The organism is Proteus appendicitidis (genome assembly GCF_030271835.1).
Classification (GTDB): Bacteria; Pseudomonadota; Gammaproteobacteria; order Enterobacterales; family Enterobacteriaceae; genus Proteus; species Proteus appendicitidis.
In genome coordinates this window covers 1090001-1205343 of record NZ_CP127389.1, presented here as the reverse complement: position 1 = coordinate 1205343, position 115343 = coordinate 1090001, and the positions used below count along the sequence as shown (strand labels likewise).

97 protein-coding genes, 7 tRNA genes and 2 rRNA genes (2 of these 106 running past the window's edge) are annotated in these 115343 nt (G+C 39.4%); 68 read left to right on the top strand and 38 right to left on the bottom strand.

The genetic code is table 11. The annotated features are described in order from the left end of the window. Positions 1–87 carry the 3' portion of a LysR family transcriptional regulator gene (locus QQS39_RS05540; RefSeq protein ID WP_151434585.1) on the top strand. The gene continues 801 nt to the left of window position 1, outside the view, so 87 of the gene's 888 nt are visible here — the last part of the coding sequence; the start codon falls outside the window, past its left edge; it ends in the stop codon at positions 85–87. Between the two features lie 99 nt (positions 88–186). Here QQS39_RS05540 and ybgE read toward each other — a convergent pair whose 3' ends face one another. From ybgE to sdhC, 12 genes are all read right to left on the bottom strand, one after another. After that, positions 187–471 carry a cyd operon protein YbgE gene (gene ybgE / locus QQS39_RS05535; RefSeq protein WP_151434584.1) on the bottom strand — a complete coding sequence of 95 codons (285 nt, stop codon included), beginning with the start codon at positions 469–471 and terminating at the stop codon, positions 187–189. Next, positions 471–584, bottom strand: coding sequence for a cytochrome bd-I oxidase subunit CydX (gene cydX, locus QQS39_RS05530; RefSeq protein ID WP_099075922.1), 114 nt, complete (start codon positions 582–584; stop codon positions 471–473). The genes ybgE and cydX overlap by 1 nt, the downstream gene beginning before the upstream one ends. A gap of 12 nt (positions 585–596) precedes the next feature. Continuing rightward, positions 597–1754, bottom strand: coding sequence for a cytochrome d ubiquinol oxidase subunit II (gene cydB / locus QQS39_RS05525; RefSeq protein ID WP_088493410.1), 1158 nt, complete (start codon positions 1752–1754; stop codon positions 597–599). Positions 1755–1768: 14 nt separating this feature from the next. Further along, positions 1769–3337, bottom strand: coding sequence for a cytochrome ubiquinol oxidase subunit I (gene cydA, locus QQS39_RS05520; RefSeq protein ID WP_151434582.1), 1569 nt, complete (start codon positions 3335–3337; stop codon positions 1769–1771). Positions 3338–4822: 1485 nt separating this feature from the next. Next, complete coding sequence (gene sucD / locus QQS39_RS05515) at positions 4823–5692, bottom strand: succinate--CoA ligase subunit alpha (RefSeq protein ID WP_006537657.1); 870 nt, start codon at positions 5690–5692, stop codon at positions 4823–4825. After that, on the bottom strand, positions 5692–6858 hold the full coding sequence (gene sucC / locus QQS39_RS05510) for an ADP-forming succinate--CoA ligase subunit beta (protein ID WP_151434581.1): 1167 nt from the start codon (positions 6856–6858) through the stop codon (positions 5692–5694). Before sucC ends, sucD begins: the two co-directional genes overlap by 1 nt. Positions 6859–7019: 161 nt before the next feature. Continuing rightward, positions 7020–8225 carry a 2-oxoglutarate dehydrogenase complex dihydrolipoyllysine-residue succinyltransferase gene (odhB, locus tag QQS39_RS05505; RefSeq protein WP_196570392.1) on the bottom strand — a complete coding sequence of 402 codons (1206 nt, stop codon included), beginning with the start codon at positions 8223–8225 and terminating at the stop codon, positions 7020–7022. Between the two features lie 13 nt (positions 8226–8238). After that, positions 8239–11043 (bottom strand): 2-oxoglutarate dehydrogenase E1 component, encoded by a 2805-nt coding sequence (gene sucA, locus QQS39_RS05500; RefSeq protein WP_285805521.1) that lies wholly within the window; start codon positions 11041–11043, stop codon positions 8239–8241. Between the two features lie 244 nt (positions 11044–11287). Beyond that, entirely contained in the window at positions 11288–12004 is a 717-nt protein-coding gene (locus QQS39_RS05495; RefSeq protein WP_006537662.1) for a succinate dehydrogenase iron-sulfur subunit, read from the bottom strand. A 34-nt stretch (positions 12005–12038) separates the two neighbouring features. Beyond that, positions 12039–13805 (bottom strand): succinate dehydrogenase flavoprotein subunit, encoded by a 1767-nt coding sequence (gene sdhA, locus QQS39_RS05490; RefSeq protein ID WP_023581183.1) that lies wholly within the window; start codon positions 13803–13805, stop codon positions 12039–12041. Next, complete coding sequence (sdhD, locus tag QQS39_RS05485; protein ID WP_285805520.1) at positions 13805–14149, bottom strand: succinate dehydrogenase membrane anchor subunit; 345 nt, start codon at positions 14147–14149, stop codon at positions 13805–13807. The genes sdhA and sdhD overlap by 1 nt, the downstream gene beginning before the upstream one ends. Next, positions 14143–14523: a succinate dehydrogenase cytochrome b556 subunit gene (gene sdhC, locus QQS39_RS05480; RefSeq protein WP_129586864.1), complete on the bottom strand. Its 381-nt coding sequence runs from the start codon at positions 14521–14523 to the stop codon at positions 14143–14145. The genes sdhD and sdhC overlap by 7 nt, the downstream gene beginning before the upstream one ends. Positions 14524–15145: 622 nt before the next feature. Between sdhC and QQS39_RS05475 the strand changes: the two genes are divergently transcribed. Next, entirely contained in the window at positions 15146–16429 is a 1284-nt protein-coding gene (locus QQS39_RS05475; protein WP_151434578.1) for a citrate synthase, read from the top strand. Between the two features lie 81 nt (positions 16430–16510). Here QQS39_RS05475 and QQS39_RS05470 read toward each other — a convergent pair whose 3' ends face one another. Next, complete coding sequence (locus tag QQS39_RS05470) at positions 16511–17272, bottom strand: AraC family transcriptional regulator (RefSeq protein WP_285805519.1); 762 nt, start codon at positions 17270–17272, stop codon at positions 16511–16513. A gap of 101 nt (positions 17273–17373) precedes the next feature. Between QQS39_RS05470 and QQS39_RS05465 the strand changes: the two genes are divergently transcribed. From QQS39_RS05465 to QQS39_RS05440, 6 genes are all read left to right on the top strand, one after another. Next, positions 17374–18504, top strand: a complete 1131-nt coding sequence (locus QQS39_RS05465; protein ID WP_285805518.1) for a multidrug effflux MFS transporter — start codon at positions 17374–17376, stop codon at positions 18502–18504. A gap of 379 nt (positions 18505–18883) precedes the next feature. Then, a complete protein-coding gene (locus QQS39_RS05460) occupies positions 18884–22612 on the top strand; it encodes a DUF4132 domain-containing protein (protein ID WP_285805517.1) in 3729 nt (1242 codons plus the stop codon). 25 nt (positions 22613–22637) lie between these two features. Next, positions 22638–23747, top strand: coding sequence for an ATP-binding protein (locus QQS39_RS05455; protein ID WP_151434574.1), 1110 nt, complete (start codon positions 22638–22640; stop codon positions 23745–23747). 99 nt (positions 23748–23846) lie between these two features. Next, a complete protein-coding gene (locus tag QQS39_RS05450; RefSeq protein WP_285805516.1) occupies positions 23847–26429 on the top strand; it encodes a DUF5682 family protein in 2583 nt (860 codons plus the stop codon). Then, positions 26416–27570, top strand: coding sequence for a VWA domain-containing protein (locus tag QQS39_RS05445; RefSeq protein ID WP_160230070.1), 1155 nt, complete (start codon positions 26416–26418; stop codon positions 27568–27570). The genes QQS39_RS05450 and QQS39_RS05445 overlap by 14 nt, the downstream gene beginning before the upstream one ends. Continuing rightward, the gene (locus QQS39_RS05440) at positions 27567–29639 is read left to right on the top strand and encodes an SWIM zinc finger family protein (protein ID WP_285805515.1); all 2073 of its coding nucleotides are present in this window, start codon (positions 27567–27569) and stop codon (positions 29637–29639) included. Before QQS39_RS05445 ends, QQS39_RS05440 begins: the two co-directional genes overlap by 4 nt. 80 nt (positions 29640–29719) lie before the next feature. Here the strand turns inward: QQS39_RS05440 and QQS39_RS05435 are convergent, their stop codons facing one another. The 7 genes from QQS39_RS05435 to seqA form a co-directional block, all read right to left on the bottom strand. Next, on the bottom strand, positions 29720–30463 hold the full coding sequence (locus tag QQS39_RS05435; RefSeq protein WP_151434570.1) for a type 2 GTP cyclohydrolase I: 744 nt from the start codon (positions 30461–30463) through the stop codon (positions 29720–29722). A 222-nt stretch (positions 30464–30685) separates the two neighbouring features. After that, a complete protein-coding gene (locus tag QQS39_RS05430; protein ID WP_036912074.1) occupies positions 30686–30892 on the bottom strand; it encodes a YbfA family protein in 207 nt (68 codons plus the stop codon). Between the two features lie 348 nt (positions 30893–31240). After that, entirely contained in the window at positions 31241–31534 is a 294-nt protein-coding gene (locus QQS39_RS05425) for a type II toxin-antitoxin system RelE/ParE family toxin (RefSeq protein ID WP_285805514.1), read from the bottom strand. Then, positions 31527–31769 carry a type II toxin-antitoxin system ParD family antitoxin gene (locus tag QQS39_RS05420; RefSeq protein ID WP_109373939.1) on the bottom strand — a complete coding sequence of 81 codons (243 nt, stop codon included), beginning with the start codon at positions 31767–31769 and terminating at the stop codon, positions 31527–31529. Before QQS39_RS05420 ends, QQS39_RS05425 begins: the two co-directional genes overlap by 8 nt. 157 nt (positions 31770–31926) lie before the next feature. Continuing rightward, positions 31927–32409, bottom strand: a complete 483-nt coding sequence (locus tag QQS39_RS05415; protein WP_151434567.1) for a YehS family protein — start codon at positions 32407–32409, stop codon at positions 31927–31929. 146 nt (positions 32410–32555) lie between these two features. Next, a complete protein-coding gene (gene pgm, locus QQS39_RS05410; protein WP_100159440.1) occupies positions 32556–34196 on the bottom strand; it encodes a phosphoglucomutase (alpha-D-glucose-1,6-bisphosphate-dependent) in 1641 nt (546 codons plus the stop codon). A 74-nt stretch (positions 34197–34270) separates the two neighbouring features. Then, positions 34271–34834, bottom strand: coding sequence for a replication initiation negative regulator SeqA (gene seqA, locus QQS39_RS05405; RefSeq protein ID WP_151434566.1), 564 nt, complete (start codon positions 34832–34834; stop codon positions 34271–34273). A 460-nt stretch (positions 34835–35294) separates the two neighbouring features. Here seqA and ybfF point away from each other — a divergent pair, with 460 nt between their 5' ends. From ybfF to fur, 4 genes are all read left to right on the top strand, one after another. Further along, the gene (gene ybfF / locus QQS39_RS05400) at positions 35295–36077 is read left to right on the top strand and encodes an esterase (RefSeq protein ID WP_151434565.1); all 783 of its coding nucleotides are present in this window, start codon (positions 35295–35297) and stop codon (positions 36075–36077) included. Positions 36078–36288: 211 nt separating this feature from the next. Further along, entirely contained in the window at positions 36289–36597 is a 309-nt protein-coding gene (gene ybfE, locus QQS39_RS05395; RefSeq protein WP_036912278.1) for a LexA regulated protein, read from the top strand. A gap of 275 nt (positions 36598–36872) precedes the next feature. Continuing rightward, the gene (gene fldA / locus QQS39_RS05390; RefSeq protein WP_004244384.1) at positions 36873–37400 is read left to right on the top strand and encodes a flavodoxin FldA; all 528 of its coding nucleotides are present in this window, start codon (positions 36873–36875) and stop codon (positions 37398–37400) included. Between the two features lie 189 nt (positions 37401–37589). After that, positions 37590–38036, top strand: a complete 447-nt coding sequence (fur, locus tag QQS39_RS05385; RefSeq protein WP_023581171.1) for a ferric iron uptake transcriptional regulator — start codon at positions 37590–37592, stop codon at positions 38034–38036. 81 nt (positions 38037–38117) lie between these two features. Here the strand turns inward: fur and QQS39_RS05380 are convergent, their stop codons facing one another. From QQS39_RS05380 to nagE, 6 genes are all read right to left on the bottom strand, one after another. After that, positions 38118–38471, bottom strand: coding sequence for a type II toxin-antitoxin system HicB family antitoxin (locus tag QQS39_RS05380; protein WP_196570406.1), 354 nt, complete (start codon positions 38469–38471; stop codon positions 38118–38120). Then, entirely contained in the window at positions 38464–38742 is a 279-nt protein-coding gene (locus QQS39_RS05375; RefSeq protein WP_196570407.1) for a toxin HicA, read from the bottom strand. The genes QQS39_RS05380 and QQS39_RS05375 overlap by 8 nt, the downstream gene beginning before the upstream one ends. A gap of 100 nt (positions 38743–38842) precedes the next feature. Continuing rightward, positions 38843–39682: a DUF817 domain-containing protein gene (locus QQS39_RS05370; RefSeq protein ID WP_109420393.1), complete on the bottom strand. Its 840-nt coding sequence runs from the start codon at positions 39680–39682 to the stop codon at positions 38843–38845. 527 nt (positions 39683–40209) lie between these two features. After that, positions 40210–41604, bottom strand: coding sequence for a chitoporin ChiP (gene chiP, locus QQS39_RS05365; RefSeq protein WP_151434563.1), 1395 nt, complete (start codon positions 41602–41604; stop codon positions 40210–40212). Positions 41605–42239: 635 nt separating this feature from the next. Next, positions 42240–43907 carry a glutamine--tRNA ligase gene (gene glnS / locus QQS39_RS05360; RefSeq protein WP_036912065.1) on the bottom strand — a complete coding sequence of 556 codons (1668 nt, stop codon included), beginning with the start codon at positions 43905–43907 and terminating at the stop codon, positions 42240–42242. Positions 43908–44104: 197 nt separating this feature from the next. Next, on the bottom strand, positions 44105–46147 hold the full coding sequence (gene nagE / locus QQS39_RS05355; protein WP_285805513.1) for an N-acetylglucosamine-specific PTS transporter subunit IIBC: 2043 nt from the start codon (positions 46145–46147) through the stop codon (positions 44105–44107). Between the two features lie 481 nt (positions 46148–46628). On the opposite strand from nagE, the gene nagB reads away from it, so the two are divergent. The 13 genes from nagB to fghA all read left to right on the top strand — a co-directional run bounded on the left by nagB (position 46629) and on the right by fghA (position 53643). Next, entirely contained in the window at positions 46629–47435 is an 807-nt protein-coding gene (gene nagB, locus QQS39_RS05350) for a glucosamine-6-phosphate deaminase (RefSeq protein ID WP_075671607.1), read from the top strand. A gap of 124 nt (positions 47436–47559) precedes the next feature. Then, positions 47560–48720, top strand: coding sequence for an N-acetylglucosamine-6-phosphate deacetylase (gene nagA, locus QQS39_RS05345; protein ID WP_151434560.1), 1161 nt, complete (start codon positions 47560–47562; stop codon positions 48718–48720). A 13-nt stretch (positions 48721–48733) separates the two neighbouring features. After that, the gene (gene nagC / locus QQS39_RS05340; RefSeq protein WP_088493435.1) at positions 48734–49966 is read left to right on the top strand and encodes a DNA-binding transcriptional regulator NagC; all 1233 of its coding nucleotides are present in this window, start codon (positions 48734–48736) and stop codon (positions 49964–49966) included. 410 nt (positions 49967–50376) lie between these two features. Beyond that, a tRNA-Met gene (locus QQS39_RS05335) sits at positions 50377–50453 on the top strand. Between the two features lie 8 nt (positions 50454–50461). Then, a tRNA-Leu gene (locus QQS39_RS05330) sits at positions 50462–50546 on the top strand. 27 nt (positions 50547–50573) lie between these two features. Next, positions 50574–50648: transfer RNA gene (locus tag QQS39_RS05325), tRNA-Gln, on the top strand. A 41-nt stretch (positions 50649–50689) separates the two neighbouring features. Then, positions 50690–50764: transfer RNA gene (locus QQS39_RS05320), tRNA-Gln, on the top strand. Between the two features lie 32 nt (positions 50765–50796). Beyond that, positions 50797–50873, top strand: a tRNA-Met gene (locus QQS39_RS05315). Positions 50874–50878: 5 nt separating this feature from the next. Next, positions 50879–50953: transfer RNA gene (locus QQS39_RS05310), tRNA-Gln, on the top strand. Between the two features lie 50 nt (positions 50954–51003). Then, a tRNA-Leu gene (locus QQS39_RS05305) sits at positions 51004–51088 on the top strand. Between the two features lie 264 nt (positions 51089–51352). Next, positions 51353–51628, top strand: coding sequence for a metal-sensing transcriptional repressor (locus tag QQS39_RS05300; RefSeq protein WP_036938507.1), 276 nt, complete (start codon positions 51353–51355; stop codon positions 51626–51628). A gap of 18 nt (positions 51629–51646) precedes the next feature. Further along, positions 51647–52759: an S-(hydroxymethyl)glutathione dehydrogenase/class III alcohol dehydrogenase gene (locus QQS39_RS05295; protein ID WP_151434559.1), complete on the top strand. Its 1113-nt coding sequence runs from the start codon at positions 51647–51649 to the stop codon at positions 52757–52759. Positions 52760–52812: 53 nt separating this feature from the next. Beyond that, entirely contained in the window at positions 52813–53643 is an 831-nt protein-coding gene (fghA, locus tag QQS39_RS05290) for an S-formylglutathione hydrolase (protein WP_151434558.1), read from the top strand. A gap of 54 nt (positions 53644–53697) precedes the next feature. Here fghA and ubiF read toward each other — a convergent pair whose 3' ends face one another. Further along, the gene (gene ubiF / locus QQS39_RS05285; RefSeq protein ID WP_285805512.1) at positions 53698–54885 is read right to left on the bottom strand and encodes a 3-demethoxyubiquinol 3-hydroxylase; all 1188 of its coding nucleotides are present in this window, start codon (positions 54883–54885) and stop codon (positions 53698–53700) included. 205 nt (positions 54886–55090) lie between these two features. Here ubiF and miaB point away from each other — a divergent pair, with 205 nt between their 5' ends. From miaB to lnt, 5 genes are all read left to right on the top strand, one after another. Then, positions 55091–56521 (top strand): tRNA (N6-isopentenyl adenosine(37)-C2)-methylthiotransferase MiaB, encoded by a 1431-nt coding sequence (gene miaB / locus QQS39_RS05280; RefSeq protein ID WP_151434556.1) that lies wholly within the window; start codon positions 55091–55093, stop codon positions 56519–56521. Between the two features lie 28 nt (positions 56522–56549). Then, positions 56550–57611, top strand: a complete 1062-nt coding sequence (locus tag QQS39_RS05275) for a PhoH family protein (protein ID WP_285805511.1) — start codon at positions 56550–56552, stop codon at positions 57609–57611. Continuing rightward, positions 57604–58071 (top strand): rRNA maturation RNase YbeY, encoded by a 468-nt coding sequence (gene ybeY, locus QQS39_RS05270; RefSeq protein ID WP_151434555.1) that lies wholly within the window; start codon positions 57604–57606, stop codon positions 58069–58071. The genes QQS39_RS05275 and ybeY overlap by 8 nt, the downstream gene beginning before the upstream one ends. 71 nt (positions 58072–58142) lie before the next feature. Further along, positions 58143–59024 carry a CNNM family magnesium/cobalt transport protein CorC gene (gene corC, locus QQS39_RS05265; protein WP_196570416.1) on the top strand — a complete coding sequence of 294 codons (882 nt, stop codon included), beginning with the start codon at positions 58143–58145 and terminating at the stop codon, positions 59022–59024. A 7-nt stretch (positions 59025–59031) separates the two neighbouring features. Beyond that, positions 59032–60558, top strand: a complete 1527-nt coding sequence (gene lnt / locus QQS39_RS05260; RefSeq protein ID WP_151434553.1) for an apolipoprotein N-acyltransferase — start codon at positions 59032–59034, stop codon at positions 60556–60558. An 87-nt stretch (positions 60559–60645) separates the two neighbouring features. Here the strand turns inward: lnt and QQS39_RS05255 are convergent, their stop codons facing one another. From QQS39_RS05255 to QQS39_RS05240, 4 genes are all read right to left on the bottom strand, one after another. Beyond that, on the bottom strand, positions 60646–61149 hold the full coding sequence (locus QQS39_RS05255; RefSeq protein ID WP_151434552.1) for a protein disulfide oxidoreductase: 504 nt from the start codon (positions 61147–61149) through the stop codon (positions 60646–60648). Further along, positions 61149–61880 carry a DsbA family protein gene (locus QQS39_RS05250; RefSeq protein ID WP_151434551.1) on the bottom strand — a complete coding sequence of 244 codons (732 nt, stop codon included), beginning with the start codon at positions 61878–61880 and terminating at the stop codon, positions 61149–61151. Before QQS39_RS05250 ends, QQS39_RS05255 begins: the two co-directional genes overlap by 1 nt. Then, on the bottom strand, positions 61880–63919 hold the full coding sequence (locus tag QQS39_RS05245; RefSeq protein WP_285805510.1) for a protein-disulfide reductase DsbD family protein: 2040 nt from the start codon (positions 63917–63919) through the stop codon (positions 61880–61882). The genes QQS39_RS05250 and QQS39_RS05245 overlap by 1 nt, the downstream gene beginning before the upstream one ends. A gap of 84 nt (positions 63920–64003) precedes the next feature. Continuing rightward, complete coding sequence (locus tag QQS39_RS05240; protein ID WP_196570421.1) at positions 64004–64393, bottom strand: metal resistance protein; 390 nt, start codon at positions 64391–64393, stop codon at positions 64004–64006. Between the two features lie 365 nt (positions 64394–64758). Between QQS39_RS05240 and QQS39_RS05235 the strand changes: the two genes are divergently transcribed. From QQS39_RS05235 to nadD, 8 genes are all read left to right on the top strand, one after another. Beyond that, positions 64759–65652, top strand: coding sequence for an amino acid ABC transporter substrate-binding protein (locus tag QQS39_RS05235; protein WP_285805509.1), 894 nt, complete (start codon positions 64759–64761; stop codon positions 65650–65652). Positions 65653–65768: 116 nt separating this feature from the next. Continuing rightward, positions 65769–66509, top strand: coding sequence for an amino acid ABC transporter permease (locus QQS39_RS05230; RefSeq protein ID WP_069370058.1), 741 nt, complete (start codon positions 65769–65771; stop codon positions 66507–66509). Then, a complete protein-coding gene (gene gltK / locus QQS39_RS05225) occupies positions 66509–67183 on the top strand; it encodes a glutamate/aspartate ABC transporter permease GltK (RefSeq protein ID WP_006537724.1) in 675 nt (224 codons plus the stop codon). Before QQS39_RS05230 ends, gltK begins: the two co-directional genes overlap by 1 nt. Continuing rightward, positions 67184–67909: an amino acid ABC transporter ATP-binding protein gene (locus QQS39_RS05220; protein ID WP_099075883.1), complete on the top strand. Its 726-nt coding sequence runs from the start codon at positions 67184–67186 to the stop codon at positions 67907–67909. A gap of 326 nt (positions 67910–68235) precedes the next feature. Next, complete coding sequence (gene leuS, locus QQS39_RS05215; protein ID WP_151434547.1) at positions 68236–70818, top strand: leucine--tRNA ligase; 2583 nt, start codon at positions 68236–68238, stop codon at positions 70816–70818. A gap of 12 nt (positions 70819–70830) precedes the next feature. Beyond that, a complete protein-coding gene (gene lptE, locus QQS39_RS05210) occupies positions 70831–71379 on the top strand; it encodes an LPS assembly lipoprotein LptE (protein WP_285805508.1) in 549 nt (182 codons plus the stop codon). Next, entirely contained in the window at positions 71376–72410 is a 1035-nt protein-coding gene (gene holA, locus QQS39_RS05205) for a DNA polymerase III subunit delta (protein WP_285805507.1), read from the top strand. Before lptE ends, holA begins: the two co-directional genes overlap by 4 nt. After that, positions 72403–73074 (top strand): nicotinate-nucleotide adenylyltransferase, encoded by a 672-nt coding sequence (gene nadD, locus QQS39_RS05200; RefSeq protein ID WP_285805506.1) that lies wholly within the window; start codon positions 72403–72405, stop codon positions 73072–73074. Before holA ends, nadD begins: the two co-directional genes overlap by 8 nt. Positions 73075–73084: 10 nt before the next feature. On the opposite strand, the gene QQS39_RS05195 is transcribed toward nadD, so the two are convergent. Beyond that, a complete protein-coding gene (locus tag QQS39_RS05195) occupies positions 73085–73831 on the bottom strand; it encodes a YbgA family protein (RefSeq protein ID WP_285805505.1) in 747 nt (248 codons plus the stop codon). A 515-nt stretch (positions 73832–74346) separates the two neighbouring features. On the opposite strand from QQS39_RS05195, the gene rsfS reads away from it, so the two are divergent. The 10 genes from rsfS to crcB all read left to right on the top strand — a co-directional run bounded on the left by rsfS (position 74347) and on the right by crcB (position 83268). Then, positions 74347–74673: a ribosome silencing factor gene (gene rsfS / locus QQS39_RS05190; RefSeq protein ID WP_006537732.1), complete on the top strand. Its 327-nt coding sequence runs from the start codon at positions 74347–74349 to the stop codon at positions 74671–74673. A gap of 2 nt (positions 74674–74675) precedes the next feature. Next, a complete protein-coding gene (rlmH, locus tag QQS39_RS05185) occupies positions 74676–75146 on the top strand; it encodes a 23S rRNA (pseudouridine(1915)-N(3))-methyltransferase RlmH (protein ID WP_004246050.1) in 471 nt (156 codons plus the stop codon). A 39-nt stretch (positions 75147–75185) separates the two neighbouring features. Continuing rightward, entirely contained in the window at positions 75186–77081 is a 1896-nt protein-coding gene (mrdA, locus tag QQS39_RS05180) for a peptidoglycan DD-transpeptidase MrdA (RefSeq protein ID WP_151436726.1), read from the top strand. A 5-nt stretch (positions 77082–77086) separates the two neighbouring features. Then, entirely contained in the window at positions 77087–78199 is a 1113-nt protein-coding gene (gene mrdB, locus QQS39_RS05175; RefSeq protein WP_151434542.1) for a peptidoglycan glycosyltransferase MrdB, read from the top strand. 10 nt (positions 78200–78209) lie between these two features. After that, positions 78210–79211 (top strand): endolytic peptidoglycan transglycosylase RlpA, encoded by a 1002-nt coding sequence (gene rlpA, locus QQS39_RS05170; protein WP_285805504.1) that lies wholly within the window; start codon positions 78210–78212, stop codon positions 79209–79211. A 122-nt stretch (positions 79212–79333) separates the two neighbouring features. Continuing rightward, positions 79334–80545, top strand: a complete 1212-nt coding sequence (gene dacA, locus QQS39_RS05165) for a D-alanyl-D-alanine carboxypeptidase DacA (RefSeq protein ID WP_151434540.1) — start codon at positions 79334–79336, stop codon at positions 80543–80545. A 200-nt stretch (positions 80546–80745) separates the two neighbouring features. After that, positions 80746–81009, top strand: coding sequence for a DUF493 family protein YbeD (gene ybeD / locus QQS39_RS05160; RefSeq protein ID WP_036912266.1), 264 nt, complete (start codon positions 80746–80748; stop codon positions 81007–81009). Between the two features lie 159 nt (positions 81010–81168). Then, positions 81169–81813 (top strand): lipoyl(octanoyl) transferase LipB, encoded by a 645-nt coding sequence (gene lipB / locus QQS39_RS05155; RefSeq protein WP_151434539.1) that lies wholly within the window; start codon positions 81169–81171, stop codon positions 81811–81813. A 101-nt stretch (positions 81814–81914) separates the two neighbouring features. Next, positions 81915–82880, top strand: coding sequence for a lipoyl synthase (gene lipA, locus QQS39_RS05150; RefSeq protein WP_151434538.1), 966 nt, complete (start codon positions 81915–81917; stop codon positions 82878–82880). Positions 82881–82893: 13 nt separating this feature from the next. Next, the gene (gene crcB / locus QQS39_RS05145) at positions 82894–83268 is read left to right on the top strand and encodes a fluoride efflux transporter CrcB (protein WP_151434537.1); all 375 of its coding nucleotides are present in this window, start codon (positions 82894–82896) and stop codon (positions 83266–83268) included. 115 nt (positions 83269–83383) lie between these two features. Here crcB and cspE read toward each other — a convergent pair whose 3' ends face one another. Both cspE and QQS39_RS05135 read right to left on the bottom strand, forming a co-directional pair. After that, a complete protein-coding gene (cspE, locus tag QQS39_RS05140) occupies positions 83384–83593 on the bottom strand; it encodes a transcription antiterminator/RNA stability regulator CspE (protein WP_023581133.1) in 210 nt (69 codons plus the stop codon). Positions 83594–83790: 197 nt separating this feature from the next. Further along, positions 83791–84264, bottom strand: coding sequence for a methylated-DNA--[protein]-cysteine S-methyltransferase (locus QQS39_RS05135; protein ID WP_151434536.1), 474 nt, complete (start codon positions 84262–84264; stop codon positions 83791–83793). A 283-nt stretch (positions 84265–84547) separates the two neighbouring features. On the opposite strand from QQS39_RS05135, the gene nrdH reads away from it, so the two are divergent. The 8 genes from nrdH (at position 84548) to QQS39_RS05095 (ending at position 93117) form a co-directional block, all read left to right on the top strand. Further along, positions 84548–84772: a glutaredoxin-like protein NrdH gene (nrdH, locus tag QQS39_RS05130; protein ID WP_023581131.1), complete on the top strand. Its 225-nt coding sequence runs from the start codon at positions 84548–84550 to the stop codon at positions 84770–84772. Positions 84773–84783: 11 nt separating this feature from the next. Then, a complete protein-coding gene (gene nrdI, locus QQS39_RS05125) occupies positions 84784–85203 on the top strand; it encodes a class Ib ribonucleoside-diphosphate reductase assembly flavoprotein NrdI (RefSeq protein ID WP_151434535.1) in 420 nt (139 codons plus the stop codon). 5 nt (positions 85204–85208) lie between these two features. After that, positions 85209–87335, top strand: coding sequence for a class 1b ribonucleoside-diphosphate reductase subunit alpha (gene nrdE, locus QQS39_RS05120; protein ID WP_196736570.1), 2127 nt, complete (start codon positions 85209–85211; stop codon positions 87333–87335). A 24-nt stretch (positions 87336–87359) separates the two neighbouring features. Further along, positions 87360–88328 (top strand): class 1b ribonucleoside-diphosphate reductase subunit beta, encoded by a 969-nt coding sequence (gene nrdF / locus QQS39_RS05115; protein WP_151434533.1) that lies wholly within the window; start codon positions 87360–87362, stop codon positions 88326–88328. 622 nt (positions 88329–88950) lie between these two features. Further along, positions 88951–90150, top strand: coding sequence for a glycine betaine/L-proline ABC transporter ATP-binding protein ProV (gene proV / locus QQS39_RS05110; protein WP_109374070.1), 1200 nt, complete (start codon positions 88951–88953; stop codon positions 90148–90150). Continuing rightward, positions 90143–91339: a glycine betaine/L-proline ABC transporter permease ProW gene (proW, locus tag QQS39_RS05105; protein ID WP_285805503.1), complete on the top strand. Its 1197-nt coding sequence runs from the start codon at positions 90143–90145 to the stop codon at positions 91337–91339. Before proV ends, proW begins: the two co-directional genes overlap by 8 nt. Positions 91340–91485: 146 nt before the next feature. Beyond that, the gene (gene proX, locus QQS39_RS05100) at positions 91486–92481 is read left to right on the top strand and encodes a glycine betaine/L-proline ABC transporter substrate-binding protein ProX (protein ID WP_151434531.1); all 996 of its coding nucleotides are present in this window, start codon (positions 91486–91488) and stop codon (positions 92479–92481) included. 285 nt (positions 92482–92766) lie between these two features. After that, the gene (locus QQS39_RS05095) at positions 92767–93117 is read left to right on the top strand and encodes a ribonuclease G (RefSeq protein ID WP_196553458.1); all 351 of its coding nucleotides are present in this window, start codon (positions 92767–92769) and stop codon (positions 93115–93117) included. Positions 93118–93222: 105 nt separating this feature from the next. Here QQS39_RS05095 and QQS39_RS05090 read toward each other — a convergent pair whose 3' ends face one another. Beyond that, positions 93223–95556 (bottom strand): TonB-dependent hemoglobin/transferrin/lactoferrin family receptor, encoded by a 2334-nt coding sequence (locus QQS39_RS05090; protein ID WP_285805502.1) that lies wholly within the window; start codon positions 95554–95556, stop codon positions 93223–93225. A gap of 541 nt (positions 95557–96097) precedes the next feature. Here QQS39_RS05090 and QQS39_RS05085 point away from each other — a divergent pair. From QQS39_RS05085 to emrB, 8 genes are all read left to right on the top strand, one after another. Further along, positions 96098–96733 carry a CDP-alcohol phosphatidyltransferase family protein gene (locus QQS39_RS05085; RefSeq protein ID WP_151434528.1) on the top strand — a complete coding sequence of 212 codons (636 nt, stop codon included), beginning with the start codon at positions 96098–96100 and terminating at the stop codon, positions 96731–96733. Next, positions 96730–98499 (top strand): bifunctional alpha/beta hydrolase/class I SAM-dependent methyltransferase, encoded by a 1770-nt coding sequence (locus QQS39_RS05080; protein WP_285805501.1) that lies wholly within the window; start codon positions 96730–96732, stop codon positions 98497–98499. Before QQS39_RS05085 ends, QQS39_RS05080 begins: the two co-directional genes overlap by 4 nt. 104 nt (positions 98500–98603) lie before the next feature. Beyond that, the gene (locus QQS39_RS05075) at positions 98604–99935 is read left to right on the top strand and encodes a phosphatase PAP2/dual specificity phosphatase family protein (RefSeq protein WP_285805500.1); all 1332 of its coding nucleotides are present in this window, start codon (positions 98604–98606) and stop codon (positions 99933–99935) included. 10 nt (positions 99936–99945) lie between these two features. After that, positions 99946–100347, top strand: coding sequence for a hypothetical protein (locus QQS39_RS05070; protein WP_265576170.1), 402 nt, complete (start codon positions 99946–99948; stop codon positions 100345–100347). A gap of 173 nt (positions 100348–100520) precedes the next feature. Continuing rightward, on the top strand, positions 100521–101729 hold the full coding sequence (locus tag QQS39_RS05065; RefSeq protein ID WP_151436724.1) for an MFS transporter: 1209 nt from the start codon (positions 100521–100523) through the stop codon (positions 101727–101729). Positions 101730–102220: 491 nt separating this feature from the next. Continuing rightward, positions 102221–102754, top strand: coding sequence for a transcriptional repressor MprA (gene mprA / locus QQS39_RS05060; RefSeq protein ID WP_151434525.1), 534 nt, complete (start codon positions 102221–102223; stop codon positions 102752–102754). Positions 102755–102942: 188 nt separating this feature from the next. After that, positions 102943–104121, top strand: coding sequence for a multidrug efflux MFS transporter periplasmic adaptor subunit EmrA (gene emrA / locus QQS39_RS05055; RefSeq protein ID WP_151434524.1), 1179 nt, complete (start codon positions 102943–102945; stop codon positions 104119–104121). 15 nt (positions 104122–104136) lie between these two features. Further along, positions 104137–105654, top strand: a complete 1518-nt coding sequence (emrB, locus tag QQS39_RS05050) for a multidrug efflux MFS transporter permease subunit EmrB (protein ID WP_151434523.1) — start codon at positions 104137–104139, stop codon at positions 105652–105654. Between the two features lie 88 nt (positions 105655–105742). Here emrB and QQS39_RS05045 read toward each other — a convergent pair whose 3' ends face one another. Continuing rightward, positions 105743–106906 (bottom strand): tRNA/rRNA methyltransferase, encoded by a 1164-nt coding sequence (locus tag QQS39_RS05045; protein ID WP_285805499.1) that lies wholly within the window; start codon positions 106904–106906, stop codon positions 105743–105745. Between the two features lie 231 nt (positions 106907–107137). Between QQS39_RS05045 and QQS39_RS05040 the strand changes: the two genes are divergently transcribed. The 4 genes from QQS39_RS05040 (at position 107138) to QQS39_RS05025 (ending at position 112550) form a co-directional block, all read left to right on the top strand. After that, complete coding sequence (locus tag QQS39_RS05040) at positions 107138–107839, top strand: tRNA-uridine aminocarboxypropyltransferase (RefSeq protein WP_151434521.1); 702 nt, start codon at positions 107138–107140, stop codon at positions 107837–107839. 28 nt (positions 107840–107867) lie between these two features. Next, entirely contained in the window at positions 107868–110537 is a 2670-nt protein-coding gene (locus QQS39_RS05035) for a bifunctional acetate--CoA ligase family protein/GNAT family N-acetyltransferase (protein WP_285805498.1), read from the top strand. Positions 110538–110715: 178 nt separating this feature from the next. Continuing rightward, positions 110716–112074, top strand: a complete 1359-nt coding sequence (gene pssA, locus QQS39_RS05030; RefSeq protein WP_285805876.1) for a CDP-diacylglycerol--serine O-phosphatidyltransferase — start codon at positions 110716–110718, stop codon at positions 112072–112074. 128 nt (positions 112075–112202) lie between these two features. Further along, complete coding sequence (locus QQS39_RS05025; RefSeq protein ID WP_285805497.1) at positions 112203–112550, top strand: YfiM family lipoprotein; 348 nt, start codon at positions 112203–112205, stop codon at positions 112548–112550. Between the two features lie 89 nt (positions 112551–112639). Here the strand turns inward: QQS39_RS05025 and rrf are convergent. Both rrf and QQS39_RS05015 read right to left on the bottom strand, forming a co-directional pair. Next, positions 112640–112755, bottom strand: a 5S ribosomal RNA gene (gene rrf / locus QQS39_RS05020). Positions 112756–112873: 118 nt separating this feature from the next. Next, a 23S ribosomal RNA gene (locus tag QQS39_RS05015) occupies positions 112874–115343 on the bottom strand (it continues 433 nt past the right edge of the window).

Below are 115343 nucleotides of genomic sequence, written 5' to 3'. Positions count from 1 at the left end.
GTTAATATTATTTTTCCTTATAGCGAGCATATCCCAAGAAAAACACGTTTATTTATTGATTATTTGAAAGAAAATATTCAATTATAGAAACACGAGGACAAAAGAATTTAGTGCGGATGTATGAATGTATAGAAAATAAAATACCTTATTTCTTTTTCATATTACGAGCAGAAATAAGGTATTTTTTTAGAAGAAAAAGTAACTTAATCCAACAACTAAAATAATAATTGCTGGGATTGGATGTAATAAACATTTTGCGACAATATGTTTAGGACGAAATGCTAGACCAAAAGTTGCACCAGCACATACAGACCAAATAAGAAGAATACCTTGCCAAATTGCCAATGAACTTGTGTTCGCTGCAAATCGGCTAGGGTCCCACATGACACAAAATGCCATAGCCAACGCCATGATTAAAACAAGAGCCCTAATAGGGCCCTTGTCTAGTAGTTGGTAGCTTTTATCCAACATTATTCTTCACTTTCTGAAGTTTTTTTGGCTTCAGCGTGTTCGAAAGCCAGTCCTGCGATCACCGCAATACTACAAGCGAAGAGTGTGCCGAGGATCCATGCAAAATACCACATTCTCTATGCTCCTTAGTAAAGAGTATGATTATTGCCTTCGATAAATTTCTTATCAAGGCGACCATGCATTTTCCAGTAACACCAGATAGTGTAAAGGAGAACGATAGGTACAAAGATAATCGCAACAACTGTCATGACTTGCAGAGTAAACAAGCTAGAAGTTGCATCCCACATTGTTAAGCTCACATCTGGGAATGTGCTCGAAGGCATCACAAATGGGAACATAGTCACACCACAAGTCAGGATAACACAAGCAATAGTCAGTGAAGTGAACAGGAATGCCCAACCACCTTTGTTTGCTTTAGTTGCAACAATCGCCAGTAATGGAGATAACAGACCTAAGGCCGGCAGTGCCCATAATACTGGATAGTTGTTGTAGTTAGTCATCCAAGCACCCGCTTCATGAGAAACGGTTTTCAGCAGTGGAGATGATGGTCCTGCTGTATCAATAGCGCTTGTAATAATAAAGCCATCGATACCATAGATTAACCATACACCTGCTAATGCGAATGCGATAAACGTAATTAGTGAGGTAATGTACGTTGTTTTACGAGTACGCTCATGTAACTCACCAGTAGTACGCATTTGAAGATAACTTGCACCGTGTGCAACAATCATCATTAAGCTAACCACACCCGCTAATAAACCGTATGGGTTTAACAGGCTTAATAGGTTAATCAGAGCGTTAGTCGTACCGTTATAAGATACACGTTGCATACTATCGACTTCTAATGGAACACCTTGTAACAGGTTACCAAAAGCAACACCGATAACTAATGGTGGAACGAAGCTACCAATAAAGATACCCCAATCCCACATGCCACGCCATTTTGGAGATTCCAGTTTAGAACGGTAATCAAAACCAACTGGACGGAAGAATAATGCCGCCAGTACGAAGATCATACCGAAATAGAAACCAGAGAATGCCGCAGCATAAACCATTGGCCATGCAGCGAATAATGCACCACCCGCTGTGATTAACCATACTTGGTTACCATCCCAGTGAGGTGCAACAGAGTTAATCAAAATACGGCGTTCAGTGTCATCTTTAGCGATAACGCGTAGTAACACACCAACACCCATATCAAAACCATCAGTGACTGCAAAGCCAATCAGTAAGATACCAATCAGTAGCCACCAAACAAATCGCAATACTTCATAATCAAACATAGTGGACTCCTGTGTTACTTACTTTGTGCAGAAGATGCGTTCTTCTGTTCAAAGTGATAGCGACCCGTCTTCAGGCTACTCGGCCCAAGGCGACCAAATTTGAACATCAGGAACATTTCAGCAACTAGGAATAATGTATATAGACCACAGATAAGACCCATAGATACAAGGAGATCAGCCTGTGTCAGTGAAGAAGTTGCTACAGCCGTAGGCAGGATTTCACCAATCGCCCATGGTTGACGCCCATATTCTGCAACAAACCAACCTGCTTCAACTGCAATCCATGGTAATGGAATACTAAACAGAGCAGCACGCAGTAACCATTTATAGTTACCAATACGGTTAGACAGAACTGTCCAGAAGGAAATCGCAACAACCAGTAACATCAGGAAGCCTGCGGCAACCATGATACGGAATGACCAGAACAGTGGTGCGACTTTAGGAATAGAGTCTTTTACAGCAGATTTAATTTGCGCTTCCGTTGCATCGGAGACATTATTTGTATAACGCTTAAGCAATAAGCCATAGCCTAAATCTTTTTTGGCGTCATTAAATGCAGCGCGTACCGTTGGATCGGTATTACCTGAACGTAGTTCGTTTAATAATTCGTAAGCTTTCATACCATTACGAATACGAACTTCGTGTTGACTCATCAAGTCATGCAGACCTAATACTGGTGTATCGAAAGAACGCGTTGCAATAATACCCATGACATAAGGAATTTGTAATGCAAACGAGTTTTCCATTTTTTCTTGATTAGGGAATGCAATCAGATTAAATGCAGCTGGAGCTGCTTCTGTATGCCATTCACCTTCAATTGCAGCCAGTTTAGTTTTCTGTACGTCACCCATTTCGTAACCAGATTCATCACCCAGTACGATAACAGATAATACAGCTGCGATACCAAAAGTAGCAGCAACTGCGAAAGAACGTTTTGCAAAACCGATATCACGACCTTTGAGCAGGTAGTAAGAGCTGATACCCAGAACAAAGAATGCACCAGTACAGTAACCAGCAGCAACGGTGTGAACAAATTTAACTTGAGCGACAGGGTTTAAAACCAGATCAGCAAAACTCAACATTTCCATTCGCATGGTTTCAAAGTTGAAGTCTGCAGCGACAGGGTTTTGCATCCAACCATTCGCAACAAGGATCCACAGTGCAGAGAAGTTAGAACCGAAAGCAACTAACCAAGTTACCATCAAGTGCTGCTTCTTACCTAAACGATCCCAGCCAAAGAAGAACAATCCGACGAAAGTTGATTCTAAGAAGAACGCCATTAAACCTTCGATTGCTAAAGGCGCACCGAAGATATCACCGACGTAATGAGAGAAATATGACCAGTTAGTACCAAATTGGAACTCCATGGTCAACCCAGTTGCGACACCCAGAGCAAAGTTAATACCAAATAACTTACCCCAGAACTTTGTCATATCTTTGTAAACTTGTTTACCCGACAGAACATATATCGTTTCCATGATTGCCAGCATAAACGCCATACCCAGCGTTAATGGGACAAACAGGAAGTGATACATTGCTGTTAAGGCAAACTGTAACCGTGACAGTTCGACAATATCAAACATCTTGACTCCTTGCTCCTAGCAGGAAGACACCGACTTGCGGCAACCCGACTTTATTAAATTATAAAGCCTCATAACTACCAGCAATAAATGCCTCTAAAAACAACAACGAATATTAAAGACCAAAAACACAATACCTTACAAATAGTACGCTTATATTTACATATAATAAATATATTTTGCGTGACCCAGATTTGAATTCTGAGCTTAGGTCAACAATACGACTTTTAGGTTTGTAACAGCATATTTGATCGTGTGCCAATTTAAGCATATTCAGAAATTTTTGCCACAATTAATAACTTGACCCACATCAAAAAAACACTTTAATGTTAACTAGTTGCGAATAAATTACCCAATAGTTACTATTGTGTTAATGCAATGTTGTTTTTATTTTTAAGTGTAATTTACCTCCTTATATTTTCCATAAAAAAATTAACTTTTTATTTTCATAAAAGACTTAAAAATAAACACTTTTAATTGTGTTTTATTAATTTTAATATCAATTTCATTTTTTTGCAGGTAAATAATAAATATTTTAAAAAAATAATCTATTAATTAATAAGTTGAAATTTACAAAAATGTAAATATAAAAAAATACTCTTAATTATTTTATCTAATAAAGATATATAAAAAATCTGATCTTGATTATCCATTCCTAATGTTATTTCTTTTTTAGTTTCTTTGTTATTCTAGATAAACGAAGTACAATAAATGTGTATTTAATTGATAAAGCGCAAAGTCGTTATTAATGGAAAAAATAAATACCAATAAAAATCAAACAGATAAATAATCACAATAAGTTATTTGTTGAATGGTATGAGAAAAAATACAAAAAAATTTTTATTATATTTTCTTATTTAAACAGAGCGTTTTTCAAGATCTTCACCAACTGCTGATTATCAATTCCTATAATGATAAGAAGGTCATAATTCACCTTTAACCGTCATTTGATGTTTTATTATAATAAAAAGATATTTTTTCTATCAAAGAACTAGCCTGTGCCCTCTTCCTCATGTATTCATTAACATGTTTAAAGGTCTATTTTCTTAGCAAAAATCAGCCTTACAGCGTGATCTTTGTATAAAATTAAAGCTAATTATTACGATACTTATAGAAGCATCTATATTGAAAACAACATAAAACAAGTGTTCATTGTTTCTAGCTAACACCCTTTTTCACTCAAAACACGTATTTAAAATATTATTTTTAACAATTCAGGAAGCTTATTCATGGTTTATATCATTATTTTTAGACTCTACAAGAAAATAAATAAATAGAGAAATGATATTTCCCATACAGATCAATTTAAAGAAAAAACCATATAAAACAATTTATTAGTGTAAATTCAGGTAGGATATTGAGGTGTTAATTACAATATTAACTCTTGATGCGACTATTAAATGAAACTAGAAATAAAAAATGCCAGCTTCTTTTTTCGAAACTGGCATTAAGATAGTATCAATCTGAAATTATTAACAGAATTGTTACTTACTTGATCAGTGATTTAATTGCTTCGCCGATATCCGCTAAACTACGGACTGTTTTAACACCAGCAGCTTCTAGGGCAGCAAATTTCTCGTCTGCGGTGCCTTTACCACCAGCAATAATTGCACCCGCATGTCCCATACGTTTGCCTTTAGGCGCTGTTACACCCGCAATGTAGCCAACAACAGGCTTAGTGACGTGATCTTTGATATAAGCAGCCGCTTCTTCTTCTGCCGTGCCTCCAATTTCACCAATCATCACAATCGCTTCTGTTTGTGGATCTTCTTGGAATAGCTTCAGAATATCAATAAAGTTAGAACCCGGAATTGGGTCGCCACCAATACCAACACAAGTTGATTGGCCTAAGCCGACGTCTGTTGTTTGCTTAACAGCTTCATAAGTTAATGTACCTGAACGAGATACAATACCTACTTTGCCTGGTAAGTGAATGTGACCAGGCATAATGCCAATCTTACATTCACCTGGAGTGATAACACCTGGGCAGTTAGGGCCAATCATGCGCACGCCAGCTTCATCTAATTTAACTTTAACCGTCAGCATATCCAGCGTAGGAATACCTTCAGTAATAGTAATAATTAGTTTGATGCCTGCATCTATTGCTTCTAAGATTGAGTCTTTACAAAATGGAGCGGGTACATAGATAACTGTCGCAGTTGCACCCGTTGCTTCAACGGCTTCACGTACTGTATTGAATACAGGTAAACCTAAGTGAGTAGTACCGCCTTTACCCGGTGTAACACCACCGACCATTTGCGTACCATAAGCAATAGCTTGCTCAGAGTGGAATGTTCCTTGGCTACCCGTAAAGCCTTGGCAAATTACTTTGGTATTCTTATCGATTAAAATAGACATTATTTTGCCTCCGCTGCTGCAACAACTTGTTTCGCGGCATCTGTTAAGCTCTTAGCAGCGATAATATTTAATCCACTATCAGCTAATTTCTTGGTGCCTAACTCTGCATTGTTTCCTTCAAGACGAACAACCACAGGAACATTAACGCCAACTTCTTCAACTGCGCCAATAATACCGTCTGCGATTAAGTCACAACGAACAATACCGCCGAAAATGTTGACTAATACAGCACTGACATTTTCATCTGACAAAATAATCTTAAATGCTTCAGTTACGCGCTCTTTTGTTGCACCGCCACCGACATCGAGGAAGTTTGCAGGCTCGCCACCATGAAGTTTAACGATATCCATTGTCCCCATCGCTAAACCTGCACCATTAACCATACAGCCAATGTTGCCATCTAATGCAACGTAGTTCAGTTCCCATTGTGCAGCTTGTGCTTCACGAGGATCTTCTTGTGATGGATCGTGCATTTCACGCATTTCTGGTTGACGATATAACGCGTTGCTATCTACGCCTAATTTACCATCAAGACAAATCAGATCGTCTTCTTTAGTAATAACCAGTGGGTTAATTTCGATTAAAGCAAGATCACGCTCTAAGAAAATAGTAGCTAATCCCATAAAGATTTTAGCAAATTGGCTAACTTGCTTGCCTTTTAAACCCAGTTTAAATGCTAATTCTCTTCCCTGATAAGGCATAGGACCTGTCAGTGGATCAATAATTGCGCGATGAATAAGTTCTGGCGTTTCTTCTGCCACTTTCTCAATTTCAACGCCGCCTTCTGTGGAGGCCATAAAGACAACGCGACGGGTACCACGGTCAACAACCGCACCAAGATAAAGCTCTTTAGCGATATCAGTTGCAGCTTCAACTAAAATCTGTGTAACAGGTTGACCATTAGCGTCTGTCTGATAAGTAACTAAACGTTTGCCTAACCATTGTTCAGCAAATGCGCGGATCTCTTCTTTCGATTTAACGACTTTTACGCCGCCAGCTTTACCACGTCCACCCGCGTGAACCTGACATTTCACAACCCAAGGGCCATGACCGATTTTTGATGCAGCTTCTTCTGCCTCGCGCGGTGTGGTGCAGGCGAAACCAGCAGGTGCTGGTAATCCATACCGTGTGAAAAGCTGTTTTGCCTGATACTCGTGTAAATTCATGATGTTCTATCCATAATCTTGTTGAAAGTCGGGCTTTCTTATTTTTTTGACTATAAGCCAGAGAAATCTGACTTCACGAACACACTGTACTTCTTTGATGCTAATGTTTGTTGCTAAGTAGGCAGGAGGAGCATCTCCTGCCTAAAAGCGATATTTATTACCTAAACATCCAGTAATAAACGAGCTGGATCTTCTAGCATCTCTTTAACGGTTACTAAGAAACCGACAGACTCACGACCATCAATTAAACGGTGGTCATAAGACAGAGCCAGATACATCATTGGTAAAATAACAACCTGACCATCTACTGCCATTGGGCGATCTTTAATTGCATGCATCCCTAAAATGGCACTTTGTGGTGGGTTGATAATCGGAGTTGACATTAATGAACCGAAAACACCGCCATTTGTGATAGTGAAGTTACCACCTGTTAAGTCTTCAACAGTTAACTTACCGTCACGACCTTTTACCGCTAACGCTTTGATGTTTTTCTCAATATCCGCCATGCTCATTGCATCCGCATCACGTAATACTGGTGTTACCAGACCACGCGGTGTTGATACTGCAATACTGATATCGAAGTAGTTGTGATAAACCACATCAGTACCATCGATAGAAGCATTAACTTCTGGATAGCGTTTCAGTGCTTCAACAACTGCTTTAATATAGAAAGACATAAAGCCTAAACGTACACCGTGGCGTTTTTCGAATGCTTCACCATATTGGGCGCGTAGATCTTTGATTGGTTGCATGTTGATTTCGTTAAACGTTGTCAACATTGCAGTGGTGTTTTTCGCTTCTAATAAGCGCTCTGCTACACGTTTACGTAAACGCGTCATTGGTACACGTTTTTCGCTACGGTGAGATAACAGTGCTTGAGGAGCTTCTGCTACTGGTTGTGAAGTTGATTTATTCGCAACATGACCTTCGATGTCTTGGCGAGTTAAACGCCCACCTACACCACTACCTTTCACATCAGCAGGGTTAATATCGTGTTCAGCCACTAAGCGACGCGCTGTTGGACTTAAAGCATCATTATTGCCTTTTTCAGCAATATCAGCACTTTGACGCTGTGCTGGCGTGCTATCTTGAGCAGGTTTCACATCAGCAGGAATGCCAGTGCTATCACCTAAACGAATACGGCCTAGTAATTGGCGTGAACCAACGGTAGCGCCTTCTTCTTCAAGAATGCTTTCTAAAACACCTGCTTCACTTGCAGGTACTTCTAAAACAACTTTATCTGTTTCGATTTCAACCAGCACTTCATCGCGTTGAATGCTATCACCAGGTTTTTTATGCCAAGTTGCGACCGATGCGTCAGCAACTGATTCAGGGAGATCCGGTACTAGAATATCTACACTACTCATTTTCTATCCTTATTTATTCAACTTTCAGTGCATCTTCAACCAGAGCTTTTTGTTGCTCCTGATGAACAGAGGTATAACCAACTGCTGGAGAGGCTGATGCAGGACGTCCTGCATAACGTAATGTTGCGCCTGTAGGAATAGCATCACGGAAGTTATGCTGACTACAGTACCAAGCACCTTGATTCAGTGGCTCTTCTTGACACCAAATAAACTCTTTTACATGAGCATAAGGTGCGAGAATTTGCGCAATATCTTCGTGTGGGAATGGATACAGTTGTTCAATACGAATAATGGCAACGTTGTTTTGCTCATTAGCACGACGTTGTTCTAATAAATCGTAGTAAACCTTACCGGAACACATCACAACACGTTTCACATCAGCAGGTTTTAAATCATCCATTTCACCAATGACAGGTAAGAATTTACCATTTGCTAATTCATCCAACTCAGAAACCGCTAATGGATGACGTAACAGTGATTTTGGTGACATTACGATAAGTGGGCGACGCATACCACGTAACGCTTGGCGACGTAGCATATGATAAACCTGAGCCGGAGTTGATGGCACACAAACCTGCATATTTTGTTCTGCACACAGTTGCAGATAACGTTCTAAACGTGCAGAGGAGTGCTCTGGGCCTTGGCCTTCATAACCGTGTGGTAATAACATGACTAAACCACACATACGACCCCATTTTTGCTCACCAGAGCTAATAAATTGGTCGATAACCACTTGAGCAACGTTTGCGAAGTCACCAAATTGTGCTTCCCAAATCGTTAATCCACGAGGTTCTGTTGTGGCATAACCATATTCAAATGCAAGTACTGCTTCTTCTGTTAATACAGAGTCCCAGACATTAAATTGTCCTTGAGCATTATGAACATTGGCTAATGGCACATAAACAGAGCCATTTGTTTGGTTATGAATAACGGCATGACGATGGAAGAATGTACCACGTCCCGCATCTTCACCAGAAAGACGAATGGTGATACCTTGGTCAACTAAAGTCGCATACGCTAATGTTTCTGCGGCACCCCAGTCGAGTAGTTTCTCACCTTCAGCCATAACGGCACGGTCAGCATAAATTTTCTCAACACGAGATTGCATCACGATTTCTGAAGGAACGGTACTCACACGACGCGCTAAATCTTGTAAACGCGTTTTCTCTACTTTATGTGGATACTCTTCATTCCATTCGTGATTTAAATACGGTTCCCATGTGTAAGAATGCAGACCCATTGGGCGGTATTCTTCGACAACACAATCACCACGATCCAGCGCATCACGATAGAGATTCACTAGTTCAGTCACATCATTGGCATCAAGCAGTGATTGGGCAACCAGTTTATCCGCATAAATTTTACGTGGAGTTGGATGTTTTTTGATTTTTTGATACATCAGAGGCTGAGTCGCATTTGGCTCATCCGCTTCGTTGTGACCATGACGACGGTAACAAACGAGATCAATCATCACATCGCGTTTAAAGGTATTGCGGAAATCCAATGCTAAGCGAGTTACAAAAGCGACCGCTTCAGGATCATCTGCATTAACGTGGAAAATTGGTGCCTGAACCATTTTCACAACATCAGTACAGTATTGCGTTGAACGGGCATCTTTTGGATTTGAAGTCGTAAAACCAACTTGGTTATTGATAACAATACGAACTGTACCGCCAACTTCATAGCCACGCGCTTGAGACATGTTCAGCGTTTCTTGCACAACACCTTGACCCGTCACAGCCGCATCACCATGAATAGTGATAGGAAGCACCATATTGCTACGCGCTTCATCTAAACGATCACGACGAGCGCGAACAGAACCGATAACAACTGGGCTAACAATCTCTAAGTGAGACGGGTTAAAGGCTAATGCAAGGTGAACTTGAGCGCCTTCAGTTGCAAAATCAGATGAGAAACCTTGGTGATATTTAACGTCACCCGTTCCCAAATGCTCTTTATGAATACCCGCAAATTCATCAAATAAATCAGCCGGTTTTTTACCTAGGATATTAACCAGAACGTTTAAACGTCCGCGGTGCGCCATACCAAGAACCACTTCACGAGTGTCTTGTTTACCCGCATGGCGAATTAAATCTTTTAACATCGGAACTAATGCATCACCACCTTCTAAAGAGAAGCGTTTTGCACCTGGGAATTTTGCACCTAAATAGCGCTCTAAACCTTCGGCTGCCGTTAGCTCTGTCAGGAAGCGTAACTTTTCTTCTTTAGTGAATTGGTCTGCAACATTCACTGATTCTAGACGTTGTTGGATCCAGCGTTTTTCTTCAGTGTTAGTGATATGCATATATTCAGCACCGATTGAACCACAGTAAATGCGTTTCAGTGCTTCATATAAATCACCTAGTTTCATCGTTTCTTTGCCGATAGCAAAAGAACCGACGTTAAAGGTTTCTTCAAAGTCTTCTTTAGTTAGATTATGGAAAGCAGGATCTAAATCTGGAACAGATTCTTGTTTCCATAAACCAAGTGGGTCGAGATTAGCATTTTGGTGACCACGAAAACGGAAGGCATTAATGAGCTGCAAAACTTTAACTTGTTTTGAGTCCATTGCCGGATCGCTTACCGAGGTATGATATCGAGTGGATTCTTTTGCGAGGCGTCTGAAGTAGTCGCGGGTTTGAGAATGCGACTGTTCTATGCCTTGACTTGCGGGCAGTTGTTGAAAAATCTCTCTCCAACTTTCGTCAACAGAGTTTGGGTCAGTTAGGTAATCTTCATAGATATCTTCTATGTAAGACTGATTCTCTCCTGCTAGAAAAGTTGATTCTAGCCAGTCCTTCATTGCGCCGTTCTGCATTATGATCCCTTAAGCTATACAGCTTTAGTTCGCCGTGGATAACTAATACCGTGATTAAACGGTGTCGATTGCAAGGTTCTCTTATGACCCGCTATCTCGCAGGTTCTTTAAATATGGAGCTTTAGCTCTCAAGGAACCTTTAAGCACTGTCTACAGTGTTTAAAGGCGCCTTACTATTTTTACCGCAAACGTCTAACTTAGTTTTTCCATTAACCGCCCTAACTATTTTAGGGCGGTTATTATTTTATGCACTACGTTTTAACAACATTGACTTAATATGACCAATCGCTTTTGTCGGATTAAGCCCTTTAGGACATACGCTGACACAGTTCATAATGCCATGACAGCGGAATACACTGAATGCATCGTTAAGATCATCAAGACGAGATTCAGTTTCTGTATCACGACTATCAATCAAGAAACGATAAGCCGCTAACAATCCAGCAGGCCCGATAAACTTATCTGGATTCCACCAGAATGACGGGCAAGAGGTTGAACAACAAGCACAAAGGATACAATCATAAAGTCCATCAAGCTTTTCACGTTGTTCTGGTGACTGTAGGTTCTCACGAGCAGGAGGATTTTTGCCATTATTAATTAAATACGGACGAATTTTCTCATACTGTGTATAGAACTGAGTCATATCCACTATTAAATCACGAATTACTGGTAAACCGGGTAACGGTCTGATCACAATTTTCTTACTTCCTTTCTGTAAAGATGAAATAGGTGTGATACAAGCCAAACCATTTTTACCATTCATGTTCACGCCATCAGAGCCGCAAACACCTTCACGACAAGAACGACGGAACGATAAGGTAGGATCTTTTTCCTTTAATTGAATTAATGCATCCAACAGCATCATGTCACGCCCTTCAGGAACTTCGAGGGTGTAATCTTGCATATGCGGCGCATTATCAACGTCGGGATTATAACGATAAATCGAAAATTCAAGTTTCATATTTAAGTCTCCGCAACTTCAATAACACCGCTAATTAATATGTACGCACTTTTGGTGGGAAAGCTTCACGCAGTTTTGGCTGCATATTGACTTCACGTCGTGTCATTGTTTCGGTTTGCGGTTGATATAATGTATGGCATAACCAGTTCGCATCATCACGTTCTGGGAAATCGAAACGGCTATGAGCGCCACGGCTTTCTGTACGGAAGTTTGCAGATACCGCAGTGGCATAAGCAGTTTCCATCAGGTTATCTAATTCTAAGCATTCAATACGCTGTGTATTAAACTCGCTTGAATTATCATCCAGTCGTGCATTTTGTAAGCGCTCACGAATCACTTTCAGTTCTTCTAAGCCTTTTGCCATAGCATCACCTTCACGGAATACCGAGAAGTTATGTTGCATACAAGATTGCAGTGCTTTACGGATTTCAACAGGATCTTCACCAGAACGGTTGTTTTCCCAGCGATTTAAGCGAGTTAATGCGGCTTCAACATCAGAATCGCTCGCATCACGCATTGTACCTTGTTCCATCAGTGACTCTTTTAAGTGAACCCCTGCTGAACGACCAAATACAACGAGGTCTAATAGTGAGTTACCACCTAAGCGGTTTGCACCATGAACAGATACACAAGCAATTTCGCCTACTGCGAACAGCCCAGGAATAACGACATCTTCGCCCTTCTCGTTCACACGAATAGCTTGGCCCGTTACTTTTGTTGGAATACCACCCATCATATAGTGACAAGTAGGAATAACAGGAATAGGTTCTTTAACTGGGTCAACGTGGGCGAAAGTACGAGAAAGATCAAGAATACCCGGTAAACGAGACTCAAGAACTTCTTTACCCAGATGATCGAGTTTTAATTTCGCATGAGGACCCCAAGGACCATCACAACCACGACCTTCACGGATTTCGATCATAATAGAACGCGCAACCACATCGCGACCAGCAAGGTCTTTGGCATTTGGTGCGTAACGTTCCATAAAGCGTTCACCGTCTTTATTTAACAGGTATCCGCCTTCACCACGACAACCTTCGGTCACTAATACGCCCGCACCCGCAATACCCGTTGGATGGAATTGCCACATTTCCATATCTTGCAGTGGAACACCTGCGCGAACCGCCATACCCACACCATCACCTGTGTTGATATGTGCATTTGTGGTTGATTGGTAAATACGACCTGCACCGCCAGTTGCTAAAATCGTAGCGTTTGCTTTGAAATAAACGACTTCACCCGTTTCGATGCAAATTGCAGTACAACCAACGATATCGCCATCTTGGTTTTTCACTAAGTCCAGTGAATACCACTCTGAAAAGATAGTTGTATGGTTTTTTAAATTTTGCTGATAAAGGGTATGCAATAATGCGTGCCCAGTACGGTCAGCGGCAGCAGCTGTACGTGCAGCTTGTTCGCCACCAAAGTTTTTTGACTGACCACCAAATGGACGCTGATAAATACGACCATCATCTAGGCGAGAAAATGGGAGTCCCATATGTTCCAGCTCTAAAATTGCTTCAGGACCAGTTTTACACATATATTCGATAGCGTCTTGGTCACCAATATAGTCGGAACCTTTTACGGTATCGTACATGTGCCATTCCCAGTTATCCTCGTGGGTATTACCCAGTGCAACAGTAATACCACCTTGAGCGGAAACAGTATGAGAACGAGTAGGAAAAACTTTAGAAATCAGCGCACAAGACAGACCCATTTGAGAAATCTGTAAAGCGGCACGCATGCCAGCACCACCTGCACCAATAACAACAGCATCAAACTCTCTTACTGGCAGATTCATTACACACCCCACACCACAATTGTTCCATAAATAAGATAAACCAACAGCGCAACAACGATAATCAGTTGTAAAGTCAGGCGTAATGCCTGCGGTTTAATATAATCCGTTAACACTTGCCACATTCCGATCCACGCGTGAATAAGAATAGAAAGCAAGGTCAAGATGGTGAACACTTTGGTCAAGGAGGAGCTAAAGAACCCACGCCATACCTCATAGGTTATTTCTGTTGTAGCAATAAATCCCACAAGATAAAGAACATATAGAACGATAATAATGGCTGAGGCACGAAGGAATAACCAATCCTGTATGCCAGTACGGCCTAAAGTAGAAGAATTACTTACCATACTAATACCCCCGCCAATATTGATAAAATAACGGTAATAACCATTGATGCAGCCGCTGAGTTGCGACCCACAATCAAGGTTTCATCAATAAAGCCGAAGTCCATTAACATATGACGAATACCACCACAAATGTGATACGCCAATGCGGTTAGGATGCCCCACAAAATAAATTTCGCGAAGAAGCCAGTCATAATTTCAGCGGCTTGCTGAAAACCTTCAGGAGAGGAGAGAGAGGTGCCAAGTAACCACAGTAAGATGCCAACTGCGACTAACATGATAACCCCAGAGACACGATGCAAGATCGATGCGATAGCAGGGAGTGGAAACTGTATCGTCTGTAAATCCAGATTGACAGGTCTTTGTTTTTTCACAATTTATGCCCACACAGCTTTTATAATTTTTCCTTCCTCCGGACCTGGATGGAAATCAAACAGCGAATGGGGTACAAAGGCACATTTTAAGTAAAATGTTAAATCCGTCTATTTTACAAAAAGTGTGGATTCGTTACGCTGGTTCTCCATACAACAACGGTTCCGGAGACCTGCGCGCAGTATAAGTGCTTCACAAACTTATTACAATTACCACACAACTTGTGTGCCCGACATTTGCCTCGAACAGTGAGAAGGATCACTATTTAATACATCTGATGCAAAAATGATTATCATTTTTGACACATGTACAACATTTTTATTACATTTACTGCATTATTTTAATGTTTATGTTTTTTTTGTGCGCAAACACGCTTCCAGAAACCTCAAACTTATGTAAAAGTGATAGCAGTACTAATTCTAAGTGCATTGCATAAAAAAGCACCTAAAAAAACATAACATCAAAAGCTCCTTAACATAAGTGACACACTATAGACCTAGACATTACGGGCATTAAATAAAACTCGGCTGGGTACCTTACATCAACTATAGTTTCACTATCGAAGTGCATCTTTATGAAGATACCTCGATATTGTTAGGAGACATATAAGCGCTAAGGAGATTATAAATGGCTGATAACAAAGCTAAGCTAACGATTGCTGAAACATCTGTAGACTTGGACGTTCTATCCCCTACACTCGGTTCCAAAGTTATTGATATTCGTACTCTCGGCTCCAAAGGTTATTACACCTATGATCCCGGCTTTACCTCAACCGCCTCTTGTGAATCAAAAATTACTTTTATTGATGGTGATAACGGTATCTTACTTCACCGTGGTTTCCCTATCGGGCAATTAGCGACTGAATCAACATACTTGGAAGTCTGTTATATCCTGCTGTACGGTGAAGCACCAACACAGGAGCAATACGATAAATTTAAAACCACAGTAACTCGTCACACCATGATCCATGAACAAATCACCCGACTGTTCAATGGGTTCCGTCGTGATTCACACCCAATGGCAGTATTATGTGGTGTTACAGGTGCTTTAGCTGCGTTCTATCACGATGCATTGGATGTCAGTAATCCAGTTCACCGTGATATCACGGCTTATCGCCTGCTATCAAAAATGCCAACAGTGGCAGCGATGTGTTACAAATACTCGATTGGCCAACCTTTCGTTTATCCAAAAAATGACCTCTCCTATGCAGGTAACTTCTTGCATATGATGTTTGCAACACCTTGTGAAGAGTATGTTGTTAATCCAGTACTTGAACGTGCAATGGATAGAATTTTCATCCTTCACGCAGATCACGAGCAAAATGCATCAACCTCAACTGTACGTACTGCGGGTTCTTCTGGTGCAAACCCATTTGCATGTATCGCAGCAGGTATCGCGTCACTTTGGGGACCGGCTCACGGTGGTGCTAACGAAGCTTGTCTACGTATGCTGGAAGAGATCAAAACGGTTGAACACATTCCTGAATTTATTAAACGTGCAAAAGATAAAAACGACTCCTTCCGTTTAATGGGCTTTGGTCATCGTGTTTACAAAAACTACGATCCTCGTGCAACAGTAATGCGTGAAACCTGTCATGAAGTGTTAAAAGAATTAAACCTCAATGACAGCTTACTTGAAGTAGCAATGGAATTAGAACGTATTGCCCTAAACGACCCGTATTTTATTGAGAAAAAACTGTATCCTAACGTTGACTTCTACTCTGGTATTATCCTTAAAGCGTTAGGTATTCCATCCAATATGTTTACGGTTATTTTTGCTATTGCACGTACAATTGGTTGGATTGCTCACTGGAATGAAATGCACGAAGATGGTCTGAAAATTGCACGACCTCGTCAACTTTATACTGGTTATGATGAGCGTAATTTCAAAAGTGAAATTAAAAAGAAATAATTGATTTTTATTAATTAGTTATCTTGCTAAGCCCCATTTTAAATCGGGGCTTTATATTTTAAAAATACCAATAAAATCTCATCAGTTTTTCAAATATTCTTGCGGTGTTTGCCCTGTCATTTTTTTAAAAAAGGTAATAAAAGCACTGTCACTGGCAAACCCTAATATCTGGCTAATATCAATATAGCGATGCTGGGTAGCTAATAATTCAATCGCTTTCATTAACCGCCATTGTTGACGCCATTGTTGATAGCTTAATCCCGTTTCTTTGTAAAATAAGCGTGTGATCGTTTTTTCACTCGCCCCCACATATTTTGCCATTTCTTGTAATGCAGGCGGTAAATCATCAAAGGATAAACGACTTAGCCGTCTATCTTTAGGCATAAATAAATGATTGGATTGCCGCGGTGCCTGAGCGATTTCATCAAAGAAAACAGCTAATAAATTGGCGTAACGCCCTTCTTCCCACTGAGTATCAAAATCAGCAATAGAAATTCGTTCTAATATTTCGCGTAAAAGAGGTGAAATCGTCAAGATCTCGCTTTCACTTGGAAAATTATCATGGAATTTTTCACTAACATAAACTGAACGATATCCAACAGAGGCATACATTTCGACTCGATGCTCAAGTCTTGGAGGGATCCACGCAATCCTCATGGGAGGTAATACAGAAACGCGAGAAGCCAAAGTAATTCGCATACACCCTGACTGCGTAAATAATAACTGCCCTCTATCATGAGAATGAAATCCTGAGTCGTGCTTTCCCATTTCTGCCGCAATACCAACGACTGATGCAAGATGCTCTTCTGGCACAAAGTGGTCGTATTGATTAAGCCAAGCCATCACTTGTCCTATTTGAAAAATAATATGTCTTTATGTTTATAACAAGACATTCATTATCTCTGTATTCTGCTCATCAAGTTTTAAGGATGTAGGATAAAAAGATGAACAAAAAACTCTCTTTATGGTTAGCAATTGCGTTAATGATGTTTCCACAAATTGCAGAAACCATTTATAGCCCAGCACTTACCGATATCGCGAACGGCTTTCATGTTAGTGCAAACGAGGCTGGACAAACACTTTCGCTCTATTTCTTTGCGTTTGCATTGGGCGTCATTATATGGGGTCGATTATGTGATGTCATTGGTCGTCGTCCGACAATGTTAGCTGGATTGTTTATTTACGCTCTTGCTTGCCTTGGCGTTTTTATGACCAACGACTTTTCTGTATTACTTGGGCTACGCATGCTTTCTGCTTTTGGTGCTGCGGTAGGGTCGGTCGGCACACAAACCATTATGCGTGATGTGTACAGTGGTGATGAACTGGCTAAAGTTTTCTCTGTTATGGGAGCAGCTATCGCCCTAAGCCCCGCAATTGGGATGCTAAGTGGTTCATTACTAGTGAGTTATGCTGGTTACCAAGGTGTGTTTAGTGGGCTTGCCCTTCTTGCTATGATTTTACTGTTATGGAGTACTTTTGCTTTACCTGAAAGTCGCCCTGAAACAGTAAAAACAGCACCGTTAGGAGAAACTGCAATAAAAATGCTTAAGGATAAGCAAATTGCTAAAACAGTATTATTAATTGCCTTTTTTAATATCAGTCTCTTTGCTTATTATCAGTTAGCTCCTTTTATGTTTGATAAACAAGGTTATAGCGCAAGTACCTTTGGTTATAGTGGTATTGTATTAGCAATAGGTGTTGGTATTGGCTCTTATATTAATAAAGCACTATTAAACCACCATTGGCAATGTGAAAAGTTAGTTTTACTCGCGAGTTTTATTGCATTAATCAGTGCCGTGGGCGTTTATTTATTACGTAACCATATTAGCTTTGTTATTCCAATGATGACGAGTGTTGTTGCTTATGGTATTGCTATTCCAAATATTTTAGCCACGGCTTTAGCACAATATAAAGACAGATTAGGTACTGCAGGGGCATTATTAGGCTTATTCTATTATTTATTAATTGGTGGTGGGCTTGCACTGGCAGGATGGGGACAAAGTTTAGCAATCACTTTATTGATTTGTAGTCTAGGATCATTGCTACTCTCTTTTTCTCGTCAAACGACAAAATAATAAATTTATCCCGTACAAAATGAAAAGTACGGGATTTTTTCTAGCAATATTAAGTTTCGTTTTTACTGTTAATTTTTAATCAATTTAGCTAAGGGTTAACGCTTATATTGCTAGGCAGACAATTCTTAATCTTTTTAAATTCAACAAAAAACACCTTTATTCTCATTTCTTCATTTTCAGCACTTTTTCCTGATATACCTATTTATATAAAGCCAAATTGAATATTAATAAAGTTCAGTTAGATTTTTTAGCGTTTACCTCTATTAATTTACCCAATAACACCTCTTATTTTTATTTATGATAGTGATAATCAAATTGTTCACATTGCTATTTCATGGTAAAAAAAACTGTTTATCCATACATAGCTTAAGGAACTGGCGTGATAAAAAAAATCTTAGACATTTTCCCAATTTTTGGGAAAAAAGACGTCGCAATTACTGAAAAGCACCTCCAAGAATCCCTCGTATTACTTGCTGTATTCGATGAAGGATTACCTAAACGTGCATTAAATTATGTCCTTACAGGTGAAAACCCTGAAGTGCTTTTTGAATTAAACAAGCTGGATGCTTCAAAAGCGGCCGTTTATTTTGATAAACCCGGTACGTTAGAGTGGTGGTATGCACATAACGTAAATACAGGGAAATACAGTAAAATTATCACGCAAGGGCTAAATGCACGACACAAACTCTATTCCAAAGTTGGTGATAGTTTTTCAGCAGAACAAGTGGCTCGTTACGGAAAAGTGCTGGCAGCTGCTTGCCAAGATATCAATATCAAAATAACAACAAAAGAAGTGCCATCTTGGGTGCTTTATCTGCTGATTGACGTATTTTATAACACCTATGAAAATGCGCGTAATCTAAACTTAGAACACCGTAAACATTGGAATATGGCATTTATTGCCGATATGGTGGAACAAGAAGCGAATATTGCCGGTGAAAATGCCTTATTTGCTGTGTTTGATAGAAAAGATATTTCTGAATACTATGCAACTAATCTGAAGCGTATTTATGAATTAAGTGATTTAAAAGACTACCTACTTTCACATCAAGAGTTTGTTAGAACAGAATTAATTGAAAAAATGTCAGCAAATGGTTTAGTTGAGTTAATTAATTACCTCAATAAAAACACCGTATTACGTGACACCTTTGCAGACATTATTGTGTTACTTGCCACCAGCAGCTTAAAAACCGTTAAAAAAACCGCAGAGCCAATTTTAGTCACTTTACCGCCTGAAATTGTTAAAGAAAATCTTACCCATGTTTTAATGAATGGTACGCCAAAACAGCGTACTCAAGCAGCCGATTTATTTGCACGCCAAGGTGAAAACCGCGATGTACTTGAAGAAGCGTTAAAACATGAAACCTCAAAAGCGGTAATGAAAAGTATTGAAAGCGCCCTACTACGTTTTAATGTTGCAGAAGATGCCAATACCGTAGAAGCAATTGAGACTCCTGATTTTACTCCATTAGAAGATACACCATTACCTGATAGCGTTCGCGATATGATGGTCAATAACTTCAATGAGATCTTGGTTAAAGCCAAAGAAAATGCTGAACGTGAAATTGAAGAAAATAAAACGGCTAAACACACTTATAATTGGGCGCAGCGCCATTTAAAAGATTTAAATAAAATTGATGAAAAACAGTGCCGTGCAATAGTAGATAAACTGAATAGTGGACAAGGCTCTATTCAGTCAAATGAAATTCAAATCATTAAACATAAAAACCGTGTTTTGAATTTGCCTGAATATACGCTGTTCCATGCTGTGCGTGTCATAGTTAATAATCGCCAACATGCCGATCACTTCTCTTCTCACTATTTTAATGGCGAAATTCCTGAGCGCTTATTTAGTGATATTGAATTGCGTCATCTTGAAGATGTACTGCAACGTTGTAACTTTAAAAATGCCACCCGCCTAACGGCTGCATTATGTTTAGAATCTTATGAAGATGGTTTAAAACGATTCCGTAGACCAGAGCAAGTTTGGCCTTTCTTCTCTCAGCATCCAGATTATATTGCTGAAGCGCTGAATTTGATGCCAAGTCAAAGCGAGCGTCGCTATCGCCAGTTTGAAATTTCACAAGGCATTAAAGTGTTAGGTCGTTTCCCTACCATTCCAGCACAATTCGTGCCTCGAATTATGGAACTGGCATTGGGTGAAAATAAAATGCACCGCGTTTCAGCGCAGAATTTACTTGAGACACTGCCAAATATTCATACAAGCGCTCAAGAAGGTTTATCTTCTGCGAAACAAGAAATTCGCGTGACCGCGATTGAGTGGTTGGCTCGGTTAAAAAATCCTGACTCATTACCTGCATTGAATGCCTTATTGAAAAAAGAGAAACGCGAAGTCGTTCGAGCCTCTTTATTAACAGCGTTAGAGCAACTTGGTGAAGATATCTCAAGTTATTTATCACCAAAAACCCTATTAGCTGAAGCTGAAAAAGGTCTTAAAGCCAAAGCACCAGCAAGCCTTGCTTGGTTTAACTTTGATGCTATTCCTGCATTAACGTGGGAAAACAAAAAAGCGGTTGATCCTGCGATTATTCGTTGGTGGATTATTCTGGCAGTCAAACTAAAAATGCCGGGAGGAAACGCATTATTACAACGTTATATCGGGCTACTTTCTACCGATAGCCAACATAAACTTTCCAGCTTTATTCTGCATACCTTTGTGGCTCAGGATATTAAAGGGCCGACGCTTGAAGAAGCTATGCTAGAAGCACAAAAAAATGCGCCTACTCGCTTAACACAATATAAAGATTGGGCTAAACGTTATCCTGAATATTACGCTAAATATGAAACCTATACTTTAGAGCAAGTAATTGAAGAGATTAAAAACGAGGTGCTACGTCGTTATTTAGGCTCTGCCATTAGTGATAAAGGTATGCTTGCCCTGATTTGCGGTATTGAGGGTCATGTTGCGGTATCTGTATTACGTAACTATATGCGTGATCACTATCAGCGCCGTGCGCAAATTGAAGCCATGATTGATGCTGTAGCGTCAAGCAATGATCCAATTATCATTCAGCTTCTTCTTTCATTATCACGCCGTTATCGCACCGCATCGGTTCAAGAAAAAGCACGTAATTTAGTCACGCAAATTGCTGAACGTAATGGTTGGAGTTCTGATGAATTAGCGGATAGAACGATCCCAACGGCTGGCTTTGATGATACGGGTACATTAGTACTAGAGTATGGCGAGCGTATCTTTACCGCGAAGATGGATGCAAAACAAAAACTGGTCTTGTTTAATCCTGAAGGCAAAGAAGTTAAAGCCTTACCTGCGGCGCGTAAAAATGACGATGCAGAGCTTATCAAAGAAGCGAAAAAACTCTTCACTTCAAGTAAAAAAGAACTTAAACAAGTTATTGAGCTACAAAGTGTGCGCTTATATGAAGCCATGTGCGCTCAACGTCAGTGGTTAAGTGCGGATTGGCAAGAATATATTTTAGCTCACCCAATCATGCATAAACTGATTGAACAACTGGTTTGGCAAGAAGTAAAAGATGGCAAAGTTATCAATACATTCCGCCCTTCTGATGACGGTGCATTACTTGATCTAGAAGATGATGAAGTGACTTTACAAAACGACTCGTTGATCCAGCTTGCTCATGCTGCATTGGTTAATGAAGATGAGCGTAAAGCATGGATAGCTCATTTCAAAGATTACAAAGTGAAATTCTTGTTCTCGCAAATGGAACATAAAATCCCTGAGTTAGATCTAAAGCTGACTGAGATTGAAGATAGAAAAGGTTGGATCACAGATACCTTCACACTACGTGGCATTTTAACCAAAATGGGCTATCAACGTGGACCAGCTGAAGATGGTGGCTCGTTCTCTCACTATTACAAATTCTTCTCCAGTTTAAACTATTACGTCAATATCGGTTTCAGTGGTAGTTATGTACCAGAAGAAAACATTCCAGCGGTCTTATTTGATTTAAGTTTCGAAAAAAATCAGCAAGATTATTGGGATCGCAATAATGTTGAACTAAAAGATGTACCTCCTATTCTATTAGCAGAAAGCTATGCCGATTATCTAAAAGTCGCTGAAGCTTGTGCAGGATTTGATCCTGAATGGGAAAAGAAAACACCTTGGTAAAAAATAGGGATAATTAGGAAAGAATATGGCTAAAAAAGCACCCGCAGATCAACAAGCAATTAGGGAAAGCGCTGAGGTTCGATTTGCCCAAGAGTTAGAGCGTTTAACAAAAGCTGATGCTAATAATCCTAAACCACAAGGATGGCTTCGCTCTCCTCGTGCTGTACGCCAATTTATTTTAGGTGATGATGCATTAGGCATCACACCTAAGTTTTTTGGCGATGATGCATTGGTTGATCGTGCAATTGTCACATTATTGGGTAAACAAGGTTTAATGCTAGTTGGTGAACCGGGTACAGCAAAATCAATGCTCTCAGAGCTTTTTGCTGCCGCCATCAGTGGTGATTCAGGATTAACTATCCAAGGTACTGCTGGCACAACAGAAGATCATATTAAGTATTCTTGGAACTATGCATTGCTATTAGCAGAAGGTCCAACAGAACGCGCGTTAGTGGGATCACCGCTTTATCAAGGTATGTTGCAAGGTAAAATTGTTCGCTTTGAAGAAATAACCCGCTGTCCTCCTGAAATTCAGGATGTGCTGGTTTCCTTGATGTCAGAGAAACAATTGATGATCCCTGAAATGGGTGATGGTGCACGTATTAGTGCAAAACCGGGATTTAACCTTATTGGTACAGCAAACTTACGTGATCGCGGTGTTCATGAAATGTCAGCCGCATTAAAGCGTCGTTTTAACTTTGAAACGGTGAAACCTATTCGTGATCCTGCCTTTGAAATTAGCTTGATCCAATCACAGCTTGAGAATGAATTAGGCGCTTTAGCAAATGAAATCACTGCACCCGCGGAAGTTGTGGAGTTACTGGTCACAACATTCCAAGAGTTACGTTCAGGTAATACGAAAGATGGCGGCAATATCAAAACCCCTGATGCAGTTATGTCAACCGCAGAAGCCGTGAACATTGCTTATGCTTGTGCCTTAGAAGCGCATTATTTAGGTGATGGTGTGATGAATGCAGGTGCTATTGCCCGTCAATTAATCGGTGTTGTATTAAAAGACAATGCCGATGATATTAAGCGTATTCGTTATTACATGGACAACGTAGCCAGAGAGAGAGCAAGAAATAGTAAAGAGTGGAAAGCTTTCTTTGATGCATCAAAAGAGTTTTGGCAATAAAACGCTAAGACTCGTGGCTACACATTAAAATACGTTATTTACCTATTAAAGGCAGAGTTAACTCACTCTGCCTTTTCACCCAGAAAAGGGATCGACACGGTGACGCTACCTTCAATACCTTTGCCAGAAAGAATTGACCAAGCACGACTGAAATGGACGTCGTTACAGCAACAACATCTCTATTTTGCCCCTATACGCCACCATAGTCCTGCTTGTGCTTATGCGGTTTTATCATTAATTGATTCTGTAAAACCTGATTATATTTTAATTGAAGGTCCAGATACCTTTAATTCGCTTATTCCTAGCCTAACAGATAAAGATACTCTACCTCCCGTTGCGATTATGGGACAAGCAGAGTATTTGCATAATGATGGAAACCAAGAAGAGCGAGAAAAATCACTGCACTCTGCCTATTTTCCATTTTGTGAATATTCACCTGAATGGCAAGCTTTGCGAGGTGGTTTGCGCATCAATGCCAAAACACGTTTTATCGATTTACCTTGGGCAGCACAAATTAATAACGAAGAGTATAGCGACTCACAAAGTCGTAGCTTACAAAAAGAACGTTATTTAGCACATAGCCAGTTTATCGCGCAATTAGCCAAAAAATGCCACTGTCGTGATCATGATGATGTGTGGGAGCATCTTTTTGAATTACGCAGTATCGAAGCCTTAGCGGATTGGCAAACACTGTTTAATGACACCTTTATTTGGTGCGCACTTGCGCGCCTTGATTATGAACCTGAAGTACTTGAATCTGAGGGATCTTCACAACGTGAAGCGCATATGCTCACTCATATTCAGGCAATCAAAAACCAAGAGCCGAATGCAAAGATTTTAATCGTCACGGGCGGATTTCATACCCTTGCGTTAATTGAAGGTCTAGCGCATTCACAACCTCACTCTTTCGCCATTCCTAGCACAGAACAAAAGCAATTCACTAAAATGCAAAAAATGGGTGAAAAAGAGCAAGCTTGGCTTATTCGCTATAGTTTTGACAGATTAGATGCACTTAATGGCTATGCTTCAGGCATGCCATCACCCGCCTTTTATCAACAAGCTTGGCAAAGTTTGATGCAACAACATCATGATAAATTAGAGCATAATGATGCGGCAAAACAGCCAACTCAAGTTTATCGCAATAAAATGGGGATCGCTTTTCTAAGCTCGGTAGCTCAGGCTATCAGAGAAAAACAATTTGATAATCCCCCTAGCTATTTAGCTGTAAAACTCGCGGCTGAACAGAGTTTACGACTCGCATTACTAAGAGATCACGCAGGTACAGGTCGCTATGACTTGCTTGATGGTTTACAAAGTGCCTTTATTAAGGGCAGTTTAGATGATAGCCAAAGCGAATTATGGGCTGAAATTAAAACCTGCTTTTCAGGCTATCTCTTAGGTAAAATTCCATTAGGTACGGCAACCCCGCCTTTAGTCAATGAAACTTATGAGCGCGCAAGAGCATTTCGCTTCAAGCTAGATGATACATTAGCAAAAACCACTAAATGTGATGTTTACCGTAATCCGCAGCACCGATTAAGAAGCCGCTTTTTACACTTATTAGCCTTCTTAGAGATCCATTTTGCACACCGTGTTAATGGCCCTGATTTTCTTTCTGGTCATCAATTAGATCTGCTATTTGAAGAGTGGCAATACGCTTGGACACCCAATGTGGAAGGCGAGCTAATTTCATTATCAGAGAAAGGCTCTCAACTTGAAGCCATCGCCCTAAATAAGCTGTTATCAATGGAAAAACAGCTCGAAGAACAAGGACAAAGCCGTTCAAGTCAGAGTGCGGTCACGTTATTAATCCAAGCGGCATTAATAGGGCTTCACCAGCGCATACCATCACTCTTTAAACTATTAGATAGCTATATTCAGCAAGATTTTCGTCTTGAGTCACTCACTCAATGTGGACATAAACTGATCCATTTATGGCGGGGTCGCCAATATCTTGATATTACTGATGAACTTTCACTTGAAAATCGCCTACATCAAGTTATTCCACAAGCTTTCTTTTGTTTAGAACAACTGGCTCAAGGTGATGAGCAACAGCAAGAAAGCCATTTACAAGCTCTGCTCTCTTTGCGTGAATTGATTGAATTTATGCCATCACTCAATAATCAGCATGATTATAAAAGTGATTTCTATCAGCAACTCAATCGCCTTGATGGTCAATTAGATGCTGTGCCTTTATTAAAAGGTGCGGTAGATGCATTACGTTATTTAGGTTCATATATTGACGAAAATACGTTGGTCACCGCGCTAAATACAACCTTTAGTATAGGCAGTTCTCCCGAGCATGCCATTGGTTATTTCGTCGGTATGATGCGAACTGCACCAGAGCTGGTGATCCGCCTACCGTTATTAGTCGATCACTTAAACACCTTGTTGCAACAATGGGATGAAGAACGATTTATTCAGATCTTACCTGATCTGCGTTTTGCCTTTAGCCAACTTAATCCCAAACAAAATGCAGAGCTTGCACAATATATTGCCAATGATATTGGTTTAGATACGCAAGCGTTATCTTTGTGGCAGTCAGAATTTAGTGCTAAACAGATGCTTGAAGCCACTAAACTCAATCAAAAATTACAGCAGCGAATAATGGAACAAGGCATGATTTCTTGGTTTGATGCTAAGAAAATAGAGAAAGGAGATACGACTCATGAGTCAGCATAATGACGATATGCCTGAAGATAAAATAAAACAAGCAAAACGCTGGCGTCTGATTTTAGGTCAATATGCTGATGATGCTCTTGGACAAGCGACTTTTAATGCCGATGATTTAAAAGTGGAGCGCACACTCGACTTTCTCTATCGCCGAGAATATCAACGCAGAGGTCTTCGCCAAGAACGAGGACGTCATGGATCACTCGATGCATCGCAACTTACTGCGGTAAACTGGCTAAATCAAGCTCGTAAGCTATTTCCTAATAGCACATTTGAACGAATGCAATCACAAGCTATTGAGCGTTATCAAATCAGTAGTTTTCTTAAAGATCCCAATACGTTAAAAGCGATGGAGCCAACAAAAGCGTTAGCTAAAACATTATTAAGCTTACGTGGGCGAATGAGTGAAGAAACGCGAGATGCGGTTAAAACCATTATTCGTCAAGTGGTTGATGATATTTTGCGCCAAATTCGCAATAACTTTCGCCAATCATTAACGGGACGTCGTAATCGCTTTAGACGCTCTTTGGTACCTAACAGTCGCAACTTTGATTGGCGCGCAACCATCGCTGCAAACTTAAAACATTACGATACCCAAAATCGTCGCTTAGTGATTGAAACACCTTATTTTAACTCACGGATGCAACAGCATTTTCCGTGGGATGTCATTCTTTGTGTTGACCAAAGTGCGTCAATGTCTAGCTCAATTATGTATGCCGCTGTTTGCGCCAGTATTTTAGCTTCTTTACCGGCGGTTAATGTCTCTTTAGTGGTTTTTGATACCCAAGTTGTCGATTTATCGCACTTAGCAGACGATCCCGTTGAAGTTTTAATGACAGTACAATTAGGGGGCGGTACGGATATTGCAGGTGCAATGCAATATTGCGAAAGCTTAGTTAAAAATCCTAAACGCACGGTTATTTCACTTATTAGTGACTTTGAAGAAGGTGGCTCCTTAAATCGCTTATTAGATTGCACACAGCGCCTTAATAGCCAACAAGTTAAATTATTAGGGCTTGCGGCTCTTGATGATGAGGCTCAACCTGTTTATGACTCTGCAATTGCACAAAAACTTGCAGACAGAGGCATGCAAGTTGCAGCGTTAACACCTGAACATTTCGCACAATGGTTGGCAGAGGTAATGCAATGAGTTGGCAAACTGTTTACTTTCATTACGATGAAGATGCGCTCACTGTATTTGCTAATGCAGGATTATTAAGACGCGCAAAAAAAGATGTTGATAACGAAAAAGTTTCACTCACTGATGCTGACACAGGGCAGTTCAGTAGTGATGGGCAAAATGTTGTTTTACACGAAGCAGGTATTCAACAAGCCAGTTGTGATTGTTCTGCATCAGGGTGTTGTAAACACATTTTAGCGGCCGTTTTATGGCTACAAGCCAATAATAGTGCTGATAATTCAAATGACGATAAAAGTGGTGAAACATCTTCAGAAGCCATTATTGAACCTATCGAAATCGCCCCTCTGTTACCCACGCTATTGGCGCTTGATCCGGAAGCATTAATCAAAAAAGCAGGAAAACCCGCCTGTCGTGTGGCGATTAAATTAGTTGAGCAATGGGAAACGACAACATTAAATTTAGAAGACACAGGAACACAGTTAAAAATTAAACTCCCTGATGTTGAAGAGCCGGTTATTTTCTTACAAGGTAGTGGTTACGATGGCATGTTATCGCCTTTTTCTGACTCACAGAAAAAAGCATTCCATCTCGCTATTGTGGCTAAAATATTTGAACAACATGCTCAACCATGGGGTTGGCCTGAAGATTTAATCACAGTGCAATCTTCAAAGCGCGCTCTCAATGAAGAAGAGTCCGCGTTAATTACGACGGTTGAACAATTTATTTATGATTTGTTGCGCCAAGGGCTATCACATATCAGCTTAAGCACTGCCACACAGTTGCACTTATTAAATATGTCGGCTCGAGCAGAAGGTTTACCTCGTTTAGCGTCTTATTTACGAACATTAAGCACCCAAGTCAAACTATTGGCAGAAAGACATTTCACGATGGATGAAAGCAATGTCTTGCGCTTGTTAGCTCATATTTCAGCTTATCTATTCCAATTGACCAATGCGACACCTGAACAGTTAAAAATGTTACGAGGACAACTTCGTCGTCAATATGACGATAAAAAAATGAGTCTCTCGCTTATTCCTGTCGGTGCAAACTGGTGGACAGCACAAAGTGGTGCATTAGGCGCAACTTTTACCTTCTGGGATAAAGAAGAGAAACAGCTCTTACAAGCGACACAAGCACGCCCTAATCAACTTGATACTCTGTTTAACCGTTATAGTGTTTGGAATAGTTTATCGTTATGGAAACAAACATCCGATAAATTAATGCGTCGCCCTTTTTTATTACAAGAGCCTCGTATTTCTGATGAAGGAAAACTGGCGACTATTGGCGAAAGCTTTGCACAAAACCAAACTGATTTTCTTGATATTACGGATTATCGCACCCTACAAACTGAATTAGGGATCAACAATTGGCAAGAGTTGCCAGACTATTTTGCTAATCAACCTGAAGGATTTCTTTCTCCTCTCGTCTTACATATCAAAAGCTATAAGCCATTAATTTGGTATGAAATAGAGCAATGCGTTATTTGGGATGTTTCAGATAATCATGACAATTCAGCCTTCTTACGTCTTTACTGGGAAGGAACAATGCAAAATAATCTGGAAGAATTACGTTATCTCACTAAGCGAGAATTAGAGATAGTCGCAGTCACTGTGCAACCTGTTCGACGTGATTTAAATATAGATTTATTGCCAACGACCATTTGGCTTAAAACGACAAAAGGCATTGAACTATTTTATCTTGATTTTGACCAATTTCCGCGCAAGAAAAAACAATCAGAGTTTATTAGCCGTATTCAAGAATATATGGCTAAACGTAAGCAACAAACAGCAATGCATCACAGTGAACCAACATTAGCACAAAAGTTTTGCCGTCCTATTTTGTCAGTATTAGAAGCCCAAGCATGTACTGGGAGAGAATTACTTTCTGAAATGCAAAAAGAGCAGTTAGAAATAAGCAAACATACTGCTGACGATTTAGGAATGACATTAATTGCCGACCAATTAGCTCGTTATCTGAGATTAACAACACGAGATCCTCAGGCTTTATTACAGTTAATTTGGCTATGCGATAATCTGCAACAATTACAAAGCCCATTACCCATTCAGCTTAATGAGTAATAAGTAGTAAGAAGTATTAAAAAGTAAAAGCTATCTCTCTTTAATTAGAGAGATAGCTTATAAGATAAAAATAAATAGGCTTATGCTGGATTATCAATATCAACAAATGTCACATCAAAGTGATGAGTTTGAGCAAGCCATTCACCTAATGCTTTAATACCATAACGCTCTGTCGCATGGTGTCCCGCTGCGAAAAAATGAACGCCCATTTCTCTTGCAATATGAATAGTCTGTTCTGAAACTTCACCTGTCACAAAAGCATCCATCCCCTGCTCTGCAGCATCTTGAATAAAGCCTTGTCCGCCGCCTGTACACCAAGCAATATTACGAATAGTTTCCGGTGCATTATCACCACAATGTAATACATTGCGTTGCAACGCTTTTTCTAAACGAGCTTTTAATTCAAGAGGGGTTAAAGGTAAGTCGAACACACCTTTAGGCACTAATGGTAATATTTCACCTTCAACTTTAACGCCCATTTTTAACGCTAACTGAGCATTGTTACCTAAGATTGGGTGAGCATCTAACGGCAAGTGATAACCAAAAAGATTAATGTCATTGCAAAGTAATGTTTTTAAGCGGTTGCGCTTCATTGAACGAATAACAACAGGCTCATTTTTCCAAAAGTAACCATGGTGTACTAAAATTGCATCAGCGTTTAATCGCACAGCTTCATCAAGTAATGCTTGGCTTGCCGTTACACCCGTTACTATTTTTTGAATATGAGGGCGTCCTTCGACTTGAAGTCCATTAGGTGCATAATCTTGAAAATTTTCGATGCTTAATTTTTCATTAATCACTAATTCCAGATCAGTATTCTTCATTTCATTTATTTCCCTGTTATCACGAATGCCACTATTTATATAACAATAGGATAAATAGCAATAAATTAATGGCCGTCGTTTAAATGACTCATTACTGTTTATTGTAACGTAAAAACGGAAGATTATTTGCAGATAAGGAAAAACAAGAAGGTAGCACCGGCAACGTACTTAAAGAGGGATAAAAATAACGCCTACTTTTGCAGGCGTTATCTTAATATTCTGTTATTTGTGACTATTTAGTGCCACTTCTGATTTTGCCAACCAAACGGGTTTATCACTTGTTTTAGACCATACACGGTGTATATAGCTATAAAATTGTGCACGTTTAGGGTGAAAAATCATAACAGGAAATGCCACAACACCTAGCGCAACAGCACCAGTACGACGGGCTAAAACATGTTTTTTTGTATATTCGTTATAAGCTGGCATAGTGCTCTCCTGTATAGAGATTAATTTGATGACTGAAATTTTACCTCATTTGATGAAATTTTACTACTGATCAGACCACTTAATTCGTGCGAAAAATCACCTTTATTTTGCTTGATATGTAATTAAATTTCAGAATAGAAACAAAAATGAAACATGAATGACATAATTGTTAACAAAATGAGATCGATATTTTTACTTAATTAAGTTAGCAATAAATAATTTCTGTCATATATTATCAGAAAGGAAAAAAATCAAATCAGTGAGGAGAAGTTGAATATTACAGAATGGGGATTTACTGCTAAATAGTATTATGATGAACAATATATTGAACAGTGAATAATTAAATATTTATTCAGGAAAATCAAGAGAATCAACATCTATTGAATGGTGAATAAGGCGAGCAATAAATAAGGTATTATTCTTTGGTAGATAATAGATTGAGTGTTTTTTAAACTCCAATCGTCTCATACCATTACACACCCAACTACACTCTCGCCCAATCCAGGGTGCGCTAGCAAATAGCTCAAATGTCCGTTTCAAGTCATCATGATATTTCTTTGCCTGAATTACACCAAATTGCTGTATGGTATAACACGCAATTTGATAAATATCTTCTTCTGCTAACTCAGAAAGTTTATACATTTAAATCCTTTTCAGCTCTTGCAAAAATATCATCCATGTTATTTTTACTTTCTGGTGAATTCACACCATCTAGCACCATTTTACGAACTATTTGGATCCGTTCTTCTCTGATTTCCATCATACGTAAAGCGTCTCTTATTACTTCAGAGGTATTTCCATAACGTCCTGAGTTGATCATTTCACCAACAAAGCCATTAAAGTGTTCACCCAAAGTCACACTAGTTACTCGAGCCATAAATCCTTCCTGCATTGTATTACTTAGTAATACAACATTAGCAGTAAATTTATTCTTTCGCCAGTTAATACCATAAAAAAATACCCCAAAATCGAAAACCAATTTTGGGGTATTATTTAATAAATAGAGAATTTTATATCTTAAAATACCCTAAACTTTATTTCTTAACTGTTTTACCTTTACCACGTAAGGTTTCGGTTAAGCCTTTAAGGAAATATCTCACAAGTTGATCGCCACAGTTACGATAGTTTTTATGTCCAGGCTTGCGGAATACTGCACTAAGTTCTGGCTTAGAAACACGGAAGTCTGCAAGTTCATAAATCTTCAGAATATCAACATCTTTTAGCTCAAAAGCGACACGCAGTTTTTTTAAGATAATATTATTAGTTATACGCTTTTCAACTTCAGGTGCAGGAAAATTCTCATCTTTGCCACGACGATAAAAAATCAGACCATTTAAAAAATGCCCCATCGCATTATCGTCACACTCGACAAACTCAGGCTCCTCGTCTTTTTTCAGCCAACTATTTACTAACTCTTTTGTGACTGTGAAATCAGCCAGTTTCATAATTTCAACAACATGTGCATCACTTAGATCCAGCATGTAACGTACACTTCGTAAAACATAATTATTTTGCATTGTATTGATTATCCACTTTATTTTTAATTCTAAATCAACCTCAATGATGGATATCAATGCTGTGATCTAAAAATATTCAATAATTAAAAAAATACACTCTACTTTTAAGTAGAGTGTATTCTATATAAATAGTTTATTGCACTAACTTATTTGTTAGCAAAAACATTATTTACTATTTCAATGGCTTCTTTTTCAATTAATTCACGATGCTCAGGGCCACGGAAGCTTTCACAGTAAATCTTATAGGCTTCTTCAGTACCAGAAGGACGAGCCGCAAACCAACCGTAATCGGTCATCACTTTTAAGCCACCAATAGATGCGCCATTGCCTGATGCATGCGTTAAACGTGCAGTTATAGGATCACCTGCTAATGTGCTTGCAGTCACCATTTCAGGTGATAAACGTGATAACAGTGCTTTTTGTTCATGGGTTGCTGATGCTTGAATACGGTTATAGCTTGGTGAACCAAAACGTTGCGCTAATTCGTTGTAATGCTCTTGTGGATCTTTACCTGTTACTGCTTTCATTTCAGCAGCCAACAGACATAAAATGATGCCATCTTTATCGGTTGACCATGGTTTACCATTAAAGCGTAAGAAAGATGCACCAGCACTCTCTTCACCACCAAAGCCAAACTCACCACTGAATAAGCCTTGAACAAACCATTTAAAGCCAACAGGTACTTCAACTAGCTCACGACCTAAATCGGCAACAACACGGTCAATCATGGCGCTTGAAACCAGTGTTTTACCCACTTTTACATCTTTAGCCCATTGCGGACGATGACGGAAAAGATAGTTAATCGCAGCCGCTAAATAGTGGTTAGGATTCATTAAACCAGAAGGTGTCACAATACCATGGCGATCGTAATCAGGATCGTTAGCAAAGGCTAAATCAAATTTATCACGTAGTTGTAATAAGCCTTCCATTGCCCATGGTGATGAACAGTCCATACGAATAACACCATCGTGATCAAGCGTCATAAAACGGAATGTCTGATCAACTTGATCGTTAACTAATTCAAGATCAAGACCATAATACTCACCAATACGTTTCCAGTACTCAATACCAGAACCACCTAGTGGATCAACACCCAATTTTAAGCCCGCTTTCTTAATTGCTTGCATATCAACAACGTCACCTAACGCTTTGACATAAGGCATAATTAAGTCTTGAGCCTGAATATAACCACTGGCTAATGCTTCATCATAAGAAAGACGTTTGATCCCTGCTAAATTGTTTTCAAGCAGTTCGTTGGCACGTTTTTCAATAACTGAAGTTAAATCTGTATCAGCAGGTCCACCATTTGATGGATTGTATTTAATACCGCCATCTTCAGGTGGATTATGAGATGGAGTAATAACGATACCATCAGCAATATCTTGATGTGCTTCGTTGTATGTCAAAATAGAAAAAGAGACTGCCGGTGTTGGTGTATAGCCATTATTTTCTTGAATAATCACTTTAACTTTATTGGCAGCAAGTACTTCTAAAACAGAAATAAATGCAGGCTCTGACAGTCCATGGGTATCTTTACCCACGTAACATGGTCCTGTTACTCCATTCTTAGCGCGTACTTCAGCAATGGCCTGTGCAATTGCCAAAATATGTGCTTCATTAAAGCTATGGCGATTTGCACTTCCACGATGACCAGATGTACCAAATTTCACACGATGAGCGTTATTGCTAGCTTGTGGTTTAAGTGAATAATATTGAGACGTTAATTGCGCCACATTAATCAGATCACTTTGACGGGTATGCTGCCCTGCTCTTGGATGAATTGCCACAAATCTTCTCCTATTTGACATCACAATCACGCTTTAAACAAAAGCCTTTGCAATGCATCAATTAACAATAGTGGTTAGATAGTTCCACACACCTTATCAATCTCATTTGCAGGGAATTGCATATCCTGCATGATGCTTTGTACCATCGTTCTCTTGCGCTCTGTGTTTGAGTTAGTGATAACCCAAAACGGCGTGCCTGAAATATGGCGCGGTTTTGTATGACGTCCACTATCGAGTAATGTTTGTTCATCACCAGCAAAATAGATGCGTGTTCGTCCATGTACTGTTTCAGCAGATTGAGTAAAAGTAGCACTATCTAGGCTATATAACGTAGAAAGGATCTGTAAAAAGCGATCAACTGATTTTGTTTTTTCTGCGTAACTGTCAGATAACAGCAGTTCTCGCATTTCACGGATCGGATTTTTTGCTGGTGTAATAGCTGGTGTTATAGGTGTAGCTTCAGCTTCCTGTTGAATAACAGGTGCTTGTACTGACTCAGTGACAACGACTGGTTGTACGGGCTGTTTGGCATCGAGCTTCAGTAGACGCCTTAAAATATCTGAAGCGCTTTCACCGATATGTCTAGTTTCGCTAGCAATATAGCGGTAAAGTTCGTCATCAATTTCTATCTTTTTCATTGCTACCCAGTACTGTTTTCAAAAAAAAGTAATTAGGATTATAAGATATAATCTTTAAAAACAAAATAGGCAAAATTTCAATAACTTAAAGAGGATCTATTCAAGATCCTGCCGTTTTAAAGGCTAAGCTCGGTATTTATCCTATTGTTTATCTTGGTATCATCTTCTATTCTTTGAACTTATTCGCACAAAGTCAGTTTTAAATGCCGCTATACCACACCATCCCAGCCCCCAAATAATATAAAATTCTAATTATTTATTTTTGAGCAATGTCAAGATTTCAACTTTTTAAATAAGTTTGGAATATATATCTACATAATGTCGTTTTTATAGTTTTTTATAAATTTCTCTTATCAATTATTTCTCAACTTCATTACTCTTTCATATTATTGCGATAAGTTGGCTTAGCATCTTGTGCATGTCATCATAGAAGGAAATCGCAATCATCTTGGTCATTCATATGAAACTCAATACATTATTAAATTATCAATTACACCAACCTGAAACGACACCTGCATCTAATTTACCTATCGTCTTGATCCATGGGCTATTTGGTGATCTCAATAATTTAGGTGTTTTAGGTCGCGCACTTCGTCAAGATAATACCGTGATACAAATTGACGTGCGTAACCATGGGCACTCTCCTCATAGCGAAAGTATGAATTATCAAGATATGGCGCAAGATGTGCTCGCATTGCTGGATAGTTTAACTATCTCAAAAGCCATTATTATTGGGCATTCAATGGGAGGTAAAATTGCGATGGCGATGACAGCATTAGCTCCCGAACGTATTGCAAATATTGTTGTGATTGATATGTCACCCGTTGCTTATAACGTTCGCCGCCATGACAAAATTTTTGCTGCGCTTGAAGCCGTAACGGAAGCTCAAGTCACACGCCGTCAAGATGCGGTGGAAATCATGCGTCCTTTTATTAAAGAGGAAGGTGTGATCCAATTTTTACTCAAATCATTCAAAAATGGTGAGTGGCTATTTAATTTACCTGCAATAAAAAATGCCTATTCAGACATTATTGGCTGGGTAGAGGTACCTGCTTGGCATCATCCTGTATTATTTATTCGTGGCGGTTTATCACCTTATATTTTAGATGAGTATCGTGAAAACATCGCTCGTCAATTCCCTCTCGCAACCGCTTTTGTTGTCGCAAACACAGGGCATTGGGTTCATTCAGAAAAACCAGATACTGTTATTAAGGCCATTCGTCGTTTTTTAGAGAAAGCTTAATTAATAAACTTAACTGCTTAAAATAACGCCACTGAAAAATAATAACTTAATAGAATGTATAATTATTGTGCTTAAAAATAGCGTCTGTTGATAAAAAGACCAAATCACAATAAGTTAAACTCAGGAAGCAGTGGCGAGACATCACTATGTGGGGTATTATTGGGCGTTTCGCAATTTAGTCATTGGTATACGCCCTTTCACAGCAAAATTTATGGCAAAAGAACAAACTGATCGCACCACACTGGATTTGTTCGCAGATGAACGCAGACCTGGGCGACCTAAAACAAACCCGCTTTCTCGGGATGAACAGCTTAGAATTAATAAACGCAATCAATTAAGACGTGACAGAGTTAATGGCTTACGTCGAGTTGAGTTAAAATTAAATGAAGATGCTGTGAATGCTCTCAATGAGTTGGCGACAGAAAGAAACGTCAGTCGTAGTGAACTTATTGAAGAAATATTACTAGAGCAATTGGCGCAAAATCACGCCTTAAAAATGCATCAAAACAAGAATAGCTAGCGGATAAACCACACAAATTCGACAGAATTAGCCTGCTATTTTCGTCAAAATACGTTTTTAGTTTTCTATTATGAAAACACAATGCTTATCTTTCACTAGTAATTGTTAAAACACAGACAAATATACTCTAAATATTTTGAAGTGTAGCTAAGTGACAAGTGAATGAGTCACTAGAAACAGGCAAAAAACATGTGTCTCTAGTGAAAATATACGTAGTCAATAACGCTACAAGTTGAAATATAACGAATTTAGAATAAAAGAGGTTATCTCACTTTATGGCAATCATAGGAATATTCTTCGGCAGTGATACTGGCAACACTGAAAATATTGCCAAAATGCTTCAAGAAAGACTGGGCGCTGATAATGCCGAAGTTCATGATATTGCAAAATCCAGTCAAGAAGACATCGAAGCGTTCGATATTCTGTTACTAGGTATTCCTACTTGGTATTATGGTGAAGCACAATGTGATTGGGATGACTTTTTCCCAACACTAGAAGATATTGATTTCAATGGTAAGCTTGTTGCACTATTTGGTTGTGGTGACCAAGAGGACTATGCAGAATATTTCTGTGATGCAATGGGTACTATCCGCGATATTATTGAACCTCGTGGTGCAGTTATCGTAGGGCATTGGCCAACCGAAGGTTATCATTTCGAAGCCTCTAAAGGACTTGCAGATGATAATCATTTTATCGGTCTTGCAATTGATGAAGATCGTCAGCCAGAATTAACCGAAGAGCGTGTTGACGCTTGGGTTGCTCAAATCAAAGAAGAAATGAGCTTAGACGAAATTCTGGGATAATATAAATACTCAATATTGAGAATGATAATTATTCAATGGTGTGCTAAGATAGTGTGATAGGTGGGGTGTTTATTTTTAAATATCATGCCTATAATCAATAAGGTTATTTATTCACCCAAGTATTAATGAATAAAACCTCTTTGTGAGCACAAAAATTAAATTCACCATTAGCAACAGGATTAAATCCGCATGACCGACAATAATAAAGCGTTAAAAAATGCTGGGTTAAAAGTTACACTTCCTCGCTTAAAGATCTTGGAAGTGCTCCAGGATCCTGAGTGCCATCATGTCAGTGCTGAAGATCTCTACAAGAAACTCATCGATATCGGTGAAGAGATTGGTCTGGCAACAGTGTATCGCGTCTTAAATCAATTTGATGATGCTGGTATTGTTACCCGACATAATTTTGAAGGTGGTAAATCAGTATTTGAATTAACTCAACAACACCATCATGACCATCTAATTTGTCTTGATTGTGGTAAAGTTATTGAGTTTACAGACGATGCAATTGAATTGCGCCAAAGAAATATCGCTGAACGTCATGGTATCAAGCTTTCCAATCATAGCCTTTATTTATATGGCCACTGCGCTGAAGGTAATTGTAAAGAAGATAGCCACGCACATGATGAGAAATAATTCATTCTGGATAATCTCTCAGTAAAAAAAAGGAACTGTTCACAGTTCCTTTTTTATTAGCTCCCGCGATGAACCCTAATATTATCGTGTAACTAGCTCCCGCTCTAATAACTGGACAATAAACTGATTTTTTGAGATTGCATGTGCTGCAGCGGTTGCATTCAATCGAGTTTCTAACCAAGCCGGATAACGTAGTGTAAATGCTTTAAGCTTATCTTCCTCTTTAAAAGGCGCAATTCCTTCCTCAATACAAGTTTCAACAAACTCCGTTAAGGAAATAGCCCCTTCTTTTTGTAATCCATCAATACTATCAGCTACAAAATCACAGTACCCATTTACATCTAAAAATTGTCCTCTGAAGGCTTTAATTTCAGACTCATAAACAACTGATGCAGGGTGCCCACTTATTACCATGATATTCGTACTCTTAATCATGCTTTACTCCTATCACATTCTCAAACCATTCACGTAGACCATTTACAGAGCCTTTGTCCATAACATTCTCTGGATGAGGTTGATGTGTTTGATAAACAGATCCCATTAAAATAAATTTTCGTCTAGAACCATTACCATTTTTAACTTTTCCACCAAGATTATTTATTAGGCTCTTCACGTCATCCCACTTAATTCCTGACTTTGGAGGCACTGTTAGTATATCAGCGAGTGTCTTATAGTGTTTGGAACTTAGCTCGTTGGTCTTTATCATCATTCATTCCATTGACGTCACATGATGATATCACTTTAGCACAACGAAGGATGACGTCAATTAATGACGTCACTCTAAAGATAACATAAGCTATATCAATTCACTTCGCCACACTAATACTGTGTTTGATATGTTTTAAATGCACCACAATAGTAAAAGTAACAATAACTAACAGTGACCAAGAACCCCATTTTCCTGCATGCACTGCAGACCAAGCACCAATTTGGTTTGGATATTGCCAAACACCAAAAAATGTACCGAAATTCTCAGCAAGCCAAATAAAGAAACCTATCAGAACAAAAGCAAGTAATAAGGGCATTTTTCGCTCTGTATCATAAGGCGTAAAATAAACCACACTACGAGCATAAAGACCTAAAATAAAAGCAGTTAAATACCATCGATAATCACCAATAAAGTGATGAGAGAAGAAATTAATATAAATAGCAAGAGCAACTAATGTTGCCAACCAATAAGGCGGATAATGTTCAATTCGTACTTTTAAAAAACGCCATGCTTGAATTAAATAACTCCCTACCGCTGAATACATAAATCCTGTAAACAAAGGGACTTCCCACAATTTCGTGTAAGCAAAATCAGGGTATTTCCATGAACCAATTGCCGCTGATGTTTTAAATAACTCCATCACAAAACCAACAATGTGGAAAAAACAAATCGCTTTTAATTCATCCCATGTTTCTAGCTTTCCCCACACCATCCATAATTGAAAAGCGATAGCGAGAATAAGCAGTACATCATAACGAGGTATACCAAAGACACCTTTACTTGGCGTTGCAAATAAAATAAAAAAGAAAAATCCCGCAAATAAACAAGAACGCGCCTCTTTTACACCAAAAAAAAGAAATTCAACAATAAATCGTTTTATACCTTTAAAGGGCTTCAATGGTGGTTCTAATAAAAAATCATCCAATCGCTTTAACATGCTTCTTCCTGAAAACTCGCATTATCGAACAGCCTTCAATGCGGAATAATACATAAGGTGAGATAAAATGAATGGTAAGAAATCTGCCATAGAATAAAAAAACGTACAAGGATGAAAAGGACGAAAAAAAGAAAGGAATGAAAAAATAAAGGTATTTACCCCCCACTACGATACCCACTCTGACTGCCTTTACTTAGGGTAAATACCTTACGCAAATTCTGCGAAATAACTGAAGCACAAGAGATAAACATAACCCACTCACATTTATCTCAGACGACATGACATGACGACTTTACTTCATTACTTTTGCTACATACTGCGATGTTAAAACGACTCTTTTACTTCTACTTACTACTTCTTACTACTGCGACAACTTCACTTTATTAACGAGGCTTATTTGTAAGGTTCTTCTTAATTAACGTATCCCTATCTTTCTACTAGTTATTTTTACTTTCGTAATCGTATTTAGCTTTTTTAGTTTTATTCAGGATAAAGTGCAATGAATACACTTTATCCTTATGCTGATATTAGAAAATAGTGAATGGCATTATCACGTTAAATTTAACGTCTTTTTCATCTTGGAAAATATTTCCAAAACCACCTTCATAACTTGGAATATCAGAATGGTTATCATAACGGGTATAGTGAAGCTTAAAGAGGGTGCCTTTAGCGCGACCTTCTTGAACCGTATACATAATATCCGCATTCCATGCACTCTCTCTGATACGTTGACCTTGGTCATAAATGGCCTTACCGCTTGGCTTAGCATCCCATGCATAAACATAAGAAGTACCTACCGCCCAACCTGACAGATCCCAGTTTTTCAGATCATACATAACGCCAGCATACAGTGCTTTTTCGCCATTGGCGTTAAAGTCAGAGCGACCATCCCACCAGACATCAAGACGACCATTAGAGGTTGCCCAGCCCGGAGTCATACGTTGTAAGAAATAACCTTGATTACCTTCAGCTTTAACCCACGTTCCTTCTACTTTGAAGTCAAACACATTGTAGGTATAACCAAAAGTCAGTGCTTGTAACCATGCCAGCCCATCATAAACGTCATTAACACCACCGCCAGTAACTTTATCTTTAGCACCGTAGAATTGGTAAGACGTTCTTAATGCATTGTCAGCAATTGGGAAATCATAAGAAACTTTACCAAAATACTGATCGATATAACCATCGGCCTGACCAAATGCAGCTTCTAATACTAGGCTGTTTTTAAAATCATATTTGGCGCCAAAAGAGTGAAGATAACTGATATTCGTTTCTAGATCAGCTTTACGGAAGTTGTACATATTCCGATACCATGGTGCTTTATATTCATCTGTCCACATATAAGAGAAAGACAATTCACCATTTTTATCGAAGTCAAAAACAGCACCAGCTTCAGCACCGCGGTAAGTTCCTGGTAAGAAGCTCCAGTGTGGACGCAATAAACTTTGGCCTTTAGGTTGAATATATCCACCTTGCGCCCAGAAATTGCCTAATTTGAATTTCGCAGCCGCTTTGTAAACGCTCATGCCACTGCGATCGCCAGTCCATTTTTCATCCCAGCGACTTTTTGCATCACTAAAACCGATTTCATTAGGTGCTGCAGGGCCACTGTTATTCAATTCAGCCGCACCAAAAGCAGCTAAATCAATACCAATAAAATCACCAAGGTAACCTGATGAGAAATCTAGATTAGCGTTGAAAGTAGAATGGTGTAAGTTAGCTTTGTATTTGCCGTAATCAGGGCTATTTGGTGTTAACTCTTTTCTATCACGGTCACGTTGCCAATAAAAAAGACCGCCTGTTAAGGTTGAGTCATCAATAAACCCTTCAGCATGAGACATTTTTGCAGGTAGTGCAGTTACAAGCAATGCGCCCATAACGGCAAGTGCCACCCTGCCTGGTTTAGCATGTTGCATAACCATAGCATTGTTTCCTCTTTGACTTTGACTAAAAAAGAAATAAGCACAATGCCTATTTCCAAATATAAAACCCCAAGTGGGGAAAAAACCTAAATTAGGTTAGAAACAGCATATTTTTCGCGACGCGAATTATCAACCTAAAAAAAAGAAATTTTATCAAAATATGACCAAGGGCACATAACCAAATGATCGTTTCATTTTCTTGCTTTTATAAGTACTGAACAAAAACAATCATAACCAATTGATTTAAATAAATTTTATAAAGCAATCTTTAAATGATATGAAGTTTCGTTTTTATAAAAAAGAATAATAAGTAGTATTTATCAATAATCTTTTTTAACGATGTGAAATATGTGGTGTGAATCACACTTTTTCTATTACAGTTTTATTTAGCGTGATGGTATGAAAAAACAAAAGAATAAAGTGATAGTGAATAAACTATTTCAAATGAAATAAATGAAAGTTATCACCTAAAAAAGAAAAAACGAGAGACTAATCAAATTAAGAATAATAAATATTTGATATCAATAGATTAAAAATCACCCAAACCAAGACGTAGAACAGATAAAAAAATGCTCAGTAAATAATTACCGAGCATTTATTCATTAAAGCACTAATGTGGCTTAAAACAGGTCAGATTAACCTTGCTGAGAAATCTTCGCCCAAGTGTCACGTAAGCCCACTGTACGGTTAAACACAAGTTTATCCGCTGTTGAAAGCTTATCAGCACAGAAGTAGCCTTCACGCTCAAATTGATACGCTTTTTCGATGGCAGCATCTTTTAAGCTACGTTCAACAAAACCTTCACGAATAACTAATGATTCAGGGTTAATTGTTGATAAGAAATCATCTTCAGCAGCTGGATTTGGTACGCTAAATAAACGGTCATAAAGACGGATTTCAGCAGGAATAGCATGTGGAATGCTTACCCAATGAATAACACCTTTTACTTTACGTCCATCAGCAGGATCTTTATTTAAAGTTTCTGCATCATAAGTACAGTAAATAGTCGTAATTTCGCCTTGTTCGTCTTTTTCGACACGTTCTGCTTTAATAACATAAGCATTACGTAAACGTACTTCTTTACCTAGCACCAGACGTTTATATTGACGGTTTGCTTCTTCTTTGAAGTCTGCACGATCAATATAGATCTCACGGCTAAATGGCACTTCACGCGTACCCATTTCTGGTTTATTTGGGTGATTTGGTGCAACAAGAATTTCTTCGCCTTCTGGCATATTTTCAATCACTAAACGAACAGGATCGATAACCGCCATTGCGCGTGGTGCATTTTCGTTTAAGTCATCACGAATACAAGATTCCAAAGCAGCCATTTCAACGTTGTTTTCTTGTTTCGTCACACCAATACGTAGGCAGAATTCACGAATAGATTCTGCGGTATAACCACGACGACGTAAGCCTGAAATCGTTGGCATACGAGGATCATCCCAACCATTTACAATGTTTTCTGTCACAAGCTGATTAAGCTTACGTTTTGACATCACTGTATATTCAAGGTTAAGGCGTGAGAATTCATATTGGCGAGGATGACAAGGGATAGTGATATTATCCAGCACCCAATCATATAAACGGCGGTTATCTTGGAATTCTAAAGTACATAAAGAATGTGTGATATTTTCCAGTGCATCAGAAATACAGTGGGTAAAATCATACATTGGGTAAATGCACCATTTATTTCCAGTTTGGTGGTGTTCCGCGAATTTAATACGATAAAGAACAGGATCACGCATAACAATAAAAGGTGATGCCATATCAATTTTCGCACGTAAACACGCTTTACCTTCTTCAAAGCCACCAGCACGCATTTTTTCAAACAGCGCTAAGTTTTCTTCTACGCTACGTGAACGATAAGGACTATTTTTACCCGGCTCTTTTAATGTACCGCGGTATTCACGAATTTCTTCAGCACTTAACTCATCAACATAAGCTAAGCCTTTATTAATCAGCTCAATCGCATATTGATAAAGTTGATCAAAATAATCTGAGGAGTAATGAATGCTCCCTTCCCATTGGAAACCTAACCACTGAACATCTTTTTGAATTGAGTTGATGTACTCAATATCTTCTTTTACTGGATTGGTATCATCAAAACGTAGATTACATTTTCCCTGATAATCTTTAGCAATACCAAAATTCAGACAAATTGATTTCGCATGGCCGATATGAAGATAGCCATTAGGTTCAGGTGGGAAACGCGTTTGAACGCTATCATGTTTCCCGGTAGCCAGATCTTCGTCAATAATTTGACGAATAAAGTTCGTTGGGCGGGCATCTGCCTCATTCATGGTCATTTTTTCCTCAAAGCAAAACGCATAATTAACCCACTATAATCCAATAAGCAGGTTTCATAAATACCTTAGCTAAATACACCCCTGAGATATTTATCAAAATAGAGATAAAAAAACGGGAAGTTCGAAAGACTCCCCGTTTTATCGTCTTATTTAACCATCTCTTTATAGAGGATTAAATATCTATATAGAATTTATTTTAGCACGTTGTAGATAACGGTTTTATTTCCGACTACAACACCGGCAACTTGTTCAGCAATCTTATCAAAATCATCGATATTGCTAACAATCACAGGGCTTATCATCGATTTGGCATTCGCGTTTAGATATTCAAGATCTAATTCTAAGATAGGTTGACCAACTTTAACGTCAGCACCTTCTTCAACTAAACGCTTGAAGCCTTTGCCACCTAACGCGACAGTATCAATCCCCATATGCACAATGATTTCCACACCGTTGTCAGTCTCAATACAAAATGCATGGTTTGTATCAAAAATCTTAACAACAGTACCAGTCGCAGGTGCCATCACGATATTAGAGGTTGGTTTGATTGCTACACCATCGCCAACAACACCACTAGAGAATGCTTCATCAGGCACATCTTTTAATGCCACCACTTCACCATCAAAAGGTGCAATCATTTCAAGTAACACTTTTGTATTGGCGTTAGCTTGTTTTACGGGTGCCTTTTCAGTAGAAACGGTTGAAGCAGAAGCTCCTTCATAAGCCGGCACAGGACCTTGAGTCAATACATCACGCATTGCGTTAGCGACAAGCTCTGCACGAGTACCAACAATCACCTGAACACTTTGTTTATTTAAACGAATAACACCTGATGCACCTAAACGTTTTGCGTATGCATCATTAACAACGCCAGAGTCTTTTACATTAAGACGTAAACGAGTGATACACGCATCAATACCGGTTAAATTATCAGAGCCACCGATAGCGGCGATATATTGACGTGCTTCTTGTTGAATACCTTCTTTACTATTTGTTGGCTCTGTTTTGATATCTTCATCATAACCGTCTGCGGTTTCATCACCAGACACTTCATCTTCACGACCCGGTGTTTTCAGGTTGAATTTAGTGATAGTGAAACGGAAAATACCGTAGTAAATGAAGAAGAACACAATACCTTGAACAATCAGCATATACCAGTGAACAGCCAGTGGGTTACGTGAGGATAAGAACATATCCACTAAGCCCGCACTAAAGCCGAACCCTGAAATCCACTCCATGCTTGCAGCAATATACACAGAGATTGCCATTAAGAATGCGTGAATAACGTAAAGTACAGGTGCAACAAACATAAAGGAGAATTCAAGCGGTTCCGTGATACCTGTGAAGAATGCTGCAAAAGCACCCGCCATCATAATACCCGCAACTTTGGCTTTATTTTCTTTACGCGCACAGTGATAAATCGCCAGCGCAGCACCTGGTAAACCGAACATCATAACAGGGAAGAAACCTGCTTGGTAACGACCAGTTATACCCACTGTCGCTAAACCAGCATCGATAGATTTCTGACCAGCAAGGAAATTAGGAATATCATTAATACCTGCAACGTCAAACCAGAATACAGAGTTCAACGCATGATGTAGACCAACAGGAATTAATAAGCGGTTAAAGAATGCATAAATACCTGCACCTAGCGCCCCCATATCTTTAATGCTTTCACCGAAACTGACTAATCCGCCATAAATAACAGGCCAGATATACATCAAGATAAAGGCAACGATAATCATGAGGAATGACGCTAAAATAGGAACTAAACGTCGGCCACTAAAGAAAGAAAGTGCGAGAGGCAGTTCTACTTGGCTAAAGCGGTTATAAAGTTCAGCTGAAAGCACACCAACTAAGATCCCCACAAACTGGTTTTCTATTTTACCAAATGCGACAGGCACCTCTGCTAACGGGATACCTTTAATCATTGAAACCGCAGCCGGTGAACACAGTGTTGTAACAACTAAAAAGCTCACAAACCCGGTTAAAGCAGCAGCGCCGTCTTTGTCTTTCGACATACCATAAGCAACACCAATGGCAAACAAGACTGACATATTGTCGATGATAGCAGCACCAGATTTGATAAGTAAGGCAGCAAGCGCGTTATCGCCACCCCAGGCTACTGGGTCAATCCAGTAGCCAATCCCCATCAGAATTGCTGCTGCAGGTAATGTAGCAACAGGCACCATCAGCGCCCGTCCTATCTTCTGCAGATAACTTAAAATATTCACAAACTCCCCCTTGGATAGCCCCTATATTGGGATCTTATTCATACTCATTCATATTTTATAAGAAAATTGATGAGCTAATTATTTAATTCCATTTTTAGTCTAAAAAATTTATTTCGTATCGCAAATTAATTAGTCATAATTTGTGAGATAAGTCACCAATATAGTATATTTTTTAGCTGAAATGCTGGCTAAGTCAGAAAGCTTATTTTATGATTAAAAATATCTTTTGGCAGGACATTTCGATCACCAGCTAAAAATGAAAAGAAATTCGTGTTATACACTCTAAATCATTCGAGTTGCAGGTAGGCGGCAAATAAAGATATCCCGATGAGTATACTCATGTATGTGATTCAGGTAGCTGAGCGTAGCCAACCCCCCTGCAACTTGAGGTATGACGAGTATAGATGAGCTACTGATAATCACACGATAAAATAACACATTGCTGAGTTATCAGATTTTGTCTTTTTTCTATGAGGTTACTATGAGGTTAATCCCCCTATCCACGGCAAAACAAGTTGGTAAGTGGTCTGCAAATTACATCGTTGAGAAGATCAACGCATTTAATCCAACTGCAGAGCGCCCTTTCGTACTTGGTTTACCGACTGGTGGCACGCCATTGGCGACATATAAAGAATTAATTGAATTACATCGTGCAGGAAAAGTTAGCTTCCAACATGTTGTAACGTTCAATATGGATGAATATGTTGGCATTCCATCAGATCATTCACAAAGTTATCGTACTTTTATGTATGAAAACTTCTTTAATCATATTGATATTAAAGATGAAAATATCAATTTATTAAACGGCAATGCAGAAGATCCACAAGCAGAATGCGAACGTTATGAGGCTAAAATTAAGTCTTATGGCAAAATCAATTTGTTTATGGGCGGTGTAGGTAACGACGGTCACATTGCATTTAATGAACCTGCGTCATCACTCTCTTCACGCACTCGTATGAAAACGCTAACTGAAGATACACGCTTAGCAAATTCACGTTTCTTCGACAATAATGTTAATCATGTTCCTAAATATGCACTAACAGTGGGTGTAGGCACATTATTAGATGCTGAAGAATTAATGATTTTGGCAACTGGTTTTAATAAAGCGCAAGCAGTACATGCGGCAACAGAAGGCGCTGTTAACCATTTATGGACAATTTCCTGTGTTCAGCTTCACCCTAAAGCAATTTTAGTGTGTGATGATCCTGCAACAATGGAATTACGAGTAAAAACATTGCGTTATTTCCAACAGATTGAAGCGCAAGAGTGTCAGAAATACCAAGACTAAGTTTAGTAAAATAAGTACCTACTGATTAAGTAGTGGAAAAGGCTAAGCTCTCTTACTTATCAGCCAGAATTTGCTGGCTGATATCGGATTTTTAGATTGACTTCCCTTATCAGGAGACAAAGGTATGTTTGCCTTAACAAATGCTGTTATTTATACAGGTTACGACCGTTTAGAAAACCACGCCATTATTATTAACGGCTCCCGTATTGAGCAGGTTTGCCCACAGGATCAACTGCCAAAAGATATCACAACTCGTGATATGAAAGGTGCAATTGTCTCTCCCGGTTTTATCGATTTACAGGTTAATGGCTGTGGTGGTGTGCAATTTAATGATACGCCAGAAAATGTCACCGTTGAAACGTTAGAAATAATGCAAAAAGCGAATGAACGTTTAGGTTGCACCAGTTATTTACCAACGTTAATTACCTGTTCTGATGAATTGATGAAAATAGGCATTGAAGCAACTCGTGCTTATATGCAGAAACATGAAAATAAAGTGTTGGGATTACATTTAGAAGGTCCTTATATCAATGTGATTAAAAAAGGGACTCATGATCCACAATTCATTCGTCAACCAAGTGCTCAGATGATTAGCTATTTGTGCGATAATGCCGATGTCATCGCCAAAATCACCCTTGCGCCAGAAATGGTTGATGAAAAGTATGTTCGTCAATTAATCAAAGCAGGTATCATTGTTTCTGCGGGTCATTCCAATTCGACTTATGAAGAAGCGCGTAAAGGGTTCCGTAATGGTATCTCATTATCGACTCACCTTTACAACGCAATGCCTTATATTACAGGCAGAGGTCCGGGGCTTGTCGGTGCCATTTATGATACACCTGAGGTTTATGCTGGTATCATTGCTGATGGTTTACATGTTTCATGGGCAAATATTCGTAACAGCAAGCGCCTGAAAGGTGAAAAACTACTTTTAGTCACAGACGCAACTGCGCCAGCGGGGCTTGATCCTAGTAAAAATGAGATGGATAGCTTCGTTTTTGCAGGTAAAACCATATATTATCGTAATGGCCTTTGTGTCGATGCCGATGGCACATTAAGTGGATCATCACTGACCATGATTGGTGCAATTAAAAATAGCGTGATCCATGTAGGTATTCCATTAGATGAAACATTGCGGATGGCAACACTTTATCCTGCTCGTGCAATTGGAATGGAAAAAGAATTGGGAACAATTGAAGCTGGAAAAATTGCTAACCTTGCTTCTTTTGACAAGGACTTCAACCTTTGCACAACGTTTGTCAATGGTATCGAAATAACTGAATAACTAATGGATGTATATGCTGATGAGTCATAACAACACTGAAACGCAAATTGGCAATATCGATCTTGTTAAACAACTTAACAGTGCGATTGTGTATCGACTGATTGATCAACACGGGCCAATTTCCCGTATCCAAATAGCCGAACAAAGCCAACTAGCACCAGCCAGTGTGACTAAAATTACTCGTCAGTTGCTTGAACGAGGCTTAATCAAAGAGGTTGATCAACAAGCATCAACAGGTGGTCGTCGCGCAATTTCTATTATTGTTGAACACCGCAATTTTAATACAGTCAGTGTGCGATTAGGGCGTAATGATGCCACTGTTGCTCTTTACGATCTGAGCGGTAAAGTCATCATTGAGCAACACTACCCTTTAGAGCAGAGCACTCAAAATGAAGTTGAAGCTCTGCTTATCAATGCAATTGATGATTTTATTAAACAAAATCAACGTCGCATTCGTGAGCTTATTTCAATTTCCGTGATCTTACCCGGTCTTGTTGATCCAAATAAAGGCATTGTTCGTTATATGCCTCATATGAAAGTAGATAATTGGGCTTTGGTAAATAGCTTAGAAAAACGCTTTAGTCTGCCTTGTTATGCTGGGCATGATATTCGAAGCCTTGCACTCGCTGAAAACTATTTTGGTGCCACTCGAGATTGTGAAGACTCATTACTTGTTCGGATACATCGTGGTGCAGGTGCTGGTGTTATTATTAATAATAAAATTCTGCTCAACCAGCGCGGTAACCTAGGGGAGATTGGTCATATTCAAATCGATCCTCTAGGTGAACGTTGCCATTGTGGTAATTTTGGTTGTTTAGAAACGATTGCATCCAATACAGCTATCGAAGCCAAAGTGCGCTATCAATTAGAGCAAGGCTACCCAAGCCAGTATTTATCGCCAACACAGTGCCAAATCCAAGATATTTGTCGAGCAGCAGTTAAAAATGACCCGCTAGCAGTCGAAACCATTAAACAAGTGGGTTTACACTTAGGTAAAGCTATTGCGATCGCTATTAACCTGTTTAACCCACAAAAAGTGGTTTTAGCGGGTGAATTGACTGAAGCGGCTGAAGTTTTACTTCCCTCAATTCAAAGTTGTATTAATACGCAAGTATTAAAAGAATTCAGAGAAGAGCTTCCGGTTGTCACATCAGAGCTTGATCATCGTTCTGCCATAGGGGCTTTTGCCTTAACTAAACGTGCAATGCTTAATGGAGAATTGCTTCAACAGCTATTAGAAAAGTAATTTACTGTCGATAAATTATACTTTCTGGTTTAAATGTATACTTTTCTAACTTTTATGATGAAATAAGTCTAAAATTCAATCAGTAACATCTAAAGAAAAAGAAATGTAGTGTAATTTTTTCACCGCATTTCTTTTTTTATGCTCATTGTTCTTCATCTTTTCCTTCTTTCACTTAATCTCATTTCTGTTACTGCTTTGTTTTTTCTTTTTATTCACACACTATTGCGTCTTATTTTTTGAGATATTTTTCATCAACAAGGTTGTTTTTTGGATCTTTTTTCGACAAAATGATTAACCATCGAGCAAACGGACACGTTTCTCGAAAATTAATGCAAAAAGCAGTTGACGGATTTGTCTGTAATACGCATAATGCGCCCCGCAACGCCGACGAAGGTTATGCAAAAAAAGATGGCTATGTAGCTCAGCTGGTTAGAGCACAACACTCATAATGTTGGGGTCACAGGTTCGAATCCCGTCATAGCCACCATCTTTTTTGCGGGAGTGGCGAAATTGGTAGACGCACCAGATTTAGGTTCTGGCGCCGCAAGGTGTGCGAGTTCAAGTCTCGCCTCCCGCACCATTTTAACCTCGTCAAGAATTTATCAGTTGGGATATCGCCAAGCGGTAAGGCACCAGGTTTTGATCCTGGCATTCCCAGGTTCGAATCCTGGTATCCCAGCCATTTTTCTGATAAATAAGTGTGTTGACAATTGAATTAGCGGATGGGATATCGCCAAGCGGTAAGGCACCAGGTTTTGATCCTGGCATTCCCAGGTTCGAATCCTGGTATCCCAGCCATCTTTCAAATGAAAGATAACTAGATTCAATATGGCTATGTAGCTCAGCTGGTTAGAGCACAACACTCATAATGTTGGGGTCACAGGTTCGAATCCCGTCATAGCCACCATTTTTTGGGATATCGCCAAGCGGTAAGGCACCAGGTTTTGATCCTGGCATTCCCAGGTTCGAATCCTGGTATCCCAGCCATATTTTGAAAGAGAGACTCGCAGAGCGAGTCTTTTTTTCTCCAAGTTTTTGCGGGAGTGGCGAAATTGGTAGACGCACCAGATTTAGGTTCTGGCGCCGCAAGGTGTGCGAGTTCAAGTCTCGCCTCCCGCACCATTGATTACTAACGTGTTTATCACGAAATCAACAGATAAGACTCGCAATAGCGGGTCTTTTTTGTTTTTGTCTCTTCACTTTTTCCTATCTATTTTCTAAACGTCATTTTTCTCCTCTTCTTTTCTTATTTTTCTGCTCTCAAAAATCAATGTTCTCCACATCATCATTTTTTATTTATTCTCATCACGCCACATTTTATTGATCTCGCTGTACATATATCCCTCTAAATACTATACTCCCCTATAGTATATTTAAGGATTATATATGCCACACTCACCAGCAGAAAAAAAAGCCGCGTTAACTCGCGTGAGAAAAATTAAAGGGCAGCTTCTCGCATTAGAAACTGCACTTGAAAATGAAAATGAATGCGGTCAGGTATTACAACAAATTGCCGCCATCAGAGGTGCTATCAATGGCCTGATGGCTGGTGTACTCGAAAGTCATTTACGTGAAGGTCTTATGGATGCCGTCGCGTCTCCTGAAGATCAAAAAAACTCCGTTGATGATGCCATTTCACTTATCCGCACTTACCTGCGTTAATAACAAAAAGGATACACCATGAAATCTCGTGCTGCGGTCGCATTTGGGCCAGGAGAACCTTTAAAAATCGTTGAAGTTGATGTAATGCCACCTCAAGCGGGTGAAGTGCTCATTAAAATTAGTCACACCGGTGTTTGCCATACAGACGCATTTACACTTTCTGGTGATGATCCTGAAGGTGTATTCCCTGCTATTCTTGGTCATGAAGGTGCTGGTGTAGTTGTAGAGGTCGGTGAAGGTGTCACCAGTGTTAAACCGGGCGATCACGTTATTCCTCTGTACACGGCTGAATGTGGCGAATGTCTATTCTGTAAATCAGGCAAAACAAACTTATGTGTTGCAGTCAGAGCAACGCAAGGTAAAGGTTTAATGCCAGATGGAACAACACGTTTTTCTTATAACGGACAGCCTATTTATCATTATATGGGATGTTCTACTTTTAGCGAATACACTGTGGTAGCTGAAGTTTCTCTGGCGAAAATCAATCCAGAAGCCAATCACGAAGAAGTTTGCTTATTAGGTTGTGGCGTAACAACCGGTATTGGTGCGGTTCACAATACAGCAAAAGTGCAAGAAGGCGACTCTGTTGCTGTATTTGGTTTAGGAGGCATTGGTCTTGCCGTTCTTCAAGGCGCAAGACAAGCCAAAGCAGGACGTATTTTTGCTATCGATACAAACCCTGAAAAATTTGCATTAGCACGCCAATTTGGTGCAACAGATTGCTTAAATCCTAATGACTACGACAAACCCATCCAGCAAGTCCTTGTCGAAATGACACAATGGGGTGTTGACCATACTTTTGAATGCATTGGTAACACGAATGTCATGAGAGCAGCATTAGAAAGTGCGCATCGTGGCTGGGGTCAATCCATTATTATTGGTGTCGCAGGTGCTGGACAAGAGATCTCCACCCGTCCATTCCAACTAGTAACAGGTCGTTCGTGGAGAGGCACAGCTTTTGGTGGTGTTAAAGGTCGTAGCCAATTACCCGGTATGGTTGAGGATGCAATGAAAGGTGATATCGAACTTAAGCCTTTTGTTACTCATAAACTACCGTTAGAAAAAATTAATGAAGCTTTTGATTTAATGCACGAAGGTAAATCAATCCGTACAGTTATTCATTTCGATTAATCATCCTCAAACCTATGTCTCATAGGTTTGTCTTTGTTTTTAAAGGAGTCAAAATGGAAAGGATTGAACGTCATGCCTGCTTTGGTGGTTGGCAAGAAGTCTATCAACATACATCAAAGACGTTAAATTGTGAGATGAAATTTGCTATCTATCTTCCTCCTATGGAAGAAGAGCAAAAATACCCTGTTTTATATTGGTTATCAGGCTTAACCTGTAACGAACAAAATTTTATTACTAAATCAGGCGCTCAACAATTTGCGGCACAACATGGCATTATTTTAGTCGTACCTGATACCAGTCCTCGTGGTGAAAATGTCGCTGATGATAGTGCTTACGATTTAGGGCAAGGCGCAGGTTTTTATCTTAATGCGACACAATCGCCGTGGAATACTCATTACAATATGTATGACTACATTGTTGATGAGCTTCCTACACTGATAGAAACGCATTTTCCTGTGACTCATCAACGTGCCATTAGTGGGCATTCGATGGGAGGGCATGGCGCATTAACAATTGCACTGCGAAATTCGGCACGCTACCGCAGTGTGTCAGCATTTTCTCCGATTGTGGCACCATCAGTTGTTCCTTGGGGTAAAAAAGCGTTTAGCGCCTATTTAGGCGATGATACGGCACAATGGCAACAATATGATGCAGTGGCTTTGATTAACCAAGCAGAAAACGTGTTACCTATGCGTGTTGATGTCGGGCTAGATGATCCTTTCTATCAAGAACAACTGAAGCCTGAATTATTTTCACAAGCTTGCGATACAAAACAATTCGCTTATCAGTTGAATTTACATCAAGGGTACGATCACAGTTACTATTTTGTGGCGAGTTTTATTGGTGAGCATATTGCTTTTCATGCCAAGCATTTAAAAGCGTAACAACAATGCGATGATCTTATTGCTGATATCCAACTCAGATCATCGCATTTCTCATTACTTAATACCTAACGCATAACGTAATGCCGCTTCTTTGGCTTTTCCTGCATGTTGAGCAGCTAAAAGGCCGAGATTTCTAACTACTTTTAAACCCGGTAATTGGTGGCTAAAGGCATGATAAAATACGTCCATGCCCGCTTGCATAACTAAATTATCAGGCATACGACGACGCTGATATTTTTTCAATAACGCCATTGAATCCCAAGGCTCAAAATGTTTTTTGGCATCAGCCACTAAGTCTAAAAAACAATCCACATCGCGGTAACCTAAATTAACGCCCTGCCCCGCTAACGGATTGATAGTGTGAGCCGCATCTCCCAACAAAATAATACCTTTATCAACATAACGACTTGCATGCTGACGCGTTAATGGGAATGAACCTGCTGCAATAGGTGTCGCTTTACCTAATCGCTCAGGAAAAGCATGTTGAATTTCTTTTTCTAACTGCGTCATTGACATATTTTGCAGTTTTCTAATTCTGTCAGGCGAGTCATACCAAACCAAACACGCCCAATTATCAAAAAGCGGCAAATAAGCGCGAGGCCCTGAAGGGTAAAAACGTTGCCATGTCCCCTTTTCAGGAGGTAAATCTGTTTTCACGGTGATCAGCATACAAGATTGACGATATTGCCAGCCATTGCTACCAATACCCGCAAATTGGCGCACTTGAGAGTTTGCACCATCCGCACCTACCACTAAATTTGTATTCACCTCACTGCCATCAGAAAGTGTTACTTTCCATTTATCATCTAAATACGTCATTTTACTTAGACTATTTGGACATAATAAAGTGATATTGCTATAACGTTCAGCCTCTTGCCAAAGGGCTAATTGCAAAATTCGGTTTTCAACCATATAGCCTAATTCAGGTAAACCTAAGCTTTTAGCATCAAAAACCACATGGGCATTTTCTTCTTCCCATGTTTCTAAGGTAAGATAAGGCGCAGAACGCATCGCTAAAACATGTTGCCATGCACCTAATTGTTTTAATAGACTAACGGACGCGCAACTAATCGCAGAAATACGGATATCAGGATGAGATGACGCATCAAAAGGTGCTGGAGACTGTCGTTCAATCATTGCAACACGCAATCCTTCTTGCGCCAGCCCAATTGCAACAGCAGCGCCAATCATCCCGCCACCAGCGATGATTGCATCAAAATCGTTTTTTACATTACTCATCATTGTTATGCCATAACTCATTACTTTAAATAATAGGTAAGCGCTGTTTCAGTTTATTTCTATTAAACTAAACGCCATAGAGAATTAGCGCCGACTTGCTCTAGTCACTGACCACACAAATGACTACAATAACCACCTTATTGGCTTATTACACGCAACGTTTTCCAATGATTAGCTATTGTCTCACTGAAAATACCGGATTTACACAATGTCGACGATAAAAAAACTGTACATTAAAACTTGGGGCTGTCAGATGAATGAGTACGATTCATCCAAAATGGCAGACCTACTCGAAAGCACCCACGGTTATCAGTTAACCGATGTCGCCGAAGATGCGGACATTCTACTGCTAAATACCTGTTCTATCCGTGAGAAAGCACAAGAAAAAGTCTTTCATCAGTTAGGACGTTGGAAATATTTTAAAGATAATAAACCCGATATTATCATTGGCGTTGGCGGTTGTGTTGCTTCTCAAGAAGGTGAATACATCCGTCAACGTGCGCAGTGTGTCGATATTATCTTCGGACCACAAACTTTACACCGTTTACCTGAAATGATTAATCAGGTTAAAGGGACTAAAAGCCCAGTTGTCGATATCAGCTTCCCTGAAATCGAAAAATTTGACCGTTTACCAGAGCCTCGTGCTGAAGGTCCTTCTGCTTTTGTCTCCATCATGGAAGGCTGTAACAAATACTGTTCTTTCTGCGTAGTTCCTTACACACGCGGTGAAGAAGTTAGCCGCCCTTGTGATGATGTGCTATTTGAAATTGCTCAATTAGCGGCACAAGGCGTGCGCGAAGTAAACTTGTTAGGTCAAAACGTTAACGCCTACCGAGGCGCCACTTTTGATGGTCAAATCTGTAGCTTTGCTGAATTAATTCGCTTAGTCGCCGCAATTGACGGCATTGACCGCATTCGCTTTACTACCAGCCACCCTATCGAATTTACTGACGATATTGTTGCGGTTTATGAAGATACTCCAGAATTAGTCAGCTATTTACACTTGCCAGTGCAAAGTGGTTCTGACCGCATTCTAACATTAATGAAGCGTAACCATACTGCACTTGAATATAAGAGCATCATTCGCAAACTACGCAAAGCACGTCCTGGTATTCTGATAAGTTCAGACTTTATCATTGGTTTCCCGGGTGAAACCCAAGACGACTTTGAAAAAACCATGCAATTAATTGCGGATGTTAATTTCGATATGAGCTTTAGTTTCATCTATTCAGCACGTCCGGGCACTCCAGCGGCTGATTTACCTGATGATGTCAGTGAAGATGAGAAGAAACAACGTTTATATCTGCTACAACAGCGCATCAATCAACAAGCAATGAACTTTAGCCGTGCAATGTTAAACACGGTACAGCGTATTCTAGTTGAAGGACCTTCGCGTAAAAATGTGATGGAGCTTTCTGGTCGTACTGAAAATAACCGTGTGGTTAACTTTGAAGGTACGCCAGAGATGATTGGTAAGTTCGTTGATGTTGAAATTGTTGACGTTTATGCCAACTCACTCCGCGGTAAAGTCATTAGAACGGAAGACCAAATGGATTTACGTATTCACGAATCTCCAGAATCCGTCATTGCACGTACACGTAAAGAAGATGAATTAGGGGTAGGTGTTTACCAACCTTAATTGATCAGATTGAACAAAAGGATAATCAGTGACAGTAATAGCACATGCACAGGTAGCGACCCAAGAAATCTTCTTAGAGCCAGCTGACAATGCCCGTTTAATGAGCCTATGTGGTCCATTTGACGATAATATTAAGCAACTTGAGCGCCGTTTAGGTATCGAGATTAATCATCGTGATAACCGTTTTAAACTCACGGGAAAATCATTGTGTGTCAATGCAGCCGCAGGAATTTTACGTCGCCTGTATGTGGAAACCTCGCCAATTAAAGGCGTGATCCCCGATATCGACCCTGAACAAATTCACCTTGCAATCAAAGAAAGCCGTGTGCTTGAGCAAAGTGATGAGCATGTTCCTGAATTTGGGAAATCAACCAATATTCGAACTAAGCGAGGTGTGATAAAACCTCGTACACCGAATCAGGCACAATATATTGCCAATATCCAAACCCATGATATTACTTTTGGTATTGGGCCTGCTGGTACAGGGAAAACTTATCTGGCTGTTGCTGCTGCTGTTGATGCTCTTGAGCGTCAAGAAGTGCGTCGTATTTTATTAACTCGTCCGGCGGTTGAAGCCGGTGAAAAACTAGGCTTTTTACCGGGCGATTTAAGTCAAAAAGTCGATCCCTATTTACGACCACTTTATGATGCGTTATTTGAGATGTTAGGTTTTGAAAAAGTTGAGAAACTAATAGAGCGCAATGTCATTGAAGTCGCGCCTCTCGCCTATATGCGTGGACGCACATTAAATGACGCCTTTATTATTCTTGATGAAAGCCAAAATACCACCATCGAACAGATGAAAATGTTCTTAACACGTATTGGCTTTAACTCTAAAGCAGTTGTCACTGGGGATATTACCCAAATTGACCTGCCAAGAGGCAATAAATCAGGCTTACGTCATACCATTGAAGTTTTATCTGATGTTAATGACTTAAGTTTTAACTTTTTCCACAGTGAAGACGTTGTTCGTCATCCCGTGGTTGCCAAAATTGTTATTGCCTATGAAGCTTGGGAAACGGAAGATCAAAAACGCCGTCAAGCTATCAAAGCAGAAAAAGAGAAGCTTCAGAGAGAAAATCATGAGTGAAGTTATCCTTGATTTACAAGTAGCAAGTGAAAATGCGCAAGGGCTTCCTACTGAAGCCCAATTTATGACATGGTTAGAAGCGGTATTACCGCAATTTCAACCTGTAAGTGAAGTGACTATTCGTATTGTTGATGAAGCAGAAAGTCACGAATTGAATCTCACTTATCGTGGAAAAGACAAACCGACTAACGTGCTTTCTTTTCCCTTTGAGGCACCCCCTGAAATTGAATTACCGTTATTAGGTGATTTGATTATTTGCCGCCAAGTGGTAGAAAAAGAGGCGGTTGAGCAGAGTAAGACTGTTGAAGAACATTGGGCGCACATGGTTATTCATGGATGTCTGCATCTTTTAGGCTATGATCATATTGAAGATGATGAAGCCGAAGAAATGGAAGGTTTAGAGACAGAAATCTTACAAAATTTAGGTTATGCAGATCCCTATTTAATTGAAAAAGAGTAACAGTTCTCTTATTTTTATGATAAATACTATATCTAATTAACCATTCAATGAGGAAAAATAGTTAAAACGCCATGAGCGACGACCAATCTTCGAGTAACGATAACCCTGGTCCTAAGAAAGGGTTTCTCACACTGCTTAATCAGTGGTTCCACGGTGAACCTAAAAACCGTGATGATCTGATGGAGCTTATCCGCGATTCTGAACAGAAAGAATTAATTGATCCTGACACCCGCGACATGCTTGAAGGGGTAATGGATATAGCTGAACAACGTGTTCGGGACATAATGATCCCTCGCTCACAAATTGTCACACTAAAACGCAATCAAACCCTTGATGAGTGTTTAGATGTGATTATTGATTCAGCACATTCTCGTTTCCCAGTCATTAGCGAAGACAAAGATCATATTGAAGGCTTATTAATGGCAAAAGATCTACTGCCATTTATGCGCACTGACGCAGAGCCATTTAGTATGGATAAAGTCTTACGCTCTGCTGTTGTTGTACCTGAAAGCAAACGGGTTGATCGCCTATTAAAAGAGTTCCGCTCTCAACGCTATCATATGGCGATTGTGATCGATGAATTCGGAGGTGTATCTGGACTCGTCACAATTGAGGATATTCTTGAACTTATCGTAGGCGAAATTGAAGATGAGTATGATGATGAGGATGATATTGATATTCGTCCGCTAAGTCGTCACGCTTACTCAGTTCGAGCTTTAACCCAGATAGAAGATTTCAATGAAGCGTTCGGTACGCATTTCAGCGATGAAGAAGTTGATACGATTGGCGGTTTAGTCATGCAAGCCTTTGGTCACCTTCCTGCTCGTGGTGAAACTATTACTATTGATAATTACCAATTTAAAGTTGTTATGGCTGATAGCCGTAAGATCATTCAGGTTTATGTGCATATCCCAGATGATGCGCCAGTTCCTGAACTAGGTAATGATGCATAGGATATCAATGAATAAGATCTCTTTCTTAAACCGCCAGTGGGTTCGTGCCCTTCTGGCGGTTTTTTTCGGTGCCATAGGCACATTGGCATTTTCGCCATTTGATTTTTGGCCAGCAGCGTTAATTTCACTACTTGGCTTATTACTGATAATCACTAACCGTACAACCCGTCAAGGCGCATTCCTTGGTTTTGCTTGGGGATTTGGGTTATTTGGTAGTGGTGTAAATTGGGTTTATGTCAGTATTGCTGATTTTGGTGGTATGCCATTTGCGATAAATATCTTTTTAGTAATTTTATTAGCACTCTATTTATCACTCTACACGCTGTTATTTGCAGGATCACTGAATAAGTTTTTTCCCAAACCAACACTCTGGCGATTTGTATTTGCAGCCCCTGCACTATGGCAAATCACTGAATTTTTAAGGGGATGGGTATTATCAGGCTTTCCGTGGTTACAGTTTGGTTATAGTCAGATTGATGGTCCATTAAAAGGTATTGCACCTGTTTTTGGTGTCACTATGATAACGCTGCTCTTAACCGTTATTAGTGGATTAATTGCATTTACAATCTATCGTAAATCAATTTACAGCCTTGTGGTTGCACTGCTTTTATTAGTATTGCCTATCAGCTTTAAGTCCTATCAGTGGTATCAACCTTTACCTGATGAAACGCAAGAAATTGCATTAATCCAAGGTAATATTGCACAATCATTAAAATGGGAACCCGGCACATTAGAGAGCACGCTAAAAACCTATCTCACCTTAAGCCGCCCTTTTATTGGTAATGCAAATCTTATTATTTGGCCTGAATCAGCAATCCCTGATGTTGAAATTCAACAACAAGGCTTTTTAGCTGAGCTTGATAAGCAACTGAGAGAGCAAGATACACATTTAATGACGGGAATTATTGATGCCCGACCAACATTAGAAGGTTATCGTTTCTACAATAGTGTCATCACATTAGGTGAACACTATGCTTATCAATACCCAGCGACAGATCGCTATAACAAACATCACCTTGTTCCTTTTGGTGAATATGTACCATTAGCATCGCTATTACGCCCACTTGCGCCTTTCTTTAATTTACCGATGTCATCATTAAGCCAAGGTGAATATGTACAGCCTCAGCTCACTGTCAATGATGCCAAAATAACCGCAGCGATTTGCTACGAAATTATTTTAGGTGAACAAGTCCGCGCTAATTTTAAACCCGATACACGGTTCTTATTAACGATTTCTAATGATGCGTGGTTTGGTAATTCAATTGGCCCTTGGCAACACTTCCAAATGGCGAGAATGCGTTCTCTTGAGTTAGGAAGACCATTATTACGCTCAACAAATAACGGTATTACCGCATTTATTGCAGCCAATGGTGATGTTATTTCTCAACTTCCTCAGTTTGAAGAAGGTGCTTTAGCAGAAAAAATCACACCAACAACTGGGTTAACCCCTTATTACAAATGGGGTAATACACCATTGTGGATAATGGTTGGATTATTTTTTATCATCGCCTTTATTAAACGGCGAGTTGAGTAAAGCAAAATAAAATAACGGAATTCAATATAATAATGAATTCCGTTATTTTTAATCGATTAACGCTTAAAATGATTGCTTGTATACCGTTCAAAGACCAGCCCACCATAAACGTAGTTTTAATCCCCACGAAGATGACCAACCGCTCGTAAAACCTACCATTTCCCCTTTATAAACAATAACAAATGAAGGTGTTGCGCTAATTTCCCACTGCTGAGAAATATCCCCTCGACTATCATTTATTACAGGAAAGAGCAGCCCTTTAGACTGAATACCGCGCTCTAACTTTGCGTTATCACCAGAGCGGATCGCAACAGATGTCACGTTATAACCATCTTGCGCTAACGAATTTACTGCGGGTGTTGTTAGTTTACAAACCCCACACCAAGTTGCCCAAAAATAGATTAATAAAGGCTTTTCAGCACTTAATTCAGTTAAAGAAACAACTTTATTATCGACAGTATATAGCTCAGGTAAATTTGTCAAAGATGGTGGCGTAGGTTGTCGCCACCAATCCATCGCAAAAGAAGCTACAACGAAAATGACAAGCAGAACAATCAGTTCTTTACTCCACTTTCGTAAGCGACTACGCATTATTTTTTCACTTTAGCCAATTGCTCTTTCACAATCACTTCTAGCTGAGCGTAATCAACGGCGCCAGGAATAACCATATCGCCAACAACAGTTGCAGGTGTACCTTGGATACCTAACTTACGAGAAAGATCTAAGTTATTTTGTAACACTTTTAAGCTTTCATCTGTTAATTTCACTTTGCTTGTATTGGTTGTTTTCATTGCATCATCAATACTTGCATTATCTAGCATTGTTTTCTTCTGCATTAAGCGTTGGTGCAATGCTAAGAACGCCTTTGGATCTTCTTTCCAAACTGAAAGCACTGCTTGAGAGGCTTTTGCAGAACTTTCACCTTTAAATGGCAATGGTTTAATAACCACGGCAACTTCAGGATAATCTTTTGTGATTTGTTCTAATAATGGGTCGAAGCGTTTGCAATAAGGACAGTTATAATCAGTAAAAGAAACCAACACTAACTTAGCGTCTTTTGCACCAATACGAGGGCTTGCTGCATCGTTATATAATGCGTCATGCTCTGCCTTTAACGCAGTACGAAATTGAGCTTGTTGCTCATCGGCTTTTTGTGCTTGTAATGCCGTAATAGCTTCTTCCAAAATTTCTGGATTCTTGATTAACGTATCACGAACCAGTGCGCGAACTTCTTTTTCCTGATCAGCACTTAACGCCGCAGCTTGCACATTTGCACCAAAAAGTAACGAAGAGATAACCAGTGCAGAAAGTGTTTTTTTCATTAATTGGCTCCTTTAGCCTCAGAAAGAACGGTCAATGTTGAATCTTTATTTAAAATAGGGGGTAAAACCACGCCATCTTTATGGCAAGGTCCATAAACTTGGTTAAAAGGTACTGCAACTTGACCACGTTGTTTTAAAAACTGAGTGATCTTATCAGAAGGTTTAGTCCAATCCCCTCTTAATGCGACAACATCTGGCGCTGAAAGTGCGGCTTGGATCTCTTCTCGCAATAATACATTGTATTTGTTTGCTTTGCAGGTTACACACCAATCTGCTGTTACATCAACAAATACCCGTTTATTGTCTGCTAATGCTTGGTGTATTGCTTCTTCTGATAACGGCTGCCAATTTATCGTATCTTGACCTGCGAGTGTTTGGCTTGCTGGTTGCTCCACAAATAGATAAGTGCTTCCTCCTAAAAGGAAAGCGACCACTGTAGAAATCAATAATACTTTTTTGCCATAATGCTTTGCGATAGCAAACAATAACAACAGCCCAATAATAACAAAAATACCAGCAACTATTGGCATTCCCAAATGAGGGATCAAGAGCGTTATTAGCCAAATACTGGACAACAACATCATAAAGCCTAAAACTACTCTTAGGCGATTCATCCATTTACCTGGTTTTGGTAGCGCTTTGGAGATAGATGGAAATATTGCCACTAAGATCCAAGGCAAACTCATTCCAATCCCTAAAGCAGTAAAAATAAGCCATAGTTCATTTAAAGGCGCTATAAGTGCATAAGCGACTGCGGTTCCTAAAAATGGTGCAGAACAAGGTGTCGCGAGTAAAGTTGCAAATGCACCTTCCCAAAAGTGTCGGCTATATCCTTGTCCACCCGCTGTTGCCATTTTGGTATTCATATTGCTACTTAAACGCAGTTCAAATAATCCAAATAGATTTGCCGTAAAAATAGCGGTAACTAATACCATAAAGCCAATAAACCAAGGGCTTTGGAATTGAATTCCCCAACCTAAGGCTTCTTGGCTATAACGTAAGCCTGTCATAAACAGCGCTAGCGCCCAAAATGAGACTAAAATACCTAAAACAGAAACAGAGAATTGCTTGCGAATAACACCTTTATCTCGATTTTCGAGATGTAAAATTGATCCCATTTTCATCGCAAGCACGGGTAATACACAGGGCATTAAATTCAGAATTAAGCCACCCAATAGTGCAAAAGCAAGAATACCCCAAAGCCCCATACCTGAATTAGAAGGTGGAGTAGTATTCTCTGTTCCATGCCCTATTGTGCCATTAACTTGACGAGAAAAACCTTGGTCAGTAATGACAAAAGAAAGCACTTTACCTGAGATATCACCAGCAGCATCCCCCCAATCATCTGTCACATCAACCGTGACAAATAGGTTTTTATCTTGATGATTTAATTTTGGAATACCGTAGAGCATACCTTCAGGAGGATCGAGATAAATATTAGGTTTAACCCAAGCACCTTGCTCTCTTTGTAAAGAGATAGTGAGTTGGCTATTGTTATAACCAGAAGAAACTGATGATATTAATCCTGTTCCAACAGGGATCTTGCCCATAGCCTGATTATATTGCCATTCAAAATCAGCAGGTACAGGTTCGGTAAGATCTAAATCTAAAGTGTAGTCAGTCAGAATACAGACATTACTGCATGTTGATAACGTTAAAACGCCTGTTAAACGATCAGCGTGAACAGGGGATAACTCAATGGGAAAAATAACTTGTTTATCATAACCTTGGGTATGAATACCTGCTACATCAAAAGCTGAAGGCGAAGGCCAATGCCAAACCATTGCACTTACATCTTGTGACCAATTAATTTCAGGGGCAACACCGCCTTCTCCCGGAGAACGCCAATACGTTTTCCAACCAGACTCAAGCTGTACTTCAAGTAAAACTTTCACGTCACCTGCTGGAGACTTTTGTGCCATCGCCCTAACTTGTGCATGAGAATTATCAGGCGTGGTTAACCAGCCTGTATCTGCGGCTTGAGAAGTAGATAAAGTAAATAGCGTTAATATCAACGCCATAACAAAAGAACGAAACATAACAACTCCCTAAAAATTCCTACAACGCTACACATAGAGCAACGTCTAAAATAGACGCGCAATCTTTTAGCTAAAAGGAAATTTCTAATCCCTCAAAATACAATAATGAAGGTGAAGTCTGATTGGAGGAGGTGGATGATGATGTTTTTTCTGATTACGCCGGCGCGACACATAGATGGCAGCCATACTTAACAATAGCAATACTGCCCATGAATGGAAAAATGGCTCTATTGTTAATGGAGGAACAGATAATAATGATTTGGCGCTTAATTCACAGGTAGACAGTGAATAAGTGCGCTCTGTTGCACTATTTTCATCGGCAATGGGTGTTGATAATGGGTATTGTGTTTGAGCAACAGCCGTTGCTAAGCGCTCACTAATGATGTGGGCACCTAATGAACGCTGAACAATGCAACACAAGATCAGCAAAACTGTTATCACCACTAGCCAGCGACCTGACCGCCAATTACTCATAGATGTTCCTCATCAATATGACTCGCTATCTTAACGGTAATCCACAGACAAACAACTCCTTAAGACAAACTTTACAAATCCCTGTTTAGTTTATTTTTCGCATTATCTCAAATTTTCATTTTTAACCTTTATTTCTATAGGGTTTCTACTACAATAATTTTAAATATTGAAAACAACTTCCAAAAAAATAATCAACTATATTTGATTTCATTCTTTTATTGGGAGATACCTCTCGTATTTCACAAATTGCACTTCACAACAGTATGTTATTTGTTCTATCTATTAACATTACCAAAACAAATTAAAACAAAAAAGTAACACAAAGCAAAACACCAATATCAATTATCACCACGACAGGAGTTATTATGCGCATGCGTAAACTAGCATTATCATTAATGATCTTAGGGGCTGCAGCAGCAGTGCAGGCAGAAGAACTCACTGGAACCTTAAAGAAAATCAATGATAACGATATTATTATTGTTGGACACAGAGAGTCCTCTGTTCCTTTCTCTTACTATGATAATCAACAAAAAGTGGTTGGCTATTCTCAAGACTATTCCAACCTAATTGTGCAGGCAGTAAAAGACAAAATAGGCAAACCAAACTTACAAGTTCGCCTCATTCCTATTACTTCTCAGAATCGCATTCCATTATTACAAAATGGCACATTTGATTTTGAGTGTGGTTCAACAACCAACAATGAAGCTCGTCAGCAACAAGCTAGCTTCTCTAATACGATTTTCATCGTAGGTACACGTTTACTGACGAAAAAAGACAGTGGAATTAAAGATTTTGCTGATTTGTCAGGTAAAAACGTTGTCGTAACATCAGGAACAACGTCTGAAATGTTACTCAACAAACTCAATGATGAGAAAAAGATGAATATGCGCATTATCAGCGCAAAAGATCATGGAGACTCATTCCGTACACTTGAATCAGGCCGTGCTGTTGCCTTTATGATGGATGACGCATTACTGGCTGGTGAGCGAGCTAAAGCGAAAAAACCGGGTGAGTGGGAAATTGTAGGAACCCCACAATCTGAAGAAGCTTATGGCTGTATGTTGCGTAAAGATGACGCTCAATTCAAAGCGTTAATTGATGAAACCATCGCTAAAGCGCAAAAATCAGGTGAAGCAGAAAAATCGTTTAATCGCTGGTTTAATGCACCAATCCCACCTAAAAATCTTAACTTAGAATTCACTATCTCTGATGAAATGAAAGCATTATTTGCATCACCAAATGATAAAGCTTTGAATTAAAAACACATAAGCAGTTGATGCAAAATACATAATTATAAAGTATCTGTTGGACAGACAGATCAGTGAAGTTTGGGGCAGCCGTTCCCTGCCCCTCTTTTTTCACCGGAGGTGAAATCATGTCGATTGATTGGGATTGGGGGATATTCTTCCAAGAAGCCCCTTTCGGAAACACCACATACTTAGGATGGCTAATTTCTGGCTTTCAAGTCACCATTGCCTTATCTTTATGCGCTTGGGTTATTGCCTTTCTTGTCGGTTCTTTATTCGGAATTTTACGTACAGTACCTAATCGCTGGCTTTCAAGCTTAGGCACTGTTTATGTTGAGTTATTTCGTAACGTACCACTTATTGTTCAGTTCTTTACGTGGTATCTCGTCATTCCTGAACTATTACCTCAATCTATTGGCGATTGGTTTAAAATGGACTTAGCGCCAAATGTGCAATTTTTTGTCTCATCAGCACTCTGCTTAGGTTTATTTACCGCAGCGCGTATGTGTGAACAAGTTAGAGCCGCAATAAACTCCTTACCCCGTGGTCAAAAAGCGGCAGGCTTAGCACTGGGCTTAACCTTACCCCAAACTTATCGTTATGTTTTATTACCCAATGCATACCGAGTCATTATTCCACCAATGACATCCGAAATGCTCAATCTCGTGAAAAACTCTGCGATTGCCTCTACTATCGGTCTTATTGATATGGCAGCACAAGCGAATAAACTCCTCGATTATTCAGCAAAAGCGTATGAGTCATTCACTGCAATCACACTGGCCTATGTATTTATCAATGTCATTATTATGCTAATAATGCATTGGCTTGAAAAACGCGTCCGCTTACCCGGCACAACAGGAGGTCAATAATGTACGAATTTGACTGGAGTTCTGTTGTTCCAAGCCTACCATTTTTAGTTGATGGTATGGCTATCACACTAAAAATTACTATCACTGCTATTGTGGTTGGTATTTTATGGGGAACGGTGCTTGCTGTTATGCGCCTATCTACCTTTAAGCCTATTAGCTGGTTTGCAGCCGCTTATGTTAATACTTTCCGTTCTATTCCATTAGTCATGGTATTGCTGTGGTTTTATTTAATTGTGCCTAACATATTACAAAATGTTCTAGGGCTTTCACCGAAAAGTGATATCCGTTTAATTTCAGCAATGATAGCGTTCTCTTTATTTGAAGCAGCTTATTACTCTGAAATTATAAGAGCAGGTATTCAAAGTGTTAGCAAAGGACAATTTTCAGCCTCACTCGCGTTAGGTATGACCAAATCACAAACCATGCGTTTAGTGATCCTACCTCAAGCCTTTCGAGCCATGATCCCGCTTTTACTGACTCAAGGAATTGTATTATTCCAAGATACATCCTTAGTTTACGTTTTAAGTCTTACTGACTTTTTCAGAACAGCGGCAAATATTGGAGAACGAGATGGAACACAAGTTGAAATGATCCTCTTTGCTGGTTTTGTTTATTTTGTTATTAGCTTCGCTGCTTCGATGTTAGTAAACTTTCTTAAAAAAAGGACTACCTAGATGATTTCCCTAAAAGACGTATCCAAATGGTATGGTCAGTTTCAAGTACTGACTGAATGTTCCACTGAAGTTAAAAAGGGGGAAGTTGTTGTTGTCTGTGGACCTTCTGGATCAGGTAAATCAACACTGATCAAAACAGTAAATGGCTTAGAACCTATACAACAAGGCGAGATCCTTGTTAATGAAATCAAAGTCAATGACAAGCATACTGATCTTGCCAAATTACGAGCAAAAGTGGGTATGGTATTCCAACATTTTGAACTCTTCCCTCACCTCTCTATTATTGAAAATCTTACACTGGCGCAAGTTAAAGTGCTTAATAGAGAGAAAGGAGCCGCAAAAGAGAAAGGGTTAAAGCTATTAGAGCGAGTAGGATTAGCAAGCCATGCTAACAAATATCCAGCACAGCTTTCAGGTGGTCAACAACAACGTGTAGCTATCGCTCGCGCATTATGTATGGACCCGATTGCAATGTTATTTGATGAACCGACATCAGCGCTTGATCCTGAAATGATTAATGAAGTACTTGATGTAATGGTAGAGCTTGCAAATGAAGGTATGACGATGATGGTAGTAACCCATGAGATGGGGTTTGCTAAAAAAGTTGCTGACCGTATTATTTTTATGGACGAAGGTCGAATTGTGGAAGATAGACCTAAAAATGACTTTTTTGATAATCCAAAATCAGCACGAGCAAAAGATTTCCTCGCTAAAATTCTACACTAATTCCCACATCCCCTCTGCTGACGTGCTTTTTTGGCACGTCAGCTCAAAATAATAATTTCGATTAACCTCGCAATTAAATATCAAATAATCTTCTTTTTTCGCAATATCACTAGTATTTTTTCAGGAAATACGCATTTATTATCTTTTTGCCTTAGCTCTTTCCAAGATATCTCGCAATTATGTTGAAAAAGTTATGCAAACAGTGGCTTTCATTGAGATCAATAGTTGTGGCTATTAGACAAAATCAGCTATGCTATGCAAGTCTTAATTTCATAATAGCGGTTACCCTCCGGTAGCCATTAATTCACCATAGGATTATCGGTGCCATGCAAGAACAATATCGTCCCGAAGATATAGAGCAAACTATCCAGGAACACTGGGAAAAGAACAATACATTTAAAGTGACAGAAGATAATAACAAAGAAAAATATTACTGCCTGTCAATGCTACCTTATCCTTCTGGCCGACTACACATGGGACACGTCCGTAACTACACCATTGGTGACGTGATTTCCCGTTATCAACGTATGCTAGGTAAAAACGTCTTACAACCTATTGGTTGGGATGCGTTTGGTTTACCCGCAGAAGGTGCCGCAGTAAAAAATAAAACAGCCCCTGCACCATGGACTTACGAAAACATCAATTACATGAAAAACCAGTTAAAAAAACTAGGTTTTGGTTACGATTGGGATCGTGAAGTCACTACCTGCACACCAGAATATTATCGCTGGGAACAATGGTTCTTTACTAAGTTATATGAAAAAGGCTTAGTTTATAAAAAAACCTCTGCGGTTAACTGGTGCCCACACGACTTAACAGTTTTAGCCAACGAACAAGTTATCGATGGCTGCTGCTGGCGTTGTGATACCCCTGTTGAGCGTAAAGAAATTCCACAGTGGTTTATCAAAATTACCGAATATGCAGAAGAGCTGTTAAACGATTTAGATACGTTAGATGAATGGCCTGAACAAGTTAAGACCATGCAACGTAACTGGATTGGTCGTTCTGAAGGCGTCGAAATTAAATTTGATGTTGCTGACAGCAACGACACAATGACCGTTTATACAACGCGTCCTGATACATTTATGGGTGTCACTTATGTTGCCGTTGCAGCAGGTCACCCATTAGCACAAAAAGCTGCTCAAAATAATCCTGAAGTTCAACACTTCATTGATGAATGCCGTAACATGAAAATGGCAGAAGCCGATATGGCAACAATGGAGAAAAAAGGGATTGCAACAGGTCTTTATGCTATTCATCCATTGACTAAAGAGAAAGTCGCTATTTGGGTTGCTAACTTTGTATTAATGGAATACGGCACAGGTGCTGTAATGGCGGTTCCAGGTCATGATGAACGTGACTGGGAATTTGCAACTAAATACAATTTACCTATTAAAGCTGTTATTGCGGATGCCGAAGGTAATCAACCTGACTTATCTGAAGGTGCATTAACCGAAAAAAATAGCCTGATTAACTCTGGTGAATTCTCTGGATTAGACAACCAAGCTGGCTTTAATGCAATTGCAGATAAACTGGCACAAATGGGTGTTGGTGAGCGCAAAGTTAACTACCGTTTACGTGACTGGGGGGTTTCTCGTCAACGTTACTGGGGTGCGCCAATTCCAATGGCGACTTTAGAAGACGGTACTGTTGTTCCTGTTCCTGAAGATCAACTCCCTGTTATCCTGCCAGAAGATGTAAAAATGGACGGGATCACCAGCCCAATCAAAGCAGATCCTGAGTGGGCAAAAACCACAATCAATGGTCAGCCAGCGCTGCGTGAAACAGATACTTTTGACACCTTTATGGAATCTTCTTGGTATTACGCTCGTTATACCTGCCCTGATTACGATAAAGGCATGTTAGATCCGAAAGCCGCTAACTATTGGTTACCAGTTGACTGGTATATCGGTGGTATTGAACACGCAATCATGCACTTAATGTATTTCCGCTTCTTCCATAAGCTGATGCGTGATGCTGGTTTAGTAAACTCTGATGAACCTGCAAAACGCTTACTGTGTCAAGGCATGGTATTAGCGGATGCGTTCTATCACACGGGTGAAGATGGCGCTCGCCATTGGGTATCTCCTGCTGAAGCTATTGTTGAACGTGATGAGAAAAATCGCATCATTAAAGCGACTGACAGCGAAGGTCATGAATTGACTTATGCTGGCATGAGCAAAATGTCTAAATCTAAAAATAACGGTATCGACCCACAAACGATGGTTGAACGTTATGGTGCAGATACCGTTCGTTTATTTATGATGTTTGCTGCTCCACCAGAATTAACACTGGAATGGCAGGAATCTAGCGTTGAAGGTGCAAACCGTTTCTTACGTCGTTTATGGCGTTTAGTTCACGAACACTCTCAAAAAGGAGCGACACAGCCTCTTGATCTTTCTGCACTGACAGAAGAACAAAAAGATTTACGTCGTGACTTACATAAAACAATTGCGAAAGTATCTGATGACGTAGGTCGTCGTTTAGCCTTTAACACCGCGATTGCCGCCATTATGGAGTTAATGAATAAATTAACTCGTGCAACACAAGAAACAGAGCAAGATCGTGCTTTAATGCAAGAAGCATTAGAAGCTATTGTTCGTATGCTTTCTCCAATCATCCCTCATGCATGTTTCGTTATGTGGCAAGCATTAGGTGGAAAAGAGGACGTTGATGTTGCACCATGGCCGGTTGCTGATGAAGAAGCAATGGTCGATGACACCAAACTGATCATCGTTCAAGTGAATGGTAAAGTGCGTGGTCGAGTCACTGTTCCGGCTAATTCAGAAAAAGAATATGTTCAGGAAATGGCGACAAAAGAGTACAGTGTTGCTAAATACTTGGAAGATGTGACTATTCGTAAAGTCATCTATGTTCCAGGAAAATTACTGAACATGGTTGTTGGCTGATAAGGAGGCCTAGTGCGATATCTACTTTCGCTATTTTTCGGTTTAGCGGTGTTAATCACCGCTGGCTGTGGTTTTCACCTTCAAGGTAAAACTCAGGTTCCAGCAGAATTAAAAACGCTTTATCTTAGCTCTGGTGACCCTTATGGCCCATTATCTCGTATAATGCGTCAACAACTTAGACTTAGTGGTGTTCAGCTTGTTGAAAATCCAACAGCCAATATCCCTATTCTTAAAATTATTGGTTCATCAGAAAGTAAAGAGACCGTCTCTGTGTATCAAGACGGTAAATCAGCAGAACGTCAGTTAACATTTGTGCTTGATGCACAAGTGATTATGCCTGATGGTACGATTTACCCAATTTCATCACAGGTTTCACGCCCATTCTTCGATAACCCATTAGAAGCATTAGCGAAAGATGCTGAAAATGACATTATCAAGCAAGAGATGCGTGAACAAGCGACAGCAATATTAGTGCGTAAATTATTGGTTGTTCATAACGCTGAACGCCAAAAAACCGCACAAGCTGAGCAGGCAAAACAGATAATCTCACCAGCCAAATGATCCGCTTATATCCAGAACAACTGAATGCGCAGCTCCAAGAGGGGCTGCGCCAAAGTTACCTACTCTGGGGTAATGAACCGCTGTTACTCCAAGAGTCTCAAGATGCTATTCAATCCGTAGCTAAATCCCAAGGATTTATCGAGCATTATCAATTTACCCTTGATAATAATACGGACTGGAATGAAATTTACTCGCTTTGTCAATCGCTAAGCCTTTTTTCTCAAAGACAATCTCTTTTACTGCATTTACCTGAAAATGGCCCCAATGCAGTGATGTCAGAGAAACTCACTCGCCTATCTCAAGAATTGCATCAAGATTTATTGTTGATTTTACGTGGCAATAAACTCACCAAAGCGCAAGAAAACAGTGAATGGTTTAAAACATTAAGCCAACATGGAACCTATGTTTCTTGCCTGACACCGGAGCTTGATAAATTGCCTAATTGGGTTGCGCGTCGAGCAAAACAAAAAGGGTTAGCGCTGGATGAACAAGGTAATCAATTACTTTGCTACTGTTATGAAGGGAATTTACTCGCACTAGCACAAGCCATCGAGCGCCTTTCTCTATTGTACCCTGACGGAAAGCTAACACTCCCAAGAGTCGAAGCAGCGGTCAATGACGCGTCACATTTTACCCCTTATCACTGGGTTGATGCATTACTTGCAGGGAAAACGCAACGTGCATGGCATATCTTGCAACAACTAAAAAGAGAAGACTCTGAACCTGTTATTTTACTCAGAACTTTACAACGTGAATTAATGCAGTTGATTACGCTACATCGTGAATCTAAAACAGCTTCGCTAAAAACGATTTTTGATAAACATCGAATTTGGCAAAACCGACGCCCAATATTCACAGCAGCACTACAGCGCTTATCTGAACATCAATTGCTGACAGCAATACGATTACTTGCAACAATTGAAATTACAATTAAGCAAGATTACGGACAGACAGTTTGGCCCTCGCTTAGCGCTCTGGGTTTATTACTTTGTGGAAAAGCATTACCAGAAGGATTTGTCAGTCATGCCTAAAGCCAATCACTCAACACCTTTAATTAACCAAGCCATCGCTTTATATGGTGGTACATTTGATCCTATTCATTATGGGCATTTGCGTCCGGTTGAAGCACTTTCAGGATTAATTGGTTTAAAAGAAGTGATTTGGTTACCTAACAATATTCCGCCACATCGCCCTCAACCAGAGGCATCTTCTCAACAACGTCTTGAAATGGTACGCCTCGCACTCGAACCATATTCTTCTTTTAAAGTGGATACCCGCGAGCTTGAAAAACCAACGCCCTCTTATAGCATAGAGACATTAAAAGACTTCAGACAAGAAATTGGCGATAAACAACCTTTAGCCTTTATTATTGGTCAAGATTCATTGCTTTCAATAAATACATGGCACAAATGGGAAAGTTTATTAGACGTGTGCCATTTATTAGTTTGCGCTCGTCCTGGCTATCAAACGCATTTTGGATCAGCGCAAATGCAAGCATGGTTAGAAAAGCACCAAACCAAACAGCAAGAAGATATTCATTGCTTACCCGCAGGTAAAATATTCCTCGCTGACACGCCACTTTATAATATTTCAGCGACAGACATTCGTGCGCGCCACAAAGCAGGTTTAGATTGCCGCGATTTACTCCCCAGCTCCGTTGAAAACTATATTCGCCAACAACAACTTTATAAATAACCTATGCTTTTTAAAGTTGTTCTCTTAAATAATTAAAAGCAGATGGATAAGGCGAAAAATAGCGTTGATTAATCAAATAGCCATCAGGATAAATAGTTAACCAATATTGGAGTAAATCATAAGGTTTAGAGAAAGGCACTACACCTTGACGATATAGCAAAATTGTCTGTGACATTTCTTGTTTCTGTTGCGAACTCAGATCTCGCTTAAAATACCCCGCCATATGCATTAATGCATTAGTTTGCCCTTCTCGATTTGGAGCAACGCTTAATGCCCTCATTAGCTTTTGTTGATATGTCGATGCAATTTCGTCAAGGGAAGTTTTATCAGAAAGATTAGCGAGATAACGCCCTAATTCACGATAAGCCACTTGTGAATAAGCCATAACTAAATATTTATATCGACTATGGAATTTAATCAAAGCCCCTTTACTTAGTGATTGATTAACCTGTTGTTGATAATCGCATAGTGTAAAGAATTGAGTAAGAAAGTGATCGAGAATAATAGGCTGTAAAAGCTGCTCAAGGCTTAATTGAGGTAAGATAAAATTTGATGGAGAAACAAGTCGGTCCCCTTCTTTTCCGATATAACCATAAATCGGCAACGGATGATCTCTGTTTTGGAGATCTATCTGCATAATGCCTATTTTTTCATCTTTAACGGCATGACAAAGTAATGCTAACTTTTCTTGTAATTGGCAATCGTTGTTACTCACAATTTCTGAAGATAGCCCGAGATAATTTTCTTTTCTTTCCATTCTTTTTCTCTCTAACTAAAAAGTATGAGTATTAGTCTGTATAATCTCAACGTAACAAAGTCAAAACACGCTAATTAGGTATTTAATCAGCATTGACAGACGAGGTTTAGCTGTTATTCTCACCCTCTGTTCCCTTAAGGGAACTGTAAGGTAAAACTGTCGTCTAAACGGAAAAGTTCTTATCTGCCTTCTTTTTGTTATTTATTATGACGCAGTTAATGGGCATATATGAATTTTTCTAAATCAAACGTCGAAAAACAAGAAAATGAGGTTTATGTTCTTGTTATTGCTAACTGGAATTAATCATCCAGTAAAATAGATTTATTGGTATAAATTCCTTTAAAATAGCATTCATATTCTAAATAATTTGAGGCGCAGTTAGACAACAAATGGAGTAAGTCGCTAGGAGCATATCAAAGTATATAACTAGTGCGAATAAATGTAGTCAACAACGCTGCAACTTGAAGTATCACGAGTATGTTATTTTTCGATTGAATTAACTCATTAGATTAAAGGTGATCCTTTTGCAAGGTTCTGAATTACAGCAATTTATTATTGATAAACTTGAAGATTCTAAAGCTCAAGACATTATTGCATTAGATGTCCGCGGAAAATCAAGTGTAACTGATTACATGATTATTTGTACGGGCACATCAAGCAGACACCTCATGTCTGTTGCAGATAATCTCGTTGATGATTGCCGCGAAGCGGGATTACAACCTTTAGGTGTTGAAGGACAAGGCGTTTCTGACTGGATTGTCGTTGATCTTGGTGAAGCCATGGTACACGTCATGCAAGAAGATAGTCGCCGTATGTACGAACTTGAAAAACTCTGGAGCTGAGTTTGAAATTACAGCTCATTGCCGTTGGTACAAAAATGCCGGACTGGATACAGACCGGCTTTATGGATTATCTTAATCGATTCCCAAAAGACATGCCTTTAGAACTTATCGAGATCCCCGCTGGCAAGCGTGGGAAGAATGCGGATATTAAACGTATTCTCGAAAAAGAAGGTGAACAAATGTTAGCAGCAGTAGGAAAAGGAAATCGAATCGTTACTCTCGATATTCCTGGCGCTCGCTGGGATACGCCAAAACTTGCAGAACAACTTGATCGATGGAAGCTTGATGGAAGAAATGTCAGCTTACTCATTGGTGGTCCCGAAGGATTAGCACCAGCATGTAAAGCGGCAGCAGAACAAAGCTGGTCTTTATCGCCATTAACCATGCCACATCCTCTAGTTCGCGTTGTCGTAGCGGAAAGCCTTTACCGTGCGTGGAGTATTACCACAAACCATCCTTATCATCGGGAATAATAAATTTTGGCGGGTAAGTAAGTGAAGTCAACTAATGGGATGAAGAAAAGAAAACGTACCCCGTTTCGAGATTATACAGCGGAATCCAAACTTTTCATCCGCCGTGTTATTGTCGCGTTTTCTGTGATTATAGTGCTAAGTGGTATTTTAGTGTTTAACTTACACCACTTACAAATTGCTCGCCATGATGATTACCAAACTCGGTCTAATGGTAACCGTATTAAGCTAGTCCCTATTCCACCTAGTCGCGGTATTATCTATGATCGCAAAGGCGTTCCTCTTGCGCTAAATAGTACTATTTATCAGCTCGAAATAATGCCAGAGAAAGTCGCCAATCTACAAGAAACGTTAGATAGTTTAAGAGAGGTTGTCGATTTAAGTGATGAAGACATTGCTAATTTTGAAAAAGAGCGTAAAAGAGCACGCCGCTTCACCCAAATTGTATTAAAAACAGCACTGAACCAAGTGCAAGTCGCTCGTTTTGCTATTAATCAATATCGCTATCCTGGTTTAGAAATAAAAGGTATTCAACGCCGTTATTATCCTTATGGCTCTGCATTAACGCATGTTATTGGCTATGTTGCTAAAATTAATGATAAGGATGTCGAGCGCCTTGAAAAAGAAGGCTTATATGCCAATTACGCTTCAACACATGATATTGGTAAATTAGGGATTGAGCGTTATTACGAATCGGTTTTACATGGTAAAACAGGCTATGAAGAAGTGGAAGTCAATAGCCGTGGTCGTGTTATTCGTCAATTACATGAGCAACCGCCACAAGCGGGCAAAGATATTTATTTAACTATCGACCTTGAGTTACAGACTTATATTGAAACATTACTTACCACTAGCCGTGCTGCGGTTGTGGTTACTGATCCACGTAATGGTGAAATTTTAGCCTTAGTTTCCAACCCAAGTTACGACCCTAATTTATTTGTTGGGGGGATCTCTAATACCGATTATCAAGGATTACTCAATAATCCCGATCGACCTTTAATTAACCGTACTACGCAAGGGCTTTACCCACCAGCTTCAACGGTAAAACCTTTTATGTCAGTTGCTGCATTAAGCGAAGGCGTGATCACCCCCAATACAACCATTCATGATCCTGGCTGGTGGCAACTTCCCGGCTCTGAAAAACGTTACCGAGACTGGAAACGTTGGGGACATGGAAAACTTAATGTTACAAAATCTATCGTAGAATCTGCGGATACCTTCTTCTACCAAGTTGCTTATGATATGGGAATTGATCGTATATCAACTTGGATGACTCGCTTTGGCTATGGTGAATATACTGGCATTGATCTGTCAGAAGAACGTAATGGCATCATGCCAACCCGTGAGTGGAAACAGCAACGTTATAAAAAGCCTTGGTATCAAGGTGACACGATCCCCGTAGGGATTGGACAAGGTTATTGGACAGCAACGCCAATTCAAATGGCGAAGGCGTTAATGACGCTAATTAATGATGGTCAAGTAAAAACCCCTCACCTACTTTACGGTACAAAACTTGGCAATGAAATGTTGCCTTATGTTGATACTGAAACACGCCAAATTGGCGATATCAACTCAGGTTATTGGGAATTAGCAAAACACGGTATGTATGGTGTGGCTAACTTCCCTAATGGCACAGGTCGTAGAAGTTTTGCTAATGCACCTTATAAAGTCGCAGCAAAATCGGGAACAGCACAGGTATTTAGTTACGAAACCTACAATGCGAGCCAATTGGCTGAACATCTTCGTGACCACAAATTGATGATTGCCTTTGCGCCTTATGATAACCCAACCGTAGCCGTCTCTATTATTCTAGAAAATGGTGGCGCAGGTCCTTCTGTTGGCGATCTTACCAGACAAATTCTTGACCACATTCTCCTTGGTGATAACAACACGGTATTGCCAGCTTCTCCACCAGCACCGCGTGGTTCAGAGGAATAATACTCATGACTGAAAATAACAAGAAAAAATCCTTCTGGACACGGATCCATATCGACCCCCTATTCTTGCTTTGTATTATTGCTTTATTAGGATACAGCGCATTTATTATGTGGAGTGCCAGCGGGCAAGATCCAGACATGATGCAACGTAAGTTAGGACAGATTGCAATGGGGTTTATGATCATGATCATCATGGCACAAATTCCTCCCCGAGTTTATGAAAGTTGGGCGCCTCATCTCTTTTTCTTTTGCGTTATCTTATTGGTCCTTGTCGATGTTTTCGGGCAAATTAGCAAGGGAGCACAACGCTGGCTAGATTTAGGTATTGTACGTTTTCAGCCCTCAGAAATTGCAAAAATTGCCGTTCCTTTGATGGTGGCGCGATTTATGAATCGAGATGTGTGCCCACCGACGTTACGTAATACCGCCATTGCTCTGGTCATTATTTTTGTTCCAACATTATTAGTTGCAGCACAGCCCGATTTGGGGACATCCATTCTTGTTGCTGCTTCAGGGCTATTTGTTCTTTTCCTTGCTGGAATGAGTTGGCGACTTATTATTATCGCAATTTTACTTGTTGCCGCCTTTATCCCCATACTTTGGTTTTTCCTCATGCATGATTACCAGCAAGCACGGGTAATGATGCTTCTTGACCCCGAATCAGACCCTCTTGGCGCAGGATATCATATCATCCAATCTAAAATTGCCATTGGTTCTGGTGGATTACATGGAAAAGGATGGTTACAAGGCACTCAATCTCAATTAGAATTCTTACCAGAGCGCCATACAGACTTTATTTTTGCTGTATTGGCTGAAGAACTCGGATTAATTGGTGTTTTGATACTACTGACGCTTTATATACTCTTAATCGCGCGCGGTCTTTATCTTGCAACGAAAGCACAAAATACATTTGGTAGAGTAATGATTGGCGGATTAATGCTAATTTTCTTTGTCTATGTTTTTGTCAACATAGGAATGGTGAGTGGCATTCTTCCTGTTGTGGGTGTTCCGTTACCGCTGATGAGTTATGGAGGCTCGGCCCTTATTGTATTAATGGCAGGGTTTGGTATCGTGATGTCGATTCATACACACCGAAAACTACTATCTAAAAGTTTATAATGAGGTTTTTATGCGTCTGCAATGGGTTTTGATTGGTATCAGTGCATTGCTACTGTCAGGGTGTGTTATTGATAAGCCGAATACCAATAAACAGCCAGCACCATTACCCAATGTGCCAGCTCAACGTGTTCTCGGTGCAGAGCCACGTTACGAGCCTTATCACCCTACGGCAAATCAAGATTACCGAAAAAATGGCGTGGTTTACCGTATTGTGACTGATCCTGCAAACTTCAGTGAGCGAGGAGAGGCGGTTGTTTATGATAGTTTAGCGATGAGTCGTTTAACAACCATTGGTGAGCGCGTTAATCCCTATGAGTTTGCTGTCGCACATCCTACATTACCGATCCCAAGCTATGCGAAAATCACGAACTTGCTCAATGGACGCACAATGGTTGTACGTATTAACGACCGTGGTCCTTACGTCAATGGAAAACAAATCCAAGTCACCCCAGCGGTTTCTGATAGTTTACGTTTAATGCCAACAACCCCATTGCTTATTGAAGGAATTGTTGTTGACCAAACTGGCCATATGAGTGGTATTGGTACACATGGTGCGCAGATTGAGAAGAAAACAACGGCATTACCTGAGCGCCCTAATTTTAATGCTCAGCCAGCAGCACAAGCGCCATTAACGACATCAACGCCTACCAACAACAATATGCCCGTAGAGCCACCAGCTCCAACTCCTGTTCCAGTCAAAACGCCAACTCCGGCGCCAGCTCCAATGCCAACTCCTGTGGAGACAGAAACAAAAGCACCAAAACCTGTATTATCCTCAAACGCTATAGCACAAGGCTTTTATGTCCAAGTCGGCGCTCTCAGTAACGAAAATAATGCGCAGTTTTGGCTCAATGATTTATCGTCATTATTTAGCACTCAAGGTGTAATCAATAAAGCAGATGGATTGTATAAAGTGCAACTCGGCCCTTATTCATCTAAAGATCAAGCCGAAATGATAAAGAACAAGCTAAAACAAGTTAAAGATATCACGGGATTTATTATTACCCAATAAAGGATAATTTTACGTAAAATCCTTTTTATATCAGCAAATTCAAGCGTAGAATCGTCTGGATTTGCTGATATTTTATTTATCAGTCCCTATTTTTCCCTGAATTTTCGGATTAAACAAACAGAATGAAACAGATACTCCCAGCAAAATTACTAAGAACAAGCCTATTAAGTGCCACTTTTGCTTTACTCACAGTAAGTCATCAAAGTATTGCGGAAGATTCCCTAAAAACAATGATACCCGCTGTTCCTAGTATCGAAGCCGAATCTTATATTCTTATTGATTATAATTCTGGGAAAGTACTGGCTGAAATGAATGCCGATGTTCGCCGTGATCCTGCCAGTTTAACCAAGATGATGACCAGCTATGTTATCGGTCAATCAATTCGTGCTGGTAAAATTTCAAATAGCGATATCGTACCCATTGGTGAAGAAGCATGGGCAACGGGTAATCCTGTTTTTCGTGGCTCTTCTTTAATGTTCTTAAAACCAGGTGATCAAGTTACAGTTGCGCAGTTAACTCGTGGTATTAACTTACAATCAGGTAATGATGCTTGTGTTGCGATGGCCTCTTATATCGCTGGCAGCCAAGATACGTTTGTGACCATGATGAACGACTACGTTAAACGCCTAGGTTTACAAAATACACAATTCCAAACCGTTCATGGTCTTGATGCCCCAGGACAATACAGCTCGGCTCGCGATATGGCGCTAATTGGTGCTGCATTAATTCGCGATGTACCGGATGAATATGCCATCTATAAAGAAAAAGAGTACACCTACAACAATATTCGCCAAACCAACCGAAATGGTTTGTTGTGGGATACCAGTTTAAACGTTGATGGCATTAAAACTGGGCATACTGCATCTGCTGGCTATAACCTTGTCGCTTCTGCAACTGAAGGCGATATGCGTTTAATTTCTGCAGTTATGGGCGGTCACTCATCTAAAGGTCGAGATGCAGAAAGTAAAAAATTACTTACTTGGGGTTTTCGTTTTTTTGAAACCGTAAAACCATTGCAAGTGGGTAAAGAGTTCGCCGCAGAGCCAATTTGGTATGGTGAAACAGATAAAGTACAATTAGGGGTAGATAAAGATGTTTATTTAACTATTCCTCGTGGTCGTTTAAAAGATTTAAAAGCAAGCTATGTTCTTGATAATGTAGAATTACATGCACCAGTGGCGAAAAACCAAGTTGTGGGAACAATTAATTTCCAACTTGATGGTCAAGTGATTGAACAACGCCCGCTTGTTGTGATGAATGAAGTAAAAGAAGGTGGTTTCTTTAGCCGTATTATCGACTATATTAAATTATTATTCTCACACTGGTTTGGCTAAGGCTTGAAAAAGGTAAATGCGCCCACATATAACTTTCATACAGATATTGGCAGAAATACATTTACCATTCCCATATTTACCCTAATTACCAGTATTGCATTCCTTATTATATAAGGAATGCCCTTTTTATTTGCTAAGATTAGGTGTAGAAATAAATTATTAAAACAACAGCACCCGTTGTCTTAAGGAATTACATTATGATGAAAACAAAATTAAACGAACTGTTAGAGTTCCCATGTTCTTTCACTTATAAAGTGATGGGTCATGCAAAACCAGAATTAGTGGATCAAGTCGTTGAAGTCATTCAGCGCCATGCGCCTGGTGATTACACGCCTTCAGTGAAACCAAGTAGCAAAGGTAATTACCACTCTGTTTCTATTACTATCAATGCAACTCATATCGATCAAGTAGAAACGTTATATAAAGAATTAGGTGAACTTGAACTGGTACGTATGGTTCTATAATCTCTTCTTTGAATAGATGACTTTCTAAAAGCGCCTTTCATTAAGGCGCTTTTTTATTTCTGCCTTTCCTCATTTTTCACTCTACCTCGGAAAAAAAACATCTCAATCTGGTAGTTCATTTACTGGAGCGTTATACTGCTCTTCACAATTACGCTACAAATGAAGATTTTCACGGTGCAAGACAAGACAATCATTATTCGCCAATTAGGTGTGGAACCCTATTTACCGGTTTCTGATTCTATGCATCAGTTTACGGAAAAACGGGAAAGTCACACACCTGATGAAATATGGCTCGTTCAACATGAACAGGTTTTTACCCAAGGGCAAGCAGGTAAAGCTGAACACTTATTAAATACGGGAACTATCCCAGTTATTCAATCTGATCGTGGTGGTCAAGTGACTTATCATGGCCCTGGTCAACAAGTGATGTATGTTTTAATTGATTTAAAACGCAATCATGTAGGTGTTCGTCAATTAGTCACCGCTCTTGAAAATACCGTTATTGATACGCTGGCAGAGTTTAATGTAGAAGCTTATGCTCGCGCTGATGCACCCGGCGTTTATGTAAAGGGCGATAAAATTTGCTCTTTAGGATTACGCATTCGTAAAGGTTGCTCCTTTCATGGACTTGCGCTCAATATCGATATGGATTTATCGCCTTTTACACGAATAAATCCTTGTGGTTATTCTGATCTAAAAATGACGCAGTTAATTGATTTTGCACCGAACACGACAACGTCACAGGTAGCACCGTTATTAGTTAAGCATTTTTGTACACAACTAGGATTTCAACCACAGCAATAAAAATGCTATAATTTTTTTAACATTTATCATATTTTTTTAAAACCCTGATTACCTCAGTCACATCGTGTTAATCACTCTAGATAACTGGAACTGGCACAATTATGAGTAAACCTATTCAGATGGAACGCGGAGTTAAATATCGCGACGCCGATAAAATGGCACTTATTCCTGTTAAAACAGTCGCTACAGAACGAGAACAACTGCTACGCAAACCTGATTGGATGAAAATAAAGCTACCCGCTGACTCAAGTAAAATTCAGGGTATCAAAGCAGCAATGCGTAAAAATGGTCTTCATTCTGTCTGTGAAGAAGCCTCTTGCCCTAATCTTGCAGAGTGCTTTAACCACGGAACAGCAACCTTTATGATCTTGGGTGCAATCTGTACACGCCGTTGCCCATTCTGCGATGTGGCTCATGGCCGCCCAAATGCTCCCGATCCACAAGAGCCAGAAAAACTCGCTCAAACGATCAAAGATATGGGGTTACGTTACGTCGTAATTACTTCTGTAGACCGCGATGATTTACGGGATGGCGGCGCTCAACATTTTGCTGATTGTATTGCTGCAATTCGTGCAAAAAATCCAACGATCCGCATTGAAACATTAGTCCCTGACTTCCGTGGGCGTATGGATAAAGCACTTGAGATCCTCACAGATACTCCACCAGATGTCTTCAACCATAACTTAGAGAACGTTCCTCGCGTTTATCGTCAAGTACGTCCAGGCGCTAACTATCAATGGTCATTGACATTATTAGAACGTTTTAAGCAAGCTCACCCAAATATTCCTACTAAGTCGGGTTTAATGGTCGGTCTTGGGGAAACTAACGAAGAAATTATTGACGTTATGCGTGATCTGCGTAAACATGGGGTAACGATGCTGACATTAGGGCAATATTTACAGCCAAGTCGTCACCATCTTCCTGTTCAACGCTACGTCAGTCCTGACGAGTTTGAGTATATGAAAGAGCAAGCACTTGCAATGGGCTTTACTCATGCAGCTTGTGGGCCGTTTGTTCGCTCGTCTTATCATGCTGACCTTCAAGCTCAAGGGATTGAGGTTAAATAACAATTAATCTCTCATGTTTAACATTGCAATTGCTGTATTTATAGGTGGTGGTTTAGGTAGCGTATTGCGCTGGCTGATTAGCTACCGCCTAAATTCTATTTTTCCTCATTTTGCCACAGGCACCTTAATTGCTAACTGTATTGGTGCTTTTATTATTGCCTTTGGTATCGCTTGGTTTAGCAAAGCGCCACATATTGATCCTATTTGGAAAATTATGCTAACGACGGGCTTCTGTGGCGGTCTTACGACGTTCTCAACCTTTTCTGTCGAAGTTGTCGCACTCTTTACTGAGGGAAAGATAGGATGGGCATTAGGTACTATGGGCGCTAACTTGGCAGGTTCATTTTTAATGACCGCCTTTGCGTTTTGGTTACTACGAGAAATGTAATGCTCGGACGGGCTTTGCTCTAGATACATAAAAACCCGTTAAAAAACGGGCTTTGCTCTAGATACATAAAAACCCGTTAAAAAACGGGTTTTTACTGTCTCAAAGAAGTCGTTAATTAGATAGCGACAACGTTTGCAGCAGATGGCCCTTTCGCGCCGTCAGTAACTTCAAACTCTACTTTTTGACCTTCAGCAAGGGTTTTAAAGCCTTCTGATGTAATAGCGGAAAAGTGTACAAATACATCTTTGCTGCCATCTTCTGGAGTGATAAAACCAAAACCTTTAGTTTCGTTAAACCACTTAACGTTACCTTTTAATTTAGACATCAAGTTTACCTTTAAAATAGAAAATAAACGCAAGCGTTTTGCGTTGGCTATAGTAAAACAAAAATGATGATTCCCTGTCCACAGCCTAGATCACGAAACTCACATTTTTTTTCTGCCAAATGATTAATATTCAGACAAATCCCATGCCTTAACGCATAGTTCACTTAAGAAACAATACTTAATACTTACAATCTAAACTATTCATCAATTTCTACTTTTTCATAGTGAAGTAGCCAACGCTTAATATCTAATCCACCAGTATAGCCGACCAACTTACCGTTATGGCCAATAACTCGGTGGCAAGGAATAATTAAAGAAATTGGATTGCGTGAGTTGGCCATTCCTACCGCTCTGCAATAATTGATCGAACCTAATGTAAGCGCCAATTTTTTATAGCTCCAAATTTCACCATAAGGAATTGTCTGCAATGTCTTCCAAACACGGCTTTGAAACTCAGTTCCTTCTGGTGCTAATGGCACTGAAAACGTCGTGCGTTTACCCGCAAAATACTCTTTTAATTGTTGCATACATTGGTTAATCACGGGGCTTGTGTTTACAGCAACCTCTTTGTCATTCACAAAATAGAGACTCGTGATCCCTTTTTCATTTGCAGTGATTGAGATATAAGGTTTTGGAAAGCCTTTAGGTGCATTGAGATAGTCTTGGTACATAATGTTTTCTCTGCTGATTTGTCTTTAGCAATAAGATTAAATCATGCTTGATTGATAAAGCAATCATCTAATTACTCGTATATCTAATAAAAATTGATCAATCGAGCGATCTAAAAATAAAATTAATTCACTAACTATTTAATTTTAATGATAATCATTATCAAAAATGAAAATCACCATATATTGTGTGGTTGAAAATAAATAAATCTATATATAGTATTTAAGTACTTCTCATTATGGATGTGAAAACAGACGCATCCATATTTTTATAAGGGTTATTTTTATGTCTGTTATCCTCTATACCAAACCGAATTGCGTTCAATGTAGCGCTACAGAACGCGCCTTAAAACAGAAAAATATTCCGTTTGTTGCAGTTGATCTCACCAAAGATACACAAGCCCTCGCTCACATTGTTTCTATGGGATATCGCCAAGTACCTGTTGTCGTTCACGGTGAACAACATTGGTCGGGTTTCTGCCCTGATAAAATCAGACAGATCACGCTCTAAAGGAGCATCTCATGCAAACTGCACCTTTGATCTACTTTTCAAGTCGTTCTGAAAACTGCCATCGCTTTGTACAAAAGCTCCATTTAAAAGCGACCAGAATTATTGAAGATGAAACCTTGCTTGCAACGCAACCTTTTGTGTTGCTTTGCCCGACTTATGGCGGCGGCGGTACTAAAGGTGCAGTGCCTAAAGCGGTTATTCAGTTTTTAAATATTCCTGAAAACCGTCAATTAATACGTGGAGTCATTGCTTCTGGAAATACTAACTTTGGTGCAGCTTACGGATTAGCAGGCGATATTATTGCACAAAAATGCCAAATTCCTTTTTTGTATCGATTTGAATTATTAGGTACACCAGAAGATGTAAACCGCGTAAAAACAGGTTTAAGTACGTTTTGGTCAAGCCTTACTGACCAATGCGCCACGAGATAATTAACATGACACAATCAACAGAACAACTGGATTACCATGCATTGAATGCCATGCTAAATCTCTATGATGAGCAAGGTAATATTCAGTTTGATAAAGACAAATTAGCGACACACCATTTTTTTCGCCAGCATGTAAATCAAAATACGGTATTTTTTCATGATCTAAGAGAAAAATTAGAATTCTTAGTCCAACAACACTATTACGAAGCTCTAGTGTTAGAACAGTATGAATTTGCCTTTATAAAACAGCTATTCAAACATGCTTATAGCAAAAAGTTTCGCTTTCAATCTTTCCTTGGTGCTTTTAAGTATTACACCAGTTACACCTTAAAAACGTTTGATGGAGAGCGCTATCTTGAGCGCTATGAAGATCGCGTTTGTATGGTGGCGCTCACGCTTGCACAAGGAGATACTGATCTTGCTATTCATCTTGTTGATGAAATCATTAGTGGTCGTTTCCAACCCGCAACACCGACTTTTTTAAATTGTGGGAAGCAACAGCGTGGTGAATTGGTTTCCTGCTTTCTGCTGCGCATAGAAGATAATATGGAGTCTATCGGCCGATCGGTCAATTCCGCATTACAGCTTTCTAAACGTGGCGGTGGCGTTGCATTTTTGCTCACTAATTTACGTGAAGCTGGCGCTCCCATTAAACGTATAGAGAATCAATCTTCTGGCGTTGTTCCTGTTATGAAGATGCTCGAAGATGCTTTTTCCTATGCCAATCAGTTAGGCGCACGACAAGGCGCTGGTGCTGTTTATCTTCATGCCCATCATCCAGATATTTACCATTTTCTTGATACAAAAAGAGAAAATGCGGACGAAAAAGTGAGAATTAAAACGCTCTCTTTAGGCGTTGTTATCCCTGATATCACTTTTGAATTAGCGAAACGTAATGAAGATATGTATCTCTTCTCACCTTATGATGTAGAGCGTGTTTATGGCGTACCTATGTCAGAGATCAGTATTAGTGAAAAATACAGTGAAATGGTGAATAACGCGCAAATTCGTAAGAAAAAAATTAAAGCGAGAGAGTTTTTCCAAACACTTGCCGAAATTCAATTTGAATCTGGCTATCCTTATATCATGTTTGAAGATGCTGTAAATCGCGCCAATCCTATCGCCGGTAGAATTAATATGAGCAATCTTTGCTCTGAAATTTTACAAGTCAACAGTGCAAGTGAGTATCACCCTGACTTAAGTTATCGCCATATCGGTCACGATATTAGTTGTAACTTAGGTTCTATGAATATTGCTATGGCAATGGACTCACCTAACTTTGCTCATACCGTCAGCACAGCAATTAGGGCATTAAGTAATGTCTCTGAAATGACGAAAATTGAGTCCGTTCCTTCGATTGAAAAAGGTAATCTCGCTTCTCATGCCATTGGTTTAGGACAAATGAATTTACATGGCTACTTAGCGCGTGAAGGGATTTATTACGGCTCAGAAGAAGCATTAGATTTTACTAATATCTATTTTTATACCGTCACTTACTATGCATTATTAGCGTCAAATCAATTAGCTATTGAGAAAAAACAGCACTTTAAAGGCTTTGAAAATTCAAAATACGCAACGGGTGAATACTTCAATAAATATCTATCACAGCAGTGGTTGCCCAAAACTCAAAAAGTTAACCAGCTGTTTAGTCAATCTAATGTTCATATTCCAACACAGGAAGATTGGCAAGCTCTCAAGCAATCTATTATGACGCATGGGATATATAACCAAAATTTACAAGCAATACCACCAACAGGATCGATTTCCTATATCAACCACTCTACATCGAGCATTCATCCTATTGCCGCGCCAATAGAAATTAGAAAAGAAGGTAAGATTGGACGAGTTTATTACCCTGCTCCCTTTATGACCAATGAAAATCGTCAATATTATCAAGATGCATATGAAATTGGGGCTGAAAAAATTATCGATACCTATGCTGAAGCTTCTCAACATATCGACCAAGGATTATCACTGACCTTGTTCTTTTCTGATGAAGCCACAACAAGAGATATTAACAAAGCGCAAATTTATGCATGGCGTAAAGGTATTAAAACCTTGTATTACATTCGTATCCGACAATCTGCATTAGCCGGTACAGAAATCAAAGGCTGTGTTTCGTGCGCACTTTAATAATAACAATAAGGAGAACATAGCATGTCATCACCTTTATTAAGCCATGTTAATGCGATTAACTGGAATCGCATTGAAGATGAAAAAGATTTAGAAGTTTGGAACCGTTTAACCATGAATTTTTGGTTACCTGAAAAAATTCCACTCTCTAATGATATTCCTTCATGGAACACGCTGACTCAAGCTGAAAAGCAACTGACGATCCGTGTTTTCACTGGGTTAACTTTGCTTGATACTATCCAAAACACTGTAGGTGCACCGACTTTAATGCCTGATGCACTCACGCCTCATGAAGAAGCCGTATTATCTAATATCTGTTTTATGGAAGCGGTTCATGCTCGCTCTTACAGTTCGATATTTTCTACACTCTGCTTAACAACCGATGTCGATGAAGCATATCGTTGGAGTGAGGAAAATCCTTACTTACAAAAGAAAGCAGAAATTATTTTGCGTTATTATCAAGATGAAGATCCTTTAAAGAAAAAAATCGCCAGTGTCTTTTTAGAATCCTTTTTATTTTATTCAGGATTCTATTTACCAATGTATTGGTCAAGCCGAGGAAAATTAACCAATACAGCCGATTTAATTCGTCTTATTATTAGGGATGAAGCCGTTCATGGTTATTACATTGGCTACAAATTTCAAAATCAGTTATTAAATAAATCAGAATTAGAAAAACAAGATATTAAAGATTTTGCTTTCTCATTATTATTAGATTTATATGACAATGAAGTGAAATATACCGAAGATCTTTACGACACGGTAGGTTGGACAGAAGATGTCAAAAAATTTCTTCATTATAATGCCAATAAAGCGTTAATGAATTTAGGGTATGAAGCTTTATTCCCTGATGAAATAACCGATGTAAGCCCTGCTATTCTTTCTTCATTATCACCAGATGCAAATGAAAATCACGATTTCTTCTCTGGTTCAGGTTCATCCTATGTTATTGGAAAAACCATTAACACTGAAGACGATGATTGGGATTTTTAAGCTTTATTAGCCTAGTTGAAGTTAAGAGAAACAGCGGGATACATTCAATTTAATTATGTATCACAGATAAAACATAATACACTGAAAAATATAGACTATTTTTTGGTGTATTTTTATTTGTTCACTAAACAAGCAAATTGATTGATTTTTGCCGTTCAATATTGTCAAAAAATCAATTTTTTTCGAATGATTTTAGCTGATATTGAGTAGATAGCGCTTATTACGGGATAATAAATATTAATTTAACTAATGTATGATGATTTTTTTTCATTTAATTTTCATCTCTTTTTCCCTTCTATTCCGATATTGAGTCTTCATTTTTATTGAGATCCTAATCAAAATAACAATATCTCTAAAAATAAAGTTATTTCAGTTAGTTAGAGAAAAATATATCTTTTAATAAATTTTATTTATTTCACTTTATTTAATTATTAATCATATTAAAAATAAAGAAAATACAGGCAATTTATTTAATTAATTATAATTAACATAGGGTTGTCAGACTCAATCATTGTGGTAGGGTATTTCCCTTACTAAAAATCTTATTTAGGAAAATAACAACACTTATTTATTAATATTTAATTTATTCCTTTCAATATTTAAATAGGAAACTATATATTGCATGGCAATTAAACTCGAAGTAAAAAATCTCTACAAGGTATTTGGCGAGCACCCTAAACGCGCTTTCGAATTATTAGAATCGGGTATGAATAAAGATCAGATTTTTGATAAAACAGGGCTTACTGTGGGCGTTCAAAATGCAAATCTGGCAATTGAAGAAGGCGAAATATTTGTCATCATGGGGTTATCTGGTTCAGGTAAATCCACTCTAGTCCGCCTTCTCAATCGTCTGATCTCTCCAACCAAGGGAGAGGTGCTTATTGATGGTGAAAATATTGCCACCATGTCAGATAAAGAATTACGACAAGTTCGTCGTAAAAAAATCAGTATGGTGTTTCAGTCATTTGCCTTGATGCCCCATATGAACGTGCTTGATAACACTGCATTTGGAATGGATCTCGCTGGATTAAGCAAAGACGAGCGTTATAAAAAAGCGATGGATGCCTTAGAGCAAGTCAACTTGGGTAGTTACGCAAATTCTTGGCCTGATGAGCTTTCTGGTGGGATGCGTCAACGTATCGGTCTTGCGCGCGCGCTAGCGAATGATCCTGATATTTTGTTAATGGATGAAGCCTTTTCCGCACTTGATCCATTAATTCGTACTGAAATGCAAGATGAGTTATTGAGCTTACAAGGTGATAAACAGCGAACCATTGTATTTATCTCTCATGATTTGGACGAAGCGATGCGTATTGGTGATCGAATTGCCATTATGCAAGGTGGTGTTGTTGTTCAAACGGGAACACCCGATGAAATACTCAACAATCCAGCAAATGATTATGTGCGTACGTTTTTCCGTGGTGTTGATATTAGCCACGTATTTAGTGCAAAAGATATAGCCAAACGTCGCCCAGAAACCTTACTGCATGTTGCACCTGGTTTTGGTCCTCGCTCTGCATTAAAAGTACTCGAAGATGAAGATAGAAACTTTGGCTATCTTATTGAACGAGGAAGAAAATTTGTTGGTATTGTTTCCGTTATGTCTCTTGAAGAGGCGCTGAAGAATAAACAACCTATTGAGTCAGCTATTTTACCAGAGCCTTGTGCCATTAATGGTGATACACCGTTAAACGAGCTGATTTCAACTGTTGCACAATCTCCCTGTGCCATTCCTGTTATTGATGAAAAAAACCGCTATATCGGTTTAATTTCTAAAGGAATGTTACTACAAGCACTGGATAAGGAGACGCCAAATGAGTAATACAGCAGATCAAAACACAGCGTTGGATACAAAGCTCCAAGAGACTGCGACAAACGAGACGGCACAAGAGACAACTCATGTAAATGATGATCCTTGGGCAACAACAGATACTAGCGCAACAGAAAGCGATCCTTGGGGCAGTGCTGACAGTACATCAACAGATGCCGATCCATGGGGTGCTGGCAGTGGTACTGATAATATTGACACCTCATCCGCTGGCAGTGATTGGCTAGATGCAGCACCGACGGATGTTGCACCCGATTCTTTCAATATCATGGACCCATTTCACAATACGCTGATCCCATTAGATTCATGGGTTACCGAAGCGATTGACTGGATTGTGTTGCACTTTCGCCCTGTTTTCCAAGGTATTCGTGTACCGGTTGATTTGGTATTAAGTGGTTTTGAAAATTTCTTAACCTCAATGCCAGCACCTATCGCCATTATTCTGTTTTCTCTGATTGCATGGCAACTGTCAGGCAAAGTCATGGGTGCGGCTTCTTTTATCTCATTAATATTAATTGGTGCGATTGGTGCTTGGTCTGAAGCGATGGTTACCCTTGCATTGGTACTCACTTCATTGCTGTTTTGTCTTATTATCGGGCTTCCATTAGGAATATGGTTAGCTAACAGTGATAGAGCATCTAAAATTGTTCGGCCTTTACTGGATGCAATGCAGACAACGCCTGCATTTGTCTATTTAGTACCTATCGTCATGTTATTTGGTATTGGTAACGTACCTGGTGTTGTGGTCACTATTATTTTTGCCTTACCTCCTATTGTGAGATTGACCATTTTAGGGATCAAACAAGTCCCTGAAGATTTAATTGAAGCCGCACAATCATTTGGTGCAAATCCTCGCCAAATGCTGTTTAAAGTGCAATTACCGCTCGCTATGCCAACGATTATGGCAGGTGTAAACCAAACACTGATGTTAGCGCTTTCAATGGTTGTTATTGCCTCAATGATAGCCGTCGGTGGATTAGGTCAAATGGTATTGCGCGGTATAGGTCGCCTTGATATGGGACTTGCTGCCGTAGGGGGGGCTGGTATTGTTATCCTCGCCATTATTCTTGACCGATTAACACAATCTTTAGGTCAAAACAGTCGTCATAAAGGCAATCGATGCTGGTATATGACAGGACCTATTGGTTTAATTTGCCGACTCTTTGGCAAAAAAGCATCGTAATAAATATTTTCACTATTTATTAAAAAACAGTATTAAAAATAAGTACTAAAAATCAATAAGAACATCACGTTCAATCAATATAAGAAATAAAAGCGACAGTTCGCTGTCGCTATTTATCTCTTACCATCACAACAGAAGGAAAAACTATGCGTAATCCAGTTATCTGGGCAACCGTATTGTCCGCCACACTGATAAGCACCCAGTTATCCGCTGCTGATTTACCTGGAAAAGGAATTTCGGTTCAACCTGTGCAAAGTACGATTTCTGAAGAAACCTTTCAAACTTTAATCGTAAACAAAGCACTAGAACAATTAGGTTACACTGTTCAGCCAATTAAAGAAGTTGACTATAACGTTGCTTATTCCTCTATCGCCAATGGTGATGCTACCTTTATGGCAGTCAGTTGGGTTCCTCTTCATAATTCACAATATGCGGCAGCGGGTGGTGATAATACCTTTTATCGTAAAGGGGATTATGTCGTTAATGCTGCTCAAGGCTACTTGATTGATAAAAAAACGGCAGAGAAATATAACATTACGAATATTGAGCAATTAAAAGATCCGAACATTGCTAAATTATTTGATGCCAATGGTGATGGCAAAGCCGATTTAACGGGTTGTAATCCGGGATGGGGTTGTGAAGAAGCTATCAACAATCACTTAAAAGCCTATGGATTAGAAAAATCTGTCACACATAACCAAGGCAATTACGCGGCAATGATGGCAGATACCATTACCCGTTATAAAGAAGGCAAACCTATTTTTTATTACACATGGACGCCTTACTGGATAAGTGATGTATTAAAACCGGGTAAAGATGTTGTCTGGTTACAAGTACCCTTCTCTTCGTTACCAGGTGATGATAAAACCGATACTACATTAGCAAATGGTAAAAACTATGGTTTCCCACCAAGTACCATGCATATTGCAGCAAATAAAAAGTGGGCAGAAGAAAACCCCGCTGCGGCAAAACTCTTTGAAGTGATGAAAGTATCTGTTGCCGATATTAATGCGCAAAATTTACGTATGCATAATGGTCAAAAATCACAAGCAGATATTGAACGTCATGCTAATGCATGGATCAAAGCCCATCAAAAAACGTTTGATGGTTGGATTGAACAAGCTCAAGCAGCTGCAAAATAATCAATAAATAACCTTAAATTAAGATTATCAAAAAACAGGCCGCACTCTTGTGTGCCTGTTTTTATTTATAAAAAACTAAATTTATATGTAATTAGGAAAAATAAGTTTATATAAAAATTAAGAGATCCTAATACAACTTTATTATTAAGATTATTCTTTTTATTAATGGTCGCGATATCCCTGTCTTTCATTCTCTCATTTGTTCAATTATGATTATTCCTTTCTCCAGTTGCCATTTTGGCATTCTCATTTTTATATTTATTATTTTTAAATAAGGAATAAACTGTGTCTTACACTAACAAACCAGTACCTGAGGAAATTAAACGTTGGAACTGGGGTGCTTTCATGTTTAATATTATTTGGGGTTTTGGTAATAAATCCTATCTTCCATTATTAGTACTTGTTCCTTTACTTAATCTTGTTTGGCTCTTTGTCTGTGGTATTAAAGGAAATGAATGGGCTTGGAAAAATGGTGATTACGATTCTGTTGAAACCTTTATGAAAGTGCAAGAAACATGGAATAGAGCGGGCTTTATTTACTTTATTATTAGTATCATTATGGCGGTTCTTTTCTTTATTTTCTTCTTCACCACCATGATGGCAATGATTGCAACTTCTGCATCATACGGTTATTAATTCAATATATTGAGTATTGAACTCTTAATGACAATAAACCCCATAATAGCTATGGGGTTTATCTGTTTAAGCGATCAAAAGCTGCGTTTTTTATTTTCAGTAATATTAGAAACGTTTTACCACAGTAAATCGATAATCACGCCCTACACCTGAAACTGACTCCCCTAAATAAGGGTAATAATCACGGTTAAATAAATTCGCGACTGTAAAACGAACCTCAGTATTATCTATAAAAGAAGGTTCCCAATTCGCAAATAAACCGTGTATTGCATAACCTTTACTTTTTGGTAATGACCAATAACCTGCATCAGGATCAGCATCCATTGGTGAGCGACGTTGAGCGCCAATAAAATCGCCCGTCCATCCCATATTGACATTAATACTTGGTACTTTTACGCCAAGGGTGGCATGTAAAGCATCAGGCTGGATCTCCGCAATCCATGTTTTTTGACCAAACCACGGATCACGCGGTGATTGGTCACGTTTTCCTTTCATTGTCGAATACGCTAAACGACCGAATACATTAGGGCTGTTATAAAAGGCTTCAATTTCTAATCCTTGAATATGGTAACCCGGTAAATTACGGTAATTACCTATTGAAGGCGGACAATTTCCATTATGCCCATCCACCTTTTGACTTTCACAATAAACACCACGGCGGCGGAAGATTTCATCTTTACCACGAGTATCAAACAGTGTTGTTCTTAATTGCAGTTGGTCTTCTTGCTGAATAACACTTTCAAAGTCTGCAATGGCACCAATTCGTGCCGCTCTTACTGTTTCTTTATCTAGGTGACGGCTTGTACCCGTTAAACTTGAAACACTTCCTTGAACTTCATACTGCTCATCAATTAATGGAGCACGCCATGTGTAGGTGAGATCACCAAAGAATCTGAAATTCTGGTTCATTTTCCATAATAAACCTAAATGAGGTGTTGCCCCGCTATAAGTCACATCAGAATAATCATGACCATAATAAGGATCAGGATCTTGATAAGTAATAGCTCGGCTTCCCTTGCCTTGATTTTTAACGATATCGTAGCGAACGCCCGGTGTTATCGTTATATTTCTATAACTCATCGAATCTTGAAGATAGAAACTGGTTGTTGTTTGCGTACCTTCTGGCATATAAGGAGGCGCATAATATCCATAGTTATAATTTGGATTTTTAGCTTTATCGCGAGTAAACATTAAGACATCACGATCATTACGATGCCAACGTGTTCCCACTAATACTTTATGCTCTAAAGCACCCTGCATAATAGTGCTTTCATTTTTAATTTCGATTTGATGATTTCGATAATCTACCCAACTTTGATTTCCCATACTGCCACTAAAATAGGAGCTTGCTGTCTCTGGGCGACTATCGTTTTGCTTAGTTTTTGAATAACCGTAGGTAAGCGTTAAATTAATTAAATCAGAATCAACTGGCTGAATATTCCATTTCACACTGAAGGTGTCATCTTTTTGATCACGATAAACTAATTTACGTTTCATCGCGGCATCAAAGCCGTATTTATCCACTTCAGCTTGGCTAGGTTTAGCTAATTCATCACGCTTGGCTGCCCAAGGTGTCCAACCATCACTTTCTGATCGTGATGCTGATAATGTTAATGTTTGTGCTTCAGTTAAATAGATATTAGTTTTAATTAAAAAAGAATCTTGATCTGACTGTGAATAGCCAAATTTAGTCCCATCAGGACGTCGCAGATCATCACTTTCACGACGGTTAAAATAGAATAATCCGTCAGCTTGTCCATCAAGTAATTTGCCATATACCGCACCACTATAACGATTTTGTCTATCGTTAGTATGATGCCCGTATTTTAAAAACATCCCAATATGCTGATCGGGTAATAATAAGTCATCGGGATCTTTGGTTTCAATTCTCACCGAACCACCAAACCCGCCATTCCCTTGAGTAATATTATGAGGACCTTTATCAACATCGAGACGACGTATTAATTCAGGATCAATAAAAATTGAACCTTGGCGATATTTCTCAAAGGTTTTAGGTGTACCATCAAGCGTGATTTTAATATCTTCAGGATTACCCATCCCCCAGATATTTAATGTTTGACCACCTGGTCTTGGAGAGCCAGATGATGAAATTCCGGGTAATTTATCCACCAGCTCTGCAATATTATTAGGCTGAATTCTGTCGATATCTTTTAATGTCAGAACAGTACTTCCTGCATCAACACTCGAATTAAGCTCCCCTAATACATAAATAGGTTCAAGAATAATCTTTTCACGCGATTTTGGTTGTGCAGGACTCTCCGACTTTGTGGGTGTCGTTATTTCTGGTTTTACACTTTCAGTTGCATAGCTATTTAACGAAGTGAGTGAAGTCAATAATAATGCAATCGCTGATGACGAAAATGAAAATATCCCAATTCCCTGACGATAAGCATCATTTTTTGCTAAGAAATGGATCATAATAGTAGTATCTTTTTGTATGGTTATTAGTTTGATAAATGATTAGAGCTGTAACTAACAGCGCCGATTATGATAATGATAATAATTATCATTATCTAGTTTTTTTGCACTTATCACTCAATACAGATAACTACTCTATTGATACACTCTTGTTAGATTTAAATTTTACATAAAATGATATTTTTAATAAATTAAACTAATTCCATTAGTTACTATAAGGTATTTCTTATTTCATTCCTCTTATTTAATTTTCTAATTATAATTACGTACATATTACTAAAGAAAATTTAATCATTCTTAAAATAAAAAGAATAAAACAAACACGGAACAGTCTGATAATTACAATTATGTGTATCTTATTCTCCCTTTTTTTAAGCGCTAAATAATTATTAACTCAAGTAAATTTCAGATATACGTTTTATGTTTAAATCATAAATAAATTAAACCATTAAAATAAAGATATTCAATAGGATAAAAATCAGCTAATAATAAAATAATAATTTTGAAGTAATATACGCACTTTTGAACACAAGGATGCGTCATGACAATTTATGACCTAAAGCCCAAATTTCAATCGCTATTGCGCCCTTATGTAGAACAGTTATTCACAAAAGGGATCACCGCAAATCAAGTCACGCTTTCTGCCTTACTGTTATCCATTGTCATTGGTGGGTTGCTTTTACTTTATCCTTCCCCTCGCTTATTTTTATTACTCCCTTTTGTTCTCTTTTTCCGTATGGCGCTTAATGCCATAGATGGCATGCTTGCACGAGAACATAATCAAAAGAGTGCATTTGGGGCGATATTAAACGAAGCCAGCGATGTTATTTCAGATATTGCACTCTATCTACCTTTTGCTTTTATTTTTCCACAGTCCTATTGGTGGATCATGCTGGCACTTTTTTTAATGATAATGACTGAGTTCTTAGGCATTCTTGCCCAAACTATTCATGCATCTCGTCGTTATGATGGTCCGATGGGAAAAAGTGATAGAGCCTTTATTTTCGGTGCTATTGCGTTTTTTATCGGATTATTCCCCTCACTGACATTATCAGAAAACACGCATTATCTTTTTATTATTATTAATTTATTACTTTTGTTGACTTGTTATCACCGAATTCATCGCGCACTAAAAGAAGCAACGATGACAGATAAAGATAAGGATACATCGTTATGAATCAACAGCCGCAATATCAAACTCAAAGGAATATGATTGAGTCTGAATTTACCACCAGCGATAAGACACAGCTGTATTATCGCCATTGGCCTGCTCAAATTACCACGGAGCCAAAAGCAGTTATTTTATTTCACCGAGGACATGAACACTCAGGTCGTGTTGCTCATCTAGTTGATGAGTTAGATCTTCCTGATTTCTCCATGTTTGCTTGGGATGCTCGTGGACATGGTAAAAATGAAGGCGCTCGCGGTTATAGCCCATCAATGGGAACATCAATAAAAGATATAGACGAATTCGTTCATTACGTTTCTTCTAACTATAATATTCCAATGGAGAATATTCTGGTTGTTGGCCAAAGTGTAGGTGCCGTTTTAGTTACTGGTTGGGTACACGATTACGCGCCAAAAATTCGCGGTATGGTGCTAGCTTCTCCTGCATTTAAAGTGAAATTATATGTTCCTTTTGCACGTACAGGTCTTGCCTTAATGCAAAAAATTCGTGGGCTTTTTTATGTTAATTCGTATGTGAAAGCGAAATATCTAACCCATGATCAAAGCCGTATCGACTCTTTTAATCAAGACCCACTGATCACTCGCCCTATTGCTGTCAATATTTTATTAGAGCTTTATAAAACGGCAGATCGTGTTGTTGAAGATGCGAGTGCGATAACTTTACCAACACAGTTATTTATTTCAGGTAATGATCATGTGGTTCACGCCAAGCCTCAACATCTTTTCTATGAACGTTTAAATACCTCTATCAAAGAAAAGCATGTCTTACCGGGCTTTTACCACGATACCTTAGGTGAGAAAGAGAGAATTATCCCTATCAATAAAATGCGCAGTTTTATTGAAAAATTATTTGCACAACCACTTTATCAACATGATTACCAACATGAAGATACTTGGAGCCATAGTGCAGATGTTTATCGCGCATTACAGACCCCTCTTCCTAAATATTGTCCCAAAAGACTTTATTATAAATTACTTAGCCGTTCGATGAGCACTTTAGGTAAAGCGTCTGAAGGTGTTGCTCTAGGTTACGATAAAGGTTTTGATTCTGGATCAACGCTAGATTATGTCTACCGCAATCAACCCCAAGGCAAAGGATTATTTGGTCGTGTTGTTGATAGGCAGTATTTAAATAGCATTGGCTGGCAAGGTATTCGCCAACGTAAAATCAATATTGAAAATACGATCCGCTACGCAATTCGCCAATTAATACAAAATAATATGCCGGTGCATATTATGGATATCGCAGCGGGACAAGGACGCTATCTTTTTGATGCTGTTAATGATTATGGTAAGGTCGATTCTATTTTAATGCGCGATTATAGCGCCATTAACGTTGAACAAGGCAGAATGGCGATTAAAGAACGTCACTTAGAAGACAAAGTGCGTTTTGAAGAAGGTAACGCTTTTGATGCAGAAAGCTTGAGTGCTGTTTCGCCTTCTCCCACGTTAGGTATTGTCAGTGGGCTATATGAATTATTCCCTGAAAACCATCTACTAAAAGAGTCTTTAAAAGGGCTATCGCAAGCCATACCAAGTGGCGGTTTATTAATTTATACCTGCCAACCTTGGCACCCTCAACTTGAAATGATTGCGCGTGTATTACCAAGTCACCAAAATGGACAACCTTGGATCATGCGTTGCCGTAGTCAAGGTGAAATGGATGCTTTAGTTAATGAAGCTGGTTTTGAGAAGTTAGATCAACAAATTGATCATTGGGGTATTTTCAGTGTATCAATAGCAAAACGTCGCTAACGGAATGCACCCTCAATAACTGAGCTATCGCTATATGGCAACATATAGCGATAGTTTTAAGTGGTTGTAAAAATAGAAACATAACCAAAGAAAGGAATTTTAGTATGGGTGGCGATCAACACACTCAAATAACATCATCGAGAAAAAGTATCTGGCTTGCTGGAATTGTATGGCTGTTATTTCTTGCCCCATTTTTCTATTTAACTTATATGCAAGTTAACGCTTACACTGCCACTTTATCTGATGTTCCTTCTTTTGTTTATTCTTGGGAAAAAGCGATCCCCTTTTTACCTTGGACAATCATTCCTTATTGGAGTGTGAATATTGCCTATGGTATTTCACTGATTATTTGTACAACATTGAGAGAGCAATTTGTACATGGACTACGTTTAATTGTCGCCTCTCTTATTGCTTGCGCTGGTTTTTTATTATTTCCTTTAAAATTTAGTTTTATTCGCCCAACAACAGAAGGATTTTCTGGTTGGTTATTTACCCAATTAGAAGGTTTCGATTTACCTTATAACCAAGCGCCTTCTTTGCACATTATCTTATTGTGGATACTTTGGTTACGTTTTCGCGCACATACGCCTAAATCATGGCAATGGTTTTTAAATTTATGGTCATTGCTTATTGCTGTTTCTGTACTGACAACGTGGCAACACCACTTTATTGATATTATTACGGGCTTTGGTGTTGGCGTATTTATTTGTTATTTATTACCAATAAACTCTCGTTGGAAATGGCATTTTACTGGCAGCAAACGCAGTTTACGTATTGGTAAAAACTATGCATTATCAGCAATGGTGTTCTACCTGTTATCTTTTGGTTTACAAGGTTTCTTTTGGATTTTTCTCTGGCCTGCAATCACATTAACTTTTGTGACTTTAGGTTATTTAGGCGCTGGCGCTTCTATTTTTCAAAAAAATGCTCAGGGTGAAATCCCCCTTTCTGCACAGATAATCCTATTACCTTATCGCTTTTTTGCTTGGTGTACTTATCGCTATTATTTAACTCGTTGCCAAACACCCAGTTTAATTGCTGAAGGTATTTTATTAGGTGGACGCCCACTTTATAAATTAAAAGCAAATGCCGTTTTTGATTTAACCTGTGAATGGCCAAGAAATAAATTTAGCCAAAATCAGCTTTATTTAGCCCAACCTCAAATCGATTTACTACCATTATCTCCTGATGATATCAGCAAAGCCATGTTGTCTATGGAACGACTTAGCCAAGTTGGTACTGTTTATATTCATTGCAAATTAGGCTATTCACGCAGTGCAACCATTGCGGTTGCATGGCTAGTTTACAATGGCACAGTAGATACTTTGGAAGATGCAATAAAACAAGTGTATCAAACACGCCCTCAAGTCATTTTAAATTCAGAAACACAAGAGGCACTACAAACTTGGTATTCACGTTTCCAACAAAATAGATAACGAGGTAACTATGCTGACAACAAAAACGAGCGGTAAAGTCATTGTGTCTTTAACTCAAAGTTGGCGCTATTTGCTGCTATTATCACTGTTACCTTATATAAGCACATGGCCTGTGTTTAGCCTTCATTTTCACAATAAATTGGCTTTCTTTGTTGCTTCTGTTTTATTTTTATTTACGCAATATCACCTTTTTCGTTTATGGCTTGATAGCCATTTTTTTCAAGCTCTTTATCGTTATCAAGACGATGTAAGCTTTGATAAAAGTCTCTCTACATTATTTCCTAAACGTCCCCAAAAACAGACTATGGAAGCCCGCTGGTTAGGGACTAAACGTCTATTTTCTTTTGCCGTGATTGGCGTTTCAATTCAATGGATATGGTGTTTGGCTATGCTTTTTTTTTACGCTTTTTAGTTATTAACTAGCAAAAGCTGCTGTTTATTAATCATATAAAACAATATGTTATAAGAATAAAATCTAAGGGTTTATATCAAATTAATTGAACATCTCTATCACCGTAATGCTTTCCTTAAAAAAATGACTCATGTTACTATCATTTACCTTACAAATGATTTGTTATGAGTATTATGGAACACACCGCACCACAAACATCGCTAAGCAAAGGTCTTATTTTACTTATGGCGGTTGCCACAGGTATGGTTGTTGCCAGTAACTACTACGCACAACCTCTACTTGATTCAATCGCAAACTATTTCCACATATCGGCTACTTTGGCAGGATTTATTGTCACCACCGCGCAATTAAGTTATGCCGTAGGGCTAATGTTGTTAGTGCCTCTTGGCGATATTTTTGAACGTCGCTCGCTCATTATTACCATGACATTAATTTCAGCGAGTGGTCTATTAATTACCGCTATGGCGCCTAATATTTGGGTGATGTTAATCGGAACTGCGCTCTCAGGTATGTTCGCCGTTGTGGCTCAAATCCTTATTCCTTTTGCTGCAACACTTGCCGCACCACACCAAAGAGGAAAGGCCGTCGGAACTATTATGAGTGGTCTGTTACTCGGGATCTTACTGGCGAGAACCGCATCTGGATTAATGGCGTCATTTACCAATTGGCAGGGTATTTTCTGGGTAGCGAGTATTTTTCTGGCGATTTTGGCTATCACTTTATGGCGCTGTTTGCCCACTTATAAAAGTAAAACCGACTTAAATTATTTCCAATTACTCGGTTCTATTTTCAAATTATTTGCAACAACACCCGTATTAAGAACTCGTTCATTAGTTGGTGCGCTTATTTTTGCTCACTTTGGTTTATTGTGGACCTCAATGGCATTTTTATTGGCTTCTGATCCTTTTAATTACTCGGATGCTGTGATTGGTTTATTTGGACTTGTAGGTGCTGCTGGTGCATTAATGGCGGGTAAAGCGGGTGTATTAGTTGATAAAGGAAAAGGCAAGAAAACCACCACGGTGGGATTAATTCTTCTCTTTCTTTCTTGGGGCTTTATCATTATTGCACCTTATTATCACTGGGTTGGGCTAATCAGCTTTATCATTGGCGTTGTCCTACTAGACTTAGCTGTTCAAGGGGTTCATGTCACCAATCAGAGCACCATATACCGCATTTTACCTGATGCTAGAAACCGCCTGACTGCCGCCTATATGACAAGCTATTTTATTGGTGGTGCATTAGGATCTTTACTATCAGGCTATGCTTATCATCAATATGGATGGACCGGTGTTTCTATCGCAGGATTAGTCATTGGTGTTATCGGTCTTATTGTTTGGTTTTTAGGTTATAAAAATGATCCAATAATTCATGCCGAGTAATTTTTAGACCCAAGGATGGGTTATATTATTTCTTCCACTCCACGCTAATCAGAATAAAATGTGAATGTTTTAACAGCGTGATTACTATTAATGTATATCATCATCCCATTCTTTATTAAGAAAATTATATCAATCTCCCCAATAAAGCACCGCATGAATAGTTTCATTTCGATACTATCTACATAACAACTATTGGTAGTGATAATAAATTTATTACGTGTTTTATCGTAAAAAATGATCCCTTTTTTCGCAAATAGACTACTATTCATTGTCAGATAAGTGATAAATTGATTTTATTAACTTATTGCAAAGAGATAAGTACCTATCTTTTTTTTGTGTTATCATTCAGAAAATTTATGAATCAGGTAACATAATCAAAAAAACATAGTGACTATAAATAATAAAAATTGCTAAATTGTGTGTTTAATATACCATTTAACATGTTGATAACAGAATTATCCTAATTTTCGAAACTAACAAGGTGTCTAAAAATGGAAAGCTCATTTACGCCAACAGAAGAATTACTAAACACTCGCGCTACACAACAGAAATCGCTTAACAAAGATATTCCTTATCAAGAAATATTGTTAACCCGCCTTTCTATGCATGTTCAAAGCAAACTTCTTGAAAGTCGTAATAATATGTTGAAGTCTCAGGGTATTAACGAGACATTATTTATGGCACTAATGATTTTAGATACGACAGAAAATCGTAGTATTCAACCATCAGAATTAAGTGCAGCTTTAGGCTCTTCAAGAACCAATGCAACACGTATTGCTGATGAACTTGAAAAGCAAGGTTGGATTGAACGTCGTGAAAGTCATAATGACCGCCGTTGTTTACATCTCCATTTAACTGATGCCGGTGAAGAGTTTTTAAATAGCTTATTACCACCGCAACATCAGTGTTTAAAACAAATCTGGTCTGTATTAGATCAATCTGAACAAAGACAGCTTGAAACACTAATGCGTAAGTTATTATTACAATTAGATACTTTGGCTGAAAACGGTTGTGAGAAGAAGTAACATAATAAATAGTTTTATTGATCTAATCCTATTTACGCCATAAATCGGCAAACATACTTGTCCATTAGCATTTATAATTTACCTTCACACTAATAATTATTCTAAGATTGACTTTATAATTATGTTTCCAGTTTTAATACTGGAAACATAGCTAATGATGTTTTTCTGGTTTTATGGAGATCTTCTAAATGAGTGTTAATGAGGAAAATACCCCCCCTCAGGCCCCCATTCGCAATAAAAAACGAACTCGCCGAAATGTTCTACTGTTGCTAACTACTCTATTTATTGTTGCTGGCGTAGCTTATACAGCTTATTGGTTTATGGTGTTAAGACATCATGAAACCACGGATAATGCTTATGTCACTGGCAATCAAATCATGGTGATGCCACAGATTTCTGGTTCTGTTACCACCGTTTATGTGGATAACACCGATTTTGTAAAAGCGGGTGAACCCTTAGTTTTATTAGATTCAAGTGATGAAAAACTGGCATTAGAAAAAGCAAAAACAGCATTAGCTAATAGTGTTCGCCAAATGCATCAGCAAATCATCAATGGCCGCCAATTAAAAGCAAACATCGTTTTACGCGAAACAGAGCTGACTAAATTACAAAATGACCTTCGTCGCCGTGAAGTTTTAGGCGAGCGCAATGTTATTGGTAAAGAAGAACTTCAACACGCCAGAGAAGCAGTTTCTACTGCAAGAGCAGCTTTAGAAGTTGCAAGAGAGCAATATAATGCTAATCAGGCAATTATCTTAAATACACCAATTGCAAAACAACCCTCTGTTTTACAAGCATCAACTGATGTTCGTAATGCATGGCTTGCCTTAGAACGGACTAAAATTCTAAGCCCTACAGATGGCTATGTTTCGCGTCGTAGCGTTCAAGTTGGCGCACAAGTCTCGCCGGGTAAACCGTTAATGGCCGTTGTTCCTGTAACGGGTATGTGGATTGATGCCAATTTTAAAGAAACCCAGCTCGCCAATATGCGTATTGGCCAACCGGCAAAGATCACAACTGACTTTTACGGCAAAAAAGTCATTTATCACGGCACTGTATTAGGTTTAGATATGGGAACAGGCAGTGCTTTCTCATTATTACCTGCGCAAAATGCCAGTGGTAACTGGATAAAAGTTGTTCAACGCTTACCGGTTCGTATTTCATTAGATGAAAAGGAATTAGCGGAAAAACCACTGCGTATTGGTCTTTCTTCTGAAGTGACTGTCGATACGATTAATCTTGATGGAAAAGTATTATCACACAGCGAACGCCAAGCACCTGCTTACCATACTGATGCTTTAACAATTGATATGTCAGAGATTAATAAACTGATCAATGAAATCATTGAACAAAATGCAGGACAATAAAGGCGAGGTGTAAAGGTGATAAAAGAGCCATTACAAGGAGGAAGACTTGCCTTAATGACCATCGCCCTTGCGTTGGCAACCTTTATGCAAGTTCTCGATTCTACAATCGCTAACGTAGCCATTCCAACTATTGCAGGAAACTTAGGTGCCTCTAACTCACAGGGGACCTGGGTTATTACCTCTTTTGGTGTGGCGAATGCTATTTCTATCCCAATTACAGGTTGGTTAGCAAAACGTATTGGTGAAGTTCGACTCTTTATGTGGTCAACAGCACTTTTTGCGTTAACTTCTTGGCTTTGTGGTATTTCGCAAAGTCTTGAAATGCTTATTTTTTTTCGTGTGCTTCAAGGTTTAGTCGCAGGGCCGCTTATTCCTTTATCACAAAGTTTGTTATTGAATAACTATCCACCAGCAAAACGAAACATGGCACTTGCACTATGGTCAGTGACTATTGTTGTTGCTCCGATTTTAGGGCCTATCTTAGGTGGCTACATCAGCGATAACTACCATTGGGGATGGATATTCTTTATCAACGTTCCATTTGGTGTATTGATTATTATGTGTATATCAAACACCTTAGCTGGACGTGAAACAAAAACTGAAATTAAGCCAATAGATACCATTGGTCTTGTTTTACTCGTCGTGGGTATAGGTGCTTTGCAAATCATGCTCGATCAGGGTAAAGAGCTAGATTGGTTTAATTCGACAGAAATCATAGTCCTCACCATTGTGGCAGTGGTTGCACTGAGCTTCTTAATTGTTTGGGAGTTAACAGACGATCATCCAGTGATAGACCTTTCACTCTTTAAGAGTCGAAACTTTACCATTGGTTGCGTCACGCTCAGCCTCGCCTATATGATCTATTTTGGTACTATTGTTTTACTGCCACTGCTTTTACAAGAAGTCTTTGGCTATACAGCAACATGGGCTGGATTAGCATCAGCATCAGTCGGTTTATTGCCGTTAATTATCACACCGATTATAGGTAAGTTTGGTGGTAAAGTGGATTTACGCTATATCATTAGCTTTAGCTTTATTATGTTTTCTGTGTGTTTTTATTGGCGAGCTTATACCTTTGAACCGGGAATGGACTTTGCCACTGTGGCATGGCCTCAATTTTGGCAAGGTTTAGCCGTTGCATGTTTCTTTATGCCATTAACGACAATGACATTATCTGGGTTACCACCAGAAAAAATGGCATCGGCGTCAAGTCTTTCGAACTTCCTAAGAACATTGGCAGGGGCAATTGGCGCATCGTTAACCACAACAATTTGGACACAAAGAGAATCACTTCACCATGAAACCTTTGTAGAAAAAATTAATCCACTTGATCCTGATTCGCAAATGGCGTACCAACAAATGAATGATCTCGGTCTTTCAAATGAACAAGCGTCAGCGTATTTAGCTAAGACTATTACAGAACAGGGATTAATTATTTCAGCCAATGAGATTTTTTGGTTAGCGGCAGGTATTTTCCTTATCATGATGATCGTGGTTTGGTTTGCTAAACCGCCATTCTCACCAGGAAAATAATGCTATTAGTATAGATCTTATAAATAAAAACCCCGCTTAAAAATGATAATGATTTAAGCGGGGTTTTTTATACTATTCTTTAAAGCAATTAGCCTTGATGCTGACGCCACCATTCTGCTAATAACACACCAGAAGCCACTGAGACGTTTAAGCTTTCAACGTGTCCAGTACCGCCGATGTAAATGCTCATATCACCTTGATTTAATGTGCTTTCACTTAAGCCATCTTTCTCTTGACCTAAGATAAGTACCATTTTCGCTGGTAATTGTGCTTTTGATAAAGGCACACTGCCTTTATGGCTTGATGTTGCCACCAGCGTATAACCCGCTTTTTTAAATTTATCTAAAGTTTGAGCAAAGTTATCAGCATCAATACCTTGGATATATTCAGCACCACCTTCTGCGGTACGAACAGCAGCACCAGATTCTAATACAGCAGAATCAGGAGAGATAACCCCTTTAACACCAAAGTGCGCACAGCTACGCATAATTGCACCGACGTTATGTGGATTTCCCACATCTTCAAGTGCTAAAACGCAATCATGTTCAGGCGCATTTTTTAAATAGGTTTCTGCATCATGACCAACACGTTTTTTAATTAAGAAGCATACGCCACCATGGTGATCGGTACGAGCGGCTTTAACCATCTCTTCTTCTTCAACAACGTGATAGGCTTTACGATTTGCAGCCATCCATTTTAGTGCATCACGAAAACGTGGTGTCACATCTTGTAAAAACCAAGCGCGAACAATGGCATCAGGACGGTTTTTAAACATAGCCTGACATGCATTTTCACCATAAATGCGCGTTTCTTCTAAACGTTGACGACGCAACTGTTCAGGATCGATTTGGCTCTTACCAGTAATGCCATCGTGCTCTTTAATTGCCTCTTCGCCAGCAGGGCGAGAAACTGTTTTCCATGGAGAAAAACTTCCGCCTTCGCTATCGCGAGAAGGTTTTGATTCATTACGTGATGCGCCACGCCCTGAAGGCTTACCTGCACCGCGGTCATCACGACGAGAAAATTTGTTATCACCACGTCTGTTATCGCGATTTTTATCGTCGCGGTTATCACCACGTCTATTATCACGATTTTTGTCGTCACGGTTATCACCGCGTTTGTTATCACGGTTATCACCACGACCATTTTCAGGACGGCGGGATGGTTTTTTAGGTTTATTATCGGCATTGTCCTCACTACGGACATACATCACTTTTACTTTGCCGTTTTTACCTTCATAAGAATCGTTCATTTGTCTCTCCAACTGCAATAGGGGCGCAGATTACATGATAGTTTAGCAACTGTCACCGAGAGAATCACGCACAGGAATCGATAAACTAATCAGGATCAATTGATAATTAACTTCATCTCATACGTAATCAATATATCAGTATGATTTTTATGATAAAAACACACAGAATAGTTTGTTTGTTTTGAACATGATAATATTCGATTCTTTTTTATAAGTATTGGTCAATCTGTTATGCATGACAATGCAGTCTCTCGACTTCGTCAATATCGACTTTCGATTTCAACTCGCCCGTTTAAAGCGCGAGGTTTTCGTACAAAACGTTGCACTTTTTGCTTATTACCTGAAAAACAATGTCTTTGTGACACGATTGTCAATCAACCAGCCAAAAGCCAATTTTGTTTATTGATGTATGATACTGAAGTGATGAAACCAAGTAATACGGGGAAATTAATTGCCGATGTATTACCAGACACGCAGGCCTTTTTATGGTCTCGAACCACTCCAGAACAGGCTTTACTTGATTTAATCAATACACCAGATAGACAAGCTTATGTTGTATTCCCTGAAAGCTATGCATCAAGTGAGCGTGTTGTATACAACCAACTCCCTGTAAATAGCAAACCACCTTTGTTTATCCTCCTTGATGGCACTTGGAGCGAAGCACGCAAAATGTTTCGCAAAAGCCCTTATCTCAATGCATTGCCCCTATTTTCTTTAAATGAGGCAAGTAAATGTGAGTACATACTTCGCCAAGCAGCAAGAGAAGACCAACATTGTACAGCAGAAGTTGCGGCTTCTATTTTAGAGAATGTTGGTGATATTCAAGCCTCACAACAACTTTTTTCTCATTTTAGTTACTTTCGTCAACAATATTTACTTGGAAAACCAGACCGGAGTCAGGCAAAAGAAGAGCAAATCAGCTACATTGAATAGCAGTTGATAATGAAACTCTGGAGTGGATATGAGCCAACGAGGTCTTGAAGCACTATTACGCCCTAAATCGATTGCTGTGATCGGTGCCTCTGAAAAATTAGGTCGAGCAGGAACCACCATGATGAAAAATTTGCTCAGTGGTGGATTTAATGGCCCAGTGTTTCCGATTAATCCCTCTCGTGGCTCTGTCTCTGGTGTTTTCACTTATCCTTCTATTGATAAATTACCTCAAGTTCCTGATCTCGCAATTATTTGTACACATCATCGCCGCAACCTTGAGCTACTAAAACAATTAGGTGGATCAGGTTGCAAAGCCGTGATTGTACTTTCTGCACAACCGGAACAATTCCAGCCAATAAAATTACTTTGTCAGCAATATCATATCCGTTTACTTGGCCCCAATAGTTTAGGGCTTTTAGCACCGTGGCAAGGATTAAATGCTAGCTTTTCCCCTCTTCCAGTTAAAAAAGGAAAATTAGCTTTTATTTCGCAATCAGCAGCTGTCGCCAACACAATTTTAGATTGGGCTTATTATCGTAATATCGGTTTTTCCTACTTTATTGCGTTAGGTGATAATCAAGATATCCAAGTCGATGATTTATTGGATTTTTTAGCAAGAGACAGCAAAACTAGTGCTATTTTATTGCATCTTGAACATATAAAAGACGCACGACGTTTTATGTCAGCATCTCGTAGTGCTTCGCGCAACAAACCGATTCTGGTGATAAAAAGTGGTCGTACTCAAAAAGCTCAACTGTTATTGGGCGATACACCGAGTTATGACGTGGCTTATGATGCCGCTTTTCAACGTGCGGGTTTATTGCGAGTACAAGATACTCATGAAATGTTTTCTGCGGTTGAAACACTTAGCTATATGACGCCTTTAAAAGGTGAAAGATTAATGATTATGAGCAATGGCTCTGCACCTGCTGCGATGGCAGTTGATGAGCTATTTTTGCATTCAGGCAAGCTCGCACAACTTACAGATGAAACAAAACAAAAGCTACAAAGTGTTATTCAAGAAGAAAATGCCATTCGTAATCCGCTAAATTTAGGTGATGATACAACGGTTGATCGTTATATTTTGGCATTAAATTGTTTGTTAGATAGCCATGATCACGATGCTTTACTCCTTATTCACACACCGAGTGCTATTGCACCTAGCATTGAAACTGCACAACGAGTCATAGAAGCCATCAATAAACACCCTCGACGTAAATGGCTTACCGTATTTACTAACTGGGGCGGAGAGTATTCTTCTCAGCAATCACGCAAATTATTTAGCGAAGCCGGAATTCCAACCTATCGAACACCTGAAGGTGCTGTTACCGCATTTATGCATATGGTGGAATATCGTCGAAATCAGAAACAATTAAAAGAAACGCCAGCATTGCCTTTAGATATCAAAATGAATACGCAACAAGCACATCATTGTATTGAAGAGGCATTAAAAAATAAGCAATATCGATTAGACACACACCAAGTTCAACCAATTATGGAAGCATATGGCTTTAATACTCTTCCTACTTGGATTGCCCATAATGCTCAAGAAGCTGTCAATATTGCTGAAAAGATTGGTTATCCTGTTGCGCTAAAATTGCGTTCTCCTGATATTCCTCATAAGTCCGAAGTACAAGGCGTTATGCTTTATCTTCGAGACAGCACAGAAGTATCATCAGCGGCTCATGCGATTATAGAGCGCGTTACAGAACTCTACCCTCAAGCACAAATTCAGGGTTTATTAGTGCAAAGTATGGCAAATAGAGCTGGCTCTCAAGAGCTACGCGTTGCAATAGAGCAAGATCCTATTTTTGGCCCATTAATTGTATTAGGTGAAGGGGGAGTTGAGTGGCAAATAGAAACTAAAGCGGCAGTTGCTTTACCACCTCTTAATATGGCGCTTGCCCGTTATCTAGTTATTAATGCAATAAAAAGCGGGAAGATACAGCCTAGAAGTGCTTTACAGCCTCTAAATATATTAAGTCTAAGCCATTTTTTGGTGCAGGTTTCTCACTTACTTTTAGATTGCCCACAAATCGTCAGATTAGATATTCACCCTCTATTAGTTTCTGGTAACGATTTTACATTACTTGATGTCGCGATGGAGTTAGCACCACTACAAGGTGATCCTCATCAGAGACTCTCTATTCGTCCTTATCCCAATGAGCTAGAAGAAACCTTCTTTCTAAGAGATAACAATCCTTGCTTTATCCGGCCGATATTGCCGGAAGATGAGCCATTACTGAAAACGTTTATAAACCAAGTCACAAAAGAAGATCTTTATTATCGCTATTTTAGTGAGATCAGTGAGTTTACGCATGACGATCTCGCTAATATGACACAGATTGACTACGATCGAGAAATGGCTTTTGTTGCCATCCGTGATCCCGAAGAACGACCTGAAATCATTGGTGTTGCCCGTGCAATGGCAGATCCTGATAATCAGCATGCAGAATTTGCTATTCTTGTGCGTTCTGATTTAAAAGGAAATACTTTAGGTCATCAACTTATGACTAAACTTATCAACTATACTAGAGAACATGGCATCAAACGTTTAACCGCGATAACAATGCCTGAAAATCGCAACATGATAAGTTTAGCGAAAAAACTGGGATTTTCTGTTGAAGTGCAATTTGATGAAGGAATAGTCAATCTTGATTTACAGCTTGGATCATCAAAAGATAGCCCAATGCTATAATCATAAGAGAAAGTTTCTTTATGTGATTGTTCACGCATCCTTTGATAAATTAGCTATATATGATGATTTTATGCGTACATCCCATATAACTAATGTTATGATCAGAAGATCGGTTAAAGAAAATCTACATGGACGATGGCTCCATCTGCCATCATAAACAAGAGAATTAAGCACTGTGATGTTGTCTAAACTAAAACTTGCTAAGCATCAACAACACCTTGCACAACTGCCTAAATTAGCTCAGTCAGTTGCTGATGTTGAAACGCTTTATCAGACGTCCGCGTTTCGCAGCACCTTATTGAAATACATTGCTCAAGCCAAAAAAGAGATCTTTATTACAGCTCTTTACCTAGAGCACGATGAGGCTGGTGAAGAGATCCTTGATGCGCTTTACAGCGCAAAACAACAACGTCCTGAATTATCCATTACCGTTATTGTTGACTGGCACCGTGCTCAACGTGGGCGTATTGGTGTCTCTACTGATGCAACGAATGCAGATTGGTACTACCATGTTGCACAACAACACCCTGATATCGAGATCCCTATTTACGGCATTCCCGTAAACACTCGTGAAGCATTAGGTGTATTACACCTTAAAGGCTTTATCTTTGATGATACGGTTATCTATAGTGGCGCAAGTATTAATAATGTTTACTTGCACAAGCTGGATAAATATCGTTATGACAGATATCACATTATCCAAAATAGCGAATTAGCCTCCACAATGAAGCAATTTATTGTGACTGATCTTTTACAATCAGAAGCAATTCAACGATTGGATATCAAAGATAGAGTTCGTTGTGCCGAAATTAAAAACTGTATTCGTCAATTTCGTTTCAATTTACGCACTCGTGATGGCTATGATATTAAAGCCAATGCTTCTAACAACGAGCTGGCAGTAACACCTTTAATGGGTTTAGGTAAGAAAAATCTTTTAAATAAGACAATTTCTCACCTTATGGCTTCTACTGAAGAAAAGCTTGTTATTTGTACACCTTATTTTAATTTACCAGCGATCCTTGTTCGTCAAATCAGTCATTTATTAAGAAATGGCAAACAAGTCGAAATTATTATTGGTGATAAAACAGCAAATGACTTTTATATTCCACCGGAAGAGCCATTTAAAATAATTGGTGCGTTACCTTATCTTTATGAAATAAATCTGCGTAAATTTACCCAACGTTTCCAACGCTTTATTGATAATGAGCAATTAACAATAAGACTTTGGAAAGACAGTGATAATACCTATCACCTAAAAGGCATTTGGGTTGATGATAGCTGGCAATTAATTACTGGTAATAATCTTAATCCACGTGCATGGGGATTAGATTTAGAAAATGCCATATTAATTCATGATCCTAAACATGAATTACATGAGCAACGACACAGTGAGTTAGCGTGTATTCGCCAACATACTATTGTCGTAAAACATTACCAAGATCTAGAAAGTATTAAGCTTTATCCTCTGAAAGTGAAAAAATTGATCAAACGATTACGACGTATTCGTGTTGATAGATTAATTAGTCGTATACTTTAAACGCTAGCGCTTTCCGTATTAAAGCCTTACTTAATATCAGTAAGGCTTTTTTGTATCAACAATCCTCTTCTATACTCTATATATCTTATTTAAGAATATTAACTTTCAGTGAGAAGGCTTTTATTTTTATGAAACTCAAGCTTATAGGTGGCTTTCCAATTATTGTATTCTCAATAATGGCTTTAACAGGGTGCCAATCTTTTCATTTTGCTAATGATAATTGGCAAGGCAAAGATAAAGCTCAACACTTTTTATTTTCTATGGCAGCATCTGCGGGGGCAAACGCTTATGCAGATCATCAAAATTATGGTCATAGAGAAGGTTTGTTAATTGGGCTATCATTTTCGATTAGTTTAGGTGCAGCAAAAGAGCTTTACGATAGTAGACCCGAAGGAACAGGTTGGAGCTGGCATGATTTTGCTTACGATGTTGCAGGGGCGGCAGCGGGTTCATTGCTTTATCAGCAATTAAAATAATGTTTTATTCCTCAAAAATAAAATAGAAACATAAAACTCCAAACGCAAAAAAGCCAACCCATTGGGTTGGCTTTCTTGTCTTATTTAATGCCTGGCAGTTCCCTACTCTCACATGGGGAGACCCCACACTACCATCGGCGCTACAACGTTTCACTTCTGAGTTCGGCATGGATTCAGGTGGGTCCGCTGCGCTATGGCCGCCAAGCAAATTCGGTTTTATTACCCGTTACTGTCATTTCTTCCTCAGTAACCAGCAATTTCAATCTTAAACAAGCCTACTTCATCTACTGTTTGTCTCTCAGACAAAACACCTTCGGTGTTGTCAGGTTAAGCCTCACGGTTCATTAGTACTGGTTAGCTCAACGTATCGCTACGCTTACACACCCAGCCTATCAACGTCTTAGTCTTAAACGTTCCTTTAGGTCACTCTAGGTGACAGGGAAGACTCATCTCGAGGCAAGTTTCCCGCTTAGATGCTTTCAGCGGTTATCTCTTCCGCACTTAGCTACCGGGCAATGCCATTGGCATGACAACCCGAACACCAGTGGTGCGTTCACTCCGGTCCTCTCGTACTAGGAGCAACCCCTCTCAATCTTCCAACGCCCACGGCAGATAGGGACCGAACTGTCTCACGACGTTCTAAACCCAGCTCGCGTACCACTTTAAATGGCGAACAGCCATACCCTTGGGACCTACTTCAGCCCCAGGATGTGATGAGCCGACATCGAGGTGCCAAACACCGCCGTCGATATGAACTCTTGGGCGGTATCAGCCTGTTATCCCCGGAGTACCTTTTATCCGTTGAGCGATGGCCCTTCCATTCAGAACCACCGGATCACTAAGACCTACTTTCGTACCTGCTCGAGCCGTCACTCTCACAGTCAAGCTGGCTTATGCCTTTGCACTAACCGCATGATGTCCGACCATGCTTAGCCAACCTTCGTGCTCCTCCGTTACTCTTTAGGAGGAGACCGCCCCAGTCAAACTACCCACCAGACACGGTCCCCGATCCAGATTATGGACCTAGGTTAGAACATCAAACGTTAAAGGGTGGTATTTCAAGGTTGACTCCATGCAGACTGGCGTCCACACTTCATAGTCTCCCACCTATCCTACACATCAAGGCTCAATGTTCAGTGTCAAGCTATAGTAAAGGTTCACGGGGTCTTTCCGTCTTGCCGCGGGTACACTGCATCTTCACAGCGAGTTCAATTTCACTGAGTCTCGGGTGGAGACAGCCTGGCCATCATTACGCCATTCGTGCAGGTCGGAACTTACCCGACAAGGAATTTCGCTACCTTAGGACCGTTATAGTTACGGCCGCCGTTTACTGGGGCTTCGATCAAGAGCTTCTCCCTAAGGATAACCCCATCAATTAACCTTCCAGCACCGGGCAGGCGTCACACCGTATACGTCCACTTTCGTGTTTGCACAGTGCTGTGTTTTTAATAAACAGTTGCAGCCAGCTGGTATCTTCGACTGGCTTCGGCTCCGTCCGCAAGGGACTTCACTTACCGCCAGCGTGCCTTCTCCCGAAGTTACGGCACCATTTTGCCTAGTTCCTTCACCCGAGTTCTCTCAAGCGCCTGAGTATTCTCTACCTGACCACCTGTGTCGGTTTGGGGTACGATTGTTGGTAACCTGAAGCTTAGAGGCTTTTCCTGGAAGCAGGGCATCAATTGCTTCACCACCTTAGTGGCTCGTCATCACACCTCAGCATTAAGTGACCGGATTTGCCTAATCACTCTGCCTACATGCTTGAACCGGGACGACCGTCGCCCGGACAACCTAGCCTTCTCCGTTCCCCCATCGCAGTTACCACCAGTACGGGAATATTAACCCGTTTCCCATCGACTACGCTTTTCAGCCTCGCCTTAGGGGTCGACTCACCCTGCCCCGATTAACGTTGGACAGGAACCCTTGGTCTTCCGGCGTGCGGGTTTTTCACCCGCATTATCGTTACTTATGTCAGCATTCGCACTTCTGATACCTCCAGCATACCTCACAGTACACCTTCGCAGGCTTACAGAACGCTCCCCTACCCAACAACACATAGTGTCGCTGCCGCAGCTTCGGTGCATGGTTTAGCCCCGTTACATCTTCCGCGCGGGCCGACTCGACCAGTGAGCTATTACGCTTTCTTTAAATGATGGCTGCTTCTAAGCCAACATCCTGGCTGTCTGAGCCTTCCCACTTCGTTTCCCACTTAACCATGACTTTGGGACCTTAGCTGGCGGTCTGGGTTGTTTCCCTCTTCACGACGGACGTTAGCACCCGCCGTGTGTCTCCCGTGATAACATTCTTCGGTATTCGCAGTTTGCATCGAGTTGGTAAGTCGGGATGACCCCCTAGTCGAAACAGTGCTCTACCCCCGAAGATGAATTCACGAGGCGCTACCTAAATAGCTTTCGGGGAGAACCAGCTATCTCCCGGTTTGATTGGCCTTTCACCCCCATCCACAAGTCATCCGCTAATTTTTCAACATTAGTCGGTTCGGTCCTCCAGTTAGTGTTACCCAACCTTCAACCTGCCCATGGATAGATCACCGGGTTTCGGGTCTATACCCTGCAACTCATTCGCCCAGTTAAGACTCGGTTTCCCTACGGCTCCCCTATACGGTTAACCTTGCTACAGAATATAAGTCGCTGACCCATTATACAAAAGGTACGCAGTCACCTCACGAAGAGGCTCCTACTGCTTGTACGTACACGGTTTCAGGTTCTTTTTCACTCCCCTCGCCGGGGTTCTTTTCGCCTTTCCCTCACGGTACTGGTTCACTATCGGTCAATCAGG

Bases quoted from the DNA above. Each gene is read 5' to 3' on its own strand.
- ybgE (WP_151434584.1), bottom strand. From the start codon at position 471: ATGTTGGATAAAAGCTACCAACTACTAGACAAGGGCCCTATTAGGGCT.
- cydX (WP_099075922.1), bottom strand. From the start codon at position 584: ATGTGGTATTTTGCATGGATCCTCGGCACACTCTTCGCTTGTAGTATT.
- cydB (WP_088493410.1), bottom strand. From the start codon at position 1,754: ATGTTTGATTATGAAGTATTGCGATTTGTTTGGTGGCTACTGATTGGT.
- cydA (WP_151434582.1), bottom strand. From the start codon at position 3,337: ATGTTTGATATTGTCGAACTGTCACGGTTACAGTTTGCCTTAACAGCA.
- sucD (WP_006537657.1), bottom strand. From the start codon at position 5,692: ATGTCTATTTTAATCGATAAGAATACCAAAGTAATTTGCCAAGGCTTT.
- sucC (WP_151434581.1), bottom strand. From the start codon at position 6,858: ATGAATTTACACGAGTATCAGGCAAAACAGCTTTTCACACGGTATGGA.
- odhB (WP_196570392.1), bottom strand. From the start codon at position 8,225: ATGAGTAGTGTAGATATTCTAGTACCGGATCTCCCTGAATCAGTTGCT.
- sucA (WP_285805521.1), bottom strand. From the start codon at position 11,043: ATGCAGAACGGCGCAATGAAGGACTGGCTAGAATCAACTTTTCTAGCA.
- QQS39_RS05495 (WP_006537662.1), bottom strand. From the start codon at position 12,004: ATGAAACTTGAATTTTCGATTTATCGTTATAATCCCGACGTTGATAAT.
- sdhA (WP_023581183.1), bottom strand. From the start codon at position 13,805: ATGAATCTGCCAGTAAGAGAGTTTGATGCTGTTGTTATTGGTGCAGGT.
- sdhD (WP_285805520.1), bottom strand. From the start codon at position 14,149: ATGGTAAGTAATTCTTCTACTTTAGGCCGTACTGGCATACAGGATTGG.
- QQS39_RS05475 (WP_151434578.1), top strand. From the start codon at position 15,146: ATGGCTGATAACAAAGCTAAGCTAACGATTGCTGAAACATCTGTAGAC.
- QQS39_RS05470 (WP_285805519.1), bottom strand. From the start codon at position 17,272: ATGGCTTGGCTTAATCAATACGACCACTTTGTGCCAGAAGAGCATCTT.
- QQS39_RS05465 (WP_285805518.1), top strand. From the start codon at position 17,374: ATGAACAAAAAACTCTCTTTATGGTTAGCAATTGCGTTAATGATGTTT.
- QQS39_RS05455 (WP_151434574.1), top strand. From the start codon at position 22,638: ATGGCTAAAAAAGCACCCGCAGATCAACAAGCAATTAGGGAAAGCGCT.
- QQS39_RS05445 (WP_160230070.1), top strand. From the start codon at position 26,416: ATGAGTCAGCATAATGACGATATGCCTGAAGATAAAATAAAACAAGCA.
- QQS39_RS05440 (WP_285805515.1), top strand. From the start codon at position 27,567: ATGAGTTGGCAAACTGTTTACTTTCATTACGATGAAGATGCGCTCACT.
- QQS39_RS05435 (WP_151434570.1), bottom strand. From the start codon at position 30,463: ATGAAGAATACTGATCTGGAATTAGTGATTAATGAAAAATTAAGCATC.
- QQS39_RS05430 (WP_036912074.1), bottom strand. From the start codon at position 30,892: ATGCCAGCTTATAACGAATATACAAAAAAACATGTTTTAGCCCGTCGT.
- QQS39_RS05425 (WP_285805514.1), bottom strand. From the start codon at position 31,534: ATGTATAAACTTTCTGAGTTAGCAGAAGAAGATATTTATCAAATTGCG.
- QQS39_RS05420 (WP_109373939.1), bottom strand. From the start codon at position 31,769: ATGGCTCGAGTAACTAGTGTGACTTTGGGTGAACACTTTAATGGCTTT.
- QQS39_RS05415 (WP_151434567.1), bottom strand. From the start codon at position 32,409: ATGCAAAATAATTATGTTTTACGAAGTGTACGTTACATGCTGGATCTA.
- seqA (WP_151434566.1), bottom strand. From the start codon at position 34,834: ATGAAAAAGATAGAAATTGATGACGAACTTTACCGCTATATTGCTAGC.
- ybfF (WP_151434565.1), top strand. From the start codon at position 35,295: ATGAAACTCAATACATTATTAAATTATCAATTACACCAACCTGAAACG.
- ybfE (WP_036912278.1), top strand. From the start codon at position 36,289: ATGGCAAAAGAACAAACTGATCGCACCACACTGGATTTGTTCGCAGAT.
- fldA (WP_004244384.1), top strand. From the start codon at position 36,873: ATGGCAATCATAGGAATATTCTTCGGCAGTGATACTGGCAACACTGAA.
- fur (WP_023581171.1), top strand. From the start codon at position 37,590: ATGACCGACAATAATAAAGCGTTAAAAAATGCTGGGTTAAAAGTTACA.
- QQS39_RS05380 (WP_196570406.1), bottom strand. From the start codon at position 38,471: ATGATTAAGAGTACGAATATCATGGTAATAAGTGGGCACCCTGCATCA.
- QQS39_RS05375 (WP_196570407.1), bottom strand. From the start codon at position 38,742: ATGATAAAGACCAACGAGCTAAGTTCCAAACACTATAAGACACTCGCT.
- QQS39_RS05370 (WP_109420393.1), bottom strand. From the start codon at position 39,682: ATGTTAAAGCGATTGGATGATTTTTTATTAGAACCACCATTGAAGCCC.
- chiP (WP_151434563.1), bottom strand. From the start codon at position 41,604: ATGGTTATGCAACATGCTAAACCAGGCAGGGTGGCACTTGCCGTTATG.
- glnS (WP_036912065.1), bottom strand. From the start codon at position 43,907: ATGAATGAGGCAGATGCCCGCCCAACGAACTTTATTCGTCAAATTATT.
- nagB (WP_075671607.1), top strand. From the start codon at position 46,629: ATGAGGTTAATCCCCCTATCCACGGCAAAACAAGTTGGTAAGTGGTCT.
- nagA (WP_151434560.1), top strand. From the start codon at position 47,560: ATGTTTGCCTTAACAAATGCTGTTATTTATACAGGTTACGACCGTTTA.
- nagC (WP_088493435.1), top strand. From the start codon at position 48,734: ATGCTGATGAGTCATAACAACACTGAAACGCAAATTGGCAATATCGAT.
- QQS39_RS05300 (WP_036938507.1), top strand. From the start codon at position 51,353: ATGCCACACTCACCAGCAGAAAAAAAAGCCGCGTTAACTCGCGTGAGA.
- QQS39_RS05295 (WP_151434559.1), top strand. From the start codon at position 51,647: ATGAAATCTCGTGCTGCGGTCGCATTTGGGCCAGGAGAACCTTTAAAA.
- fghA (WP_151434558.1), top strand. From the start codon at position 52,813: ATGGAAAGGATTGAACGTCATGCCTGCTTTGGTGGTTGGCAAGAAGTC.
- ubiF (WP_285805512.1), bottom strand. From the start codon at position 54,885: ATGATGAGTAATGTAAAAAACGATTTTGATGCAATCATCGCTGGTGGC.
- miaB (WP_151434556.1), top strand. From the start codon at position 55,091: ATGTCGACGATAAAAAAACTGTACATTAAAACTTGGGGCTGTCAGATG.
- ybeY (WP_151434555.1), top strand. From the start codon at position 57,604: ATGAGTGAAGTTATCCTTGATTTACAAGTAGCAAGTGAAAATGCGCAA.
- corC (WP_196570416.1), top strand. From the start codon at position 58,143: ATGAGCGACGACCAATCTTCGAGTAACGATAACCCTGGTCCTAAGAAA.
- lnt (WP_151434553.1), top strand. From the start codon at position 59,032: ATGAATAAGATCTCTTTCTTAAACCGCCAGTGGGTTCGTGCCCTTCTG.
- QQS39_RS05255 (WP_151434552.1), bottom strand. From the start codon at position 61,149: ATGCGTAGTCGCTTACGAAAGTGGAGTAAAGAACTGATTGTTCTGCTT.
- QQS39_RS05250 (WP_151434551.1), bottom strand. From the start codon at position 61,880: ATGAAAAAAACACTTTCTGCACTGGTTATCTCTTCGTTACTTTTTGGT.
- QQS39_RS05245 (WP_285805510.1), bottom strand. From the start codon at position 63,919: ATGTTTCGTTCTTTTGTTATGGCGTTGATATTAACGCTATTTACTTTA.
- QQS39_RS05240 (WP_196570421.1), bottom strand. From the start codon at position 64,393: ATGAGTAATTGGCGGTCAGGTCGCTGGCTAGTGGTGATAACAGTTTTG.
- QQS39_RS05235 (WP_285805509.1), top strand. From the start codon at position 64,759: ATGCGCATGCGTAAACTAGCATTATCATTAATGATCTTAGGGGCTGCA.
- QQS39_RS05230 (WP_069370058.1), top strand. From the start codon at position 65,769: ATGTCGATTGATTGGGATTGGGGGATATTCTTCCAAGAAGCCCCTTTC.
- gltK (WP_006537724.1), top strand. From the start codon at position 66,509: ATGTACGAATTTGACTGGAGTTCTGTTGTTCCAAGCCTACCATTTTTA.
- QQS39_RS05220 (WP_099075883.1), top strand. From the start codon at position 67,184: ATGATTTCCCTAAAAGACGTATCCAAATGGTATGGTCAGTTTCAAGTA.
- leuS (WP_151434547.1), top strand. From the start codon at position 68,236: ATGCAAGAACAATATCGTCCCGAAGATATAGAGCAAACTATCCAGGAA.
- holA (WP_285805507.1), top strand. From the start codon at position 71,376: ATGATCCGCTTATATCCAGAACAACTGAATGCGCAGCTCCAAGAGGGG.
- nadD (WP_285805506.1), top strand. From the start codon at position 72,403: ATGCCTAAAGCCAATCACTCAACACCTTTAATTAACCAAGCCATCGCT.
- QQS39_RS05195 (WP_285805505.1), bottom strand. From the start codon at position 73,831: ATGGAAAGAAAAGAAAATTATCTCGGGCTATCTTCAGAAATTGTGAGT.
- mrdA (WP_151436726.1), top strand. From the start codon at position 75,186: ATGAAGAAAAGAAAACGTACCCCGTTTCGAGATTATACAGCGGAATCC.
- mrdB (WP_151434542.1), top strand. From the start codon at position 77,087: ATGACTGAAAATAACAAGAAAAAATCCTTCTGGACACGGATCCATATC.
- rlpA (WP_285805504.1), top strand. From the start codon at position 78,210: ATGCGTCTGCAATGGGTTTTGATTGGTATCAGTGCATTGCTACTGTCA.
- dacA (WP_151434540.1), top strand. From the start codon at position 79,334: ATGAAACAGATACTCCCAGCAAAATTACTAAGAACAAGCCTATTAAGT.
- ybeD (WP_036912266.1), top strand. From the start codon at position 80,746: ATGAAAACAAAATTAAACGAACTGTTAGAGTTCCCATGTTCTTTCACT.
- lipB (WP_151434539.1), top strand. From the start codon at position 81,169: ATGAAGATTTTCACGGTGCAAGACAAGACAATCATTATTCGCCAATTA.
- lipA (WP_151434538.1), top strand. From the start codon at position 81,915: ATGAGTAAACCTATTCAGATGGAACGCGGAGTTAAATATCGCGACGCC.
- crcB (WP_151434537.1), top strand. From the start codon at position 82,894: ATGTTTAACATTGCAATTGCTGTATTTATAGGTGGTGGTTTAGGTAGC.
- cspE (WP_023581133.1), bottom strand. From the start codon at position 83,593: ATGTCTAAATTAAAAGGTAACGTTAAGTGGTTTAACGAAACTAAAGGT.
- QQS39_RS05135 (WP_151434536.1), bottom strand. From the start codon at position 84,264: ATGTACCAAGACTATCTCAATGCACCTAAAGGCTTTCCAAAACCTTAT.
- nrdH (WP_023581131.1), top strand. From the start codon at position 84,548: ATGTCTGTTATCCTCTATACCAAACCGAATTGCGTTCAATGTAGCGCT.
- nrdI (WP_151434535.1), top strand. From the start codon at position 84,784: ATGCAAACTGCACCTTTGATCTACTTTTCAAGTCGTTCTGAAAACTGC.
- nrdE (WP_196736570.1), top strand. From the start codon at position 85,209: ATGACACAATCAACAGAACAACTGGATTACCATGCATTGAATGCCATG.
- nrdF (WP_151434533.1), top strand. From the start codon at position 87,360: ATGTCATCACCTTTATTAAGCCATGTTAATGCGATTAACTGGAATCGC.
- proV (WP_109374070.1), top strand. From the start codon at position 88,951: ATGGCAATTAAACTCGAAGTAAAAAATCTCTACAAGGTATTTGGCGAG.
- proW (WP_285805503.1), top strand. From the start codon at position 90,143: ATGAGTAATACAGCAGATCAAAACACAGCGTTGGATACAAAGCTCCAA.
- proX (WP_151434531.1), top strand. From the start codon at position 91,486: ATGCGTAATCCAGTTATCTGGGCAACCGTATTGTCCGCCACACTGATA.
- QQS39_RS05090 (WP_285805502.1), bottom strand. From the start codon at position 95,556: ATGATCCATTTCTTAGCAAAAAATGATGCTTATCGTCAGGGAATTGGG.
- QQS39_RS05085 (WP_151434528.1), top strand. From the start codon at position 96,098: ATGACAATTTATGACCTAAAGCCCAAATTTCAATCGCTATTGCGCCCT.
- QQS39_RS05080 (WP_285805501.1), top strand. From the start codon at position 96,730: ATGAATCAACAGCCGCAATATCAAACTCAAAGGAATATGATTGAGTCT.
- QQS39_RS05075 (WP_285805500.1), top strand. From the start codon at position 98,604: ATGGGTGGCGATCAACACACTCAAATAACATCATCGAGAAAAAGTATC.
- QQS39_RS05070 (WP_265576170.1), top strand. From the start codon at position 99,946: ATGCTGACAACAAAAACGAGCGGTAAAGTCATTGTGTCTTTAACTCAA.
- QQS39_RS05065 (WP_151436724.1), top strand. From the start codon at position 100,521: ATGGAACACACCGCACCACAAACATCGCTAAGCAAAGGTCTTATTTTA.
- mprA (WP_151434525.1), top strand. From the start codon at position 102,221: ATGGAAAGCTCATTTACGCCAACAGAAGAATTACTAAACACTCGCGCT.
- emrA (WP_151434524.1), top strand. From the start codon at position 102,943: ATGAGTGTTAATGAGGAAAATACCCCCCCTCAGGCCCCCATTCGCAAT.
- QQS39_RS05045 (WP_285805499.1), bottom strand. From the start codon at position 106,906: ATGAACGATTCTTATGAAGGTAAAAACGGCAAAGTAAAAGTGATGTAT.
- QQS39_RS05040 (WP_151434521.1), top strand. From the start codon at position 107,138: ATGCATGACAATGCAGTCTCTCGACTTCGTCAATATCGACTTTCGATT.
- QQS39_RS05035 (WP_285805498.1), top strand. From the start codon at position 107,868: ATGAGCCAACGAGGTCTTGAAGCACTATTACGCCCTAAATCGATTGCT.
- pssA (WP_285805876.1), top strand. From the start codon at position 110,716: ATGTTGTCTAAACTAAAACTTGCTAAGCATCAACAACACCTTGCACAA.
- QQS39_RS05025 (WP_285805497.1), top strand. From the start codon at position 112,203: ATGAAACTCAAGCTTATAGGTGGCTTTCCAATTATTGTATTCTCAATA.